This is a genomic window from uncultured Psychroserpens sp., assembly GCF_947494225.1.
Taxonomy (GTDB): Bacteria; Bacteroidota; Bacteroidia; order Flavobacteriales; family Flavobacteriaceae; genus Psychroserpens.
The window spans coordinates 749,727-865,069 of sequence record NZ_CANLUG010000001.1 but is presented as its reverse complement, the minus strand read 5'-3'; the positions used below and the strand labels follow the sequence as shown (position 1 = coordinate 865,069).

106 protein-coding genes and 1 tRNA gene (2 of these 107 cut by a window edge) are annotated in these 115,343 nt (G+C 32.8%); 47 read left to right on the top strand and 60 right to left on the bottom strand.

Features of this window, described 5'->3' with window-relative positions; genetic code table 11:
- From Q0893_RS03830 to Q0893_RS03760, 15 genes are all read left to right on the top strand, one after another.
- Window positions 1-672 carry the 3' portion of a sensor histidine kinase gene (locus Q0893_RS03830; RefSeq protein WP_299272559.1) on the top strand. It extends 231 nt beyond the left edge of the window, so only the last 672 of its 903 coding nucleotides appear in the window; its start codon lies beyond the left edge, outside the window; the stop codon is at window positions 670-672.
- Window positions 669-1,694, top strand: coding sequence for a histidine kinase (locus Q0893_RS03825; RefSeq protein ID WP_299272557.1), 1,026 nt, complete (start codon window positions 669-671; stop codon window positions 1,692-1,694). Before Q0893_RS03830 ends, Q0893_RS03825 begins: the two co-directional genes overlap by 4 nt.
- Window positions 1,695-1,699: 5 nt before the next feature.
- Window positions 1,700-2,476 (top strand): LytTR family DNA-binding domain-containing protein, encoded by a 777-nt coding sequence (locus tag Q0893_RS03820; RefSeq protein WP_299272555.1) that lies wholly within the window; start codon window positions 1,700-1,702, stop codon window positions 2,474-2,476.
- A gap of 112 nt (window positions 2,477-2,588) precedes the next feature.
- Window positions 2,589-3,227: a hypothetical protein gene (locus tag Q0893_RS03815; RefSeq protein ID WP_299272553.1), complete on the top strand. Its 639-nt coding sequence runs from the start codon at window positions 2,589-2,591 to the stop codon at window positions 3,225-3,227.
- Window positions 3,228-3,331: 104 nt separating this feature from the next.
- Window positions 3,332-4,882: a hypothetical protein gene (locus Q0893_RS03810; RefSeq protein WP_299272551.1), complete on the top strand. Its 1,551-nt coding sequence runs from the start codon at window positions 3,332-3,334 to the stop codon at window positions 4,880-4,882.
- Window positions 4,883-4,886: 4 nt separating this feature from the next.
- On the top strand, window positions 4,887-6,077 hold the full coding sequence (locus Q0893_RS03805; RefSeq protein ID WP_299272549.1) for a TlpA disulfide reductase family protein: 1,191 nt from the start codon (window positions 4,887-4,889) through the stop codon (window positions 6,075-6,077).
- Window positions 6,078-6,115: 38 nt separating this feature from the next.
- Window positions 6,116-8,011: a T9SS type B sorting domain-containing protein gene (locus tag Q0893_RS03800; RefSeq protein WP_299272547.1), complete on the top strand. Its 1,896-nt coding sequence runs from the start codon at window positions 6,116-6,118 to the stop codon at window positions 8,009-8,011.
- Window positions 8,012-8,192: 181 nt separating this feature from the next.
- Complete coding sequence (locus Q0893_RS03795; protein ID WP_299272545.1) at window positions 8,193-9,524, top strand: hypothetical protein; 1,332 nt, start codon at window positions 8,193-8,195, stop codon at window positions 9,522-9,524.
- A 63-nt stretch (window positions 9,525-9,587) separates the two neighbouring features.
- The gene (locus Q0893_RS03790) at window positions 9,588-10,091 is read left to right on the top strand and encodes a histidine phosphatase family protein (RefSeq protein WP_298893347.1); all 504 of its coding nucleotides are present in this window, start codon (window positions 9,588-9,590) and stop codon (window positions 10,089-10,091) included.
- Between the two features lie 48 nt (window positions 10,092-10,139).
- On the top strand, window positions 10,140-10,805 hold the full coding sequence (locus Q0893_RS03785) for a peroxiredoxin (protein WP_298893349.1): 666 nt from the start codon (window positions 10,140-10,142) through the stop codon (window positions 10,803-10,805).
- Entirely contained in the window at window positions 10,802-11,521 is a 720-nt protein-coding gene (locus Q0893_RS03780) for a TlpA disulfide reductase family protein (RefSeq protein ID WP_299272542.1), read from the top strand. The genes Q0893_RS03785 and Q0893_RS03780 overlap by 4 nt, the downstream gene beginning before the upstream one ends.
- A gap of 1 nt (window position 11,522) precedes the next feature.
- On the top strand, window positions 11,523-12,218 hold the full coding sequence (locus tag Q0893_RS03775) for a TlpA disulfide reductase family protein (RefSeq protein WP_299272531.1): 696 nt from the start codon (window positions 11,523-11,525) through the stop codon (window positions 12,216-12,218).
- An 873-nt stretch (window positions 12,219-13,091) separates the two neighbouring features.
- A complete protein-coding gene (locus Q0893_RS03770; RefSeq protein ID WP_299272530.1) occupies window positions 13,092-13,994 on the top strand; it encodes a C1 family peptidase in 903 nt (300 codons plus the stop codon).
- 27 nt (window positions 13,995-14,021) lie between these two features.
- Window positions 14,022-15,650: a T9SS type A sorting domain-containing protein gene (locus tag Q0893_RS03765; RefSeq protein WP_299272528.1), complete on the top strand. Its 1,629-nt coding sequence runs from the start codon at window positions 14,022-14,024 to the stop codon at window positions 15,648-15,650.
- Between the two features lie 123 nt (window positions 15,651-15,773).
- Window positions 15,774-16,853: a TlpA disulfide reductase family protein gene (locus Q0893_RS03760; RefSeq protein WP_299272526.1), complete on the top strand. Its 1,080-nt coding sequence runs from the start codon at window positions 15,774-15,776 to the stop codon at window positions 16,851-16,853.
- Window positions 16,854-16,936: 83 nt separating this feature from the next.
- Here Q0893_RS03760 and Q0893_RS03755 read toward each other — a convergent pair whose 3' ends face one another.
- Together Q0893_RS03755 and Q0893_RS03750 are read right to left on the bottom strand one after the other, a co-directional pair.
- Window positions 16,937-17,269 carry a single-stranded DNA-binding protein gene (locus tag Q0893_RS03755; RefSeq protein WP_299272524.1) on the bottom strand — a complete coding sequence of 111 codons (333 nt, stop codon included), beginning with the start codon at window positions 17,267-17,269 and terminating at the stop codon, window positions 16,937-16,939.
- Window positions 17,250-17,570 carry a helix-turn-helix transcriptional regulator gene (locus tag Q0893_RS03750; protein WP_299272523.1) on the bottom strand — a complete coding sequence of 107 codons (321 nt, stop codon included), beginning with the start codon at window positions 17,568-17,570 and terminating at the stop codon, window positions 17,250-17,252. Before Q0893_RS03750 ends, Q0893_RS03755 begins: the two co-directional genes overlap by 20 nt.
- 391 nt (window positions 17,571-17,961) lie before the next feature.
- Between Q0893_RS03750 and Q0893_RS03745 the strand changes: the two genes are divergently transcribed.
- Genes Q0893_RS03745 through Q0893_RS03715 form a run of 7 tightly spaced genes read left to right on the top strand, consistent with a single transcriptional unit; the run spans window position 17,962 to window position 22,716 of the window.
- Window positions 17,962-19,422 (top strand): arginine decarboxylase, encoded by a 1,461-nt coding sequence (locus Q0893_RS03745; RefSeq protein WP_298900884.1) that lies wholly within the window; start codon window positions 17,962-17,964, stop codon window positions 19,420-19,422.
- Between the two features lies 1 nt (window position 19,423).
- Complete coding sequence (gene speB, locus Q0893_RS03740) at window positions 19,424-20,362, top strand: agmatinase (protein WP_299272520.1); 939 nt, start codon at window positions 19,424-19,426, stop codon at window positions 20,360-20,362.
- The gene (locus tag Q0893_RS03735) at window positions 20,349-21,326 is read left to right on the top strand and encodes a deoxyhypusine synthase family protein (RefSeq protein WP_298900886.1); all 978 of its coding nucleotides are present in this window, start codon (window positions 20,349-20,351) and stop codon (window positions 21,324-21,326) included. The genes speB and Q0893_RS03735 overlap by 14 nt, the downstream gene beginning before the upstream one ends.
- Window positions 21,327-21,337: 11 nt before the next feature.
- Complete coding sequence (locus Q0893_RS03730; RefSeq protein WP_299272518.1) at window positions 21,338-21,631, top strand: hypothetical protein; 294 nt, start codon at window positions 21,338-21,340, stop codon at window positions 21,629-21,631.
- Between the two features lie 6 nt (window positions 21,632-21,637).
- Entirely contained in the window at window positions 21,638-22,060 is a 423-nt protein-coding gene (locus Q0893_RS03725; protein WP_298900888.1) for an NUDIX hydrolase, read from the top strand.
- Window positions 22,044-22,301, top strand: coding sequence for a hypothetical protein (locus Q0893_RS03720; protein ID WP_298900889.1), 258 nt, complete (start codon window positions 22,044-22,046; stop codon window positions 22,299-22,301). The genes Q0893_RS03725 and Q0893_RS03720 overlap by 17 nt, the downstream gene beginning before the upstream one ends.
- A gap of 1 nt (window position 22,302) precedes the next feature.
- On the top strand, window positions 22,303-22,716 hold the full coding sequence (locus tag Q0893_RS03715; RefSeq protein ID WP_298900890.1) for a bleomycin resistance protein: 414 nt from the start codon (window positions 22,303-22,305) through the stop codon (window positions 22,714-22,716).
- A 143-nt stretch (window positions 22,717-22,859) separates the two neighbouring features.
- Here the strand turns inward: Q0893_RS03715 and Q0893_RS03710 are convergent, their stop codons facing one another.
- Window positions 22,860-23,192, bottom strand: a complete 333-nt coding sequence (locus Q0893_RS03710) for a single-stranded DNA-binding protein (RefSeq protein WP_298901520.1) — start codon at window positions 23,190-23,192, stop codon at window positions 22,860-22,862.
- Between the two features lie 81 nt (window positions 23,193-23,273).
- Window positions 23,274-23,600: a single-stranded DNA-binding protein gene (locus Q0893_RS03705; protein ID WP_298900891.1), complete on the bottom strand. Its 327-nt coding sequence runs from the start codon at window positions 23,598-23,600 to the stop codon at window positions 23,274-23,276.
- A 772-nt stretch (window positions 23,601-24,372) separates the two neighbouring features.
- Here Q0893_RS03705 and Q0893_RS03700 point away from each other — a divergent pair.
- A complete protein-coding gene (locus Q0893_RS03700; RefSeq protein WP_299272514.1) occupies window positions 24,373-25,146 on the top strand; it encodes a carboxypeptidase-like regulatory domain-containing protein in 774 nt (257 codons plus the stop codon).
- Between the two features lie 23 nt (window positions 25,147-25,169).
- On the top strand, window positions 25,170-26,078 hold the full coding sequence (locus tag Q0893_RS03695) for an energy transducer TonB (RefSeq protein ID WP_299272512.1): 909 nt from the start codon (window positions 25,170-25,172) through the stop codon (window positions 26,076-26,078).
- Between the two features lie 35 nt (window positions 26,079-26,113).
- Here Q0893_RS03695 and Q0893_RS03690 read toward each other — a convergent pair whose 3' ends face one another.
- From Q0893_RS03690 to Q0893_RS03635, 12 genes are all read right to left on the bottom strand, one after another.
- Window positions 26,114-26,557 carry a GNAT family N-acetyltransferase gene (locus tag Q0893_RS03690; protein ID WP_299272510.1) on the bottom strand — a complete coding sequence of 148 codons (444 nt, stop codon included), beginning with the start codon at window positions 26,555-26,557 and terminating at the stop codon, window positions 26,114-26,116.
- A 63-nt stretch (window positions 26,558-26,620) separates the two neighbouring features.
- The gene (locus Q0893_RS03685) at window positions 26,621-27,238 is read right to left on the bottom strand and encodes a hypothetical protein (protein ID WP_299272508.1); all 618 of its coding nucleotides are present in this window, start codon (window positions 27,236-27,238) and stop codon (window positions 26,621-26,623) included.
- Between the two features lie 138 nt (window positions 27,239-27,376).
- Window positions 27,377-28,444, bottom strand: a complete 1,068-nt coding sequence (locus tag Q0893_RS03680; protein WP_299272506.1) for a helix-turn-helix domain-containing protein — start codon at window positions 28,442-28,444, stop codon at window positions 27,377-27,379.
- 214 nt (window positions 28,445-28,658) lie between these two features.
- Window positions 28,659-29,858 carry a serine hydrolase gene (locus Q0893_RS03675; protein WP_299272504.1) on the bottom strand — a complete coding sequence of 400 codons (1,200 nt, stop codon included), beginning with the start codon at window positions 29,856-29,858 and terminating at the stop codon, window positions 28,659-28,661.
- 3 nt (window positions 29,859-29,861) lie between these two features.
- Entirely contained in the window at window positions 29,862-30,659 is a 798-nt protein-coding gene (locus Q0893_RS03670) for a hypothetical protein (protein ID WP_367180632.1), read from the bottom strand.
- 185 nt (window positions 30,660-30,844) lie between these two features.
- Window positions 30,845-31,066: a hypothetical protein gene (locus tag Q0893_RS03665; protein WP_299272500.1), complete on the bottom strand. Its 222-nt coding sequence runs from the start codon at window positions 31,064-31,066 to the stop codon at window positions 30,845-30,847.
- Window positions 31,067-31,116: 50 nt separating this feature from the next.
- Window positions 31,117-31,530, bottom strand: coding sequence for a DUF6855 family protein (locus Q0893_RS03660; protein WP_299272498.1), 414 nt, complete (start codon window positions 31,528-31,530; stop codon window positions 31,117-31,119).
- A 22-nt stretch (window positions 31,531-31,552) separates the two neighbouring features.
- Entirely contained in the window at window positions 31,553-33,940 is a 2,388-nt protein-coding gene (locus Q0893_RS03655) for an outer membrane beta-barrel family protein (protein ID WP_299272496.1), read from the bottom strand.
- Between the two features lie 151 nt (window positions 33,941-34,091).
- Window positions 34,092-34,820, bottom strand: coding sequence for a peroxiredoxin (locus Q0893_RS03650; RefSeq protein WP_299272494.1), 729 nt, complete (start codon window positions 34,818-34,820; stop codon window positions 34,092-34,094).
- A gap of 98 nt (window positions 34,821-34,918) precedes the next feature.
- Window positions 34,919-35,470, bottom strand: coding sequence for a hypothetical protein (locus Q0893_RS03645; RefSeq protein WP_299272492.1), 552 nt, complete (start codon window positions 35,468-35,470; stop codon window positions 34,919-34,921).
- A 24-nt stretch (window positions 35,471-35,494) separates the two neighbouring features.
- The gene (locus tag Q0893_RS03640; protein WP_299272490.1) at window positions 35,495-36,739 is read right to left on the bottom strand and encodes a hypothetical protein; all 1,245 of its coding nucleotides are present in this window, start codon (window positions 36,737-36,739) and stop codon (window positions 35,495-35,497) included.
- Window positions 36,740-37,033: 294 nt separating this feature from the next.
- Window positions 37,034-37,942 carry a hypothetical protein gene (locus Q0893_RS03635; RefSeq protein ID WP_299272488.1) on the bottom strand — a complete coding sequence of 303 codons (909 nt, stop codon included), beginning with the start codon at window positions 37,940-37,942 and terminating at the stop codon, window positions 37,034-37,036.
- A gap of 478 nt (window positions 37,943-38,420) precedes the next feature.
- Between Q0893_RS03635 and Q0893_RS03630 the strand changes: the two genes are divergently transcribed.
- Entirely contained in the window at window positions 38,421-38,771 is a 351-nt protein-coding gene (locus Q0893_RS03630) for a hypothetical protein (protein ID WP_299272486.1), read from the top strand.
- Between the two features lie 55 nt (window positions 38,772-38,826).
- Window positions 38,827-39,516, top strand: a complete 690-nt coding sequence (locus tag Q0893_RS03625) for a GIDE domain-containing protein (RefSeq protein WP_298900893.1) — start codon at window positions 38,827-38,829, stop codon at window positions 39,514-39,516.
- A gap of 2 nt (window positions 39,517-39,518) precedes the next feature.
- On the opposite strand, the gene Q0893_RS03620 is transcribed toward Q0893_RS03625, so the two are convergent.
- On the bottom strand, window positions 39,519-39,983 hold the full coding sequence (locus Q0893_RS03620) for a CBS domain-containing protein (RefSeq protein WP_298900894.1): 465 nt from the start codon (window positions 39,981-39,983) through the stop codon (window positions 39,519-39,521).
- Between the two features lie 108 nt (window positions 39,984-40,091).
- Here Q0893_RS03620 and Q0893_RS03615 point away from each other — a divergent pair, with 108 nt between their 5' ends.
- Both Q0893_RS03615 and Q0893_RS03610 read left to right on the top strand, forming a co-directional pair.
- Window positions 40,092-40,898 carry an NAD-dependent epimerase/dehydratase family protein gene (locus Q0893_RS03615; RefSeq protein WP_299272484.1) on the top strand — a complete coding sequence of 269 codons (807 nt, stop codon included), beginning with the start codon at window positions 40,092-40,094 and terminating at the stop codon, window positions 40,896-40,898.
- Window positions 40,899-40,967: 69 nt separating this feature from the next.
- Window positions 40,968-41,657 carry a hypothetical protein gene (locus Q0893_RS03610; protein ID WP_298900896.1) on the top strand — a complete coding sequence of 230 codons (690 nt, stop codon included), beginning with the start codon at window positions 40,968-40,970 and terminating at the stop codon, window positions 41,655-41,657.
- Window positions 41,658-41,728: 71 nt separating this feature from the next.
- Here the strand turns inward: Q0893_RS03610 and Q0893_RS03605 are convergent, their stop codons facing one another.
- Window positions 41,729-43,792, bottom strand: coding sequence for a M13 family metallopeptidase (locus tag Q0893_RS03605; RefSeq protein ID WP_298900897.1), 2,064 nt, complete (start codon window positions 43,790-43,792; stop codon window positions 41,729-41,731).
- 103 nt (window positions 43,793-43,895) lie between these two features.
- Window positions 43,896-44,420 (bottom strand): hypothetical protein, encoded by a 525-nt coding sequence (locus tag Q0893_RS03600; protein ID WP_299272482.1) that lies wholly within the window; start codon window positions 44,418-44,420, stop codon window positions 43,896-43,898.
- Between the two features lie 154 nt (window positions 44,421-44,574).
- Here Q0893_RS03600 and Q0893_RS03595 point away from each other — a divergent pair, with 154 nt between their 5' ends.
- Complete coding sequence (locus Q0893_RS03595; RefSeq protein ID WP_298900899.1) at window positions 44,575-45,540, top strand: NAD-dependent epimerase/dehydratase family protein; 966 nt, start codon at window positions 44,575-44,577, stop codon at window positions 45,538-45,540.
- A gap of 17 nt (window positions 45,541-45,557) precedes the next feature.
- On the opposite strand, the gene Q0893_RS03590 is transcribed toward Q0893_RS03595, so the two are convergent.
- The 4 genes from Q0893_RS03590 to Q0893_RS03575 form a co-directional block, all read right to left on the bottom strand.
- Window positions 45,558-46,211 carry an HD domain-containing protein gene (locus tag Q0893_RS03590; RefSeq protein ID WP_298901522.1) on the bottom strand — a complete coding sequence of 218 codons (654 nt, stop codon included), beginning with the start codon at window positions 46,209-46,211 and terminating at the stop codon, window positions 45,558-45,560.
- Window positions 46,211-46,954, bottom strand: coding sequence for a 1-acyl-sn-glycerol-3-phosphate acyltransferase (locus Q0893_RS03585; protein WP_299272480.1), 744 nt, complete (start codon window positions 46,952-46,954; stop codon window positions 46,211-46,213). The genes Q0893_RS03590 and Q0893_RS03585 overlap by 1 nt, the downstream gene beginning before the upstream one ends.
- An 85-nt stretch (window positions 46,955-47,039) precedes the next feature.
- Window positions 47,040-47,450, bottom strand: a complete 411-nt coding sequence (locus Q0893_RS03580) for a BrxA/BrxB family bacilliredoxin (RefSeq protein ID WP_298900901.1) — start codon at window positions 47,448-47,450, stop codon at window positions 47,040-47,042.
- 122 nt (window positions 47,451-47,572) lie between these two features.
- Window positions 47,573-47,974 (bottom strand): hypothetical protein, encoded by a 402-nt coding sequence (locus Q0893_RS03575; RefSeq protein WP_298900902.1) that lies wholly within the window; start codon window positions 47,972-47,974, stop codon window positions 47,573-47,575.
- A gap of 126 nt (window positions 47,975-48,100) precedes the next feature.
- On the opposite strand from Q0893_RS03575, the gene Q0893_RS03570 reads away from it, so the two are divergent.
- On the top strand, window positions 48,101-48,892 hold the full coding sequence (locus Q0893_RS03570) for a TerB family tellurite resistance protein (protein ID WP_299272479.1): 792 nt from the start codon (window positions 48,101-48,103) through the stop codon (window positions 48,890-48,892).
- Window positions 48,893-48,897: 5 nt separating this feature from the next.
- On the opposite strand, the gene Q0893_RS03565 is transcribed toward Q0893_RS03570, so the two are convergent.
- Window positions 48,898-49,041, bottom strand: a complete 144-nt coding sequence (locus Q0893_RS03565) for a hypothetical protein (RefSeq protein ID WP_298900904.1) — start codon at window positions 49,039-49,041, stop codon at window positions 48,898-48,900.
- Window positions 49,042-49,129: 88 nt separating this feature from the next.
- Between Q0893_RS03565 and Q0893_RS03560 the strand changes: the two genes are divergently transcribed.
- The 3 genes from Q0893_RS03560 (at window position 49,130) to Q0893_RS03550 (ending at window position 52,268) form a co-directional block, all read left to right on the top strand.
- The gene (locus Q0893_RS03560) at window positions 49,130-49,453 is read left to right on the top strand and encodes a TraR/DksA C4-type zinc finger protein (protein WP_298900905.1); all 324 of its coding nucleotides are present in this window, start codon (window positions 49,130-49,132) and stop codon (window positions 49,451-49,453) included.
- A gap of 95 nt (window positions 49,454-49,548) precedes the next feature.
- Entirely contained in the window at window positions 49,549-50,091 is a 543-nt protein-coding gene (locus tag Q0893_RS03555) for a sigma-70 family RNA polymerase sigma factor (RefSeq protein ID WP_298900906.1), read from the top strand.
- Between the two features lie 11 nt (window positions 50,092-50,102).
- Complete coding sequence (locus tag Q0893_RS03550) at window positions 50,103-52,268, top strand: energy transducer TonB (RefSeq protein WP_299272476.1); 2,166 nt, start codon at window positions 50,103-50,105, stop codon at window positions 52,266-52,268.
- Window positions 52,269-52,659: 391 nt separating this feature from the next.
- Here Q0893_RS03550 and Q0893_RS03545 read toward each other — a convergent pair whose 3' ends face one another.
- The 7 genes from Q0893_RS03545 to Q0893_RS03515 all read right to left on the bottom strand — a co-directional run bounded on the left by Q0893_RS03545 (window position 52,660) and on the right by Q0893_RS03515 (window position 64,204).
- Window positions 52,660-53,028: a hypothetical protein gene (locus Q0893_RS03545; RefSeq protein ID WP_298900908.1), complete on the bottom strand. Its 369-nt coding sequence runs from the start codon at window positions 53,026-53,028 to the stop codon at window positions 52,660-52,662.
- A gap of 483 nt (window positions 53,029-53,511) precedes the next feature.
- Window positions 53,512-54,036, bottom strand: coding sequence for a hypothetical protein (locus Q0893_RS03540; protein ID WP_298900910.1), 525 nt, complete (start codon window positions 54,034-54,036; stop codon window positions 53,512-53,514).
- Entirely contained in the window at window positions 54,037-55,896 is a 1,860-nt protein-coding gene (locus Q0893_RS03535; protein ID WP_298900912.1) for an RHS repeat-associated core domain-containing protein, read from the bottom strand. It abuts the gene before it with no gap.
- Between the two features lie 314 nt (window positions 55,897-56,210).
- Entirely contained in the window at window positions 56,211-56,585 is a 375-nt protein-coding gene (locus Q0893_RS03530; RefSeq protein WP_298900913.1) for a hypothetical protein, read from the bottom strand.
- On the bottom strand, window positions 56,554-60,327 hold the full coding sequence (locus tag Q0893_RS03525) for a DUF6443 domain-containing protein (RefSeq protein WP_299272474.1): 3,774 nt from the start codon (window positions 60,325-60,327) through the stop codon (window positions 56,554-56,556). The genes Q0893_RS03530 and Q0893_RS03525 overlap by 32 nt, the downstream gene beginning before the upstream one ends.
- An 11-nt stretch (window positions 60,328-60,338) precedes the next feature.
- Window positions 60,339-60,764, bottom strand: a complete 426-nt coding sequence (locus Q0893_RS03520) for a hypothetical protein (RefSeq protein ID WP_298900915.1) — start codon at window positions 60,762-60,764, stop codon at window positions 60,339-60,341.
- 11 nt (window positions 60,765-60,775) lie between these two features.
- A complete protein-coding gene (locus Q0893_RS03515; RefSeq protein WP_299272473.1) occupies window positions 60,776-64,204 on the bottom strand; it encodes a hypothetical protein in 3,429 nt (1,142 codons plus the stop codon).
- A gap of 514 nt (window positions 64,205-64,718) precedes the next feature.
- Between Q0893_RS03515 and Q0893_RS03510 the strand changes: the two genes are divergently transcribed.
- The 6 genes from Q0893_RS03510 (at window position 64,719) to Q0893_RS03485 (ending at window position 69,575) form a co-directional block, all read left to right on the top strand.
- Window positions 64,719-65,165, top strand: coding sequence for a hypothetical protein (locus Q0893_RS03510; protein WP_299272471.1), 447 nt, complete (start codon window positions 64,719-64,721; stop codon window positions 65,163-65,165).
- Between the two features lie 48 nt (window positions 65,166-65,213).
- On the top strand, window positions 65,214-66,671 hold the full coding sequence (locus Q0893_RS03505) for a hypothetical protein (protein WP_299272469.1): 1,458 nt from the start codon (window positions 65,214-65,216) through the stop codon (window positions 66,669-66,671).
- A 228-nt stretch (window positions 66,672-66,899) separates the two neighbouring features.
- Window positions 66,900-67,418, top strand: a complete 519-nt coding sequence (locus tag Q0893_RS03500) for a hypothetical protein (protein ID WP_298900919.1) — start codon at window positions 66,900-66,902, stop codon at window positions 67,416-67,418.
- 213 nt (window positions 67,419-67,631) lie between these two features.
- Window positions 67,632-68,120 (top strand): hypothetical protein, encoded by a 489-nt coding sequence (locus Q0893_RS03495; RefSeq protein ID WP_298900920.1) that lies wholly within the window; start codon window positions 67,632-67,634, stop codon window positions 68,118-68,120.
- Window positions 68,087-68,902: an ATP-binding protein gene (locus Q0893_RS03490; protein ID WP_298900921.1), complete on the top strand. Its 816-nt coding sequence runs from the start codon at window positions 68,087-68,089 to the stop codon at window positions 68,900-68,902. Before Q0893_RS03495 ends, Q0893_RS03490 begins: the two co-directional genes overlap by 34 nt.
- Before the next feature lie 7 nt (window positions 68,903-68,909).
- Window positions 68,910-69,575: a response regulator transcription factor gene (locus Q0893_RS03485; RefSeq protein ID WP_298900922.1), complete on the top strand. Its 666-nt coding sequence runs from the start codon at window positions 68,910-68,912 to the stop codon at window positions 69,573-69,575.
- A gap of 307 nt (window positions 69,576-69,882) precedes the next feature.
- Here Q0893_RS03485 and Q0893_RS03480 read toward each other — a convergent pair whose 3' ends face one another.
- Genes Q0893_RS03480 through Q0893_RS03455 form a run of 6 tightly spaced genes read right to left on the bottom strand, consistent with a single transcriptional unit; the run spans window position 69,883 to window position 75,269 of the window.
- Window positions 69,883-71,043 carry a metal ABC transporter permease gene (locus Q0893_RS03480; protein ID WP_299272466.1) on the bottom strand — a complete coding sequence of 387 codons (1,161 nt, stop codon included), beginning with the start codon at window positions 71,041-71,043 and terminating at the stop codon, window positions 69,883-69,885.
- The gene (locus Q0893_RS03475; RefSeq protein ID WP_299272464.1) at window positions 71,036-72,163 is read right to left on the bottom strand and encodes a metal ABC transporter permease; all 1,128 of its coding nucleotides are present in this window, start codon (window positions 72,161-72,163) and stop codon (window positions 71,036-71,038) included. The genes Q0893_RS03480 and Q0893_RS03475 overlap by 8 nt, the downstream gene beginning before the upstream one ends.
- Complete coding sequence (locus Q0893_RS03470; protein ID WP_298900925.1) at window positions 72,163-72,900, bottom strand: metal ABC transporter ATP-binding protein; 738 nt, start codon at window positions 72,898-72,900, stop codon at window positions 72,163-72,165. Before Q0893_RS03470 ends, Q0893_RS03475 begins: the two co-directional genes overlap by 1 nt.
- On the bottom strand, window positions 72,900-73,811 hold the full coding sequence (locus Q0893_RS03465) for a zinc ABC transporter substrate-binding protein (protein WP_299272461.1): 912 nt from the start codon (window positions 73,809-73,811) through the stop codon (window positions 72,900-72,902). Before Q0893_RS03465 ends, Q0893_RS03470 begins: the two co-directional genes overlap by 1 nt.
- 5 nt (window positions 73,812-73,816) lie before the next feature.
- Entirely contained in the window at window positions 73,817-74,623 is an 807-nt protein-coding gene (locus Q0893_RS03460) for a transporter (protein WP_299272459.1), read from the bottom strand.
- Window positions 74,613-75,269 (bottom strand): metal-dependent transcriptional regulator, encoded by a 657-nt coding sequence (locus Q0893_RS03455; RefSeq protein ID WP_299272457.1) that lies wholly within the window; start codon window positions 75,267-75,269, stop codon window positions 74,613-74,615. Before Q0893_RS03455 ends, Q0893_RS03460 begins: the two co-directional genes overlap by 11 nt.
- A gap of 83 nt (window positions 75,270-75,352) precedes the next feature.
- On the opposite strand from Q0893_RS03455, the gene Q0893_RS03450 reads away from it, so the two are divergent.
- On the top strand, window positions 75,353-75,781 hold the full coding sequence (locus Q0893_RS03450; RefSeq protein ID WP_298900930.1) for a hypothetical protein: 429 nt from the start codon (window positions 75,353-75,355) through the stop codon (window positions 75,779-75,781).
- 201 nt (window positions 75,782-75,982) lie between these two features.
- Here the strand turns inward: Q0893_RS03450 and feoB are convergent, their stop codons facing one another.
- The 3 genes from feoB to Q0893_RS03435 all read right to left on the bottom strand — a co-directional run bounded on the left by feoB (window position 75,983) and on the right by Q0893_RS03435 (window position 79,049).
- Window positions 75,983-78,082, bottom strand: coding sequence for a ferrous iron transport protein B (gene feoB / locus Q0893_RS03445; RefSeq protein WP_298900931.1), 2,100 nt, complete (start codon window positions 78,080-78,082; stop codon window positions 75,983-75,985).
- Window positions 78,075-78,308, bottom strand: a complete 234-nt coding sequence (locus Q0893_RS03440; protein ID WP_298900932.1) for a FeoA family protein — start codon at window positions 78,306-78,308, stop codon at window positions 78,075-78,077. The genes feoB and Q0893_RS03440 overlap by 8 nt, the downstream gene beginning before the upstream one ends.
- Window positions 78,309-78,380: 72 nt before the next feature.
- Window positions 78,381-79,049, bottom strand: coding sequence for an SCO family protein (locus Q0893_RS03435; protein ID WP_298900933.1), 669 nt, complete (start codon window positions 79,047-79,049; stop codon window positions 78,381-78,383).
- A 115-nt stretch (window positions 79,050-79,164) separates the two neighbouring features.
- On the opposite strand from Q0893_RS03435, the gene Q0893_RS03430 reads away from it, so the two are divergent.
- The 3 genes from Q0893_RS03430 (at window position 79,165) to Q0893_RS03420 (ending at window position 82,665) form a co-directional block, all read left to right on the top strand.
- Window positions 79,165-81,099: a M1 family aminopeptidase gene (locus Q0893_RS03430; protein ID WP_299272455.1), complete on the top strand. Its 1,935-nt coding sequence runs from the start codon at window positions 79,165-79,167 to the stop codon at window positions 81,097-81,099.
- Between the two features lie 79 nt (window positions 81,100-81,178).
- On the top strand, window positions 81,179-82,504 hold the full coding sequence (gene rseP, locus Q0893_RS03425; RefSeq protein WP_299272453.1) for an RIP metalloprotease RseP: 1,326 nt from the start codon (window positions 81,179-81,181) through the stop codon (window positions 82,502-82,504).
- Window positions 82,505-82,591: 87 nt separating this feature from the next.
- Window positions 82,592-82,665, top strand: a tRNA-Asn gene (locus Q0893_RS03420).
- A 118-nt stretch (window positions 82,666-82,783) separates the two neighbouring features.
- Here the strand turns inward: Q0893_RS03420 and Q0893_RS03415 are convergent.
- From Q0893_RS03415 to Q0893_RS03345, 14 genes are all read right to left on the bottom strand, one after another.
- Window positions 82,784-83,617 (bottom strand): DMT family transporter, encoded by an 834-nt coding sequence (locus Q0893_RS03415; protein ID WP_299272451.1) that lies wholly within the window; start codon window positions 83,615-83,617, stop codon window positions 82,784-82,786.
- Between the two features lie 17 nt (window positions 83,618-83,634).
- Window positions 83,635-84,165 carry a LacI family DNA-binding transcriptional regulator gene (locus Q0893_RS03410; protein WP_299272449.1) on the bottom strand — a complete coding sequence of 177 codons (531 nt, stop codon included), beginning with the start codon at window positions 84,163-84,165 and terminating at the stop codon, window positions 83,635-83,637.
- A complete protein-coding gene (locus Q0893_RS03405; RefSeq protein WP_299272447.1) occupies window positions 84,162-84,830 on the bottom strand; it encodes a bifunctional 4-hydroxy-2-oxoglutarate aldolase/2-dehydro-3-deoxy-phosphogluconate aldolase in 669 nt (222 codons plus the stop codon). Before Q0893_RS03405 ends, Q0893_RS03410 begins: the two co-directional genes overlap by 4 nt.
- An 11-nt stretch (window positions 84,831-84,841) precedes the next feature.
- The gene (locus tag Q0893_RS03400) at window positions 84,842-85,864 is read right to left on the bottom strand and encodes a sugar kinase (protein ID WP_299272445.1); all 1,023 of its coding nucleotides are present in this window, start codon (window positions 85,862-85,864) and stop codon (window positions 84,842-84,844) included.
- Window positions 85,865-85,917: 53 nt separating this feature from the next.
- Window positions 85,918-86,679: an SDR family NAD(P)-dependent oxidoreductase gene (locus Q0893_RS03395; RefSeq protein WP_299272443.1), complete on the bottom strand. Its 762-nt coding sequence runs from the start codon at window positions 86,677-86,679 to the stop codon at window positions 85,918-85,920.
- A gap of 23 nt (window positions 86,680-86,702) precedes the next feature.
- The gene (locus Q0893_RS03390) at window positions 86,703-87,998 is read right to left on the bottom strand and encodes an MFS transporter (protein ID WP_299272441.1); all 1,296 of its coding nucleotides are present in this window, start codon (window positions 87,996-87,998) and stop codon (window positions 86,703-86,705) included.
- Between the two features lie 26 nt (window positions 87,999-88,024).
- On the bottom strand, window positions 88,025-88,726 hold the full coding sequence (locus Q0893_RS03385; RefSeq protein ID WP_299272439.1) for a FadR/GntR family transcriptional regulator: 702 nt from the start codon (window positions 88,724-88,726) through the stop codon (window positions 88,025-88,027).
- Window positions 88,727-88,893: 167 nt separating this feature from the next.
- Window positions 88,894-89,814, bottom strand: coding sequence for a polysaccharide lyase family 7 protein (locus tag Q0893_RS03380; protein ID WP_299272437.1), 921 nt, complete (start codon window positions 89,812-89,814; stop codon window positions 88,894-88,896).
- Window positions 89,815-89,940: 126 nt separating this feature from the next.
- Entirely contained in the window at window positions 89,941-91,881 is a 1,941-nt protein-coding gene (locus Q0893_RS03375; RefSeq protein WP_299272435.1) for a PKD domain-containing protein, read from the bottom strand.
- A gap of 18 nt (window positions 91,882-91,899) precedes the next feature.
- Window positions 91,900-93,351 (bottom strand): RagB/SusD family nutrient uptake outer membrane protein, encoded by a 1,452-nt coding sequence (locus Q0893_RS03370; protein ID WP_299272433.1) that lies wholly within the window; start codon window positions 93,349-93,351, stop codon window positions 91,900-91,902.
- A gap of 18 nt (window positions 93,352-93,369) precedes the next feature.
- The gene (locus Q0893_RS03365; protein WP_299272431.1) at window positions 93,370-96,477 is read right to left on the bottom strand and encodes a TonB-dependent receptor; all 3,108 of its coding nucleotides are present in this window, start codon (window positions 96,475-96,477) and stop codon (window positions 93,370-93,372) included.
- A gap of 312 nt (window positions 96,478-96,789) precedes the next feature.
- A complete protein-coding gene (locus tag Q0893_RS03360) occupies window positions 96,790-97,137 on the bottom strand; it encodes a cupin domain-containing protein (RefSeq protein ID WP_299272429.1) in 348 nt (115 codons plus the stop codon).
- 54 nt (window positions 97,138-97,191) lie between these two features.
- A complete protein-coding gene (locus tag Q0893_RS19580) occupies window positions 97,192-99,246 on the bottom strand; it encodes a polysaccharide lyase family 7 protein (protein ID WP_367180630.1) in 2,055 nt (684 codons plus the stop codon).
- 33 nt (window positions 99,247-99,279) lie between these two features.
- Window positions 99,280-100,221 (bottom strand): polysaccharide lyase family 7 protein, encoded by a 942-nt coding sequence (locus Q0893_RS03345; protein ID WP_299272427.1) that lies wholly within the window; start codon window positions 100,219-100,221, stop codon window positions 99,280-99,282.
- A gap of 620 nt (window positions 100,222-100,841) precedes the next feature.
- On the opposite strand from Q0893_RS03345, the gene Q0893_RS03340 reads away from it, so the two are divergent.
- Window positions 100,842-101,510, top strand: coding sequence for a hypothetical protein (locus Q0893_RS03340; RefSeq protein ID WP_298900937.1), 669 nt, complete (start codon window positions 100,842-100,844; stop codon window positions 101,508-101,510).
- 89 nt (window positions 101,511-101,599) lie between these two features.
- On the opposite strand, the gene Q0893_RS03335 is transcribed toward Q0893_RS03340, so the two are convergent.
- The 3 genes from Q0893_RS03335 to Q0893_RS03325 are packed head-to-tail and all read right to left on the bottom strand — an operon-like array spanning window position 101,600 to window position 108,794.
- On the bottom strand, window positions 101,600-103,570 hold the full coding sequence (locus tag Q0893_RS03335; protein WP_299272425.1) for a DUF3857 domain-containing protein: 1,971 nt from the start codon (window positions 103,568-103,570) through the stop codon (window positions 101,600-101,602).
- Between the two features lie 12 nt (window positions 103,571-103,582).
- Window positions 103,583-105,499 (bottom strand): DUF3857 domain-containing protein, encoded by a 1,917-nt coding sequence (locus tag Q0893_RS03330; RefSeq protein ID WP_299272423.1) that lies wholly within the window; start codon window positions 105,497-105,499, stop codon window positions 103,583-103,585.
- A 1-nt stretch (window position 105,500) separates the two neighbouring features.
- Complete coding sequence (locus Q0893_RS03325; RefSeq protein ID WP_299272421.1) at window positions 105,501-108,794, bottom strand: hypothetical protein; 3,294 nt, start codon at window positions 108,792-108,794, stop codon at window positions 105,501-105,503.
- 445 nt (window positions 108,795-109,239) lie between these two features.
- On the opposite strand from Q0893_RS03325, the gene Q0893_RS03320 reads away from it, so the two are divergent.
- Window positions 109,240-109,437, top strand: coding sequence for a hypothetical protein (locus tag Q0893_RS03320; RefSeq protein ID WP_299272419.1), 198 nt, complete (start codon window positions 109,240-109,242; stop codon window positions 109,435-109,437).
- A 43-nt stretch (window positions 109,438-109,480) separates the two neighbouring features.
- Here the strand turns inward: Q0893_RS03320 and Q0893_RS03315 are convergent, their stop codons facing one another.
- Complete coding sequence (locus Q0893_RS03315; protein WP_298900941.1) at window positions 109,481-110,197, bottom strand: XRE family transcriptional regulator; 717 nt, start codon at window positions 110,195-110,197, stop codon at window positions 109,481-109,483.
- Window positions 110,198-110,366: 169 nt separating this feature from the next.
- Between Q0893_RS03315 and Q0893_RS03310 the strand changes: the two genes are divergently transcribed.
- Together Q0893_RS03310 and Q0893_RS03305 are read left to right on the top strand one after the other, a co-directional pair.
- A complete protein-coding gene (locus Q0893_RS03310; RefSeq protein ID WP_299272417.1) occupies window positions 110,367-111,035 on the top strand; it encodes a hypothetical protein in 669 nt (222 codons plus the stop codon).
- 165 nt (window positions 111,036-111,200) lie between these two features.
- Window positions 111,201-112,466 (top strand): DDE-type integrase/transposase/recombinase, encoded by a 1,266-nt coding sequence (locus tag Q0893_RS03305; protein ID WP_299272415.1) that lies wholly within the window; start codon window positions 111,201-111,203, stop codon window positions 112,464-112,466.
- Window positions 112,467-112,785: 319 nt separating this feature from the next.
- Here Q0893_RS03305 and Q0893_RS03300 read toward each other — a convergent pair whose 3' ends face one another.
- Complete coding sequence (locus tag Q0893_RS03300; RefSeq protein ID WP_298900947.1) at window positions 112,786-113,205, bottom strand: hypothetical protein; 420 nt, start codon at window positions 113,203-113,205, stop codon at window positions 112,786-112,788.
- Between the two features lie 3 nt (window positions 113,206-113,208).
- Window positions 113,209-115,343, bottom strand: the 3' portion of a protein-coding gene (locus tag Q0893_RS03295) for a DUF6443 domain-containing protein (RefSeq protein ID WP_299272412.1). The gene runs 5,590 nt beyond the window's last position; 2,135 of the gene's 7,725 nt are visible here — the last part of the coding sequence; its start codon lies off the right edge, out of view — the gene reads right to left on this strand; its stop codon occupies window positions 113,209-113,211.

Genomic DNA, 115,343 nt, shown 5'->3' with positions numbered 1-115,343 from the left:
AAACTGGGAATTTTACTTCTTTTTATAATATTGATGTACACTATAGGTCATTTTGTCCTATACACCTACGCTTTTCATACGTTGTCAAAACTAAAACTAATAGAACAAGAAAACCGACAAATCAACTTAAAACTTGAATCATTAAAATCGCAACTTACTCCCCATTTTTTATTTAATGGCTTAAACGCAATATCATCTTTAATTGACAAAAACAAATGTGAAACAGAACTATTTATTAGACATCTTGCCAATCTATATAAATCAATACTAGACTCGAGTACAACGGACTTAATTCCATTAGAAAAAGAACTAGAAATTGTAAAATCATATACTTTTTTATTTGAAGCAAGGTTTCAAAATAAATTCTCTTGTATTATTAATGTAAACGATAATTATTTAAAAGAAAAAATCCCCCCTTTAACACTACAATTACTCTTAGAAAACGCTTTAAAGCATAATGAATTAAGAGAAGATGTTCCTCTAGTAGTAACCATATCTACAAATAAAAATGGTATTTCAATAAAAAATAATATTAATAAAAAACGAAACACAGAAGAGTCATTACATATAGGATTGAATAACATAGTTGAACGTTATAAGTTGTTAGGAAAAAAAATCAAAAATATAAATGACAAGGAAGAATTCATTGTTGAAATTCCATTTTTAGTATGAAAAAAACCCTTTTAGATCATACCGCCTTTCGACTACTTAATCCAATTTTTAATGGAGCTGTAGTATATTTACTTATACTACTTGTCAACAATAATCTAGAACAACTTCATTATTCATTTATAAGCAACGAACTATTTATTTGTATCGGTTTGTCATACATAACTCAAGAATTATTGAGAGTAGAAATAATTGTATTTAATAAAACAAAGTTTTCTCAGGGTATGATTAGTTCTATTTTATTACAAATATTTTTCGCAATTATGGTTTGTGTATCCGCAGTAACAATATCCATAAGTATTTACTATACTTACATTTTTGGCTTTCTTCCTAGCACCAACGAAATATTGCTATTTAATTGTGTTTTTTCTTTAATTACATTAACTCACATTTTATTGGTTATAAGCTCAAATTATTTGCAAAAATCAAGAGCCCTAAAGCTTCAGACAGAACAACTAAAAAATGACAATATAAAACGTAATTATTCTGATTTTAAAAAAGAAATTAATCCGAGTCTATTATTCTCAAGTTTAGAAGCACTTATCATCTTGGTGAAATTAGAAAATCATAAATCAAATGATCTAGTGAATCACCTAGCCAGCTTGTATAGATATACCTTAGTGCATAAAACTAGACAGCTAGTTTCTTTTAATAAGGAGTTACAAATTTGTACTAAACTACAAGCACTTATGAATACCATTCCACATAAAAATATTTCAATAGTGAATCGGGTTTTATTATTAGATTTCTTAGTGGTTCCTGGTATTCTTTTACAAACAATGCAAAAGGTCATTAATAGTTCTATAACCAATTCTAGAATCGAATTTGTAATTGAAATAAATGACACAGACAACGATATCATTTTAAAATACCTTAAAAATGATCGATTAAATAAAAAGCTAATCATAGAAAGTTTAGGTGATATTCAAAATATCTATTCAATATATACTGAACGACAGATTCAAATTATTGAAAAAAATGAGTTCAGAATAATTAGTATACCAAAATTGTTAACCACAAAATAATAGACATGAATGTAGTAATTATTGAGGATGAAGTTTTAGCCACTGATAAACTAGAACGCTATCTGTTAAAATATAACTCTAAAGTTAAAATTGTTGCTAAAATAACTAGCGTAGAAGAAGCTATTAATTGGTTTACAATGAATAGTATCAATTACGATATTATATTTATGGATATCCAGTTAACAGACGGTCTAAGCTTAGAAATCTTCAACAATGTAACTATAAAGAAACCTGTGGTATTTGTTACTGCTTATGATGAATTTGCTATTGACGCATTTAAAGTTAATAGTATCGATTACATATTAAAACCTATTAACTTCACAGATTTAGCCACAGCCTTAAATAAGCTCAAAAACATGACTTCATATTACACCATAAATGAGAGTGTATCAAACTTAAAAAAAGAGGTTGAGAGAAAGAACAACAAAGAACGATTTATGGTGAAATTAGGAAATTATATTCATGCTGTCAATACTGAAACAGACATTGCTCTTTTCTACGCAGAAGGCAGAACTGTTTATTTAGTTACCAACGAAAACAAGAAATACATAATCGATTTTACCATAAAGGATTTGGTTAAAGTTTTAAATTCTAAAACATTTTTTAGGGTGAATCGAACATTTATAATTAGCATAAATACCATTGCAAATGTTGTCGTTTATTCAAACAGTCGATTAAAAATTAATCCAAAAGTAAAGATAGATGAACTTATTATAGTAAGCCGAGATAACACTGGAGATTTTAAAAAATGGTTTGAAGGCGACTTTAACATAATGAAATGAGCAATTATAACCACATGTATCCTAAAGGCTATTTCTATTTTAGAATGTCTAAACAAGCACAGTTCTTATCATGAAAACAAAATCATTTCTTATAACTCTTATGTGTTTTGCTATGTTTCAACTGAACGCGCAGGAACAGGCAAAAGCCGATGCCATTATTGTTAAATCTGTAAATGCGTTAAAATCCATATACTCAATAGAATATGAAGTTGTTCAAGAAAAAAATCATGAATTGCGACCAAACATTAATGCCACTTTCATATGTAGCAAAGATGAAAATGTTGAAGATGTTGCTTTTGGAAAAGCAATGGTAATTGCCAAAGGTAATATTGAACAAAATGGAAAAATAGAAAAATTCGCCTTTTCATATGATGGTGATCAATTTAAGTATCATAAAGGCAATCACTTTAAAAAGGAGCTCAACAAACCTGCTAAAAATTTTGTCATCACTTACTTAATGCCCTTCGTATATAGCTTAAATGTTCTGCCTTACACCAGAAATGGTTATGCAAGTCCATCAACTAAATATGAATACTTAGGTAAAGAGCAGTATAATGGAGAACAATGCTATAAAATCAAAGCTAATATCTTTAGAAAAGGAGAAAAGAAAATAGCATTTACTCAATATTGGTACATACAATGTGATAATTACTTACCTGTAGGATTAACCAACAAAACGTTTACACAGAAAATAAACATAACAGCTCTAAACAAAGAATACAAAAAAACTGTATTCAATATTAATCCTTAAAACACCCTCTTTTATAATAGTTAACTAATAATTTATTACTTGTATTAGCTTTTGGTACGAGCTCTATCATGGTAGAGCTCATGCCATTTATAAAACTCATCCAAATGCAAAAACAAAACATCAACATAAAAGGCATATTTGCTATTTTATTATTAGTATCATTCCAAATTAATGCTCAAAAAAAAGGAATAGATTTTACAATTGACCTAATAAGTGACACGTCAAAAGACACCATACTCGTAACTGCCAAAATTCAAAAAAAAATACCTCGTAAGTCTAACATATTTCAGTTTGCCTCTACCGCTCCAGGCGCCTATCAAACCATGAATATGGGAAGATTTGTTAATCACTTTAAAGCATTTGATAAAAGAGGAAATGAAATTGAGACCGAAAAAATAAATGTTAATCAGTATTACATTTCAAAACCAAGAAAAGTTTCAAGAATTGAATACAAAATTGCTGAAACATGGGATACACCCGTAAAAGAATATCCCATACATGCTATGTGCGGATCCTCGTTAGAAAGTGATCATGCCTATATAAGTTTACATACTGTTATTGGGTATTTCGAAGGCACTCAGAATCGTTCATTGAGCATTCAGTTCTTAAAACCTCCATCATGGAAAATAGGTACGGCATTAAAAGATACAAATGGTAAATACTACGCGAAAAATTTTGACCATGCTGTAGACTCTCCTTTTCTATTAGGAAAACTTACCACAGCTGAAAAAATGGTGTCTGGGACAAATATTGAGATTTACACCTATTCTCAAAACGATAAAATCAATTCAAAGCAAATACTCAATGGCATGTCAAAAATGATTTTGGCAACTGAAGAGTTTCTTCAAGAATTACCTGTAGACCGTTATGTGTTTCTATATCATTTTGAGCCAAATACATCAAAACAGTTAGGAGCGTGGGAGCATTCATATAGTTCTCAGTATGTTTTACAAGAATCGGAACCTACCGAACCTTTTATGAAACAAATTCAAGATTTAGCCTCTCATGAGTTTTTTCATATCGTAACACCTTTAAATATCCATAGTGAAGTTATTGAAGAATTTAATTTTAAATCACCTGTGCCGTCTCAACATTTGTGGCTATATGAAGGCGTTACAGAATGGGCCTCTAAAATATTGCAATTTAGAGCAGGTTTAGTGAATTTTGAAACATTTCTTGAAGAACAAATCAAAAAGAAAATACAGATTAACAAAAATTACTTTAATCCAAAGTGGAGTTTAAAACAAATAGCCGACAAGTCTTTTACCGAAGCAGGTGCAAGGGAGTACGGGAATATTTATTTCAAAGGCGCTCTTACCGCCTTATTTCTTGATATAGAATTATTAGAGTTAAGTAATGGAGAATTAGGTCTTAGAGAATTGCTTCAAAAACTAATTAAAAAATACGGTAAAGGAAAGCCTGTTTCAGAAGAAAACTTCATTAACGATTTGGTAGAAATGACCTATCCAGAAATTAGAGCTTTTTTTGATGAATGCGTTTATACAGACAAAGAGTTACCTTATGATAAGTACCTGGAAAAAATTGGGATTGTTTATGAGCAAAAAGAAAGCAGTGTTTCTAGCATAAAAATATATAAAACTGAAACCCCTACTCCAATGCAAGAAAAATTATTTAATACTTGGAAAAGTAATTAGAGTTATGAAAAAAATATACCTAGCAATTGTGTTGATTATTCCATTAGTCATGCATACACAAGAAAATAATAATGCCTTAGAAATAATGCTCAAATCTGCCGAAAAAATGAAGCAGATTAAAACTATTAAATACATTGCTCAATTAGAAGAAAAAGTTACTAAAAACAGTCAATATAAAAAACCTTATTCGATTCAATCCAAGATTAATTACAAAGCACCATCAAGCCAAAATATGAAAGATTGGAAAGCTTTAGTTGATGCCAATATATGCTATGACGGCGAAGAGACCAAGATTAAATATGCATATCAAAACAATACCGTTTTTATAGATCATTCAGGATACACTAATCTTATCAGAATAAATGAAGGCAGTCTAAGATCTGCGGTAAGATATATACCTCTAAGCCTCGTAACCTTAAGCATAGATAATCAATCAGGAAGTCTTATAAAAAATAAAGACTATCTATTGCATGATATAAAACATCAGCTGCTCGGAGAAGAAAAGATTAATGGCATAAACTGTTACAAAATAAAAGAAATAAAAGTATCAAAACACTCAAAAAAGATTGAAAAGAACCAAAGCTCTAAGGTGCTTTGGATTGGGAAAGTTGATTATATAATTAGGGCTTATGAGACTCATAAAGTATTTGTTTCATACACAATAACAGATATAGATTTCATGCCAAATTCGGATGATTACAATATTGATAGTAATAAAAAAGAGGTTTTCATCACATCTCATGATGAGATATTTAAACGTCCAAAAAAACCACCCTTAAAGGTTGGGCAGGCTGCTCCAAATTGGGAATTATATTCAGGAAAAGGAGAGCTTAAAAAATTGTCCGAATTAAAAGGAAAAATAGTAGTTTTAGATTTTTGGGGTACTTGGTGCGCACCTTGTATTAAAGCTATGCCAACTATAGAAAAACTTCATAAAAACTATCTTAATAAGGATGTCGTGGTAATCGGTATTTCGGTTAATGACGCCATTGGTGATGCCGAAAAATTCTTTTCCGAAAACAATTACACTTATTTGCATCTTAGTCAAGGAGATCAAGTCGGTTATAACTATAATGTTAGAGCATATCCTACTCTATACATTCTAGATAAACAAGGTAAAGTTTTGTACTCTGAGATTGGGTTTAATTCAAAATCTTTCGAACATTGGAAAAGTGTTATTAATAAGCACCTATAAATGAGCCGTATTCTATCTCCGAATAAAACAATTTACTAATGAAAAACACATCGACTAGTCTTATTTCTCTTGTGATTTATTTATACTTGGTGTCAAACGTAATTTATTCCCAAAACTCTAGCTCATATAATAGACTTACAAATCAAAATTTAGCAATAACCCTGTGTGATGAAGACGCTGATGGGTATATGTCTATTAATGTTCATGAAATAGAAAACTACGTTATACAAACAGTAGGAGTAGAAAATAATTATTTTTTAGAAGAAGTATTAGTTTCAAGTTCAACCGGAAATATTTATTCTATTTATTCTACTTCTAATGATCCTTACATTTCTACATTATGTAATTTAAATGGAAGTTTTTCAGATATAGCAGTTAACTCAAACCAACAAGTTTTTGTTTGTGATGATTATTCAATAATTAGCGTTGATAATAATTGTAATGCTTTTTATTATGACGATTCTTCTTTTCAAAACAATGCACTTTCATTTGACGATTTAGACAATTTATATACAGGTAACGGAGTTGAATCTCGTATATATAGATATAGTAGTATTAATGACACAACACTATCTAATTATGAACTTTGGCATGATTTCCAAATGGGAACTTCTGGAGGTGATTTTGTACTACTCAATAACAAAATGTATATATCGTGGAGATTAGCTAATGACAACTTTAGACTATATGAAGTAACTGTAAACGAGGATAGAGATTATATCTCCCATATTGATTTAGGTCAACTACCTAATCAAACTTACGGTTTAGCATCAGAATTAGGCAGTCTTTATGGAGTGACACCTAATAAACTGTTTAAAATAAACCTGACAGATTTTACATTTTCAGACGTTATTCAAAACCCCAATCCAGAAGACAAATGGTTTGGTGCAGCAGGATTACATGAAGCTATAGTATTTGACATAAATACATATTTAACTTTAAATGACGCTGAAAATGAAGTGAATAGTATAGCTGGAACTTGGACAAACACAACACCTGGAGAAGAAACTCTTTACATAAGAATAAAAAACTCAGCTACTGGAACAGATAATATTGTTATTTTAGAAATTACTATTTCTTCTTATCCAAACGTTAATCAACCACTAGATCTCATAAAATGTTTTGATAATGTTCTTGACCTATCTGAGGTGTCTTCTCAAATGCAAATAAATCCTGATAATAATTTAACCTTTACATATTATAATGCAGATCCTGAAAGTAATAATGTTAGTAACCCCTTACCTCTTCAATATAGCAGTGTTACAAATCTGGAAACTCTCTTTGTTAATGTAGAAAATAATAACGGTGGTTGTAATTTGGTTTATAGCTTTCAAGTTATAACCAATGAAAATCCGCTTCTACTTCCATTATCAAACATGCAATCTCCTTTAATACTTGAATCTTGTTACTTTGATGAAAATAGTAATGGATATTTTAACTTAAATGATATTGAAAATGATATTATTTTAAGTGAAGATAACTTCGAAACCACATTTTATTTAAGTCATTTAGATGCAGAGAACGGCACTAATGAAATATCAAATATTTATTACTTGCAAAGCCCAACTCAAGAAGTTTTCATTAAAGTTGCTACCGAACAAGGCTGTTATACAATATCAAACTTTTACTTAGACATAGATTGTTTTACTAATATTGAGATTCTTTCTATTGTTTTTCCAAAATTTTTTACACCAAATGGAGATAATCTAAATGATTTTTGGAACATTAAAGGTGCTACAGAAAGAATAAAAAGAGAATCAACTATTACAATATTTGATAGATATGGAAAAGTGCTATTCTCCTTTATACCCGATTCAATAATTGGTTGGGATGGTACTTTCAATGGTCTCCAACTCCCTGCATCAGATTATTGGTTTGTCTTCAAAACTAAATCTGGATTAGAAAAAACGGGGCATTTCACATTAAAAAGGTAATAGTATTTGATATTTAGACCTCATGGAAGTTTCCGTATACAGTTATTTTATTATGATTTATACATGCTGTTTAATCTTGACATGTCTTTCAATACGTAAAAACTACAACTCACTACCTTTTGTTTTACTAAAACATTCGGGGCAACTAATTTAGAAACAATAACCAAAAATAAGAACGACCATGAGAACATTAAATACGTTTAAAACACTATTTACTATTGTAATATTAGCATGTTTAAGTTGTAAAAATAATTCTAGTGAAAATAAAACCACTCAATCTAATATAAAAATTGTAGAACGTACTACAAAAGAAGATTTTAGTCGGTTATTTAAAGAAACCGATTCTATTGCAACGGCTAATTCGCATATCTGGGACAAAAACATATATGGACCTATCCTCTTGATTGATCATAAAACAAAAACATACTATGCCAATACAAATCCAGATAGTGATAGTTTTACTCCAGGATATAAGTGTTTTGAAGGAGAGTTTCCTAAAGAAATTATTGTACGTGGAAATACCAATATAAATTGGAAAGAAAAAAAATGGGCTGTATTAGAATTACCACTATCAAACATGCCTCCTCAATATGCCAAGTTATTAAATCTTCATGAATTAAGTCATATTGCCTTAGGAGAGCTAGGGTTTCCAAAACATACTGTTGATATCAGTCATTTAAATAAATACCATGGACGATTATTAATGCGTATAGAAATAGAGTTGTTAAAACGGTTTATAAACTCCAATCAAAAAGACCTAAGTTTAATAAAGGATGCTTTGTCTGTTAGGAAAATAAGACATATGGAATTCCCTCTCTATAAAGATCAAGAAAATAGCTTAGAACTCAATGAGGGTCTTGCAGAATTTATGGCATTGAGCATTGCAACCGATTTTTATGAGCAAAGCTATACCTCATTTTATACAATGCTTATAGATAATTATATCAATCTCGATAACTATAATAGGCAGTTCGCCTATTTTTCCATACCAATTTATGGTAATGCTATTAATAAAATAGATGCTTTGTGGCATAAAAAAATAACACCTAAGACAAATTTGACAAACTTTTTTTCCGAAAAACTAAATCTAACAAGTAATAACGATATAGAATATTATATCTCTAAATACGATTTACATAAAATCTCAGACAAAGAGTTTAAACGCGCCGCTCAACAACAAAAAATAACAGATACAATTATTCAAAACTACAAAATACAACCACATTTATTCGTGCCTTTTTTTAAACAGAGTTTTTCTGCTATGCCTCCAGAATATAGTATTGAAAATGAAGGGAGGTATTTTGGTGGCGTAAAGCTTCAAGATTCATGGGGAACTCTTGATGCTCATAGCGGTATTTTAATATCCTTAGATTTTAAAAGCTGTTATTTAAAGGCCCCAAAAACAATAACTAAAGACAGTATCGTTGGTGATGGCTATGTATTGCGATTTAAAGGCGATTTTGAAATCGTAAAAGAATCAGAAATAAGATATGTTTTAAAAAAGAAAGAATAAGCAATTTTCACCACATAAATAAGCACTCATTTCACTTCTTTGCACCAAACAAAAAATTTAAACATGAAAAAAATACTATTACTCTTATGCGTAACATGTACTATTAACATCCTAAGCGCACAAGATAAAGAAACAACAACTACTACAACATATTTCTTCATTCGTCATGCCGAAAAAGCTAATGATGGTAGTAAAAATCCGCATTTAACAGATAAAGGAAAAGAAAGAGCTGCACATTGGGCAAACATTCTTAAAGGGTATAAAATAGACGCTGTGTATTCTACAGATTACTTTAGAACAAAAGAAACAGCAGAACCAACAGCTGAAGCTAATAAACTAGAAACAACATTATACGATCCAAGAGCTTTTGATCTGCAAAAATTTGTTAATGATACCAAAGGCAAAAATGTACTTATTGTAGGTCATAGTAATACAACACCAATGTATGTCAACACATTTATTGGTAAAAACAAGTATGGCCAAATTCAAGAAAATGATTATGGTAACCTCTATATTATTACCATTAAAGACAATGTTGTTAATGATCTTCAACTCTGCAACCTTTAATATGTTATGAAAGCCCTTTATAGAACAATAGTATTTATTTTTTTATTCATGAGTTGCTCATTGGCTTTTTCGCAAGAGTTAAACCTTGATGATCCAAATATTATCTATAAAACTCCTGATGGCACTATACTTAGCAAACAAGAAGTAGAAGATATTAAAGAAAAAAAAACACCTTATAAAACATATAACAAACAGCTATCTAATGGAAAAACAGTTGTATATATTATCAAAGGAGAAGTCTTAAATGAAGCCCGGCAAAAACAATCAGAATCTCAAGATTGGATTAATAAATGGACTGGAAAGTCACTTCCCAAATTTTCTCTGAAAAATTTAAATGGTGAAACCACAACCAATAATACAATTAAAGGCAAAGTAACTGTTTTAAACTTTTGGTACACCAAATGCAAACCTTGCATAAAAGAAATGCCCGAATTAAATAAACTAGTTGATAAATACAAATCTCAAAACGTCGTGTTTTTTGCTCCAAGTATTGATGATGAAAACGAATTAAAAGATTTTGTGACAGCAAAAGAAAACAACTTTAAATATCAAATACTTTCAAACTCAAGAGCTTTAAACTACGAAACTGGTCTCAATTTTTATCCAACACATATGGTAATAGATACCAAAGGAGTCATACGTGATATTATTATTGGGTTTGATGAAAATATCAAAGAAAAATTATCGCAATCAATCAATAACTTGTTAAAATGAAAAAACATCTTTTACTTTTTTGGGTCCTTTTATTTGCTCTCACCATAACAACTGCTCAAACAAGTGCACCTAACTTTGATGACAAAAATATTGTATACAAATCTGAAGAAGGTAAAGTATTAACCAAAGATGAAGTGAAAACACTTTACAAAACCTATGGAGGTGACAATGTTCAGATGAAATATAAAATGAACAAAGGCAAAATGGAAATTGTTTTAAAAATATTGGATAAAACACAAAAAACAAAAATTGATAAGCAGCACCAATTAAGCAGTAAAGATTGGAGAGCTTCTAAAATTGGAAAACAATTCCCTGAGTTTTCCTTAACAAGCTTAATAGGACAAAAAATCTCTAATAAAACCACGAAAGGTAAAGTCACTGTTCTTAATTTTTGGTTTATCAATTGTTTGCCTTGCATAAAGGAAATACCAGACCTAAATAAGTTAGTAGACAAATACCAAAATAAAGACGTTTTGTTTCTAGCTCCTACGTATGAAACTAAAGAGGATTTGGTCGATTTTTTTGAAACTAGAGAAGAAGGCTTTGATTATGAGGTGTTATTTAACGCAAAGCCTTTACTCAAAAAGCTATTAGTATCATCCTACCCAACCCATATTGTTGTTTCAAAAGAAGGAGTCATTACAGATGTTTTAATAGGATATGATATAGATATTATAAATAAATTGTCTCAATCAATAACAAAACTTTTAGACTAACATGCGCAAACTATTTATATATATCGTTTTGTTGATAACCTCCCAAGTTGCCGCTCAAGATTTTAAATTAGATTTGGATAATCCTAATTTGATTTTCAAATCTGAAGAGGGTAAGATTATTACAAAAAAAGAAGCTGAAGATATTATATATAAAGGTGCATTTAAATTAACTCAAAAGCAATTAAGCAACGGGAAAATTGAACTCACAATTATTCCTGTTAAAGGTAATGTTAACGACGATACAAATAAGAAACACACGACATGGCTAAAGCATACTTTAAATAAACCATTTCCAGAATTTTCATTTACAACTTTAAACGGAAAGACGTATAATGAAAATGATTTAAAAGGTAAAGTAACAGTGCTTAATTTTTGGTTTATTCACTGTTCGCCTTGCATTCGGGAAATGCCAGAACTTAATAAGGTTGTAAAGAAATTTGACAATAACTCAAATGTTCAATTCTTAGCACCTTCATTAGACTCAGAAGAAACACTCACTGAGTTTTTTAAGAAAACAAGTACAAAATTCACATATCAAGTAGTACCAGATGTAAATGACTTTGTTAAAGGTTTTAAAGTTAAAGGTTATCCAACACATTTAATCATAGATAAAAAAGGAATCATAAGAGAGGCCATTATTGGATACAGAGATAATATTTATGATGTGTTAAGTCAAAAAATCAACTCATTACTTTAAACAATTTATCCAACACATATGATAGTAAATTAACATGGTTAAACCTAAACTAAATAAAAGTGATTTTTTTAAAGGCTTGCTAGAAAGTGTTTTGGTTATATATGTATCCTCTTCCATGTTTCTTTATGGCGCGCTTAAATATATGCAATTTGGAGAGGCTCCCTACGCCAATGAAATTGTAAAAAACCTAACTAACATGGAATTGATGTGGGCTTTTTATGGTCGCACATTAACATTTCCCATAATCATTGGCCTTTTTGAATTACTGGGAGCAGGTCTATTAGTGCTACGCAAAACAAGAATTATAGGTTGTTTCATATTAACGGGTATCTTAATAAACATAATTATACAAGATATAATTTACGATGTACTATGGTGGGCATTAGCATCTGCAATTGCATATCAAAGCATAATCCTATATATACTATGGATTCACAGATTCGAGGTAATAAAAGCTTTTAAAATCATTAACAACATTTCAGGTAAGAAATCATTAACAAAAAACATCCTCCATTTTATCATTGGACTAGTTATTTCAATATGCATAAAGATAACTATAGGGCTATGATTTAAGAAGTAAATACAAATAAAAGAATACAAAAACTATACACTGAATTTAGAAATTAACAATTAACTGTTTGATATGAAATTAAGTAACGTTTATTTAAAAAACACCACACTCCATATGATTATTGTTGCATCTATAATTACTGCTTTAAGTGTCATTTTTAATGTGATACATGTAATTTTTGAATTAAAGCTAACAGGTCACTTTTAACAGTTATCATAGGTGAAATATGATCACTAGATACAAAAATGAGGCTAACGGTAAGTCAAATCAAGAAATTAACAAACTACTATAAGTAAATTATAATGAAATTTTTAATACCATTTTTCCTATTAATCTCAATGTCATCTCTAGCTCAAAATGAGATATTTGAGACACTGAAACAACAATATTCTTTTGAATTTGATAAAAAAAACAAGCTAGATTCAATCGATTTATCTTCCAAGATGTCTGAGGTCAAAAATCAAGGTGTTCGTAATACTTGTAGTGCCTTTGCTTCTACAGCATTAGCAGAATTTGTTATTCAAAAAGATCTAGGAAAGACCTATGACTTGTCTGAAGCTTATGCATACTACAATGCAAAAAAAACGGTTTTAAGTAATTCGTTTTTAAAACAATCTTATGAACCCGTTGATGGCTTATGTGGCTATTTAGCTGTTACAGGTTTTCAAAATGGTTGTATGGAAGAAAGTGAATGGATCTATGACGGTAGTGCTTCCTGGAAAGAATCAAATGCCAAAAACTGTAAAACAGATAATGGAGTCTCATCAAGAGAATGTCATACAGGAGTACCTCCTCAAGGCGCAAAAACCTTAGATATCAACTTAAAAATTGTACATATCCCACTTGAGGAAATTGATGAATTTATTCTATCAGAAAAACGTCCAGTAGTTGTTAATATATGGATTTACAAAAACGGTATGGACACTAAAACAGGTGCTTTAACTATTCCAGAAAGTCCAATTTTAATGGGAGGTCATGTTGTTTTAATTACAGGTTACAATAAAAAAACTGAAATGTTCTCTTTTAAGAATAGCTGGAGTAAAGATTGGGGTGAAAATGGTTATGGGACAATGTCTAAAAAGTACCTTTTAGAACACTTTGAAGCTAATAATTTAATAGCACAAATACCAAACTTGACAAAAGACCAACAAGAGTATGCTACCAAAGTATCTATGGGAACATCTGCATATACGATTAAGAACTAATTATATAAAACTAAATAAACAAACATTATGAAGCAAAAACTACTCATTTTATCTATCTTATTTTCTGTAAACATTTATGCTCAAGAATTTGGCACCAATGATTTTCGAATTAGTGATATGGGAGACAATGGAGCAACAAATTTCTTTGCATTTTTCCCTGAAGTTGCCTACAGTGATATAGAAAACAAATATCTTGTTGTCTGGTCTGCAGATGACAATACAGGAACAGTTGTAGATAATGAATTTGAAATTTATGGACAATTCATATCAGATAACGGCATCGAAACTGGTGTTAATGACTTTAGAATTAGTGTTACAGGAACCGATGGCGAAACACAGCTTAGAGCAGAAGACCCCCATGTAGTTTATAATTCTACAGATAATGAGTTTTTGGTAGTATGGAGAGGAGAAACATCTGTAGACAATGAATTCGAAATTTTTGGACAGATTGTAGATGCTAATACAGGAAATCTTGTTGGTGCAAATTTCAGAATTAGCGATATGGGTAATGAAGGCGATACTTCATTTGGAGCTTTCCTCCCTAGAGTTTCATATAGTGCTACTTCCAATGAATACCTAGTGATTTGGGAAGGCGACGAATCTATTAATAATAAGTTTGAAATTTATGGCCAGCGCCTTTCAAATTCTGGCGCCGAAATTGGAGTTAATGATTTTCAAATTAGTCAACAGCTTCCTTTAGCAGATGCAAATTTCGATGCTAGAGGTCCAGATTTGATTTGGAATTCCATAGAGAATAATTTTTTGATTGTTTGGCAAGGAGAGACCAGCACAGATGACGAAAAAGAGATTTATGGACAAATCTATGACCTAGACTCGCAAAGTATATCGGGTTCTAATTTTAGAATAAGTGATATGGGACCAGATACTAATATCAGTTTTTTTCCTATAAGGCCTCGTGTAGCATATAATGCGACTGACAATGAGTATTTAGTTGTTTGGAATGGAACCGATACTGTTATTAGCCAATTTGAAGTTTATGGACAACGATTGTCAAGTTCTGGAAGTGAACTAGGTACTAATGACTTTCAAATAACAGCTGTAACAGCTACCAATAGTAATTTTGACACAGCTTTTCCAGACGTTGTTTGGAACAATACAAATAATGAATATATGGTAATCTATAGAACAGATTTCACGCTCTCTGAAGAAGAAGTTTTTGGTCAAAAATTAAATGCTTCAGGAACTAATAACGGTAGTTCTTTTAGGTTAAGTGATATGGGAGATGATAATGACAATACATTTAAAGCCGATAATCCAGCTCTTACAACCAACAATCAAAATGCCTATATAATTACGTGGTACGGTGACGATAATATCCCTCCTCTTGTAGGTAATGAGAATGAAATTTTCATCCAAATGTATGGCAATAGTACTTTATCAATAGATGACACACAAGTAACTCATAATATTAAAGTCTATCCGAATCCCAGCTTTACTGGTGTTTTAACTATTTCAGGATTGCAAAACATTGATGGAGTCTCATTAGATATATATGATATCCTTGGGAAAAGGGTTTTTAACAATGTAACTATTGAAAACAACACGTTAAATCTATCTAATCTAAAATCTGGTCTGTATTTAATGAAATTTACAGGAACTAATTTAAATAAAATTATAAAACTAGTTGTTAATTGAAGTATGCAAATATAAGCCCAGTAATTAGTTTAATGATTAACCTATAATTTACCTTAATATCACTCTCAAAAAAAATTGAATAACAATTTGTAGATATAAAATAATACGATGAAAAAGCAATCGATGAAAAAGCAATTATTGTTTCTAGTAATTTTTATTAATCTAATAGTTAATGCTCAAGAGCGAACCTATGTCGAAATGCAAATTGATGATAGTTATAAATCAAAACAACTATCACCAATATGGGTCAAAGATAGTATTGGTATTGCTCCTGGAAATGTTCAATTAAAAATTAAACATATGACTATGAATAGTGTAGTTTTTACTATTCCAACGTATGAAGGTGAAAAAACAGTGAAATTAAAAGCAGGTTCAACCTTTACTTTTAAAATAAAGCGAAAAAATGACCTCATTCTTCCATATACCATTAAATATATAACTGAAATAAGTAATGAAAAAAAAACAAAAAGGTTGTATTGGATATCAAATTATAGATTAACTGGCACATTTAAAACAGCTGATTGTAATTTCAAAATTTCTATAAGGGATATGGATGGTAATGGAATATTTGAGAAAAAAGATAGTGAAATAGGAACTAATCTGTCAATAGATATCAATAATGACGGAAAATTTTATGGTAAAAATGAACACTATACTACTCATCAATTAATTAGTTTATGCAATGTTACTTATACGATCAATATATTATCTGAAGAGTACACATTAATTTTTAAGAAAAATTCAAGACCTATTCCAAAATTGGGTGATAAAGTTATTCCCTTTATTGAAAAATCTTTTGATGGAATAACTATTAATTCTAATAATTTATTAGGAAAACCTTTAATTTTAGATTTTTGGGCCTCATGGTGCCTCCCTTGCGTAGAAAAATTTCCTCTTCTAAAATCTATAGAAACAAATTATAAAAAGGATTTAAATATTATCACAATTAACATTGATTACCCGAATAGAATAGAAGCTGCTAAAAATATATTAATTAATTATAAAATAGACTGGCCAACAACTATAGATGGGTTGGGTAATGAAAATGTATTATGGAAATTTTATGGAAGTGCTTATGGGCATAAACAAATGATAATACCACTATATTGTATTTTTGATTCTCATGGAATATTAAAATACGTTGGAAATGGAGGAAAGAATCTTAATAAGATAAAGAATATATTAAATAGCTTATTTCCTTAATAATCCTTTGAATTTTTTATCAAATTAAAAATGCGAATAACTAAAATAGAATACTCGCATTTTTATATTGTATATTAATGTTTTTATTTCCCTAACATCAACAACTCATTACAAATTATCTCGGTCGTATAACGCTTTTGTCCGTCTTTATCATCCCAAGAACGATTAGTGAGTTTACCTTCTATTGCAATTTCCTTTCCTTTAGTTACGTATTGTTCGATAATCTCAGCTGTCTTATTCCAAGCTACTATATTGTGCCACTGCACATTCTCTACTTTCTCTCCTGAAGCATCTTTATAGCTATCATTTGTTGCTAAAGAAAACTTTGCTAATTTTTTACCTGATTCTAAGGTGATGATTTCTGGATCGTTTCCTAAATTTCCTATTAATTGTACTCTATTTCTTAATGTATTCATGATATTCCGTTTTTGTGAGCAACGGGTCATATCCCATAAACTCGATTATTTTTTGTTTGTTTTTTGGAGTAGGCTTTGAATCACCTCCCTCCCATTTATGTATTGTGGATTCGTAAACATTTAACTCAAGTGAGACTTCAAAAGCTGTATAGCAATTATCAATTCGGTATTGTTTTAAGTAGTCACCTAACGTTGTAGTTTTACTTGGATAGCCTTTAGGCAGCGGTGCAGCAGCCTCTAAACTTATCCCACAAATGGTCAACACTGTTGTGAGTAGATACCAATTGTAGTTAGTTGCCATCTTAAAACAGTAATTCTAATACACTATCAATATTGTTAATTCTTCTATATAAAACTTAGATTACAAAATTTGATTTGGTCTTTGAAGTTTTTTTTTCTTCATTTGTAATATGAAGCTTTTATCATAGGAGCTTTTAGCTGAACAAAGTGAAAACCGTTTTTACGTTCGGGCTTTTGAAAATTAGGAAGTCAAATTCAAAAGCAGCTTATGGTGTAAGTATCCGAAATTTAGAGCTAACTTCCGAAGTTGAAATATTTACTGCGCATTTCAAAAAATTGTGTTTTGTCCCCAAAATACAATATCAAATTATGATTTGATGAAAGTTATTACTGCCTTTTAATGAAGGTAGCTTTGCTATACCTTCTATTTAATAACTTTTAAAAATTATAAGATGAACACTAAGTATGTTGATTTAATCAATCAGACATTCGACTTTCCTCAACCCGAATTTGAGTTAGAGGGGGAAAGTCTCTTGTTTCACGGTTTAGACTTAAACAAATTAGTAGAAACCTATGGAGCACCTTTAAAATTTACCTATTTACCGCAGATTACAAACAATATCTTAAAAGCAAAGAAATGGTTCAGTAATGCAATTAATAATCATAATTATAATGGTACCTATAAATACTGCTATTGTACAAAAAGTTCACATTTCAAACATGTTTTGAATGAAGCTTTGAAAAGTGATATTCATATTGAAACATCATCCGCAATTGACATTGATATTGTAGAAAATCTAAAAGTAGACGGTAAAATAAATGAGGACACTTTTGTTATCTGTAATGGCTTTAAAAGAGAACAATATGTCACTAATATTGCCAGACTCATTAATCATGGACATAGGAACTGCATTCCTGTGATTGATAACTATGAGGAAATAGATTTACTCTCTAAGGAAATAGAGGGCAAATTTGATATTGGTATTCGTATTGCTTCTGAAGAAGAACCTAAGTTTGAATTTTATACCTCAAGATTAGGTATTGGTTACAAAAACATAGTCCCTTTTTATAATAAACAGATAAAAGACAATCCTAGAGCCGAGCTTAAAATGCTACATTTCTTTATCAATACTGGGATTAGGGATAATGCCTATTATTGGAATGAACTTTTAAAATGCTTAAAAGTATATACGAGCTTAAAAAAGATTTGTCCGTCATTAAATAGTTTGAACATTGGTGGTGGTTTCCCTATTAAAAATTCATTGGCTTTTGATTTTGATTATCAGTATATGATTGATGAAATCGTAAATCAAATTAAACTCGCATGTGATGAAGCTGATGTTGATGTACCAAATATTTTTACTGAATTTGGAAGTTTTACAGTAGGTGAAAGTGGTGGTGCAATCTATGAAGTCCTCTATCAAAAACAACAGAATGATAGAGAGAAATGGAACATGATAAACTCATCATTTATTACAACGCTTCCAGATACTTGGGCAATTAACAAACGTTTTGTGATGCTTCCTATTAATAGATGGAATGATAGCTACGAAAGAGTCTTATTAGGTGGCTTAACTTGTGATAGCGATGATTATTACAATAGTGAACAACATATTAATGCAATTTACTTACCAAAATATCATAAAGACAAACCACTCTATATCGGCTTTTTCAATACTGGAGCATATCAAGAAACTATTGGTGGCTATGGAGGTTTACAACATTGCTTAATTCCAGCACCAAAACATATTTTAATTGATAAGGATAGTAATGGAGATATAACAACAGAACTATTTAGAGAGCAACAAAAAAGTGAAGACCTAATGGAGATATTAGGCTATAACAACAACTCGAAATTAAAAACAACAACAAAATCAAATTCTAGAACAGAATTACAAATAGCTAACTCATAAAATGAAAACTAAAACGTATGCTGGTATCCCAGATGAATATGCAAAATTAGACACATCAAAGATTGTCTTAATACCTGTACCTTACGATGGTACAAGCACATGGCAAAAAGGCGCAAATAAAGGCCCAGAAGCATTTTTGGAAGCCTCTGAAAACATGGAACTTTATGATATAGAAACGGATTCAGAAGTGTATAAAAACGGAATATATCTTGCAGAACCAGTAACCTTAAATGCTACACCTGAGGTTATGGTAGACGCCGTACACCAAGAGACTAAAAAATATATAAAGAAGAATAAATTTGTTACCATTATTGGAGGAGAACATTCAGTTTCTATAGGAACTATAAGAGCCTTTAACGAAGTATTTCAAAACTTAACAGTTTTACATATAGATGCTCATGCCGATTTAAGGAAATCCTATGAAGGAAGTACTTGTAATCATGCTTGTGCAGTATACGAAGCAAGCCAGAGTACTAATTTAATTCAAGTAGGTATTCGTTCTATGGACATACAGGAAAAATCTGTAATGGATGTTGACAAAACCTATTTTGCTCATGAGATGGCTACAGATGATTCTTGGATGGATTCAGCAATAGATCAAATGACTGAAAATGTGTTTATCACTTTTGATTTAGATGCTTTTGATCCATCTATATTACCAAGCACAGGAACACCCGAACCAGGAGGATTGTTTTGGTATGAAACTATAGATTTTTTAAAGGAGGTTTTTAAAGAAAAAAATGTAGTTGGTTTTGATATAGTAGAGTTATGCCCGAATGAAAATGAAAAATCATCAGACTTTTTAGCTGCTAAATTATATTACAAGATGTTAAGTTATAAGTTTCAAAATGAAGATGCGGAGGAGAACTATAATGATACTTATGAAGAATCAAACCGTTTAGGGAACTATAAAAAATTTGATGAGGATGAAGACTACTAAAGGAGCTATTGCAAATTTCATAGAAACGTATTACTTGCATTTTAATGCAGCAACTGTGGTAGATGCAGCAAAGGCTTATGAATCGCAATTACAGAATGGAGCAAAAATGTTGGTGTCTTTGGCAGGAGCCATGAGCACTGCTGAGTTAGGGAAGATATTCGCAGAAATGATTCGTCAGGACAAGGTTCATATTATTTCCTGTACAGGTGCAAATCTCGAAGAGGATATTATGAATTTAGTAGCCCATTCACATTATAAGCGAGTTCCAAACTATAGAGACTTAACACCACAACAAGAATGGGATTTATTAGAACAAGGGCTTAATAGAGTAACTGACACATGCATTCCTGAAGAAGAAGCCTTTAGAAGGCTTCAAAAGCATATCCATGCTATTTGGAAAGATGCTGATAAAAAAGGAGAGCGCTATTTGCCTCATGAGTTTATGTACAAACTTCTGTTATCAGGCGTCTTAGAAGAATACTATGAAATAGATCTAAAAGATTCTTGGATGTACGCGGCAGCAGAAAAGAACTTGCCTATTGTTTGCCCAGGCTGGGAAGATAGTACAATGGGAAATATTTTCGCCAGCTATGTTTTAAAAGGAGATTTGAAAGCTAGCACTATAAAATCAGGGATAGAATATATGACCTTCCTTGCCGATTGGTATACAATTAACTCAAATAAAGGAATTGGGTTTTTTCAAATTGGAGGAGGAATAGCTGGAGATTTTCCTATCTGTGTAGTTCCAATGTTATATCAAGATATGGAGCGCACAGACACCCCTTTTTGGAGCTATTTCTGTCAAATAAGTGATTCTACAACAAGCTATGGTTCTTACTCAGGAGCAGTCCCAAACGAAAAAATTACTTGGGGAAAATTAGATATTGATACCCCTAAGTTTATTATAGAAAGTGACGCTACCATTGTAGCACCTTTAATTTTTGCTTATTTATTAGGAATGTAATCTTAAATAATATGATACGTAAAATTGTAGACTACCAAAAACTAAATGAGAAACTTTTAAATCTACTCATAGAAAAGTTTCCAGACGGATATTCAGACAAAGACATTATTGCCTTTAGAAATGCGAAAAATGAATTGATTGAAGCAGTTGAAATAGAGACTGAAGATACTATTTATCTTGTGAAAGTAGGAAAGCGTTTAGTTCAAGCTATGGAAGATTTCGAGGACAATGGCGATAATTATAATGACGATGATGATGATGATGACCGTGATTTAGTTCCTGATGATTTTAGTGACGATGAATAATAAAATATGAAAATCAATAAGCACAGACATAAATCTAAACTCATAGTTATAGAAGATTCGTCTCTTTTAGTTTTAGAAAAAAACGATAAAAAGAGATATGTTTTTATTGGTGGGTTTCTTAAAAAAAGAGAATCCCCTGAAGAAGGATTGATTAGAGAAATCTATGAGGAAACCGGTGTGATTTTAAATAAAAATCATTTTAAGTATTACACAACAAACACTATAATCAATGGTGATAAAAATGCACTAAGTAGGCACTATTTTATTCTCACAAAAAAAGAGCAAAAGTTTATAAATAAAGAGCCTGAAAAATTTAAATCATTGAAATGGGTGAAATGGACTAAAGTTATAAAGTTTACAAACTCTTTTGATAAAAATATAATTGAAAGATTATTTAACACCCTTATTGATCATGAAACTCATATATGAAACAGCTATTTTTAAGTCTTATACTAATACTAATGGGTTTTATATATTTAAATTAGGTAATAATGAAGATATTATTTTTAAAGAAATTCATCCTCAAATGCTTAAGAAATTTAACTTAAAAAATGATAAACGTCTCATAAATAAAAGATTTTGTATAAAATATACAGAAAACAGCATTGGCAATCAAGACGATTTCATCATTTACAGAATTGAATATTTAGTACTAATGAACTCAAAATAACATGAAAAATTTATTTCACCTTTCGTTACCTTGTAAAAACTTAGTTGACACCAAGATGTTTTATGTTAACACCGTTGGAGCGAACTTGGGAAGGTATGCAAATAATTGGTTAGACATTAACCTTTTTGGGCATCAATTAACATTTACGCAAGTTGGAAAATTTGATTTTACTAACCCTAGCTATTCCTTTGAGGGAAAGGTTTTACCATCTTTTCATTTTGGAATAATATTGGATATAGACTCTTGGGGAAGAATTTACTCTAAACTAAACAATCAAAATTTAGAGCTTACTACTCAGGCCGCTTTTTTAAAAAATAAACCGGGAGAGCATTTATCTTTTTTTGTCAAAGACCCTAACGGATATATATTAGAATTTAAAAATTTCAAAGACGACAAAGAAATATTCAGTTTCTGATGCTCCATTCTTGGAAACTTATAAGCTCTTTTGATTGGAAAATAAAATTGTAATTTAAATAGAGCTCCATTTCGGATTTGAAGTTGGAGCTCTATTTTAGATATTTCTAATATAAAAAGTGTTACCACAAATAGCTATAATACCTACTTGCCCAGCATCAATAACTCATTCACAACAACTTCAGTAACGTATCGTTTTTGCCCATCCTTATCATCATAGCTTCTGTGAGTTAACTTCCCTTCAATAGCAACCTCTTTTCCTTTAGTCACATATTCCTCAATAATCTCCGCTGTCTTATTCCAGGCAACAAGATTATGCCATTGAACATCTTCAACCTTATTTCCTGAAGCATCTTTATAACTATCATTTGTAGCTAGCGAGAACTTCGCTAATTTCTTTCCAGATTCTAAGGTGATGACTTCTGGATCGTTTCCTAAATTTCCTATTAATTGTACTCTATTTCTTAATGTATTTATGGCTTTCTGTTTTTTAATTTACACAAAAAAAAGAGGGCGCTTATCGCGTCCTCTTTCGATACTATATAACGTTTAGAAGGCTTAAAACATCAATAACTCATTACAAATGATTTCTGTTGTGTAATGTTTTTTACCCTCTTTATCATCCCAAGAGCGGTTGGTGAGTTTACCTTCAATGGCAATCTCTTTTCCTTTAGTAACATAATCCTCTACAACTTTTACAAGTCCGCCTCGTACAACAATATTGTGCCAATAAGCGCGCTCTACTTTATTCCCATCTTTGTCTTTGTAGCTATCATCTGTAGCGAGTGAGAATTTTGCCATTTTGTTGCCATCGTCAAAACTAACAATTTCTGGATCTTGTCCTAATCTTCCAATCAACTGTACTCTGTTTCTAAGTGTGTTCATAATTTTAATTTTTTTAATGTTAAACAGTTAATACTATTGAACCTTCAGTGATTCAACATTGCAAATATGAGACGTAATCCAACTACTAGTCGGTAGTTACATATTTAAAATCGTTTGTAAATGTTTGTAGTCGTTTGTAAACGAATAATATTTCAGAAGAGAGGGCAACTATATACAATTTACCACAAGCATACGCTTTACTAATTCAAAAACAAACGCCATTCAAATTATAGAATTTTCGTTTACTTCCCCTATTTTAATTGGTACTCATACATGTATTCGAACGCATAAATTGCTAATATTTTGTTCATTTGTTTTTTGCTATAATTTGTATTCTAGTACTAGATGAAATGAAAAAAATAAAAACGATTCTCGCCTTTTCTTTAAAATGCTTAATAGGCCTATTACTAGTTCTTATAGCCTTTTTGGTACTAGCTATACCTTATGGCAAACACACAGAAAAGGAAATGACAGGGCTAGGTGTTAACTATCAAAATGTTGTGATTAAAGGGGTACATATTATTCAAATAATGACTTGTTAAGAATGAGACAACCTGGTGAAGATAAACAGAATACTTACGCTACTATAGGTTTGTTTTTAGAACACTTAGTAAGCAAGTAAATGTTCTTTAATCAGGGAAATGGTTCCTAGAAAACTTAACTCATAAAAAGTAGAGGCGCTCATAAATATATAGGTTTTATCCTTCATTATGAAAGGATTTCTAAAACCAAAAAGTACCTTCTAGATATAATAATTTGATAATAAAAACTAATGAATAATAGTATAAAAAGAATTGACCTGTCAAACTTAAAAAAATGCAATCAAGTTTGGGATGGAATGCCAAAAAGTGAAGCTGGAAGAACGTGTTTAAAATGTAATAATACTATAATAGATTTTAGAAATTTGACAGATGCTGAGGTTGCAAAAATTCATCTTTTTTCCGATCAAAAAGTTTGCGGACTGTATAAAAAAGAACAGCTTCAAAAAATAAAAAGAGAAGATAAAAACATAAAAAACACCTTATTAAATTCTCTTTGCCTAGGGGTTTTTAGTGTCTTATCATTTAATAATTTCGGGCAAGATCTTAAGCATAACCAGATTCAAACTGAGCAAATCGAAAAGAAGTACGACACCTTTTTAAGTACTATCTCCAAAGAGAAGTCAAACCCATTAAAAGTTATAAAAAATGACAGCATATATATACATGGTAATGTAGTAGACGAAAATAAACAACCGTTATATTATGCCTATGTTATGATTAAAGGAACAGAAATGATAGCGTCATCAGACTTTGAAGGAAATTACAGGCTTAATATCACAGAAGATTTGGGTACTTTAAAAAAAATAACATTGTCCTACTCATACCTTGGTTATAAAACAATTGAAAAAGAGATCGATTTAGGAAGTGTTGGGGTAGACAAAAACACTATAATTAATGTAGCGCTTACTGAAAAAAAAGAAACAGCATTTGCAGTTAAGCAACGAGAACCATTTCATAAAAGAGTTTGGATAGGGATTAAAAGCATATTCAAAAAAAAGAAATGATTCTAAGCAAAAAGTCTTTAGCAATGAAAGTAAAAATTGATAAACCTTGTTCAGAAAACTGGAAGCAAATGAAAGTAGGCATTAACTCTAGCTTTTGCAAAAACTGCCAACGCAATGTGGTTGACTTTACAACAATGGAAAAAAAAGAAATACTAGAATATTTACTACTAAACTCTGACGATAGGGTATGTGGAAGAGCCTATCGTTCTCAGCTTGATTTTTCATATTCAGACGTAGTAATAACTGTAGATATAGTTCCTAAACAAAATAAAAATTTCAATTTCCCTTTCCATATTTTGGTAGTAGGAATGCTAATGCTAACAAATTGTACGGATTCAAAAACAGCAGAGTTGCCAAAAACTCAAATTTCAGATACCATATTAAACAAGAAAACACTTATAGATAGTATAGAGTCCAAAAAACATAGTACAAATAACGACAGTATTACAATTTCAAATGATACGACGAAAGTAGAAACTCCATTAACAATAGGTAGTGAAAGACAAATCAACCTATCACAAACAAACAAAACCTCACGAATTGACACATCTAAAGAAGAACCAATTATTGGAGATATTGAAGTGACCATTGAAGCCAAAGACACAATGTTTGATCCCAATAAAATATATAAGAGTGTACAAAAAATGCCTGAGTTTATTGGAGGATCAGATAGTTTAGTTAGTTACATACAAAAAAACTTAAAATACCCCAGAGCAGAAAAAGAAATTGGACTAGAAGGACGAGTCTGGGCAAAGTTCATAATTGACAAAGAAGGGAAAATTAAAAATATTGAAGTGGTTAAGAAGGTAAGCAAAAACATTGATAAAGAAGTGGTTAGGTTAATTAATAACATGCCAGATTGGATTCCAGGACAGTATTATGGTAAAAATGCTAATGTCGAATTTTACTTGCTTATCAAATTTGAGCTATAACCTAAAATTTTCATCCTTTTTACTAGGGCAATTGCTTAAAGTAGTTTACAAAGAAGTATCACTTTCTTATCGTACTTGTTTTCAGAATTACACCATTTTAATTTTTCAAATACGACTTGAGGTCCTTTTATAGTAGTGCAATGCTCAAATCCGAATTTCGAGTAGAATTCATACAGGTTTTCAAAAGGCAAACACCAGATATTGGCATTACCAAAGGGGTTTTTACTACATAAGTTTCGAACGATATATTGAGCGACGCCGAGGCCTCTAAATTTAGAAAATGTATAAATTCCACCGAGCTCTATATTATATTCATCGATTTTCACCAACCTACCTAGTCCAGCATTTACATTTTCAACTTTGGCTATTACAATATATTCGTTTTCGTAGTTCGATTTTACAAAACCAATTTCACAATATTTTGCATTTATCCAGTTTAAATCATTTTTTTTAGCCTTATTTACTGTGACTTTCTTCATATTAAGACCTTAGATTCTAGCTTGCATATATCTAGTTAGTCTGAGTTTCCTATGTTATATATTTTAATTGCGAGATGCTTGTATTAATGTATAATTATCAATCCATGTTTTTCCATTATCATTAGATAAGTCTGATTTCCATTTAAAGCCACTCTTCTCAATATCATAAAATGCTATTCTTAGTTTTTGACCTTTGGTAAGACCTGGGAATTTACCTTCAAAAGTAATTGTACCAGATTCTTTCTTTGGTTGACCTAATGGATACCATTTAGATGGATTTAAAACATCAAAAAAGCCCATAACCCATTTTCCAGTATTCTTGTTATATGATCTTATTGTTATTCCTAAAAAAATGGGGACGCTATTAGAATTGTTAATTCTAAATTCTTCAGTAATCACTCTATTCTCCATTTTCTTTTCTACTTTCCATGTACCACTATATTGATAATAATTGCCATTTTCTACGTTTAAGGTTTTTCCGTCAAATGTGAAATTGCCAACTAAAAAGTCAAACAAATGGCTCTCATCATTTTCATGTAAATGTTTAGTACTATCTAACTTATTATAAGCTATTATTCTTTCGGTTTCTTGTTGCTTTAAAATAGAGAAATGTTCCTTTTTAGTATTATTATGTGTTTGACACAATAACAACATAATGCTTAGGCCATATACTAATTTCATATTTTATGATTTTTAAATGATACTCAAATATTGTCTTTAAAATTGATTTAGTAGTTCTCATACCTATATCCGAACTAGATTTTGAAAATATCTGTAGTGATTGACCTATGAAATTGGGTAATTAGTATATAAAATAGTCTAGAAGTTCTTCCTGTATTCTGTTGGTGTCAATCCTGTTTTTACTTTAAAAAGCGTATTAAATGAAGATTTAGAAGTGAAACCTGCTTCATACATGATTTCTTTAACAGTTAATTTTTCTGACGGAAATTTTATCAGTAGTCTTTTTGACTCTTCAATCCTGTAATTATTTATGTATTCATGAAAGTTATTTCCTATAACTTTATTGATGGCTTGAGATAACATCCTGGGATGTACTTCTAAATTGTCTGCTAACATTTTTAAATCTAAATCTGGATTTTTAAAAACCTGATCGTCCCCAACATATTTCTCTAACTTCAATGACAATTCATTTAACTCTGAAATATTATATAAATCCTTTGAAACACCATTTGATTTTAAACTAAATGATGATATATCAATATCATCTTTGGTTAATTTTCTAAAGTAATTGGGTCTTTTAATGCCTTGATATATTAGAAAATTAACATAAACAAAAACTCCTATTAACATTAAAACAAACATATAAGGTTCATTTACAAAAAGATGATCTACCATCATTATTAAAGAGTTGTAAATTGAAATCAAAATTAACATTGTGAGTAATCTCATTTCTTCGCCCCCAAAATGTTGAGAAGAGACCTGAACAATTGTACGCTTATAATTGACAACTTTCATCAATGCATATAAGCTATATATGAATATTGACAGAAATCTTACAGCGACAATGGAGATATAGAGTTCTCTGTTCAATAGAAAACCGAGTATTAATAATGATAGAAATGGAATGAAATGTATGCCATCGCTTTTACGAAATCCTGAATCTTCTTCTAAATGAGATCGGGTATAAAAAAATATCAAGGGACCATAGAGTAATCCAATATTCACAGCTGGAACCGTAAGTTCCATTATATGGTACTTCGATACGACTTCAATTAAAAGAAATTGAATTCCTATAGTTAATAGTATTAGTGATAGAAAAATATTGTTTCCTTTTTCTCTAAATTTCTTGCCCATTAGTATGGTACCAAAGAATAGGCCTTGCCAAATAATTATTGTACTAAGAGTACTGTCTATATTCTGTATCATCTAATTTTGTATCCAAATTACAATTTTTAAGATATTACCTTCTTAAAAATTACCTAAACATTTTCTTTTAAGACATACTTGAACACCATCCTAGGGCATCAAGAAGAAATAAACTGCGCGATTTTGAAACATAGGCTTTATAACTATTAAATAGATTTTTGAACTTCAAGATGAGTAACAATAGATTAAAAATACTGCCCTTACAGCAACTGAATTATTTGGTATTTAAAACTTTAGTAAGGATTGGCTTTATTTCATCTATAAGGTCTAAGCCTCTCCGTCCATTAGTAAATATTATTACTCCATTTTTGCTATATAAAAAACCTGTAAAATCTGCTCTGTACGAATCGTTGGCTCCATTATGCGAAAAACTAATAAACTCATCCCTTTTATCTATTCTAGGCCCTAAACCATAATTACTCGGTTCTACTTTTGTCATCATATCATTTACGAGCTGGCGAGGTAAAAACGTTTCGTTTAATCCGTCATACGAGTTCATTAGCATGATCATTAATTTAGAAAAATCTTTAGGTGTGGTCCATAAACCTGAAGCTGCAGCTTCAGGCATGGCCTGATAACCTCTTGGTAAGGCTACTACATTTCCATTACTATTATGTGCTTTTGCTATGTTTCCAAAATCTTCAGGAAGTGGGTTTTGATAGCTACTTCGATTCATCTTTAAAGGTGTAAATAATAAATCTTTTGTTGCTTTATGAAAAGTGAGTTTAGTGACATCCTCGATTAAAAGTTGTTCAACTGTTGTGCCGCCGCCTGAATATCTATATCTAGATCCTACAGGAAAATTTACATATACAGGTCCATTTTTTGCCGGATACTTACCTTCTAAAATTTCAACAGTAGTAGGTAACCTTTCATGTGGCAAATAATCTGCAAAGCCATGAACTGTTAATCCTGAAGTATGAGACATAATTGTTCTTAATGTAACAGGTTTCTTTAGTGTATAATTATTATCTTCAATTTTCCACGACCTCAAATAGTTATTTACGTTTGTATCAAGGTCTAATTTGCCTTCACTCACTAATTTTAAAATAACTACTGCTGCTCCAACCTTGCTTACTGAGCCAACAGAGAACATGGTTTCCTCATTTACTTCAACCTCTTTTCCTTTTTGCAGATGACCATATCCTTTTGACCATTCTAACTTTCCGTCTTTTATGATAGCAAAGCTTATGCCTGGCACACCATAATGCTTCATTAGGTCTAGTAAGTTTGCCTTTTCTAAAGCCGTCTCATAGCTATCGCCTTGCTTAGGTATTGCCGTCTGATAGACAACTTCTGTTTTGCACTTCAGTTTTTTAAATTCGCTATTTGTTGAAACTGCTAGCAACATCAACGCTGCAAATGTTATGCTAAAAACCGTAATTATTGTTTTAGTACTTTTTAAATGCTTCATAACTTAAAATCCAAATTCGTAACTATTAATAAGAATGATTATAAAAACTAACATAGAGATGCTCAGCAGTATGACTCCAATGGTAAACAATCGTTTCATTTTAAACCACATAATCAATCCAGATATTGCCCATATAATCATTAAAACTGCTAAAGAATCTGCAAAGAATACCCAAAGCCATTGTACAGAAAAACCTGCTACTGGATACCCATGTACTTGATGAAGATTCGTCAATAAATAATTGAGCTTAAACTTACGTTTACCCAGATCATTCACTCTATAATTACCACTGGTATAGTTGTAGGTTACGCGATAATTTCCAGTGTCATTTTCAAGATCAAATTCTAAATTTGGAATCCGCTGAATCCTTGATTTTCCTGGTACTATGTCTTGCTTTTTTAATACTTGTTCTGCTTTGTATAATAAGTCTTTAGAGTTTATGTTCGAGGTCGCATAATTTCCACTAGAAACTTCGGTGTTATTCACAAAATCTGGTAAGGTTAGTAATTGTACCTTTGACGTAGGAATGTCTACGTTCATTCGATAATCTGCAACGTCATTCATACTTCTTAAAATCATGGTGCCATTATACTTGATGTTTTTAATCTCTGGATTAGAAATCAAACCATCCCTAACAATAGAATTGGTAATCGATGTAGCCAATTTTTCCACATCTGGAAACGTAGACGCAAAACTTTCTTCCTTATCAAGAATAAAGGAATCAAATGAGCGATCATTTAGTATTGTAGGATGATTGAAAATGATACCCGACAATCCAAAAATAAAAATATATGGAATCATAAATAAGCCGGCATATAGATGAATTCTTCTGTTAAATTTATGAAAATTGAATTTGCTTTTGGGCATAATCTTTAAAGGTTATTTTGAGTCATTGATAAATGAATTTAATAGCGGTTATAAGGGTAAGGTCTATGACATTGTACATATCAATTAATATATAGGGGGCTTGAATACGCATTTAAGTCTCATTTCCAATCTTCAATATCAAACCTAACAATATATATATCTAAGTGACCATCAAAAACTTCTGGATTATCAGAATCTCTAGTAGAAGTAGTTATATTATCTGCCTCAAACTTTATTGGTGTTTTTCCAATGGTCGATAAATAGCTTGACAAAGGACTCATAGTATCTCCCTTGCAGCTAGAACATAATAAAACAACCAACAGTAAATACAGCACTTTCATATACCTTATTTTTGATGTTTTTAGAGAATAAATATTTTTCTTATTTGTCACTATTTGGCTCTCATTGAGTTTCCTCGTTTTTTATGTGTTACTTCGGCAAGGCCCATTGCTTCCAACAGTGGAGGGATGTACATTCCAAATCTACCACGCAACCCTTTTTTAAGTCCGTACCAACCACCAATTGGATTGTTAGTAGATCTTCCCCAATGTTCAAAAGTGTTCGGTTTTGTTTCTGCTTTTTCATCTTTACTTCCAAGTTCAATCCAATCATTGCGCTCTTTCAACATTAAGTAAGCATCTTCAATACATCTAATGTCGTAATGAAGGATAGTAGATTTTACTGTACAAACTAAAATTTCTTTTCCATCTTTTTCACCAACATGCATTGTATATTCTGATGATAAAGGAGGTGTTTTAAGTTTTATAGGGTTATCCTTTGTTCCAATTTTCTCTTTATAATTCATGTGTTTTTGTGTTATTTGTTTTTTAACGATTACTTCTACCAGGACGTCTTGTTCTTGAATTCTCTTTTTGATTGAATCTGTAGGTAAATGTGAGCATGTATATGGGGCCAAAATCTCTTCGACTAGATTCGTAGGTAAAATTCTCTCCTGTTCTAAAAATTCTTTGATCTCTAGAATTGAGGACATTTCTAATATTAAACGTTACGGCAGCCTTATTTTTCAAAAAAGGCTTGTTAATACCTATACTCCCAAAATAATAAGGCTTTGTAATTGTTTGGGCATTTTCATTTCTTGCGTTATAATTGAAAGTAGCCTGAAATGTAATTTGTCTTGGCAATTTAATTCTTGAATTAACTCTACTCGTCCAAGTCTTATTATTAAAGTCAAAGCTAACACCATTATGATTTCCTCTTTGTTGAAAAGAATAATAATTGACATCTCCTGAAACCTGCAACCATTTTAGTGGATTATATGATAAGGAAATTTCTCCACCAATTCTTTTTTCAGTATCCAAATTGATGGTTGTGCTAATAAGAATATCATCTGCATTTTGCGCTGTAAAAAACTGAAATGGGTCAGTAGTATGCTGATAATATATAGATGGGTTTAATTTTAACTTTCCTATTTTGGTTAAAAAACCAAATTCTAAAGAACTGGTAAAAGAAGGATCTAGGTCTGGATTTCCTTGGATTTGTGCATTGAGACCACCCGAAAGAGTACTAAATGGATTTAGTTGCCAAAAACTAGGCCTATTAATTCTCCTACTATAACTTAACTGCGTAGTGGTAACATCAGAAAAAACATAGTTTAGGTGAATTGTTGGAAAAAGTTGTGTGTAATTTTTTTTGCTCCCAAAATCTTCATTTCTATCTGAAACATCAATATTGGTATATTCTGCCCTTATTCCCAACTGATAGTTGAATTTCTTTTGCTCGTTTGCATACAAAGCATAAACTCCAACAATCCTTTCTCTATAATCTAATTTGTTATCAATACTGTTAAAGATTTCCCATTGATTATTCTGAAAAATTTCTGCTTTATAATCACTACTGATAATTCTAGTTTCTCCTCTGAATCCAGTTTCAAACGTTGTTTTTTCATGAATAGGATTCACAAAATCTATCTGTAGTAAAAAGTCCTTGCTGCTTTCAATATCTTTGGTTCTTGACGCAGTTATACTTTCAGTAATAGGAGGAAATATGGTTCGAGTTAAAAAATCTTCATTTTCATCTTCATTCCAGAAATCGTATTGAAAATCAACAAGTAACTTCTTCCCTTTTTTATTATAGTTTTTTGTGTAGCTCACTTCCAACTGATTATGGTCTATAGGTTCAAAATAATTCTCATCCCTCACAATTACACCATTTAAAGTTTGCACAGGCAATGCACTGAAATAGGTGTAATCATAACGTAAAACATTGTCTCTTTCTGCCAATATTTTAAAATAAGACGCTGTTAACGTACTGCTTGCCGATAAGAAATAATCGAAGCCTGTGTATATATAAGCACGTTTTAGATTATGGTATTCTTCTGTTTTTCTATCTAATGAGAGAGGAGTAATACCACTAGTAGAATTTTGAGATACATCTTCGAAAACCCGACTATCGGTAAAGCGATATCCAACTGTTGAGAACAGATTGAACATGTTCGTTTTGTAATTAATATTAGCATATGCACTTGTGTTTGCAATAATGGAGTTGGTTAGCGTTAGAGAACCACTTAATCCCTCTAATCCGTTTTTTTTGAGAATTACATTAATAATCCCTGCTGTTCCGGCTGCTTGATACCTAGAGGAAGGATTGGTTATTACTTCTATGCGATCTATTTGATCTGATGGAATTTGATTTAGGTTATTATTTACGGCTAAAACCGAAGGTTTACCATTAATGAGAATGCTAACATTAGAATTTCCTCTTAAACTTACGACGCCATTTAAATCTACTGAAACAGAAGGAACGTTTTCTAAAATCTGTTGTAATGATCCATTTTGAGCAAGCAAATCTTTCCCTACATTGAAAACCTTTTTATCAATTTTTAAATCTATTGTCGACCGCTCCGATCGTATAATTACTTCTTCTAATTCATTTACCGATTCAGATAGTTTAATGATCCCTAGATCTAAAGATTCATCTACAGTAATTGAACGCAGAAAAGGGTTGTATGATAAAAATTCAGCTTTTAAAATATAATCTCCTTTTTGAACATTTAACTTAAACTCTCCTTTTTCATTAGTAATTACGCCATCAATAATAACATCATTTTGAGAAATAGAAACAGTGGCATATGACAAAGGTTTTTGAGTAAGACTGTCTATGACTTTCCCTGTTATAGAATATTTAGGATTAATATTACTTGAAAAACAAAAAGCGCTTGAAAGTATACATATGCATATGCTGAATGTTCGAATCATTTGGTTTAGTTTTTTGTAAAAACACAATAGAGTTAGGAATTCATAAGTGTTTTTGAATTAGAGGAATATTGTTTAATTTATTTGACCGTTTTCTATTTGTGATTAAGGCTATAGAGCTTCCTTTCGAATTAATTCTGCTCCTTTTACTTTACTACCTGTTCAATGTGTTAGTGATTTTAGCATCTAGAAGTGATATGTTGCCTTCTTTTAGTCCAACATCAATATGCGAAATGACACCGTTCTTATCTATAATTATATGTGAAGGATAAGCATAAACGTAATATTGATTGGCAATATTTTTTGAGTTAGGGATTGGCTTATAGTCAAATTGTGTTTGACTTAAAAACCTGTTCAATTTATCTTTTTTATCTAACACAAAACCTATAAATACAACATCATCATTAGTTTTGTATTTAGCAACGACCTTATTAAGCTCTGGTATTTCGTCTTTACATGGCGGACAATTAACAAACCAAAAATTTAGTACCACTATTTTACCTTTTAATGCGCTTAATGAAATCTTATTACCGTATAAGTCAACAACATCAAAGTTTTTAGCCGTTCTATTTAGTTGCTCTTTAAAGTTCTTTTTCCTAGCCACATCTCGATCTTTCATCTTTTTGCTAGGTGGTGTTATAAGTATTGTGTCTCTTCCTTTTCCTTCTTTGGCTTTGACTACTTTATGAAATGTATAAACGCCTTTATAAGAATTGAACTCTTTCTTAGATATAATTCGTCCATCAATTTTTGATTTATAGATTCCTTTAATTTCAATGATTTGAGGCAGGGGTTTTTTGTTCTTTTCTTGAGCGAATACACTATTAGAAATAAAAATTTGCAGCACTGTAATCGAAAAAACATATAATCGTCTTATTTTCATGATTCCTTATTGATACTCTGGGTTATTATTTGTGCTTTGAATTAATTCTGTTTTTTTTCAGATTAAAAAAAAGCAGTTCTATGTTCTTATAACATGTGTCATTTCGTTCGTGGTACGAACTCCATTTTCATGTAATTTTGCCATGATGTTTTCTTGTCTTGTGAAATCTTTGCGATAATTTCAAACCTCCCTTTACTCAAAGGTGTTATTATTAGTTTTCCATAAACTCTGTTTCCTTCATTTACGACTTGAGTTCCTGTAGTTTCATTTGATAAAATCAATTGATTTTCTTTCCAATTTCCATAATAAATATCCATAAATCCGTAGCGATCATCTAACACAACTAAACGATATATATCATTTTGTTCGTCATAATCAAAAGTCATCCTGAAAATTGGAGAAAACTTAGAATCAAAAGGGATATGACCTCCTCCTTCAATATACATGTCCTTCATGATTTTTTTAAATATAAACCTTGTTTCAATGGGTTTTCTCCATCCTTTATTGTCATCAGGAAATGATATTTTATTTGTAAATGTTCCTTCTATAAATTTTAATGGTTCTAAATTTTTCTTATACGGGCTTTTTTGGCCAAATGAATATGAAAAGGTTAAAAACATTATTAATATGAGGTAAAGCTGTAGTTTCATTTGTAGTAATTATTTAATGATTTTCTATTTCTTAACCAGATTATTGTCTTTGTCATAATAGGTTCGTTCTAATTCTAAATCGTTTTTGTCATACCTAATATTAACCAGTGCAATACCATCTATTCTATTGGCAACATTGTCATTAACATCTAAATACGTTATACTCACTATTAGCCCTTTTCGATTACGTTTATAAACGACTTTATGAATTGCAAGCTGTTTATGTACTGTTGGTTTTCCTGCTTTGTCAAAATAGGCTTCATCAGTCATATACCTTCCATTTTCACTCCAGTTCCACACATATTTAGAATAATCATTATTTGCATTTATGGGGTTTCCAGCATGATCTTGAAATTCTAATGATGTGAAGTTTCCGTACGTATCAATGCCAAAATGCCAACGTTGAGCTCCAGACCAGTGCGTTGCTGGATCTCCATTTGTATCAAAAAAAATGATATCTTCTAATTCATATTGGTGATATGTATTTTGTTCTCCTGCTGTATTAGAAGGCCCTTTGGCTTTCTTATTATCCTTATCATAAACTTCCCATCTATCAAACCTTCCTTGAAGATCATAATAGTATTGGAAAACAGCTGCTCCATTTTCAGTATTTACAAGATTACCATCCTCATCAATATTTTGAAGTGTTTTAAAGTATCCTTGATTATCAAAAGTCATTCGGACACGCCCAAAATCAAAGTAACCTCTCAAAGGAACAATAACTCCTTTTTCATTAAAACGTTCTTCAATAATGCTTCCATCATCTTGATGCGTCCAATTATAGCTCTTAACACCAATTTGATCTAAAGTTTCTTTCCTTTGAGCGTCTAAAAATGTTAATTTGATATTTCTACCATATTCATCTTTATGATACACCTTCTTGTATACCTTACCTTGTACACTTATCTGGTTACCGAAACGATCATAAAAACTATGGAACTCTTTATTATTTTCATATTCTACTTTCGTTAGTGAAGCATTTACATAGATATTGCCAAAAAAACCTTCGAAATCTTTATAATGATTTCCAATTTTAATATGGGTGGCAATAATTCTGTTATGAATATCATAATCCACCTGAACATGAATTCTTTTTTTAGCCATTTTTTGAGTAATAGGAGAAGCCATTTTGAAAGGTTGATACGGTGACTCCCAAAAGGGTAAATGTGCATAATATTCACTTCTATAAGTATTTCCAGTAGTTTGACTAAATGCGCTTATAGATAATAGTAGAAAAATTAATCCTGTTAGGTAACTCTGTTTGCTCATGTAATTGTTTATGTTTTTAAGATTTGTTGTTCCTATATTATATTAATAAAGCAATCCTTGTCGTTTGTTTTTTGTAATCAAAAAGCCACCTAGTTTTTCTAGCTTGAAAGACACTTTCAACACTATTTTAATTCGTTATTTTTTTTACCCAGACCATCTAGCAGCACAATAACCATGAGACATGATAGTACTACTAGATGAATTAGTCTAAAACCAATTAGTTAGATCTAAATGAGTTCTGGGTATCATCAACCATCGACACTAATATTAATATTCTTGATATCAGTTAGTTATTTAATTGGTTTCCTTGAATGCTTTTATTTGTGCTCTTATTGTTTCTATAGTTGGGGCATTTAATCTTTTTCGATCTTCTTTTGATACAGCTGTAGTATCTATTTCTAAGGGATTTAAGGTAAATTTACCATTGCTAAAACTTACACCTTGAGTACCATACCATTGCTTTTCTTTTTTCTTTAATAAGTATCTGTCCTTAGTAGCTGCAACCAACCAAGGAGATCTGAAATGTCGATGTTCTTTATTATAAGCGATTAGTGCTAGCTCATGTGCCTGCTTATAATCTTCTATTTTTGTTCCATGGTGAAAAATAAAAGCTGCTTTATAATAATCATGGGCAGAGTTAATTTCGTTCTCAGTAAGAAGACGTCTAACTTTTTTTCTTCGAATGGAGTCTTCTTGTTCCATGTTTTCGTTAACCTCACCTGAAAGCCTTGCTTTTTGATCTTCAGCAAACAGTTTTGCAATTTCTTGATTATTGGATTTATAATAATCTTCAAAAAGATGACTTATACTATTCCATTCTTTCATTTTTTTTAGTTCTACAAGATCTTTATCGTACTCTAAATGCCCTAAATCTTCGCATCCATTGTCTATACTTTTCTTGAGACAAACTATGGCATTTTTGTAATCGTTAGCAAGCGAATAATAACAGGCAGCATCGTAATAAGCCATATCCAACTTTTTCGATTCCCCTTTGTCTATTGCTTTTATTTTAAATTTAGCCGCATCGCTATATCTCCCCTCCATTTTTGCCCATGTAGCCTTAAAGTTATTTTTTGTCGTATCACCCATTATAGTATAAGTAGTATTTCCTTGCTTAACCTGGACCGAATGTTGCGCTTGGGAAGGTGTATTTATTATTAAAATTAAAAGTAGCTTCAATAAAGGTTTGATGACTTTTTTCATAGTCTTATAATAGTGAGTTGTTTAATATGTTATATCGTATTACAAATCATATTGAGATGATTTGAGTTTGGGTAATCGTTATTGAGTAAAACTATTTATAAAAAATATTCTTTGAGTTCGAATACATGTATTCAAACTTCTTTTATGGAAGTATTAACTTTTTGTTTTTTTAGACTATTTAGTCTGAACATCGCTCGCATTGCTGCCGTTTTCTTTTACTTTCTAAGAGAAGAACAAATCTTGAAAGAGTCTTTTTAAACATTAATCTCATTGAAATAAAAAGTGATTCAATGTTTTATTCTCAACAATGGTCTTTATAAAATTAATTTAAAATGTATACATTTTACAGATGAAGCTATTAATTAAGATGGTGTCCTAAGCTATTATAATTTTCAACTGAAACTTTAATTCATTAACTTTCAGCTGAAACAGAAATTGAATTTTGGACCGCTTACATCCTAATTTTAATACTTAAACTATGCAAAAACAATGTCCTGAATGCGGTGAAAAAATAGTAGGCAGAATTGATAAAAAATTCTGTAGTGATGCTTGTCGTAATTCCTATAATAATTCAATAAACAAAGACAGTAAAAACCTCATTAGAAATACGAATAACCGTTTACGAAAAAACTACCGTATTCTAGAAGTACTGAATCCAGACCAGAAGAAAAAAGTCTCTAGAGCCAAAATGGTTGAAAAGGGATTCGATTTCAATTATTTTACAAGCATTTACACCACTAAAGCTGGTACAGTTTACTATTTTGTATACGATCAAGGTTACCTACCCTTAGAAGGTGATTACTACGCATTAGTGAAACGAGAAAGCTAACAGTGTAACGTTTTTTAAGTTTCCACTACCTATATATACAACCAAACCATCTCAAATGAGTACAACTCTTGCCATCATTCTTATTGTTTGCGTTTTTGGATTAATCATTTTTTTAGGGGTTCATTTTAGCAGAAAAAATGTAATTCTTAGAACACTTTCTAAAATCCCAAACAAACCTGCGTCCAGTTTAAAAACCAACGAACTCTCAAAAGTAAGCGGAAAAGCATTGCATGTAAAAGATCCATTAATTGCACCTTATTCTGGAAAAAAATGTGTGTTTTATCAAATTAAAATACAACAACGTGTTAGTACTGGTAAAAGTACGCGATGGAAAACAGTACTCCAAGATGAACAATTTCAGGAGTTTTTTGTAGATACCAATGGTGATTTTGTTATCATAAAACCTACAAATCATCCTCAAAACTATGTTAGTTATTTGGTAAAAGATGCTAAAACGTCTTCAGGAATGTTTAATGGACCTACCCCAAAATTTGAAGCGGTTTTAAGACGTTATAATATTAAACCTGAAAATTTCTTTGGCATGAACAAACGTCTACGCTATGAAGAAGGCGTTATTGAAATTGGCGAGCGCATTACAGTGGCCGGAATTGCTAAATGGAAAGCATTAAGCGAGCCCTTACCAGAATATCCATATTCTAAAATTGCCACATTAGTAAGCGAAGGTAAACAGAAAATCATTATTACCGATTTACCCGAAACCTTGCCTAGCCATAGAAAGTTGTAAACTTATTTCCAATTCTGCCCTTTGAGTTCTATAGCAGCTTTTAAAATATCTTTCTGACTTATCTGTCCTACTAATTTACCATTTTCTACAATTGGAAAGCGTCGTATTTTAGATTCTAAAAACTTATTAGCTGCGTCAAAAACATTCATGTTACCATCAATAGTTTCAACATTTTTTGCCATCCGATTTTCAACAGTATGTTGCTCCATTGGCATATTGTAATAACGGCTCTCACTAATTTGTTTAAGACAATCTCCTTCTGAAATAACACCTATCAATTCATTGTTGTCATTTACCACTGGACCTCCTGAAATTTTATTTTTAATCAAGGTCTGTATAACTTCTTCAACCGTCTGTTCTGGTTTAAATGTAATGAGATCTCGTGTCATGAAATCGCTAACTTTAATTGTTACCGTTTCTGTAGTATTTTGTTGCTTTCTTGCCCCTTGAAAACTTTTAATGCCCATAACCAATTTTTTTTGTGTGTTTTAAAGTTACTGAAAATAAGTGAATTAAGCTAGAGTTCAAATCCCACTAATAATTTGTAAATTTCAAAGTATTTAAAAAAAAGAACATTGCATCAGAAGATTTGTGTTATAGGCTGTGGCTGGTTAGGATTTAAATTAGCCGAAAGGCTTATTAAAAACAGCTACGAGGTACATGGTTCTACAACATCCAAAACTAAAATACCAAGCCTTAAACAAGCTCATATTATTCCTTTTGTAGTGCGTTTATCTCCTACAGGTGTTATGGGTCAAATTGATGATTGCCTTTCACATTGTAAAACACTTATTGTAAACATTCCTCCTGGTCTTCGGAAAAATCCCAACAGCGATTACGTAAAACAAATGACATTCCTTCTTGAGCATATTGAAACATCTATGGTAGAACATGTTGTTTTTATTAGTTCTACTTCGGTTTATGATGATCACGAAACTTTTCCCGTTATTACTGAAAACTCGCCCACATCTACGTCTAAAACCGCATTGAAATTAGTAGCTGTAGAACGCCTATTTCAGAAGAACACATCTTTTAAAACAACTATTTTACGTTTTAGTGGACTCTTTGCAGAAGACCGACATCCTGCCAAATTTTTATCAGGCAAAACCAATTTAAAGAACGCTAACGCTCCTGTAAATTTAATACATCGAGATGACTGCATTTCCATAATTATGTCAATTGTTCAACACAACTTGTGGGATCTCGTTTTAAACGCTTCTGCATTAACTCATCCAATCAAAAAGACGTATTATACTGCCGTTTGCAACGCATTAAATATCCCTGTCCCAGAGTTTAACAAAGACGTTAAAAGCAAAGGAAAAATTATAAATTCTCAAAAATTGGTACGTCTTTTGAATTATGAGTTCCAAGTAAAACTCTAATAATTAGCAGACTTTTAAGAATATATGCCATATATTTTTTTAGTTTTGGCGCAATAAATGACGAATACGATGAAAAAACTTATCCTCCTTTTGGCTCTAGCAACCACATTTGGTGCAACAGCTCAAACAAAATCTGAACTGGTAAAACATTTCGAAGACTATTACAAACAAATGAAAAGTCAGGGTGACGTACAAGGTGTTATCAATGCAATGACGCACCTTAATGTGTTACAACCCAACAAAGCAAGATTAGATACTTTGGCTTATATCTATGCATCTGAGGGCAGAAACTTAGAAGCTTTAAATACGATTGGAATAGATCAAAATCCAACAGATACAGACATGAATACTGAAGTTAAAGCAATTGCATTAAAGGCATTAAATCAGCCACAACGTGCTTTGGTATTTTATGAAGAGCTTTTTAAAAGAGATGCAAACTCATATTTGGCTTATGAAATTGCCGAACTAAAAATGCAGACCCAAGATTTAGCTGGGGCAAAAGCAAAAGTAGATTATGGTTTAACTAATGTTAAAGATGATATGAAGCGTTCTTATTATGAGTCGCAACGTCCTTATGAAGTCTCATTAAAAGGCGCATTAACTTATCTAAAAGCCTTAATCACGTTTAACATGAATCAAACGGATAATTTAGATACAGCCATTGGACTCTTAGATGAAGCTATGGTTATGGATGCTAACTTTAATTTAGCCAAATTAAGCAAAGAGGCTTTAGCTGCGAGAAAAGAGAAAAAGGAATAAATAAATTCTAATTTAGAATAAAAAAGCACCCAAATTGGGTGCTTTTTTTTATTGTATTTAAATGGTTGAGATTACCAAATTCTAACACGGTCTTCAGGAGCTATCCACATGTCATCCCCTTCTTTAATATTAAACGCTTCATAAAAAGCATCAATATTTTTAAGCGGTTGAGTAGCTCTTACTTTTCCTGGAGAATGTGTGTCTGTTTTCACAAGTCTTCTTAACGCATCTTCTCTCGTTAGCGTTCTCCAAACAGTTGCCCAAGACATAAAGAAACGTTGCTCGGCAGTAAAACCATCAATATCATCAGGTCTTCCTTCTTCTTCAAAAAGTAATTGTAAGCCATCATAAGCTCCAAGTACTCCTCCTAAGTCACCAATATTTTCACCCAATGTATATTTACCGTTAATGAAAACGCTATCCATAACTTCTATAGCACTGTATTGCTCGGCTAAGGCGTTTCCTCTTTTTGTAAACTCTTCAAGGTCTTTTTCTGTCCACCAGTTTTTTAAATTTCCGTCACCATCAAAACGTGATCCAGAATCATCAAAAGCATGCGAAATTTCATGGCCAATAACAGCACCTATACCACCATAATTTACAGCATCATCTGCCGTATAGTTATAGAAAGGAGGCTGTAGAATTGCAGCTGGAAATACGATTTCATTATTAATTGGATTAAAATAAGCGTTTACCATTTGAGGTGGCATTCCCCATTCAGATTTATCAATTGGTTCGTTGATATCAGATAAGTTATCTTCTAAGGCCCAATGCCCAATTGCCATCATGTTTTCAGCATAAGTATTACCTTCTTTAACCATTAAATCAGAATAATCTTTCCACTCATCTGGATAGGCTATTTTTACAGTGAATTTGTCTAACTTCTCAATAGCTTTCTTCTTAGTATCTTCACTCATCCAATCTAAATTCTGAATTCTAATTTGGAACGCTTTAATGACATTGGCTATCATCTTCTCAGCCTTCTCCTTAGCTTCTGGCGGAAATTTAGCTTCAACATATAATTGACCAATGGCTTCACCAACAGATCCAGTTACAGTCCCAAGGGCACGCTCTTCAGCATCACGCTGCTTTTTAGCACCGCTTAATGTTTTTGCATAAAACTCCCAATTGGCTCTTTCAATTTCTGTTGTTAAGAATCCTGCTGTATTATCAATTGTGCTCCAATCTATTAAGGTTTTTATATCTTCAATAGGCGTTTTCTGTAAGAAGTCACTTAAAGCAGCCATGTATTTAGGTTGAGCCACCATAATCGTATCTATTTTCTTTTCAATTCCAAGATCAGAAATCATCTTACTCCAATTTATAGCAGGACACATTTCTTGTAATTGAGAAATAGATCTTGGGTTATTGTAATTACGAGCATCTCTTGCGGCTACTTTATCTAACCTTGGCTCTACCAGTTGAGTTTCCATTTCAATAACTTTGACAGCAGCAGCATCTGCTTCTTCTTTACTATAATCAATAAACTGCAACATTCTTGAAATATGAGCTTTATACTTTTCTCTTATCTCTTTAGACTTATCATCTTGATCCAAATAATAATCACGTTGTAATCCTGTTCCTCCAGGACCTACCCAAGCGGTATTCATGGCACTATTGTTTAAATCAGGTCCAGCACCAATACCTGCAAAAGGTGATGAAACACCTAAAGTAGTTGCTTCAATAGTTTGCATTTCTTCTATACTACTTATACCATCTATTTTAGCTAGAATAGGCTTTAAAGGTTCAATACCTGCTTTATTACGTGCTACAGTATCTAATTCAGATTCAAAAATCAACAATGCCTTTTTCTGATCTGACCCCTCTTCATAATTACCTATCTCTTTAGAGGTCTTTAATATTTGTAAAACGTCATCTCTTGTAGATTTACGTAATACTCCAAATCCTCCCCATCGGGTTTCTTCTTCAGGGATTTTAGTTGTTTTTACCCAATTACCATTTACGTAATTGTAAAAATCATTTTTAGGGTCCACCTTCGTGTCCATGTTTTCGAGATTAATTCCAGGAATTACCTCGACCATGGCAGTTTCTTCTTTTGGCTCTTCTTTACATCCTAAAAATGCAAAAAGTCCCAATACAGAAACCACCAAAATACTTTTGATATTGGTTTTCATAATGTGTGTGAAAATTAAATTTGATTAAAATTAGTTATTAATAAGAAGCCTTAAACCCAAAAATGTTACATATTAACAAAATATTAGGAATATTTTAAGACTGTTATTGAGGTTTAAAGACGTTGTTTTTCTCAAATTCAAACTTCTTATTAATCTGTAGATTAAGATTTGAAACCGTAATTAAGAGTTCTTTAATCCCTTGTAAACGGTCCTCTTTACTAATGTTAGGAATGCTCAAAAGACTGTTTAATTTTTGTGCTTTCGTATCTAACGCTGTGATTCTTGCATTAATTTCGTTAGTTTTTAAGGATTCGGGCATTTCCGTTCTTAATTCTGTTAAGAAGGTCTTTAATAACAGAAGATCTCCATTAAAAAAACTTAAATCGGCTTTTTTCAATAACTCAATTTGGGTATTAAGTTCCTGATACTTTTGCCAATCTGCCGCAGCTTTTCGAGAATCTGGGCTTAATTCAAAATCGGCATACCTAAAGCTCTCAATATCTTTTTGAGATATTATTCTAGCTTCTTTCTGCTCTGGTGTTTCTTCAATTACTTCAGAAACTTTATCATTTTTGCAATTAGTTAGTAGCAAGCAAAATCCTATAATATATAGCGTAATAAAGCGCATAACTTAATATATTCAATTCGCGGTAAATATAGGCAAAGCGAATAAATCTAAATGGCAATTAACAAAAATTAATGAGTTGTTAATTTTACAATTTTATGTTTTTTGTAGTCTATATTCTTGTTATTTTTGATGAACGATTAAACATCATCTACATATGCCTAAAGTATTAATTATTGGTGCCTGCGGACAAATAGGTTCTGAGCTTACATTTAAACTTAAAGATATTCATGGATTTGAACAGGTTGTTGCGAGCGATATTGGCTACCACAACCTAGAGGTTGTTAATTCTGGAACGTTTGAAATTGTGGACGCCCAAGATTATAATTCAATAAAAATTTGTGTAGAAAAACATGATATTGACACTATCTATTTAATGGCAGCTATGCTAAGTGCCACTGGTGAAAAGTATCCTATGAAAGCATGGGATTTAAATATGAATTCTCTTTTTCATGTCCTCAATCTGGCAAAAGACGGTTTTATAAAACGTGTCTTTTGGCCTTCGAGTATTGCTGTTTTTGGACCTACAACACCTACCGAAAACACACCTCAACATACCATCATGGAACCTACAACAGTTTATGGTATTACAAAACAGGTTGGAGAACGCTGGTGCGAATATTACAATACTAAATACGGCGTTGACGTAAGAAGTATTCGCTATCCTGGTATTATAAGTTGGAAAACAATGCCTGGTGGTGGCACAACAGATTATGCTGTTGAAATTTATCACCAAGCCATACTTGACAAAAACTATGATTGTTTTTTATCTGAAAATACTGAGCTTCCAATGATGTTTATGGACGATGCCATTAATGCTACGGTTAACCTAATGCAAGCGCCATCAGAACAGGTTAAAATAAGGTCATCTTATAATTTAGCAGCCATTAGCTTTACACCATTATCTATTTCGGAAGAAATAAAAAAACACATTCCAGATTTTAAAATCACTTATACACCAGATTTTAGGCAACAGATTGCCGATAGCTGGCCAAAGTCTATAGATGATTCTTCTGCAAGGCAAGATTGGAACTGGAGCCACGACTTTAATCTCGAAAAAATGACTACAGAAATGTTAACGCAATTGGGTCGTAAATATCAGGACTCTGAGATTAATTCCTAACCGAAAAGAGCATACATTTATTTATTTCCATCCCATTCGTTATAAAATTGGTCTAAGAATTGTTCCATAAATTTATGTCTACTTGTTGCAATTCTTTTTCCTGTTTTAGTATTCATTCTATCTTTTAGTAGTAGTAATTTTTCGTAGAAATGGTTAATTGTAGGTGCTTTAGAGGCCTTATACTCCTCTTTACTCATGTTTAAATTTGGCTGAATTGATGGGTCGAAAATCTTTCGGTTTTTAAATCCACCATAATTAAATGTTCTAGCAATACCAATGGCACCAATGGCATCTAAACGGTCTGCATCTTGAATCACATCTAATTCTGGCGACTTGAATTTTTGGACAGTATTCCCTCCTTTAAAGGAAATGTTCTCAATGATATTTACGACATGTTCAATCACTGCGGAATCTACATTAATACCAAATAAAAACTCACGTGCTTTTTTGGGACCAACAGTTTCATCTCCACTGTGAAACTTACTATCGGCAATATCGTGCAGCAAAGCACCTAACGCCACTACAAAAGAATCTACATCTTCGTTTTCAGCAATACCTTTAGCGTTATTATATACCCTCAAAATGTGAAACCAATCGTGGCCTCCTTCAGCATTTTCTAAGGTCTTCTTTACAAATGTTTTTGTAAGTTCAATTTGTTGTTTTGTATCCATCATTCCTCCAAAATTATAGCACTGGTAATTGTATGTTCTATCGTTTTTATTAACTCCAAATGATTATCTATTTCAGATAAGACAATTGGTTGATGTACTTTAAATTTAATATGGCTGCCAATACCCATTGGAAACTTACCATAACGTAGCGTTTTCCAAGAGTTGTTTACGGTTATAGGTACAATTAAAGCCGAAGGCATCTCTCTAAACAAGAGTTCTAATCCTCTTGTTTTAAAAGGTTTTGGTTGTCCTGTTTTACTTCTTGTACCTTCTGGAAAAATAACGGCTGCTCTATTCGTTTCTTCTATATATTTTCCGAAAGCCTTCATAGCTGTTAAGGCTTGTCTCGGGTTTTTACGGTCGATTAAAACAGAACCTCCATGACGTAAATTATATGAGACACTTGGAAACCCTTTACCAAGTTCTTTTTTTGCAACAAACTTAACATGATGTCGTCTCATGTACCACATAATTGGAGAGATATCATACATACTTTGATGGTTAGACACAATAAGTAGCGGTTTGTTTTTTGGAATCTTATACTGGTTATCCCAAGTAAAGCGTGTTCCTAAAACATTAAGGCAGTGTATTAAGCAAAACTGAAGTGCATCTACACTTATTTTATGTGCCTTATATCCAAAAACAGTATAGCAAAACCATTGTATAGGGTGAAAAATAACTAAGGTTAGTCCAAAGACTAAAAAGTAGATAACTGTTAAAGGATAAGCTAGAAGTTTTTGCATATGGTAAAATTAATTGAATGCGAATAATACACAAAAAAACCACGATGAAATCGTGGTTTTAATTATGCTTTTAATATAAAAGATTCTAGCAATGATCGTTATAAGCATCCATAAGGTTCTCGGCGATTAACTCGGCCGGACGACCTTCAATATGGTGACGCTCTAACATGTGAACCAATTCTCCATCTTTAAATAATGCCATACTTGGCGAGCTTGGTGGAAACGGAATCATATGTCCTCTGGCTGCGTCTACAGCTTCTCTATCAACGCCAGCAAATACTGTTACAATATGATCTGGACGTTTTGCGTTTTCTAAACTCTGTCTCGCTCCAGGACGAGCATTGGCAGCTGCACAACCGCATACCGAATTTACAACTACTAAAGTTGTGCCTTCTTTTGCTAAAGCAACTTCAACAGCTTCTGCTGTTTGTAATTCTTCAAAACCTACGTTTGTTAAATCCTCACGCATTGGTTTTACTAATTCTGCTGGATACATATTTTTGTATTTAATTATTATTATCGAGTTGCAAAGATACGCAAAATTAGTACGAGGAACACAGTTATTTAGTAAGCAGTTTGAATGCTATCATTCAATTTTTCAATAGCACAAAATTGTGCTTATCTGTTAAACTTAAATAAGAATCCATCTACCGCAATGCCTTCATCTAATGTAAGGCTCGTAGATGTTAATGTCACGACAGTCATACTAAAGTTTTCTATAACAATTGTCAAACCGTCATCTGTGGATGACACTGTATAATTATAGACCCCTGTTGGCCAACCATCAAAATCAGCATCTGTATTATTGTTGGTAATTGTTAATTGCATAGTGTCTTGATTAAAATCCCAAATAATGAGATCTGAATCAAAATCTTGATCTACTCCAATTAATCCACCAGAGACATTAATTAAAGACCATTCACCAAATAGTGATGGTTCATTATTTTGTGTGCTATCGTCATCATTATAACATGCGAATGCCAACAGCGTAAATACGAGTAAATAACTATACTTTTTCATAATAAGATTGATTTTATACTATAAAGATGTCAAAACCTCAAAAAGGTTGCGCCTAATCGTAACAAAAGTTAAAAAAATCTACTAACATATAGTATATTTGAAATTAACTATAAAAAAGAAACATACATGAGTTTTGCAAAATGGATTGGAGGTGCTTTAGGTTGGTCTTTTGGTGGACCAGTTGGTGCTATTATTGGTCTTGCTATTGGAAGTTTAATAGATGGAGCTGCCGAACAAAGTGGGTTTTTACTTAATGAAGGTCAACAGCAACAACGACGCTCTAGACAATCAACATCACGATCGCGAACACGTTCACGATCACATTCGAGACCACAAACAAAGTCTGGAGATTTTGAAGTAAGTCTTTTAATTTTGGCTTCCGTTGTTATCAAAGCAGATGGCATACAAGATCAGCGTGAATTAGATTACGTACGTCAGCAGTTTGTAAGTATGTACGGAAAAGATAGAGCCAACCACGCTTTTAAATTGTTTAAAAACATCAATAAGCAAAGCATTCCTACACGTAAAGTATGTTTACAGATAAAGCAAATGATGGACCATTCATCGCGATTACAATTGCTACATTTTCTCTTCGGAATAGCAAAAGCAGATGGTATGGTTACAGATAATGAGGTGTCTCAAATTTATATGATTTCTGGCTATTTAGGAATTAGTACTCGAGACTATGGAAGTATTAAAGCCATGTTCTATAACAGCAGTGACAATGCTTATAAAATATTAGAAATCACAAAAGATTCTACAGACGACGAGGTGAAAAGAGCCTATCGAAAAATGGCCAAGAAATACCATCCAGATAAAGTGATTCATTTAGGAAAAGAGCATCAAAAAGGTGCCGAAGAAAAGTTTAGACAAGTACAATTAGCGTACGAACAATTGCAAAAAGAAAGAGGCTTTTAATAAAGCTATTTATCCTTATTATTTAAACGCTTTTCAATGTCTTTGAAATGGCGTTTTTCTTTATACTTTCTGTAAATAAATACAGCTACAACAACCAAGGCAAGAATCATAAATCCGCCCTTGCTGGTTAAATATTCAATGAGTTTCATAAGCGTAGATTAGAGCATTATAGTCGTTGCTAAATATAAAACTTTCATTTTTATAACTTATTTTAGAACTATAAAATAACGGACAAGTATGGACAAAGCTCAAGTAAAGACCATTATTTTAGATGAAATTTCTAAAACCAAAACAGCTATTGAACATTATAGAGAACTCACCAAGCCTATTTCTCCAAATGACGCTATTGGTCGAGTGAGTAGAATGGACGCCATCAATAACAAGAGTGTTAATGAAGCCTCTTTACGGCAAGCCGAAATTAAACTCAACAATTTAAACCGCGTCCTATCTAAAATTGAGGATCTCGATTTTGGAATTTGTCTGAAATGCAAACAACCTATTCCTGTTGGTAGGATATTAATTAGACCCGAAAGTTTGCTTTGCGTTAATTGTGCCAGATAGACCTTAAGGTCTAAATTGGTATTATAATTGTATAACATAATTAAAAAAAATAGGAGACCTTTTAAACTTTTGACCATTAATAAGTAAAAGCATGTATGAATGATCAAGACATTTTAGTACTTTTTAAAAATGGTCAGCGCGATAAAGCCTTTAAAAAACTCTATCGGCTTTATCCTAGAATAGAGAAACTTATCCTTTCAAAAGGTGGAAACAAAGCCGATGCCAGTGATGTATTTCAGGAAGCATTAATCATTTTAAATCGGAATCTAGAAACCTCAAATTTCGAATTACGCTCATCCTTTTACACCTATTTATATTCGGTCTCCAGATTTGTTTGGTCTGATATTCAAAAGAGTTTAACCAAACAACAATTACATCAACTCGATGCGCAAGAGGTTCAAGTATTTCAGGAGGTCATCGAAGAAAAAAAATACCAGCTTGCCGAACATGCTTTTCTAGAAATTGGAAAACGATGTCAGCACTTATTACAACTGTTTTATCACAAAGGCATGTCTTTTCATGACATCGCCAAAGTGATGCAATTTAAATCTTCAAAAATTGCGAAAAACCAAAAGTACAAGTGTTTGCAAAAAGCAAAAGACATTTATAAAACCAAATTAAAATCGGTTCAACCCTAAATTAGAAAAACATGGAAACATATAGCCTAAACATCGAATTCATAAATAACTACCTCAACGACACACTATCAAAAGAGGAACGCCAAAGTTTCGAATCGAAACTCAAGAGTGATAACGAGTTTCATACCCTTTACGAAGAACATCTTGTTTTTATAAATGGTTTAAAACGCGTTCAAATTAAAGACGATATTTTAAAAGCTAAGCGGGTTTACACTACAGAAAAATGGTTGAAAATCTCGGGTATCTCCATTGTTATTATCGGAACCTTGATTACGCTCTATACTTTAGTTTTTAATACTTTGGAAAGCGAACCATCTCCAAATTATACGCCTTTAAATACTAGCATTACAGATTCTACTTTTCATCAAGAACCTGCCTTCGAAAAACAAATAGATCTTTCTGAAGCTACAAAAGCAGATACCATTTCTGAAATGGATGTTAATTACAGGTCAACAACAGTTCATAAAAAATATGGAGGTGTAACAACAAGCACTGTTCATTTCACTAAGAAAGCTGAACATTTAAGGTTTCAAGCACAAAACGACACGACTATTACCTGTAAAGAAGGTACCATTTTAAAGATAAAAGGAGGGTCATTTATAAACCCAAATACTGGAAACGTTGTCACCGGACAAGTTGAATTAAACGTTACCGAGTATTACAAAATTTCAGATATTTTATTGCAGAATCTTTCAACAGTTTCAAATGGAAAACAGCTCGAAACTGGAGGCATGTTATATGTAGAAGCTAAACAAGGTGATACCACATTAGAATTGAATAGCAGTTCTCCAATAGACATCCTATTTCCGACGACAAGTAAAACATCGGGAATGCAGTTATTTTCGGGTGAATGGAAAGATCAAAATATTAATTGGACCTTACAAAATGATATTTTGGAAGTGGTAGACATAGACGATTTGTCCGAAGAGCTTGTAGAAGTTCCTTTTGGAGTTGTGGAGCAGGTTCCAACATTTCCAGGCTGTGAAGCCGAAGACAATGAGACCAGAAAAAAATGCACCGAAAATGCCATTTCAAAATTTATAAATAAGACATTTAATACTGATCTCACACAAGGTTTAGGGCTATCAGGAAAACAACGCATTAATTGTATTTTTAAAATAGATCAAGAGGGAAATGTTGTTTTTGTTCAAACGAGAGCCCCTCATCCTCGATTAAGTGAAGAAACAGATCGTGTTATAAATATGCTCCCACGATTTAATCCTGGTATGCAACGTGGTAAGCCTGTAATTGTACCTTATTCTTTACCTATTAATTTCACTGTAGAAGGCACATCGTCTAGAACAAACAGAAACTCTATGATTGGCGCGATAGATACCGTTTCAACACAGGCAGAACCAGTTTTCTCTGAGATTAAACCTATAATAGTTAGAGAGCCGATTGAAATGGACACTATTTATACTGAAGAGCGAGGCATGGTTGAAATGATTAGAGAAGTCATGCACGACAAAGATTTTCCTGTAGATTCTCTATTTCTTCAAGAATGGAATCGTTATGAAAGACAAAAGCTGATTCGTATTTATGGGATTTATGGAACAGGATCACAAAAAACAGCAATGCTTAGAAAACCACTGTTTGATATGGAAAGTACTAAGTTTAAAATCTTAGAAGATGATTCGATAACGCGTGGCGGACATGTGATTAGAAAATTATGGGATCCTTCACGTGTACCAACAACAACCAGAACAATAACTTTGGTACCAAGGCCTCGTTTTACTGCTGGTTCAAAATCTGTAACTGCCAAAGAATTCGACGTATTGCTAGACGACACTACTTCTGACATATCCTCTAGAGACGTAAGTTATTATGCCTTAAAATCAACAAATCTTGGATGGATAAACTGTGATCGCTTCATTAGACGTGCAAAACGTATTAAATACAAACTTAAAATTAAAAATGCCCAAGGCGCCAGTGTAAGTATGGTATTTAAATCGTATAAATCTGTGCTTCCAAGCTGGAATAATGGCAGTGTATATGACTTTCAAACTGTTGGTGCAGATGAAGCCGTCGTATTGGTTGCAATTAAACGAAAAGATGGTAAACTCTATTACGATATGATTGAGACTACGACTGTTAGAAACCCGAAAATAGATTTTAATTTTAAAGATGTTAGTATTGAAGAATTAAAACAGGCTCTGGACGTACTAAATGGATTGTAACATTTAGCTCTAAAAACGACACCTTAAAAAGCCATGATTTGTATCATGGCTTCTACTTTCTTTAATTTTAGACCTGTTGCGTCATGTTTTTTTTGGGCGTTACCCTCTTTCGCTTAAGCTACAGTGGGTCAGGTCTTCCGCTGTATCTTTTTACGTCAGATCGAGTGATGTGACTAAAGGGAACATTGTATCGAGACCTGACGTAAAAAGGATGCCGCTGTAACCCTTAACGCGAAGCAACACCTGTCGCTCAATATTATAAAGTTAAAAGTACAGAAAATAATCTATAACCATTTAAAAATAAAAGCCATGACTCGCATCATGGCTTTTGTATTATTTATCTTTTAGCACAAGCGTGGACGCTTGCGCTAGCTAGTAGGAAACTCTTTTCTTACTCATCAAGATATAGTCCAAACAAATCTGGACAATAATATTTTCCATTTACCTTATATCCAGAAATAGAATCCAATAATGTTTCATTAGAGTTGTATTGCCCATTGTGAGCAGCAAAATTTAATTTTAGCTCTTTTTTAATCTTTAATTTGTATACTCTGCCTTTTTCTATCAAAGTAAAATTATGATCACTGGTTTTTGCTGGTTGAGATATTAATTCAAAGACCTCATTAACATTAGTTTTAGCTTTTTTAACATATACTATTGGCCTTTCATTAGATTTATTATTTTCTATGTGTACAACTTCATAAGATGACGAGCAACTTATTACAATAATAGATAGAGCTATTAATGCTATTTTTTTCATATTAGTTTGATTTTTTTGGTTTTTCGTTACGCTGGCGCTAGCGTGTCGCTAGTGCCACAACAAATCTAAACAACCCTATCGTAAACAGAATCTCTTTTTGGGTGTTCCCATTTTTGATTTTATCAAAAATCGTCAGGTCTTCCGCTGTATCTTTTTACGTCAGATCGAGTGATGTGACTAAAGGGAACATTGTATCGAGACCTGACGTAAAAAGGATGCCGCTGCAACCCTTAACGCAAAGGCACACCTGTCGCTCAATATTATAAAATTAAAAGTACAGAAAATAATCTATAATAACTTAAAAACAAAAACCACAACTTACATTGTGGCTTTTGTATTATCTATCTTTTAGCACAAGCGTGGACGCTTGCGCTAGCGAGGGGACAAAAACCAGTAATTAGAAAATCTTCTAACCACTGGTTTTTAATTATTTAGAACTTAAAATTAATATATCAACTAATTTACTACATTACCTTACCCAACTTAAAAATCTATTGATTCATTGAGATTATTACTTTCTGCAGTCGGCATTAATTGTCTCATACTTTTTACTATCAAACCATCATTTTCATTTCTAATATATAGATTCCAATATTTAGAATCAGGCACAAAAAATGGAGATGCTTCAGTAGCAGATATCAAATCATTTTCTTTAACATAATTTAACTTCTCTTTTGAAAGCGATTGTAGTGTTTCATAAATGAAAATATAACTACCTTTATACTTAACAACATCAGAAATACCATCTTCTAGAGAAGGTTTTTTTTCATTTTTAACAAGATCTATAATAGTTGTATTTTCATTTAAAAAATCATCATATCGAAAATGATAATAAAATTCTCTTTTATTTATAGAGTGATCATCCTTTTCGATAATCTCAATTAAATCAATAATTTGAGTTTCAGAAAATTTCATATTCTTATTTTCAAAACTGATGTTATTCTGACTTTGCTTACAAGAAACAAAACTCACCAATGTTAAACACGTAATGTAAAAAATATTCTTCATTTAATTCTTCTTTTTCGTTTTCTTTTTGGGAGGAGTAATTGTTTTAACGTTACCCTTACTATCATATCCTGTTCTATTCGATGTTTTTCCATCTAATGTAATACTTTTTGAACCAATAATGAAAAAAGGAATATCAACACCGTTAATCTCTTTATTCATTCTAGCAATTCTTAAATCAGCAGGGCTTGGAGTTGGCTTTCCTATTATATCAATTCCATCTGGGTGACCAGGGTGCGTATGCATTGCATAGATAGGCTTACCAGTAAAGGTCTCATCAGAAGATGTAAAAGAAGGTTCAATCCTCATATCAGCTCCAGATATCATTTCTGTAACATTACCTTCTTCATCTCTTACTATACGTCCTCCTTCATACGGCCTTACCTCAATATACTTTTCCTTATCTTCATTTTGGTAAACAACAGCTACAACTTCTTCTTTAATACTCATGGAAATATCTATTGCTAATTTACCCGCACCACTAACATTACTTGTTTGAAGACCATTTTTCTTAATGTTTAATCCATCACTCAAAAGTCCTTTATCTACATTATCAGATACTATAGTTTTTTTATCTTTACTATCAACTAATCTATCTACTTCAACACCGTTCTCATCAAAATATTGTTTATCGTCAATTTTTTTTATTTCACCACTTTCTTTATTCAATCCATATGTAGCAAACATTCCATCTGGGTCGATATAAATAATTGGATTATCCCACGCATAGTTATATGGAGAAAATTTTCTCATTGCTTCTGTCATAGGATCAATATTCATCCACCTTCCCAAAGCAGGGTCATAATTTCTTGCACCATAATCGTACCAATCTAACCCTAGTTCTTCATTTAATTCTTTTCCATTATATTTATATTTGTGTTCACTTATCGGATTGCCATTATACCCTTTATGTTTTAAGCCAAATGGATAGTAGTTATTCTCTTCCTGTATTTCTAAACTAGGCGAGCTTGTAGTACTTATATCCTTGTAATTTAATCTAATATTTCCCAAATGATCGGTATATTGATATACATAATCAAAATTAGTACCATTTTTTTCTACAAAGCCTTCAGGATGCGAAAAGAACTTTAAGGCTCCATCCTCATAGATATAATTTCCTGCATATTCAGTATTGCCACCTGTACTCACAATCTTTTTTTGTTTTACCCCTGTTGCATCGTAAATATATTGAATATTTCCTCCACTTAAGGTCACTTGTGTTGGTAAATTTAAATGGTTATAAGTAATATTCGATGAAATACCTTTATTGGCATCGGTGAGCATATTACCGTTGGCGTCATACGTGTATTCTGTTGTTGTATTAGAGCCATCTACGAAGCCATAAGTAGGTATTGTAGCATTGTCCGTCACTTTTTTAAGCCTATTACTATTTGTTTCATATTCATAATCCAGATCATCCATAACACCAAAAGTTGTGGCGAGTGTATTGGTATGTCCGTTTCGTTTTAATGTCATGATATTACCATTCTTATCATAGGTAATGCCATTTACATGATAATTACTAGAATTACTTGTCGCTCCAGTAATTCTGTTCAGCGCATCATAATCGTAGCTATACCATTTTAAACCGTGATCAGTGTTTTTTGTTTTCCATTCCGTCTCAGCAATATTACCATTATACAAGGCTGTACCGCCATGATCTGTGGTATTATAGTTAATCTTAAATCCAAACAAATCACTTCCCAAATTTGAAGGGTCGTTTATGGTTTTTAACCAACCTCTTACAGTGTAGGTGTAATCTATGGTTTGCAATCTAGATTGCGAAATATCGCCTCCTACACCTTTGCTTTCTAGCTGTCCAAGTTCATCATAACTATGTTCTGTAATCACCTCTTCTGGCATAAATGTGCTAGTAATTTTATTGTGATGACTAAGGAGTCTGTTTTGAGAATCATAATCAAAAGTGTCTACGGTATAAACAGCACTATGTCCTGTTCTAGTATGGGTAGTGGTTGTTTCCCTGCGCTGGCGCTAGCGTCCACGCTAGTGCTATAACAACATAAGTACGCTCCATTTTATAAAATCAAAACTACAGAAAATAATCTATAACAACTTAAAAACAAAAGCCACAATTTACATCATGGCTTTTGTATTACTTATCTATTTGGACACAAGCATGGACGCTTGCGCCAGCGAGGGACATTACCCACATTACCTTACTCAGATATCAAATAAATTTGTTTTTTTTCTTTGTTATATCTTAATCTATTATATTCTGTTGAATACCAAGAGGTCCATGTGTAAAAATCATTTAAAGTTGGAGGTGACTGTCCTTCAAACTGCACATCAGCATCTGATTTATATCCTGATAAGTTTTCAAAAAGGGATCTAGCATCATTAAGTTCTTTGCCAGAAAAAGTTTTACCATAAAATATAAAATCTGATAAAATTTCTAAATTCTTTTCAACCTCTTGGCATGCGAATTTATCTGTACAATCAAATTTATTTTTTTTTGTACTATCACATGATTGAATAATAATAAAAAAGATAAGTGCATATTTAATTCTCTTCATTACTTGTAACGTTTCCATATTTATATGTTATTGTTGCTGTTATTGTTTTACCATTTTTAGTGAATTTATACGTATATGTACCAGATATAGCTTTTTTACTAGGATGATTTATATTTCCTTGAGACGATGTAACACCTCTGGTCTTAGCGCTTTTTGGAATTCTTTCTTGTCTAAAATTATCATCAGATGGGTCATTTGGTAACCTTTCATAACCTCCATTAATTGTTGATTCGACTGCTTCTCCTGCGCTATGCGCATCAAATTTATTTAAAGGTTTACCTTTTGAGCCTAATTGATATTCAAATTGTTCTTCAAATTCGTGTCCTATTAATGTCTTTTTGGTTAATGCTTTTCCATCTTTTATTTCACTAATATCTCCAATATCAATAGTTTTTGTTTCAGTACCTCCAATTCTAGTATCTACATCATTCATCACTATATTTACAGTAACCACCCCTTTGGCATCAACAGATTTTTTTAAAACATCATATAGCCCTTTTTGTTCATCAGTAAAAGCTGCATATTCCTTATCAGTAGCGCTAAGAGTAACATTACCGTTTCCATCAACATGAACAAATTGTCCACCCAATTCTTCATTTGTTAATTTTTCAAATTGATTGATAGCTTTTTGCTTTCCCTCTAAAACTAAATCATCTGGCGCCATTCCGTCTGGGTCGACATATCTCAATGGATTATTAAATCCATAACTATAAGGACTATGTCTTCTCATAATTTCAGCCAAAGGGTCCAAATTCATCCAACGCCCAAGTGAGGGATCATAATTACGTGCTGTAATATCTATCCAATCTAAGTCTAGTTCGTTTTGCTCTTCTTTACCTCCAAAACCATAGTTGTGGTCAGAGACTACATTACCATTATACCCTTTATGTTTGAGTCCAAAAGGATAGTAGTTATTCTCTTCTTGAATTTCTAGATTAGGTGTACTTGCTGTACTGATGTCTTTATAATTGAGTCTAATATTACCTAAGTGATCTTTATACTGGTATACATAATCATAACTGGCACCATTTTTTTCTACAAAGCCCTCAGGGTGAGAAAAGAACTTTAATACTCCATTCTCATAGATATAGCCTCCTGCATATTCGGTATTGCCTCCTGTACTCACTATCTTTTTTTGTTTTATTCCTGTTGCATCGTAAATATATTGAATATTTCCACCACTTAAGGTCACTTGGGTTGGTAAATTTAAGTGGTTATAGGTAATATTCGATGAAATACCTTTATTGGCATCGGTTAGCATATTACCATTAACATCATAGGTGTATTCTGTTGTTGTATTAGAACCATCTACAAAGCCATAGGTGTCATTACCCATATCTTCTACTTTTTTAAGCTGATTGCTATTTGTCTCATAAGTATAATTTAAGTCGTCCATGGCTCCAAAGGTTGTTGCTCCAGAATTGGTATGACCATTTCGGTGTAATCGGGTTAAATTTCCGTTTTTATCATATTTGGTCCACATCGAATATTGATCTACCGCACTCAGTGTACTTTGCTTTCTGCTATAAGCTGTGGTTAAACGATTTAGTGCGTCATACTTAAATGAGTAGCCTCTTTTTATATTGTCATTTTCGGTCTTCCATTTTATCTGTGAAATATTACCGTTATATAGTGGATTTCCACCACCTGATCCTTCTATAGCACCATTATAATTTAATTCAAAACCAAAAAGATCATGGCCTAAATTGTCAACATCGTTTATTGATTTTAACCAACCTCTTACAGTATAGGTGTAATCTATGGTTTGCAATCTAGATTGCGAAATATCGCCTCCTACACCTTTGCTTTCTAGCTGTCCAAGTTCATCATAACTATGTTCTGTAATCACCTCTTCTGGCATAAATGTGCTAGTAATTTTATTGTGATGACTAAGGAGTCTGTTTTGAGAATCATAATCAAAAGTGTCTACGGTATAAACAGCACTATGCCCTGTTCTAGTATGGGTAGTGGTGGTCTCTGTCACTCGACCATCAAATTCAATGTTACTTTTTACTTTATCTGTAGTTTCTAAATAGGTGTTATGACTGTAAATATATAAAGGCTGGGCTTTGCTATCGTAGTAACTTACCGTTGTAATCCAATCATTAGTATCTAAAACCTTAACTTTTGTACCTGTTGCTAATCCTTTAACATTGGTAATTGGTGTAATCCCATAAGCCGTTTCAGAAACACCACCAGCTAAATCAAAATTATAGTCGTCATAATAACTAATGGTATGAATTTCATCACTACTTGTTGGGATGGCTGTAGATGTATAGTAGGTATTAGAATATCCTGTTCCTGAGCTTACTTTAACTTCGTATTGCGTCGCTAAGGCATAATCATTGGCCAAATTTTGAAAATAGGTTCGTGATCCTGTTGAATTTTTAATTCCTGTATAGGCCACTCTTCCAAAAGCATCATATTTGGTGAATAACCATTTCCCTTGCTGGTCAAGAATTTCATCTTGGGTCATAATAGGTAAATCTAACTTATTATAAACGATATATTCCCAACCCTTTCCAGGGACTTTCTTTTCTACCAAACGGTTTTTATCATCGTACTTGTATTGGTAGCCTAAACCATCCATAGCGTTCGTAACATCAGTAAGCACTCCTGTGTCTGTTAACATTAAAGGAGGCAGCACGAAACTCAAGTTTCCATGTCTGTCATAAACATAATAGGTATCATGTTTCACTGCCGATTCATTAGTTCCAGAGATGGTCCCATCATTATTAACATCGATATCATTAAACGTTCGTTTTAAAATTAATCGGCCTTCGGCATCGGTAAATTCTTCAACCGTATGATTTTTTGAAGTTCCAGTGTGGTTTTCATCTCTGGTGATTGATTTATACAATTCGCCTTCGTTATACATACCGTTTAAGGTCAATGTAGTGTTATAAATTTTGTGTGCGCTATTATAAGCAAGGGTCACCTCAAAACGTCTTACTTCAGAATTTTCGTTGGTTTGGTAATCCATTTCTATCTCGTGGCCACCTCCCATAGCCCAATCATTACCAGGAGCGGCTTGCTTAAGCACACGATTTAAAGGTGAGGCTTCAAACGCTTTTTCGGTATATGGGTTGAGCGTGTTTTCATATTTAGTGGTATTATAAAATGAATCTGTTGTATTCTCTGCATTGGTTTTAAATGCGCCTCCATTATTCTCTTGAGCAAAGGGTAAGAATTCTTGTTTGGCTCTCCCATAAGCATCATACTCGGCATGCGCAATAATATCTTCGCAACTTGCTCCTGCACGAATGGCAACACTTTGAACGGCTCTTCCAAGTCCGTCAAAATAAGTTACAGATTCCAGCTTTTGGCTACTGTCTAATTGGTCAAATGCAGCATGGTTTGATACGGCGACTCTTGGCGTTATGGTATGTACATAATTGGTGTTAGTTAAATTGGTATCTGCGCAATAGGTGGCAGTGGTTATGTTAACATCCAATTCTGCTAAAACTGTTTTTCGTTGCTGCATTTTTATATTGCCCACACCAGTAGTTCCCCATTTTATAGTAACATAATAGGTAGTCCCAGAGAGTAAACCGTAAGACAGTTTTGTACCTCCAGTAACAGTCCATTTTTGATAGGTAATTAAATTCCCCGAATCATAGGTATAAGTATGTGTACTGGTTTCAACAACTGTTGTTGGTCCAGCAATAAACTGGCTAAAACCATAAAAACTAAAGGCGAGCATAGCTACCAATGTCAATATGGAATTTTTTCGATGTTTTATATTCTTGTGTTCTAACATGACATTGATTTTTATTGGTAGGTGATACCGTTAATAGAAAATTCGTAGACTTCCTGTTCTGTTTCAGACAGTATACATATAAGCTCTGCAGATAGTCCTGCTGATGTTCCCTCAATAGTAAAACTAGCTTGGTATGTTTCACCATCTTCAACAATATTTAGTGTATAATTTAACTGACCCGTAGACGTACTTTCATTCCACTGTCCTGAGACACTAACAATATTAAAATTGGTAGCGGCTGTATCATCATTGATAAACTGAATCCAATTAAATGTGCTTTCAGTAATGGTAATGGTCGATGTGATTTGTTTGTCCTCACCATAAGAGAAGACATGTTCACTTTGCAAGGTGTATTCTGAGTTTTGACCTTGAGCATTTGTTTGCTGTGTTGCTGCCAAACAGAGTAGACAAACAACGATGGTATATATAATTTTCATGTCCTTAGGTTTTAGTTTTGATTTTTATAGTGATAGCTGTTCTTACTCACGATTTTAAAATCGTTGTCTTTTATGTATTCCAATCGGTCAAAGGCATCATACTCGTAGTACATCTTATAACCTCGTTGATCGATAGATTTAGTAAGTCCTATTATAGGATCGTAGTGAAAAATACTAATCTGAGCATCTGAAAGTGCAGACACATTTCTTAGATTAGCTTCTGTAGTGAAATCAATATTTCCTGAGATACTTTTATATGTACTAGGAATATCGGCATACTCAGCATTTGAAAGCTGTGCAATTGGCAAGGTTTTATTATGCCCCCAGAGGTAGCTCATACGTGCGCCATCAGTTTTACTGACTTCAACCAAATTACCATGCGTGTCATAATCATGGAATTGTACTATAGAAATCAAGCCTTGAGATTCTTTGGCTACTTTAACTTCTTGTAAGGCGACAAAATTGGTATGAAATGGATGATAAATATTATGAGTCTCATTCATTTTTACTGAGTTTCTATATGACTCTGTTTCCAAAACGGTGTTAATCATATTGAGATTTCTCATATTTACCAAGGTGGCAGAAAAATTAGATCCAGGCGTAGCTCCAGCAGGTACTGCATAGAAATACTTGGTTTGTAAATGTTCTTGTACTCCAGACTTTTCGTAGTAAGCATCTTCTTGGCTTACCTGAAAGTTTTCATCGTTGTACTCGTAAGTTTGCCTTACCGTTTTGGTTCTTGTCGTTGGACCATCATAGAAAAAATCGGTAGTGGTGACTTCTTCCAGTTTCGCCCAACCAGAATAGAATATTCTACTGTTTTGAGTGACATCACTAGTATTGCAACCACTATAATATCCTGAGCTCTGTGATGGATCATTTCCACCAGCTGCATCAGGGTTTAAACTGATATAATTACTGTATTGATCGTAATAGATAAACCAAGGACAAGTGTCTTTTTTATAAGAACTTCGCATGGTGAACATGGCGTCCTCGACAAAGTCATATTTTAAAACACCATTAGTATCATAATGCGTGATTTCCTGTAAAGGTTTGTCATCCTCTCTAAAAATGCGTTTTCTTGTGAGTAGTCCACGCCTATAATCATTGTTTGGTGCTGGATGAGGATTTGGAAGATCAAACACATCCGAAGGACTAGGAAACTCGTAAGCAGAAGTATGATTGTAAATGGTATAACCATTACCTGTTTCATAGACTTTTACCTGTCTATAACCTACATATTCGCCTTGACTTAGTTGGGCTCTTACGCCTACTTCAGTAATCTCATATTTTACTGGTGTGGAAGCGCCAGGAGACGTGTAATTAGGAGCTGCTGCTACAAAATTATTAGCCGTATGGATGTACTTTCGTGTAAGACGATCTAATTCTGCATCAATTACTCCCGAAGATCTTAAGGTATTCGCTTCATCATCATACACATAATTAATATTCTTTACAGGAGATGAAGGGTCTACAATGCTATCTCTAAACGCGATGTTTTTGATTCGTACACCTCCACCTATCATTTCTTCTCTTGGTGTGAAATTCTTACGCTTTTTGATATAGTCTATTTCAATGTTTCCACTTACAGTATATACTGAAGTATCTAGATTCGTATTATATGTAAAACCTACTGTAAAAGCTCCAGCTGGTAGATTATTAATTTTGTAACAGTTTTCGTTAAGTTCTACGAAATGAGTAACATTATTACTATCAATAACATATACACGATGATTATTTAAATACGGACTTCCTGCCGCTGGTGTTGTTATAGTTGATGATATAAATATATCTTGGGCAAAAGGCAAAGTTCCTGTTATTAAACTCATTGGTAAAGAGGAAAACTGAGAAGGGTTTTGATAGGTAAAACTCTGTGTTTCATTTTTAGGTTCAGTATTTCTCGGGTTTTTCATATATTCATCATAGCCAAGTGTTTGATTTCCATAATAAGAATACGTATGATGCTCAAATTCAAACTCCTTTGTACCACCTGTAGGATAAGAAATACTCGAAAGTAATCCAGTACTTATAGTTGCCTCACTATAAACATTTGCAGCAGGGCTACTACAATTTATTGTGGTAACACCTATGTCACTATAATAGCCCCAATCGTCACCCATGTTAGAATCGAAACCAGGTAAATTGGCCTTATCATTATAAGCTAGATGATAATCATGATTAACACCTCCTGCAGTTTCTCTTACTTTCATAAGCCACAAACGATGTGAATCTGGACTGGTATTAGTATCTGTTGTAGTTTCGTAGCTCATGGTATAACTTTTATGAACTGCTCCAGAAGTATCTTTAATGTTTATTGTCTTTAATATGGCTCCTGTGGTTTCAGGGTGTGAATTGGCATTATCTTTTAGAAAGGCAACACTAGTGCCATCCTTAAAACTTATCGAGGCCAGTTTTTTTGTTGGAGAAGTGGTTACATAATAAGAAACGGTTTGCTCAGGTTTGAGCTTTCCTTGGTTATAAGGGTCACTAATATCTGCCAATTGTACATTGGAATTTCCATTAATTTCAAGGATTTTGTTATAGGTTCTTGTCACAGATGTGACATAAGATTCGTTTTCTGTACTATAAGTAAATGTTGCTAATGCTATCCCATTACTGGTTTTAACAGCAGTAAGATGCCATGCCGAATTAATAGCAATGGTTTCATTTGTTCCTGACGGATTCAAAACACCAACATCGCCTTGTGGCACTGAACCGCTATTAATTTCTGAAGAAGTAGTTTCTACTTCAGTAAATTCATAAACATATCCATTAGGATCTGTAATGGTAAAGCTATTAATGGCTCTAGAACCACTTGAGTTTTGATTAAAATTGATATCAATTGCTGCACTTTTTGAAATGAGTTTAGGAACTAATGAAAGTCCTTCCCTTAATATCACAAATCGACCAGAATAACCCATAAAATTAAACTGGTAAAGATCGACATCATTGTCATATTTATGGATACTACTACCAACGGCTCTCCAATCGTATTCTTCTTTAGAGCCTGCTCCTGTTCCTGATAGTGTATTGTAATTCCAGTAATCATCATTATGTAAAACGCCAGTTTTAATACCTGAATAACCATAAGAGTTTGCCTTTAACTCATCGGGCACGTCTCTAACAGTCCTGGAAATGACACCACCTGCATTTAAAGACCAACCTGTACCTGTCCATCCAGATACATTATTAATCTTAATACCTTGGGTATTATAACTCAACCCTATATTAACAGATAAATCGCCATTAAGCGCTTTGGAATATATAGGAATAGAAATATTAGGCTGGCCTGTATAATAACTTACAGGAACTTCTTCAAACTGCATTAAATTGGCTACAGTTGGTGAGGGCGGAATGACTTCAGGGAGTTCTTGACCGAACGACTTAGAAAACATTAAAACTGTGAATACAGTTATAATGTGTGCTGCATATTTTTTCATGGATTAAAGATTTAATAGTTAATTGAAAACAAATCACCAATTGTCCATTTTACAGGGCTTTGCGATGATTTTATATGTTCATTTTTAATGACTTAAATCTACTTATGAAAAAGGAGTTTCATTTGTGGTTTAACCTTTAAATATTAAAGGTTAATGCTTTAAATGTTGGTGTAGAAGCCTAACTAAATTTAAGATCTACACCTGCAAAATATAAGTCATGTACTTAGGAAATCTATCATCAGAATTTTAATGCAATAACACACCAAGCCATTTTAAAACTTCAGATTGATCTGACATGCAATACAAGCTGTTTAACCTGATTTTCTAAATCAAGTTTTTTGGCTCTACTATTAATAACGATGGTATTCGACATTTGTAAAGTAGTCGAGACCTGAACAATTTATAAGTGCAACTGTAATTCAATTTTCGATGATAAAGAAAGGCGAAAACCGAAAAGCCTAAATAGATAGAGTAGGTAAAAACAATTAATAATAACCTTTAAATACTAGAAATTATGTCTAAAACTATTGAAGTAGAGCTTAATGTAAAAAAAAGCATAAACGACGTGCAAAATATTGTAAAACATGGAAGTAACCCTTTTATAACAGTCACCTTAGATACACATTACAAAGAATGTATACACAACGAGGATGTTCCAGGTGAACCTATAGAACCTGGGATGAACGTGTACTGCCACGCGACAAGTGAAGCCAGCGGAAGCTGTTTTTTTAAAGACAGTAAATTTGGATTATCCTTCTATGATAATCTTGGAAAACCATTAGGCTATGCTCACTTTCATGAGCCAGATGCTGGCAGTTGGCATGCAGGAGAGACAGGTGTATATATTAAAGCCACCTCATCACAAGCCGGTTATCTTATCGCTACAAAAACTCGAGATGATCACGGAACCACAAATCACTTTACAATAACAATAAGTGGCGAACCAGCAACAGGGTCTTAATTCTTAAAATAAAAATCATCTATTAATAATCTTTAAAATTCAAAAATTATGTCAACAACAACACAAAATTGGAGTTGGGTTATGAACATGAATCCAACATTATACAACCAACTCAGAAACGTTATATTCTCTAATATTATTCCACAGTCCATTTCAGGTCAAGAATATGATGGCAGTACTATAGACCTGAATTTCAGTACAGCATTAACAAATATACAGGTAGATAGCACAGAACAGGATGTGCTCTTAATAAACGCTCCAATATCAGGAAACACTACAACAAATGGTATCCAAAGCATGTTTAAAGGCAGTGTATCGTTAAAAGTATATTTGGATAGTCTTTTTATTTCTCCTTGTTCGGGTGCAACCGAAACAAACACAAACACAGATGGTGCCTCATGGTCCAATTGTTTAAGTCTCAATGCCGATGCTTTATCTGCGCCTGTAGTAACACTAACCACTGGTACAAGTTCTCAAGGAGATATGCTAACCAGTTGGTTTCAGAGTAGTATTGATTCTTATGTAGCAAGTTCTCCCAATCAGTTAGGCGAAGCAACAGCTAACAATTTAAACCAATACTTTGCGCCGACCTACATAAAATTTATTACGCTAAACTGGTCTAGTACCACAATCACACCTTCTGTTTTAATGCTCGTTATGGTAAATGATGTTCCAGCGCCTACAGGAGATCAACATAGTGCTTTTGAAGCGTCTACATTGCTTTCCATAACAGCGCCTTCAAACTGTGCCATTGCATTTGATGATTATACATTGTACCAATTTATAGCAAGTAACATCAAAGATAATGATGATTTTGGCAAATACATAAATAGCGCTACAGCAACTCAGGGTACTAATACAGATCCTGCTACTTTAATAATCAAAGCCTCTAAAGACACCCCTTTTAGCTGTTATACTGGGTCTAGTGAGACTTATATCGCAGACAATGCTTTGAAAACGAATCTCAATATGAGCAATGCGAATAACGTTTCGTTTGGGTATTCAGCATTAATTAATCTCATTAATAACGAAGACGGTAGTCAGACCTTCGAATTGGAAAACGACGAAACAAGCTCATCTGTTACATTAAACACAGACAGTCCAATCGTAATTTCAATATTTTCCATTGCAGCATATCTAGCCGTAGCATTCCCTGTATTAGGAGGTGTTTGTTTCTTAGGTGTTTGGGCTGCTATTAATTTTTCAATACAAAACACTTTACTTAAAATTGGTAAAAAACTTGAAATAGATGAGACCAAAGATGTAGAAGATTCTTTTGAAAATGAGAACGTCACAGTTACCATAAATTACCAAAGTGTTACTTTGGATAATGGAGTAATATTGAAAGCCAATGTGGTGGTGGTTAAAAATGCAACGGAAAGTGCACCAGTACAATACAAAATAGCCAATGCTCCAAAAGATTATGATCCATCAGCAAACGGAATTGGTGCTCTTATAAACACTTTAGATTGGATGCATGATGGGTTTAAGAAAACATTGAATTAGAAAACACAACTTAAATCTAACAACAATGAATAACTACAGTAATTGGCACTATAACTTTTAACCAATAAAAGGCTTTGCATAAATGCAGAGCTTTTTTTGTATACAATGCAGGTTTTTCTACTAAAATAAGCAGGTAATTCAACCTGATTTGTTCCCATAAAGTGAAATGCTCCTTCATTAATAAGTATCTTGAATTCAAATAATTAACAAACTCTAAAATCAATAATTATGAAAACAACAATTAAACTTAGTATTGCAATTTACATCCTACTATTCCTCTGCTTAGGATGTAAAAATGATAAGCAAACAGTTCAAAATTTAGCCGAAACAACCACTTCTGAAAGAACCGAACTTTGTGGTTTTGAAGGCACTCCTTTTAAGAAAATTGCTCCAGTAGCGATTGCAGAATTAAATCGATATAATACCTTTTATGATGACCTTGTGAAGAGCCTACCTGCTTCTGAATCTGAACATTTAATTTTAGGTGTTGAGATAACAAAGATCCAAGAATTGTTTGATGTTGCTTGCGCAGTAAAAGATAATCCTGGTTCGAGCTTATATGTGATGAATGCCATTAAAGAGGTTAAGGATGAGGATGGCAATATTACTCCTGTGACAGATATGATTTTTGTTGTTGTGCCACCTAACTCAGAATCACCACAGGTTAAAAACCATTATTATAATTTTACACAACCTTGCCCTGCTGCTTGTCCAAAAATAACAGGAATAGATTATCCTATAAAATAAACACCTTAAATAGATGACTCAATAACAATGGATTCTTACGCTACATTACATACTATATATGCCTATACTGTGAAACTAGCACTAGTATGCTTGAGTATTAATGTAGCTTTCTGTTTAATTAATAGGAAAAAACTAAATACGCCATTTTTACGCCTATTTTATTTCCTGATTTGGAATCTCCTTATCGAAATTTTGGCTTATGTATGTATACAAATGAAATGGAACAATCTCCCTTTATTACATCTATACACCTTAGGAGAATTTATGTTATTCTCTTACTTTTTTATGAGTTTGATTAATAAGCCTGCATCAATTAAAACTGTACTTCGGTATGTTCTAATTTGTGGAAGTTTGCTTATTGTTTTGAATTCTTTGTCTTTGCAGAATATTTTTGGATTCAATAGTTATGCAAAAACATGTGTTCAATTGAGCATTATAACCTATGCTGTGTTGTATTTTTACAATCTGGTTGAAAATCATTCATTTACCTCAGGAGAGTCTAAAGGGTTACGCATTATTAATTCGGCCATTCTAATTTACTATTCAGGAAGTTTATTTATTTTCATGTATGGTGAATTCTCTCTTGTGAATGTAGATGGTTATGTTGTTTTTTGGGCTTTTAATGCCATACTAAACTTTGTTTTTCAATTACTCATTTTATTAGGACTATGGAAGGCGTTTTACAAGAAGAAGGTTATATGACTTTAATGGTGACTGGCATATTAATAATGTTAGCCTTTGCACTGGCCTTTGTTATTTTCTTTAACTATTCACAAAAGAAAATTTTAAAAGAACAAGTGCGCGTGCAAGATTTAAGTCTTAAACATCAAGAAGAATTACTTCATGCAACAATATTAACACAAGAAGCTGAAAGACAAAGAATAGCAAGAGACCTTCATGATGAAATTGGATCGAAACTCAATGTGATTTTTTTAAATATCTGTCGCCTAAAAGCCTACGGAAAAGAGCATGCCGAAATTGACTTAATTACTACAGAAGTAGAAGCTGTAATCAACACTACCATAAATTCAATTCGCTTTATTTCACATGAATTGTTACCACCAACACTAGAAGAATTTGGATTAGTAGAAGCGATTAGGGAATTACAACATAGTATTAATTTACTAGGCCAAATTCGTATTAATTTTAAATCTATGGAAGAGGTTAATAGTATAGACAATAAGTTAGTCGAGTTAAACCTTTTTAGAGTATTGCAAGAATTAATTAATAATTCTATTAAACACGGACAGGCAACCGAAATTAACATAAAACTATGGCCCAAAAACACATTTGTAAAATTAGATTATCAAGACAATGGTAGCGGTTTTGATATCACAAAAATTAAAGAGAAAAAAGGACTTGGAATGAAAAATATTGAAAGCAGACTGCGCATCATCAATGCCAGTTCTACATATAATTCTTCCTCGGAAACCGGAACTAATGTAATCATTGAGATCCCTCCTACCGACTTAGATAAAACTTAAAATGACCATGAAAACAATTTCTATTGCAATTGCCGATGACGAAGCCTTATTTCGAAAAGGTATGATTCTTATTTTAAACAGTTATTCTAAACTGAAAGTGGATTTAGAAGCCGAAAACGGGAACGATTTATTACAACAGCTTTCGGCATGTACAACATTGCCTGATGTTTTATTGCTGGATCTAAAAATGCCTGAAATGAATGGTATCGAAGCCGCTAAGTTACTCCAAAAAAAATATCCATCGATAAAAACTATTGTCCTCTCCACGCATTTTAGTAGAGCTTTCATCATAAACATGATTGAGTTATCGGCCGTATCTTATTTACCTAAAAATTCTCAACCTCAAGAGGTTGTTGAAACCATTAAGGCCGTTTATGAAAATGGGTTTTATTACAATAGTGAGGTTTTATCTATAATTCGAGAGAATATAATTTCCAAGAAAAAGCCTAAAGCTAAGTTTTCCATAGAATTAACCTCAAGAGAAAAAGAAGTATTGCAATTAATTTGTGAGCAATATACTGCTCCTGAAATTGCAGAAAAACTTTTTATAAGTCCGAGAACTGTTGATGGACATCGCAATAACCTTTTACTAAAACTAAATTGCAGAAATGTGGCTGGTCTCGTTGTGTTTGCTTTACAACATGAAGTGGTGAAAATTCCGTTACAATATTAATTTGTAAACAGTATGGCTACTCATAAAACAATTTACTAAGCACAATTCCAGACCCTAAAATAGAAAAAAGAATAATCGGAAAGATTACAAAAACATAAAAACGTAGCTCATAACTATATGATCTAGCTTTAATATTTGTTGCATAAAAGTTTGATTTCATAAAAAGAATATGAATCCTAATTAATACAAACACAACCATTGCCATGATAACGATAAATACATAACCTTTCATAACGTATTAGACAAAAAATGGTGATAATTGTTACACTATAAACAGTAAATATACTTAGAATGACAAGGGCATTAGCTAACCTCTAAACAAGAAGAAATCGTCTTTCATATCTTCTATTTGAGCATCTTCGTTGGTGATGATATAGTCTATGGCCTGAGTTGTGAATTCATCACCTTTAGAGGTTAATGATACAATGTTATTATTAATAACGATCATATTATTTTTCAATGCCAATTCGAGAACGGTTTTCGAACGCACTTTTTGCCAATTGATGTGTTCATTTAAATGATTAACATGTCGTTCACGTTCCTCATCATGATTTTTAAGGTGTAAAAGAAATGTTAGTAAAGAAACCTCTGTGCGCTGTTGTTTCTCCCTATAAAGCACAGCAATAACGCCTTTATTAGGCGCAAACAAATAAACCAGTAAAAACAAAACACCAAGCATTGTAGTAATTGATCCTGCAATAGATGCATCTAACCAATGGGCAAACCAGTACCCCGAAATAGCACTAAACACCCCAAATACAATCGAAAGTCCTAACATTTTCTTGAGATCTGTAGTTAACAAATAAGCTGTAGCGGCAGGAGCTATCATAAGTGCAACAACTAAAATTGCACCAACAGCGTCAAAAGCTCCCACTGTTGTTATAGACGACACAGACATTAATCCATAATGAATAATTGCTGGAGAAAACCCTAACGATGCTGCCAAGCCTTTATCAAACGTACTTAACTTCAATTCTTTAAAAAAGGCAACTAACAATCCAATAGTAAATAGTAAAATTCCGCCAATAATCCATAGCGACTTAGGACCAACGTCAACACCAGAAATGGTTAAACGATCAAATGGTGCTAATGCCAATTCTCCTACTAAAACCGCATCAATATCGAGGTGAACATCATTTGCTTTTTTAGCGATCATCAATACACCAATGCTAAACAAAACAGGGAAAACTAACCCAATAGCTGTATCTTCTTTTACCAATCCTGTTTTCTGAATATATTCTACCAAAACAACAGTAATAACACCAGTTAAAGCAGCCAAAAGAATAAGAAGAGGTGAATTTAAGTCTTGGGTAATAAAAAATCCAACCACAATTCCTGGAAGTATAGAATGACTAATCGCATCACTAATCATAGCCATTTTCCGAAGCACTAAAAACGTACCAGGTATGGCACATGCAATAGCAACTAAACTGGCAATAAGTTGTATTTCTATTTGCGCGCTACTCATCGTTTTTTGTTAATTGGTTATATAAATTTGATGCCGATTTAAAGCCTTCATTAGTTAAGCTCCACGTTGATCCCTCTAGTGTCACATAGTTTTTTTCCACTAATTTTTTAAGTGTCCCTTTAGTAAATCCTTGAAAGTTATTTAAGATTTTAATTTCATGAGGGTGTGATATATCATCGTGTGTTTCAGCAATGTTATACATAAAAGCTAGTGTTTTATGCAGTTGTAAATCGCGGCGATTTTTAATAAATCGTATCTGTTTAAATAAAAGACCTCTACTCGGCGAAAAAATAAATGAGACGAACACAAAAACAGCAGCAACTAATACAATTACGGGTCCAGTAGATAAATTATTTTGGCTCGCACTAATTGCCGTTCCAAAAACGCCGGAAAAAGCACCAAACAATGCCGCCAAAAACACCATTGTTGCCAAACTGTTTGTCCATTGTCTTGCAGCAGCAGCAGGCGCCAAAAGCATAGCACTCATAAGTACAACCCCAACCGTTTGGAGCCCTAAAACGATAGCCAACACAATAAAACTTGTAATAAGTATATCTATCGTTTTTGTATTAAACCCAAGTGTCTTAGCGTAGTCTTTATCGAAAAGTAAAATTTTAAACTCTTTCCAAAACAAGAGCAGTACGAATAAGCATATTCCTGTAACTCCAGCCATCATCCATACATCACTTTCTACAAGTGTTGCTGCCTGACCAAATAAGTATTTATCTAATCCGGCCTGATTGGCATTTGGCTGCTTTTGTATAAAGGTAAGTAAGAGCATTCCGAAGCCAAAAAACAATGATAAAATGAGACCCAATGCCGTATCAGATTTGAGGTGTGTTTTGGTAATAATACCACGTATCCAAAAGGTTCCAATTAAACCACTAACTAAAGCACCTAATAACAATGTATTACTATCTTTCGCCCCTGTAATGAGAAACGAAATTGCTATTCCTGGCAGTGCTGCATGCGAAATGGCATCACCTAAAAGGCTTTGTTTTCGTAGTACAGCAAAACTTCCAAGCATCCCTGTAACCGCACCTAAAATTGCCGTACCAAGTGTTATGGTTCGTAAAGTGTAATCTGAAAATACTAACGAAAAATACTCTCGAATATCCATTATTCCTGTATACTCACTTTATAGTTAATACCATAAGTCTTTGTTAAGTTATCATCATTGAAGATATCCTTAACTGGACCTGTGGCTATCTTTTTCACGTTTAAAAAGGTTACCCAATCAAAATATTCAGGTACAGTTTGTAAATCGTGATGCACAACAATCACTGTTTTTCCTGCTTTTCGTAACTCTTTTAAAATATTAATAATTGCAATTTCGGTAGTGGCATCAACACCTTGAAAAGGTTCATCCATAAAATAGATAGAAGCATCTTGTACTAAGGCCCTTGCTAAAAAAATACGCTGTTGTTGTCCGCCAGACAACTGACTTATTTGTCGGTTTTTAAACGGTAACATTCCTACTTTTTCTAAGGCCTCTAAAGCGGCTTTCTTCTGTTTTTGTCTAGGACGTTTTATCCAACCTAAACTGCCATAAGTTCCCATCATCACAACATCCAAGGCTGTTGTTGGAAAATCCCAATCTACACTTCCTTTTTGAGGAACATAAGCCACTAAGGATCGTTGTTTATTGTATGATTTTCCGTAGATAGAAACACTCCCAGCAATAGGCTTTAAAATGCCTAATATAGATTTAATAAGCGTTGATTTTCCAGCACCATTAGGACCAACAATAGCCATTAAAACACCTTCTGGGATTTCCAAATCGATATCCCAAAGTACAGGTTTGTAGTTATACGCTACAGTTAAATCATCTACTTGTACTGCTATCTTGTTACTCATTACTTTAAGGCATTAACAATAGTATTCACGTTATACTCGAACATTCCAAGGTAAGTGCCTTCAATGGTTCCAGCATCTCCTAAAGCGTCAGAATATAATGTACCTCCAATAGCGACTTCATGACCTTTAGATTTTACTGCAGCTTGTAAAGCCTCAATTGTACGCTTTGGAACTGAGCTTTCTACAAAAATAGCTTTGATATCTTTTTCAATAATAAATGCAGAAAGTCTCTGGACATCTTTAACGCCAGCTTCTGTTGCTGTCGATAACCCTTGTAAACCAACAACTTCAAAGTCGAACGCTTTTCCGAAGTAATTAAAAGCATCATGAGCTGTAACTAATATTCTTTTATCCTTTGGAAGTAATGCAACAATCGCATCTAATTTTGTTTGAAGCGCATTTAGTTTTGCAACATAAGCATCCTTATTAGCTTCATAACTATCTGAATGTTCAGGGTCCTTTTCTGAAAGTACTTGGGTAACCTTATTAGCAAATTGAGTAAAATAGTTAATATCAAACCAGACATGCGGATCATAATTAGATGCAAAATAATCGGATCCAATTAACGTGCTTTTATCTAATTCTTCACCTAATGCAATTGGTGTCTTAGTACTGCTTCCCATTTTTTCGAAAACCTCAACGAGTTTTCCTTCAAGGTGGAGTCCGTTATAAAAAATAATATTTGCGTCTACCAACTTTGTAACGTCTCCCTCACTCGCTTTATATAAATGAGGGTCAACGCCGCTTCCCATTAATCCTTGCACATTAACATGATCTCCACCTATATTTTTAACCAAATCTGTGATCATTGTTGTGGTGGTTACAATGTTTAACTTCCCATTAGATTGGGTGTCATTTTTGCAACTAAAAATAGTTGCGATTACTAAAAGTATAAGTATGTTCTTTTTCATAGTATTTAATTTGATGGTATTCTGAAACTTGCGCCTAAACCTATTAAAAGGTCTTGGCCTTCTGTGATACTTGTTCCAACATAGGTATCTAACTGTAAGTCATTTGAAACCAAATAGGTGAATCCTGCATCCCAATAATGATTTGCAGAACTATCTTCTGGCAAGTCACCATAAAGCTCTGCATAAAAGCCAAATTTATCAGTAAAACTGTATCCATAAGCCAAAGTATAAATAGCAGCAGCCTCTGGAGAATCATTTCCCCATTCCGCTCCAATGTTATATCCTAAACTGGATTTTTCACTTAAGGTATGTGATAGTGAAAATCTAAAATCAACTCCAGTGGTTTCTGGACGATAATCTCGAGAAGCACTGAAAATAGGAAATACATGACCAATTAGCGCTATTTCTGGCATTCCATTTTTTTCTTCTGAAATATCAATTTTAACGCCTAATAGTAATGGCGAAAGCCCACTGGTAACATTATCTAATTTATTCCCGTTAATTTTAGTAACGCCTTCTACAAAATCCCAGCCTAAGCGTAATTCTATATTATCAAGAATACCATAACGCACAAGGGTCGTGTTGTACGTATAGCTTTGGAATTGAACTGAATTATCTTCAAAAGATTCATAAAGACCTCCTGTTTCAATTTGGAGAACACCTTTTCCAACAGTTGAGGATGCTTCAGTAGCATCAGGTCTATCTGTAATTAAAGGCTCAGAGGACGTCGTATTTCCATTGTCACTTTGTGCCGAAACGACGATTGAAAAAAGTAACATTGTAATTAGTAAGTAGGGGTTTTTAGTTTTCATCAACATATATAATTTTTGTAAAGTCTTCATTCAAAACAATAGTATTAGAACCAATAGAGATTTGTGTCATTTTATTAGCAATAAATTGTTTTGAAACGGTTAGTGTATTTCTGTATTTTATCTGGTTTTGTGCGCAGAAGTCAAAAAATTCCTTATCGTCACTCATTAGCCTTGCAATAGTATAAGTCTTTCCTTCAATGGCATCGGATAACGATATAGATGTATACTCTGTTGTAATTTCGCCATCTGCATTTGGAATAGGATCGCCATGAGGATCAAACTTTGGGTGACCAAGATATTCGCTAATTTTTTCAGCTAGCAAATCGGAAGTTTGATGCTCTAACAATTCGGCTTCACGATGAATATCGTGCAAGGACATATCAAACATTTTAAACAAGAAGGCTTCCCATAAGCGATGCTTTCTTACGACATTAAGAGCCATTTTAGTTCCCTTGTCTGTAAGTTTTAAGGCTTGATATTTTTCGTAATTCAATAAATCTTTAGCTGCCAACTTTTTGGCCATGTCTGTTGCAGCGGCATTGGAAATTCCTAGTTTCTTAGCAATATTACCTGGCTTGGTGTCTTGGGTATCATGCTTGTCATTTTTATAAATAGCCTTTACAAAGTTCTCTATCGCTATAGACATTTTAAACTGCTTTAATTATTTTTTAAGTATACTTAAATTTTTTACAAATGTAACTAAAATTTTAATGTTTTGTTAAATCTAATATGAAAAAACTAGTCTTTCTCTTCGTATTAAGTTTTGCGTGTACCAGTGGTCATGCGCAAACACCCTTTTCTAAAGATTCTCTTAGTATAAGTTACTTTGTTGGCTTTCAGCAGAAAATAGATGTTGAAAACTATGAAGTAAAATTTAAAAAACTAGTATCAGATTCTAGATGCCCAAAAGATGTAATGTGTGTTAGAGCTGGTGAAGCAAAAGTGCTTTTATCATTTTATAAAGACGGACATTTTATTGAAGACAAAGAAGTCGTTATTCATGCCAGCGGATATGTAATGGAAGAAAATAATCTTGCTTTTAAAACTGAAGATTATAAAATTTACGGTATGAACTTAAAACCTTATCCTAAGGGCACAAATGGTATTCCAGAGCAGGATTATCAATTGGAAGTGGTATTTCAACCTAAACGTCTATAACAAGCAACAACTAGATAAGATAGCATATTAATGGCATCCACAATCGTCTTGACCACACTGCTTAGAGTTAATTTTCTTTTTCTTAGGCAAAACACCAAACCTATGTAGCAAAAACCAAATAGCATATGCCAATGCTAAAAAAACTAATATGTTTTGTAAAATATTGTTCATAATTGGTTTGTCGTAAATAGGACTCTAAGATTACTTTAAAAATTGATAAACAATTAAGGCTACTATATAGGCAAAAGCAGTCATAATTGTGAGCTGCAATATTGGCCATTTCCAAGAATTTGTTTCGCGTTTTACGATAGCCAAAGTACTCATACATTGCATAGCAAAAGCATAGAAAAGCAAGAGTGAAATCCCTGAGGCCAGTGTAAATAATTTACCTCCAGTGGTTCTATTGGTATCTTTAGCCATTCTATTTGTTATGGTGTCGACATCTTCATTTTCTACGCTATAAATTGTGGCCAATGTCCCAACAAATACTTCACGAGCTGCAAAAGAACTTACAATAGCAATGCCTATTTTCCAATCGTATCCTAGAGGCTTAATTGTTGGCTCAATAGCCCTTCCTGTAATTCCTATAAAAGAATGTTCTAATTTATGGGACGCCACTTTTTGTTGCATCTCTATATCAGACAAGCCTTGCCCAGCATACTCTGCATGAACAATTTCTTCGGCCTTATTAAAATCATCACCAGGACCGTAAGATGCTAAAAACCACAATACAATTGAAATGGCTAAGATGATTTTACCAGCTCCAAAAACGAACGATTTGGTTTTTTCTAAAACGGTTAATGCCACGTTCTTTAAAAGCGGAAGTTTATAATTAGGCATTTCAACTACGAAAAATGTCTTACTTTTTATTTTTAGAATTTTATTCAAAGCCCATGCCGACAGTACAGCTGTTCCAAAACCAATAAGATAGAGTAGCATAAGTGTTAAGGGCTGATATCCCAATCCTAGAAAACGTCCTTCAGGGATCACCAATTCGATAATTATTAAATACACAGGCAAACGTGCCGAACACGTCGTAAATGGTGTCACCAATATTGTAATTAAACGTTCTTTCCAACTTTCAATATTTCGAGTTGCCATAATTGCTGGAATGGCACATGCCGTTCCTGATATTAAGGGCACAACACTTTTTCCGCTAAGTCCGAAACGCCGCATAATCCGATCCATTAGGAATACTACACGACTCATATAGCCACTCTCTTCAAGAATTGCTATAAATAGAAACAAGAACGCGATTTGCGGAATAAATATGACAATACCACCTAGTCCAGGAATAATTCCTTCGGCAATTAAATTAGTAAAAGCGCCTTCAGGTAATACGTTTTTTGTCCATTCTCCTAATGACGCAAAGGCGCCATCGATAAACTCCATAGGCACCTGAGCCCAGTCATAAATAGCTTGAAAAATGGTCAATAAGATCACAAAAAAGATAAGGTAACCCCAAACTTTATGCGTTAAAATTCTATCGAGTCTAATGCGTAAATCCTTAGCAGAATTTAAATCGATTGTCTGTCCTTTTTTTAAGGTATTATTTATAAACTGATAGCGTTTAATAGTTTCCTTTTGCTGTAATCGCTTGAGATCGGCCGTACTTTTAGTTTTAAAACTATCAATAGCCTCAACTTGATTTCTATCAACCTTTCCGAAGTTAACATCTTGAGTTATAACCAACCAAAGTTTATATAAAAGTTGGTTTGGAAATGCTTGACGTAGCTTATCAAAATAATCTTTGTCAATTTCAGAAGCATTTAAACAAGGTGTTATTGATAATTCTTTATAATTTGAAATAAGCTCTTTCAGTTCATTTATACCCTTATTCTTTCGGGTACTAATAAGTGCTATTTTAGTTTGTAGCTCTTGCTCTAAATAAGGAATATCTAGCTGAATCCCCTTATAGTCCATGCGATCAGACATGTTGATTGCCAAAATTGTTGGAATCTCTAAATCCTTTATTTGTGTATAGAGCAGTAAGTTACGCTTTAAGTTTTCTACATCACTTACCACAACAGCAACATCTGGAAAATCCTTGTCATTTTTATTCAATAATAATTCGATAACAACATTTTCATCTAATGATGAAGCGTTCAAACTATAGGTTCCAGGTAAATCTATAATATGCGCTTTAACACCTCTTGGTAACTTACAAATACCTTCTTTTTTCTCGACAGTAATACCTGGATAGTTTCCTACTTTTTGATTTAGACCTGTAAGTGCATTAAATACCGACGTTTTACCTGTATTTGGATTCCCTATAAGCGCAACATTAATTTGTTTACTCATTAGAAATATCGATTAAAATATGAATGGCAGTTTCTTTTCTAATAGCCAAATGAGTTCCATTAATGTTGAGATACATTGGATCTGCAAACGGTGCTACCTGAACGAGTTCGACCATATTACCAGGTAAGCATCCCATTTCAAGAAGTTTAAGAGGAATATGAATTGAGGATACATCAGCAATTATGCCCTGTTGACCTCTTTTTATATCTGCTAATGTGACCTGCACGCTTATTTAGATTGATTTTAAGTAAGCAAAAATAAAAGAAAATTTCAGTGTAAAAAAATTGTTAGGCTAAAACTATTGATATTCTTTTTTTAAACGCTTGATATCTTGAATTAGGGAATCTACAGATGTTGGGCTTATCCCATTGTACAAGCCTCTAATTTGCCTGTCTTTATCAATAAGAGCGAAGTTTTCAGTATGTACCATCCCATACTGTTCTAAGCCATCATCTTTAACAACCAGATATGACTTTCTTGCTAAATCATAGATTTGTTTTCGGTCTCCAGTAACGAGATTCCATTTGTTATCCATAACACCTTTTTCTATAGCATATCGTTTTAATTGAGCCACGCTATCAATTTCTGGCGTAACAGAATGTGATAATAGCAATACCTCGTCATCGTCAATAATTTCTCGTTGAACACGACTCATTTGGTTAGTCATGATAGGACAAATGGTTTTACAAGTCGTAAAAAAAAAATCGGCTACGTAGATTTTGTCTTTGTAGGTGTTTTGAGTAATCGTATCTCCATTTTGATTGACCAATTTAAAATCTGCAATGGTATGGTACTTTTTTTTATGTTGAATTGTACTATCTACCAAAGAAGCATCTACTCTATTGGGTTGATAAATTGGCAATGGCGCTTCTACCTTTAGAATCGAATAGATTATTGAAATAATAATCCCTGAAACTATAAGTAAGGCTATAAAAAAAAATTTAAACCGCTTAATATAAGCTAACATCTCTTGATTTTTAAGGCTTTATTGTAAGATTTGAGTGCAAAAATACGACAGAATCGTAACAAAATGACTACTTTTAACAAGCTATATTGTTAAAAAGAAAAAAAAGATTATCGCCATGAAGTTAAAACTACTCCTTCTCTTGGGACTGTTTTCTGCAGTGTCCTTTTCGCAAGATTACAACGAGACCTTAAACACTATTCGTGAAGCAGAGGCGAAATCTGCCTTAAATCGTATCATGCAACGTTCTAATTTGAACACTGGAAACTACAATCTAAAATACCACAGGTTAGAACTAGATATAGATCCTGGTGTCTCATTTATTTCAGGAGATATTACATCGTATTTCACTGCTAAGAGTAATATGACTACTATTACATTTGATTTATCATCAAACATGACGGTTAACCAAGTATTGCAACGTGGCAACTTATTGTCTTTTTCACATCTTGGTGATGAGCTTATTATCACACTTCCTTCAACTTTAAGCACAGGCACTCTAGATTCTTTAACAGTGAGTTACTCTGGAAATCCTCAATTTTCTGGACTTAATTCATTTGAGCAAAACCAGCATAATGGAGATCCAATTATTTGGACACTCTCTGAGCCTTATGGTGCCAAAGCCTGGTGGCCATGTAAACAAGACTTAATAGATAAAATAGATTCGATAGATGTCTATATGACTACGCCTCGATTTAACCCATCTAACGAAGAATATATTGCGGTTTCAAATGGTCTAGAGCAAAGTCAGCTTCTAAACGGAAATGAAAAAACAACACATTTTAAACATCGCTATCCCATTCCAGCTTATCTCATTGCTATAGCTGCAACAAATTACAGTGTATTTACGCAAACTGTTCCTAATAACGGAAATCCTTTTGATATCGTAAATTATGTTTACCCTGAAGATTTGGCTTCAGCACAGGCTAACACTGCTGTGACTGTACCAATTATGAATCTTTTTAATAATTTATTTGAAGAATATCCTTTTGCTAACGAAAAATATGGGCATGCCCAATTTGGTTGGGGAGGCGGTATGGAACATACAACAGTGTCGTTCATGGGGAATTTTAGTCGTAATTTAATAGCACACGAACTCGCTCATCAATGGTTTGGAAATAAAATCACCTGTGGCAGCTGGAAAGACATTTGGCTCAATGAAGGGTTTGCAACCTATCTATCGGGACTTGTTATTGAAAATTTAGATGGCAATAATGCCTTTACAACTTGGAAGCAGCAACGCAATAACTCAATTACGGCTGCACCAAATGGCGCTGTTTATCTCACAGATATTGATACAACTTCGGTGAGTAGAATTTTTAGCGGACGATTAACCTATAATAAAGGTGCAATGGTATTACATATGCTTAGAAAAAAACTTGGTGATGTCACATTCTTTCAGGCACTTCAAGATTATTTGAACACCTCAGCACATGCTTATGATTATGCAAAAACTGAAGATTTTATTAGTATCGTAGAAACAACTTCTGGAGAAGATTTAACCGAATTTTTTAACGACTGGCTTTACAATCAAGGTTACCCAAGCTATACAGTAAATTGGAACCAACCTGCTGTGAATCAAGTAAGTATAACTTTAGAACAAACTCAAAGTGATGCTTCGGTGTCTTATTTTGAAGCTCCTGTTCCTTTACGTTTAATTGGTACCCTTGGCGAACAAATGGATCTTGTTTTAGACAATACGTCTAATCAACAAAACTTCCTGGAAGCCGTAAACTTTACAGTCCAAACAGTTCTTTTTGATCCAGAATCTGATTTAATTTCAAGAAACAACAATGTTCTCTTAAGCACAGATGAATTTGATTTTAGTAATGAATTCATAGTATATCCTAATCCTACAACCTCGATTTTACATGTCGAAAAACCTCAAACAACAGAAGTTTCAGAAATAAGAATATACAACACACTTGGTCAGTTAATTAGTGAATTACCATGGAACGCATCAATTAACACCTCATCGTGGTCTTCTGGATTATTATTTGTTCAATTTCAAACTAACGAAGGCATCATTACTAAATCGGTGTTAAAAAAATAAGTATAAGTTCTATTAAAGTTTTCTAAATGGCGCTAAAACACTACTTTTGTCGACTAGAATTTTATATGATTAACGATACATGGAGTTTGTAATTAGAATATCTCAATTTTTATTGAGTCTTTCACTACTAATCGTATTACACGAATTAGGTCACTTTATACCAGCAAAATTATTCAAAACTAGGGTAGAGAAATTCTATCTCTTTTTTGATATTAAGTTCTCATTATTTAAGAAAAAGATTGGTGAAACTGTCTATGGAATAGGATGGTTGCCACTAGGTGGTTATGTGAAAATTGCCGGAATGATTGACGAGAGCATGGATAAAGAGCAAATGGCCCAGCCACCTCAACCTTGGGAATTTAGATCGAAACCAGCTTGGCAACGTCTTATTATTATGTTAGGTGGTGTCACAGTTAACTTTATTTTGGCTTATTTCATTTATGTCTTTATTGCCTTTGTTTATGGAGATAAAACCACTAAGGTTGAAAGTTTAAAAGATGGGTATTGGGTAGAAAATCAATTACTTCAAGATATTGGTTTTAAAACAGGAGATAAAATTCTTAAAGTTAATGACCTTGCAGTAGTTAATGATTATGACGTTCGTTCTAACATTATTGGTGCAGAAAATATTACTATAAATAGAAACGGCCAAGAGCAAGTTATCAATTTACCTGAGGATTTTCTTGGACAATTTTCATCTGCCAAAAGTAGAGATTTGTTTGAGCGTCGCGTTCCTTTTATGGTAGGAATTGTGGCAGACACGTCTGCTAACAAAACCGTTGACATCAAACAAGGGGATATCATTACCTCTATTGATGGAAAGCCGCTAAAGTACTTTGACCAACTAGAAGATTTAATGAAAGGTTACAAAAACCAAACCTTAGCCATTGAGCTATTGCGAGGTGATGAAACCATTACGAGAAACTTAACGGTTAATAAGAATGGAAAATTTGGTATTAGACGAATGCATGATAATGATCGTTTTGCCGAATTAGGCTATTATGATATTGTGATACAAACCTATACATTTGGTGAAAGTTTTGGAGCAGGGGCAGATGATTTTGTAGATACTTTACAAAAGTATGGTGCACAATTAAAAGCCATTTTTAATCCAAGCACAGGTGCCTATAAGGGTGTTGGTGGTTTCAAGGCCATTTATAGTATTTTTCCAAGTGTTTGGAGCTGGCAAGCCTTTTGGGTGTTAACTGCATTTTTATCGATTATGTTAGGTGTACTTAACTTATTACCTATACCTGCATTAGATGGTGGACACGTGATGTTTTTATTGTTTGAAATGATCTCTGGTAGAAAGCCAAGCGAGAAGTTTCTAGAACGTGCTCAACTGGTTGGATTCGTCATTTTAATTACCTTAGTTCTTTTCGCGAATATCAACGATTGGATTTAGAAAAAAAAATTAAGCAATTTTTTGAAAAAATTGTTTTTTTAAATATAAAAAATAGTATATATTTGCGCTCGCTAAAGCGATAAACACTCCTCTTTAGCTCAGTTGGTTAGAGCATCTGACTGTTAATCAGAGGGTCCTTGGTTCGAGCCCAAGAAGAGGAGCAAACAAAAGTTCAACAGCAATGTTGGACTTTTTTTGTGGCTTAAATTTAGCATATAGATTACTTAAATTTAAAACCGAAAGCACAGGTATAAAGAATGATACGACGCTGGGTTTAAGCTATCTATTCTTAATAATTATATTAAGTGTTAATCCTGAAATAATTAATGTAATACCTAATAAGCTAATTATCGTATAGGTTTCATTTACCCAAATCGCTCCAATTATTAAGGTAAAAATAACCTCGATGTATTTTAACGGAGCTACTTGATTAATCTCCGATATCTGAATGGCTTTAGTCATATAATATTGTCCAAAATAACCAAACACTCCAAGGCTTAATAGAGACAACCATTCAACACCACTGGGATTAACCCATTCATTTATAGATAAAACTCCTCCAAGTACTGCCGAAATAATCATGAAATAATTCACGATTACAATTGGATGGTCTGCTTTGCCTATTTTTCTAATGATAATGAATACTAATCCGGTAAAAAAAGCGGAGGTTATAACATAGACTAACCCTTGATTATTAATTTGTGAGTCAAAACCTTTCAATAGCAATACACCAGAAAATGCTATTGCAAAGCAAATCCACTGCAAATATTTAATTTTCTCTCTAAGTAAAATAAAAGCAAATAATGCCGCAAAAATTGGAGAAACATAACGAATTGATACTGCTGTTCCCATTGAAAGGTACTTTAATGACATAAAAAAAAGTGTCATTGCAATAAAACCTATTACGCCTCTAGAAATTAATAATAATTTCTTGTTTCCGAACATTGGAATTTTATTACTTATCAAAAACGGAAGCGTAAAGATTAACGACCCTAAAGACCTAAAAAAGACGATTTGATAAACATTGAATTGATCTAATTTTTTGACAAATGCATTTAATAAAGCAAAAGCTAAAGCACTTATAATCATTAAAATTATTGCCTTTTTTCGCATTAATGTGCTATTTACAGTTAGCTCAAACGGCCAAGTAATTTACTAAAACGGCTAATACAATCTTTTTTTAATTGGTCTATCGAAATGTCTTTTTCAATTTGAACATATTCAATAGGAAGGGTCTCCTTTCTATAATACTTCGTTAAAAATTCATTTCTTGACAGAACAATAATACCATCCACACTTCCATCGTTGCTTGCATCAATAAACTCTTTTTCCTTAGATTCTTCTTCAAAAGATTGAAACAGAATAATTCTATATCCAAATGAATATGCAACTTTTTGAATGTTATATAAAAAATAGCTAGAAAAATGAGTGTTAACTTGAGGGAGTATTACTGAAATAACTTTGGTTCTTTTTTTTCTCAAAGCAACAGCAAAATTATTAGGTACATAATTATATTTTTTAGCTATCCTTTTAATTAATTGCCTTGTTTCTTCACTTATATCTTGTTTATTATTAAGAGCTTTCGAAACCGTAGATATAGAGTAGCCTGAAACATGAGAGAGTTCTTTCAATGTGATTACAGACGTTTGAGGTTGCCTCATGCTTTTAGGGTTTTAATAACCTCTATGGCATACTTTGTTGTTTTTAATATATATTCAAAATCATAAGATCCTGCGCTATCTTTTTTGATTAATTTAGACCCAATACCAACGCAGGTCGCACCAGCTTCAAACCATTTTTCAAGATTTTCTTTAGTTGGAGACACGCCTCCTGTTGGCATAATGCTTGTCCATGGTTGCGGCCCTTTAATCCCTTTTATAAAATCTGGCCCATATACATCTCCTGGGAAGAGCTTTACAATTTCACAGCCAAGTTCTTCGGCTTTGGCAATTTCCGAAAGAGAACCACAACCCGGAGACCATAATACTTTTCTTCTATTACAATTAACTGCCACATCTTCTCTTAAAACTGGTGTGACAACAAAATTAGCCTCTAATGCCATAAATCTTGATGCTGCCGAACCATCTGTCACAGATCCCACACCCAAAATCATTCCAGGCAATTTTGACAATGCATATTTATTTAATTGAGCAAACACTTCTTCAGCAAAACCTCCTCTAGCAGTAAATTCTAACAATCTAGCACCTCCTTCGTAAAGCGTATCTATTAATTTAATACAGTTATCTATATCATCATCGTAAAACAATGGCACAAGTCCTGTTTCTCGCATTGTATTAATCACCTCTATTCTCGAATACTTTGCCATTTCTTTTTAGTTTATCTAGACACTTTCCCTGTGTTCTCTCCTTCAATAAATTTATTTATATCTGCAACAGAAACAAGGTTATAGTCTCCATATATTGTGTGTTTTAAACAACAAGACGCCACGGCGATATTAATTGCTTTTTGCTTATCATCTATATGATTTAATAGTCCGTAAATAAGTCCGCCCATAAATGCATCTCCGCTTCCAACTCTATCTACAACTGGCGTCACCTCTTTAATATCGGCATCATATATGTTTTTTTTATCGTATAAGACTCCGCCTATTCTTTGATGCGAAGCACTAACCGAATATCTTAAGGTTGTTGCAATAAGTTCCAAGTTTGGACATTTTTCAACAATTTTATCATATAGAATAGGGAGTGATTTTAAATCTTGATAATTAGGATACTCTTTATTTAAGCCTAGCATGAAATATGCGGTATCAATATCTCCTAAAATAACATTGCTATATTTAAGAAGATCTGGCATAACCTCATGTGGTTCCTTTCCATATTTCCATAGTTTAGATCTATAATTTAAGTCGCATGAAATGGTTAGTCCTAATTTATGAGCAGTTTTTACAGCTTCAAGGCATTCTTCTGCAGCGGAATTTGATATGGCTGGTGTAATACCACTCCAATGAAACCAAGTCGCATCTTTAAGAATTTCATCCCAATTAAAAGTGCCCTTTTTAATTTTAGCCATAGCACTATGAGCTCTATCGTAAACAACATTACTTGATCTTGTACCTGCTCCTGTTTCAAGAAAATAAATACCTAACCTGTCTTTTCCAAAAAGAACATTTTTAGAAATAACATTACGTTTACGCATTTCCATTAATGCACTTTCGCCTATTTCATTATCAGGTAATTTTGTAACAAACTCCGACAATTCGCCAAAATTAGCTAAAGAAACAGCTACATTAAATTCTCCTCCTCCATAGGTAGCGTTAAATGATTTAGCTTGAGAAAATCTTAAAAAACGCTCTGTAGACAGTCGTAACATGATCTCACCAAATGTGACAATTTTACCCATGCTCTAAATTTAATTACTATTCGTTAGTTTTTAATAACGCTTCAAGTTTAATTTTAAATTCCTAAAGCTTGTCCTCCACCAATTTGGATTGTTTCTGCCGTTATAAAAGAAGCATCTTTACTTGCCAAGAAAGATATAACTCCGGCCACATCTTCTGGTTGGCCTAATCGTCCTAGCATAATGTTATTTGCCCAAGATGCAAAAACTTCTGGCTTTGTGGATTTAATTTGAGCATGAAAGGGTGTGTCAATTGTACCAGGCGATACGGCATTTGCTCTAATTCCATATTCAGCTAAATCTTTTGCTAATGCTCTGGTTATGGCATGAACACCGGCTTTAGACGTTCCGTAAACACCTGCCCCAGGCCCTCCAGCAGTCCATCCTGCATTAGATGTATAATTAATAATAGAAGGGTGCTCTCCTTTTTTAAGGTATGGGATTGCTGCTCTCGAAGCAAAAAATACTGAATCCAAGTTAAGTGCCATTACAAATCTGTAAAATTCAGTCGTCATATCTTCAAATCGAGACCTTCCACCTAATCCACCAGCATTATTAACTAGCACATCTATTTTTCCATATTTTTCACCAATTTTTTTAATGTTTGACGTAACTAAATCTTCTTTTGTCACGTCAAAATTATAATATTCAGCAGTGATTCCTTGATCTGTAAGTTCTTCAATTCTTTTAGCTCCAGCTTCTTCATCAATACCGTTTAGAACAACAGCATATCCATCTTGACCTAATCTTTTTGCTACTTCAAAACCAATACCTCCTGTAGCTCCAGTTACTATAGCTACTTTTCCTTTATTACTCATATTAATTATGGTTGTTTTATAATTTAATTTATTTCGTTTTCTTCGTTTATAACTAATTTTACTTTTTTAATCAAAATTAGAACAGCAAATACAGCTAATACTACTGATGCCGTAATTGTTATTAATGCAGGTGTATAAGATCCTCCTTCGGTTATTCTACCAATAAACCAATTCATAATCATAACAGAAAAAGCGGCTACAGTTCCGGCCAATCCAGCTAATGTACCAACTGATGGTCCTCTAAATAAATCACTAGATAGTGTTTGGATATTTCCAATAGCAAATTGGAAACCGAAAAGTGCTAATCCTGCAAGGTATATGAAAGTCATATAGTTAGTGTCATTTACAAACAGTATGATAGACACAAAACCTATAATAATTAAAAGGCTTCCTAATACTATACTAGCTTTTCTACCAAAATCTGTAGAAGTTCGTTTAATAATTGCTTCCGTTAATATACCTCCTAATATACCTCCTGCTGCTGCCATTAGATAAGAAATCCACATTGTATTCCCAATTTCTTCTATACTTAATCCAAACTTAGAATTCAAGTAAATTGGCATCCAACCTGCAAAAAACCACCAAATAGGTTCTATAAAAAATCTACAAAGTAGGATTCCCCATGGTTGTTTAAAGCTAAGTATTTTAACTACACTTAGGCTTTTAGCTCCTTCAGTTACTACAACATTATTTTCTATGCGATCATTAAGAAGCATGTTTCTTTCATGTTCTGTCATCCATGGATGATTTTCTGGTTTTGATTTCTTATTAATAATAAGCCAAGGTAACACCCATATTAAACCAGCTAATCCTAATATTATATAAGTAGATTTCCAACCAAATTGAGCATATAAATAAACTATAATAATAGGCGCTACTACATTCCCAATTGAAGCACCTGAGTTAAAGATACCTTGTGCTAATGCTCTTTGTTTTACTGGAAACCATTCCCCGTTACTCTTTACTGCTCCTGGCCATAATCCTGCTTCACCTAGTCCCAGTAGTCCTCTAACTATTGATAACGACACAACACCTTTAGCTAAAGCATGAAATGCAGCAGCAGCAGACCAAACTATTATTGAAGCTACAAACCCAATTCGAGTTCCTATTTTATCATATAACCTACCTGATAAAAATTTACTAGCTGCATAGGTGAACATAAAAATATTAAGCATTAAAGCATAATCGGAATTATCCATGCCCAAATCTTTACCCATCTCTGGCCATAACAAGGCAAAAGCTGTTCTATCTATGTAATTTATAACTGTAGCGACAAAGATTAAACCTATAATCCACCATCTTAAACCTTTTATTTTCATACTAGAAAATTGTGTGTTAATTATTTTTAAACATTATAACAGTATTGATATAACACACTAAAGTGTTCTTTCATTTTCGCCTTTGCTAATTGAGGATTTTGTCTTTTTATGGCATCAAATATTTCTTCATGTTCCTTAATTCCTTTTTGAGCTAAACCTTTATCACAAACATGATACTTTTCGAAGTTTGTAATGATTCCTGGCGTAATAATGAGCATAAACGTATTCATAGTACTGTTACCACTAGCTTTAGCTATTGCCAAATGAAATAGTAAATCTTCTTGTACTGCGTCTTCCCCTTCAAGAACTTTTTTAGTGTATGCATCCAGAGCTTCTTTCATTTTTTCAAGATCTTCTTCTGTTCTTCTTATTGCAGCTAATCGAACCGTTTTAAGCTCTAATAGAATTCTGGTTTCAACTAAAGATTTAAAATCTGGATCTTCTAATCTCAAAATATCTTCAATCATTCCATTCATGGCAATAACACCGATATTTGCAACAAAAGTTCCGCTTTGAGGAATTGATTTTAAAATCCCATAAAATTCTAACTTCTGAATGGCCTCTCTAACATTACTTCTAGTTACTCCAAATTTCTCTGATAACATTCTCTCTGAAGGTAATTTATCACCAGGTTCAAGATTTTTATGATTAATAAGATCTCCTATTTTGGATATAATGCTGTTTTGAACATTCAGATTATCTGTCTTTGTTAATATTTCTATTTTCATATCTTAATTCTTTAATATATCAGATGAATTCTTATGTTAAATCTATGGAAATAATCCTCAAAAAAAGGGATTTGTCTTTACAAACCTTTCTAAGACTTAAAGAATTCTACTCCTCTTATTTTTGGAAGAGTAGAACCCAATAAGTGACCAACTCTAAACAATCAATTTTAATGTTTTACTTCTAAGTTATAATACTTTACTCGCGCATATGAGCCCTCATCACGTGATTGAAAATAATTACCAGCTTTAAAATAATTTTCAAATATTCCCCATTTTTTAATGTGGATGTTTTCATAAACTTTATACTCGTTATTATTCAAAATTATTACCATTTTACCTTCTGAAACTTGAACTTCTAGTGTGAATTTCCTAAACCCCACTTCTTGTTCAAAATTAAATCCTTTGTCATTTCCCCAGGCATCTTCATGCAGCATTTCAGTTTCTGTAAGATTTAAATTTTTTAAAACTTTAGTCTTTACCCTTATTTTTCCTTTATCCCAATAGATTTTTAACATTGGTGGAGCATTATTATCATCTTCACCAATTAAATCTCTTTGTTCATTTGTGAGTCTACCATGAATTTGCATAATAATGACCCGATGGTATTTACCATCTTTATCTCTTGATACCTCTTCCATAGCAAGTTTGCCTTTCATAATACCTCCTTGCTTAAAGGTCCAATTTGTATTATTATCAGCAGGAACCATTTGTTCTCTCAATTCAGATCTCGAATACTTTGTGTTCTTGGTGGTTGAACTCGTTGGGTGAGCATAAAAAACTAATGCGCCTTTGGTTGAATCATTATACATATAAGTCTTTAACTTCTCATTATTGGCATAATCTAATATCTCAGGAGCTTCAACTTCATACGGTTTTCCTTTTTCATTTGCTACAGGAATAGTTACTTTCCAGTGAGATAAATCAATATCAGGCAATTTTACTTTCTTTTTTTTCTTCTTTCTTTTTTTATCTTGTTTTACTTTTTTATCCGATTCTTTAATGTTACTTATCTTTTCTTGAGACGTAACGTTAACAGATATGAATACTATCAATAAAGTTGCTAATATTTCTTTTCGGATGCTTTTCATTTTATTACTTAATTATTAATCATAATAGCGACTAGGTTATCTCTTATTTCTTCGTTCGATTGTTATATAACCACCCAGTCTCAAATTTAAATTCTGGGTGGTTTTTAATCTTAAACTGTTGTTTATCTATTGATCAGTGATTACTATATTATCAAACCTTGCCGAACCAACTACAGTTCTCACGTAGATAACAATCTCTCCGCTAGATGCCGTGAAATTAAACGTATATGTATCATAATCAGTAGTAGCCGAAATTTGATAGTATGCATCAATTGCAGGATCTGAAGTAGAGGCATTAATACCTGTCTCATCTGTGATTTCTGTATTTAATATGAATACTTCAGGAGTTAACCCAGCAGTATCACCTTTTGCATCAATAGAAAACGTATATGTTTCTCCTTGTTGAACTGTAACGACCTGATACAAACGACGACCTGGTTCATCTAGTTTTGCTCCTCTTGTGCCATTATTCCCCTCACTTGTAGAACCAGCTTGCTCACTGTTATCACCATAAAAGGTGTCTAGCCAAGAATCTAAAGCACCGTTATCCCAAAGTGGGTCGTAAGGACTAGGAATATCGTTCCCATCACAATCCTTAATGGTAGAGTTAGGAGTCATATCCCAAGCATCAGCATTATCACCAGTACTTTCACCATCACATCCAGGAGTCGTACCATAAAGGTCAAATGTTCCATTAAGAACTTGTACAACAAAACCTTGAGATACTACTAGTTCTGCAGTTGCTACAGATATAGCATCCGTTACACTATACGCAGTTAAAGTCACTGTGTAAATACCATCTTCTGCATAAGTATGCGAAGGGTTCATGCCTGTAAATTGGAAGCCATCTCCAAATTCCCACAATAGCATTACTGCTCCTTCCGAAGCATCCATGAACTCATACGTTCTGTAATCAGACCCATCAACCATATAGGTGAAATCTGCTGTGACTGGAGCTTGTATATCAATGTTTTGACTTAAAGATGTTGATAGATTTGCATCATTAGTTGCTGTAAGTGTAACTGTATATATATTATGAGTATCATAAACGTGAGTAGGTGATTCTTCTGTTGAAGTATTCCCATCACCAAAATCCCATAAGTAAGTTGTTGCACCCGTAGATGAGTTATTAAAAGTATATTCTAAATAATTCGTTTCGCTCTGAACAGAACTAAATCCTGCTGAAGGAGGTACTGCACCTTCAGGTGCTACATCAATTGTGAAGTCATCAAGTCTAGCTTCAACAGGACCATTAGTGAAATAAATCGCAACGGTATTATTGATTCCAGAATTAAATGTTAAGGTGGATTGAACATACACATCAGGCTCCGAATCATCGGTTACGGTTACAGAAGCAATTGTTGCATCAAGAGCTTCTTGTGTAGTCTCAGGAGAACCAAACTCTGTTACTCCTAAAATTGACACAGTTAATGATGGGTTAGAAGAGTTATCCAACATAGTATAATAATATCTCAAGTCATAATTAGTATCAGGTTCTACGGTAATTTCCTGATAACCAATACGGTCTCCTGCAGGAAGAGGTAATTTGGCTCCTTGACTTCCAAATGTCACTGGACTACCGGTAATTTGAATTACACCTCCTAGATCACTATTTCTCCATGAGTCTCGACCATCTCCACCTCCACCAGGTAAGGTATCATCTTCAAATCCTGGTTCTAGAATAATTGGTTGAAATGGACCTTCGACAACTACAACATCAATTATTATTGTGCTTTCAGCTCCTAAAGCATCACTTGCAGTTAAGGATACAGAATAAGTCCCTTCTCCTGCATCAAATGTATGTGTTGGATCTTGCAAATCTGAAGTAGCTCCACCTCCAAAATCCCATGCGAATATCGTTGCTTCTGAAGAAAGGTTTGTGAAATTAATCGTTCTAAAATCATCGGAAGAAGACGCATAAGAAAAGTTCGCTTCAGGCGGTACAGTGTCAGCTTTAGAATTGGCATCAGGTAAATCATCTCGAAGCGTACAACCAACGATAAGACTAGCTATAAAGAAGCTTACGAGTAATGTTGTTTTACGGAAAATATTTATATTATTTTTCATCGTTTAATTATTTAAATATTAATACCCTGGGTTTTGAGTTAAAAGACCACCACTTAAATTTATTTCTCTTGCCGGAATTGGTAACAATAAGTCTCTTCCAGTAAAGAAATACCCTCTGTCTTCAGCATGTGAACTTAATACGGCATCTGCAACACCAAATCTAAGTAGATCAAACCATCGTTGATTTTCAAATGCTAATTCTACACGTCTTTCAGTGAGCAAATCACTTTTTGTAATGTTAGATACTAAATCGGTTAACCCAGCTCTGTTTCTAACTTGTTGAAAAGAACTCAAAGCGCTAGAATTACTTGTTTGTGGGCCTCCTGCCATAATTGCTTCAACATGCATTAAAAGGACATCGGCATAACGTAATACAATATAGTCGTTACCTGCATTCCGTGCATTTCCTCCATAGGTAGGAGGTGAGATGGTAATGTCTGATCCTTCAGGTAGATATTTTATAACTTCATTGTCATCTTGTCCAAGAATACCAAGATTGCTTATAGAAGATGCGGTTCTATTTCCTCCAAATGTTGCAAAATCTAAAAATAGATTAGTATTGACAATGTTTTGACCATCCTCTCTTCCTTGACGGAATGCCGAAGTAAATTCAGAAGAAAAACTTTGGCTTTCTAGAGAATTTCCAGCTTCATATTGGATAGCAAATATAATTTCACCGTTTAATTCAGAATAAAACACATCATTGAAATCACTTTCCAAATCAAATTCCCCACTATTAATAATTGCTTCACACAATTGCTGAGCACCAGAATAATTAGGGCTAGACTGCGTTAAGTACACTTTTGCTAATAACCCTTGTGCTGATGCTTTTGAGGCTCTTGATTTATAAGAGTTATCCAAATTGTTAACGGCTTCTTGTAAATCTTCTATAATTTGTTCATAAATCTGTGCTTCAGGTATTCTAGTAAAAAGTGCTTCGTTATCCTGAGGTCCAACGACTGATGTAACTAATGGTACATCGCTATACAATCTAACTAAGTTAAAATAAGCATAGGCTCTTAAAAATTTAGCTTCAGCAGAATAGCTTGCTTGATTATTTGCGTCTGCTACATCAATAAAGTTCAAGATGTTATTTACTCTGAAAATAACTTCATACATCGATTGATAAAAATCTTCAGATTCCACATTATTGGCATTAACCACATATCTGTGAAAATCGGACTTTGAACCTTCTAATGTTGCATTTCTTGTATTATCAGTTCGGTGTTCTGTTAGGAGATGTAAAAATTGTACTCCTCTGTTAGCTCTACCAATATTTGTTTGAGTATTTTCATTAGTTCCTTGAAGGGCATCATAAACTCCAATAACTCCTTGCAGTACATCTTCATCAGATTGAAAAAACGATTCAACAGCGACTGCAGTGTCTGGCAACGGATTTAAAAACTCATCACTACAGGAAGTCAAAACAAACCCTGTAATTGCAAAGACTAAATATTTTATATGTTTCATAATTTCTTTTTTTTAATTTTAAAAGTCAACGTTTAGACCAAATGTTACTGTTTTAAATATAGGCGTACCCGCTCTTTGAGAACCATAAGCTCTTGGATTATTACCATCTACATGTTCTGGATTAAAACCATGATAATCATCGGCAGTAATGTAAATCAAATTTTGAGCTGTAACATAAAGTCTTAAACTTTCCAAGCCCAATTTTGATGTCAAATCATCTGGTGCGTTATATCCTAGGCTTACATTACGTAAAGAAAAATAGTCTGCGCTTGCGATAACTTCACTTGTTAATACCTTTTCTTGAATAAAAGATTCATGTGGTACAAGGCCATCAGCAACTGCCTGTGCTTCTCCGCCACTTCTAGTTCTATTTCCAAACCAATTATAGAAATATTGATCTCCAATATTATTTACTTGGGCTCCTAGGCTTCCTTGCACCATAAAAGAGAAATCAAATGCTCCAAATTTAAAGTCATTTGTAAAGCTATATATCAAATCTGGATAAGGATCTCCAAGAATAGTTTTATCCTCTTCTGTAATTATGCCATCACCATTTAAATCTTTTACGATAGTATCATCGGCTTGACCATTAATTCGATTCCAAGGATTGTCAACATAAGTTGTTCTAAAGTCTGTATCATTATAAGCTTCTGTATCTACAACATAACCCCAGAAAGAAGATATAGGTTCCCCAACTCGATTAATCCATTGTGAGTTTCTGCCATAAGTATCTTCAATTAGAGCGTTGTTCGAATCACCAAAACTGAGTAACTCATTTTGATTTGTTGATGCAATTAAAGTCGAACTCCAAGAGAATTTCTCTGTTGCAACATTTCTGGATCTCAACTCAAGTTCCCATCCTCTGTTTTGTACTTTTCCTAAATTTACAATACCACTTGTAAATCCGGTAACATACGAGACAGGATTTTCTAAGAGTAACTTATCACTAGTTCTTTCATAATAATCCAATGATCCTGATAGTCTGTTATTAAATAATCCAAAATCGACTGCTGGGTTAATTTCCTCTGAAGCCTCCCATTGTAATAATGCATTTGCTATATTAAGTGGTGAAACACCTGGAGATATACTGCCTTCTGTAATAGCATTTGAATTTTGTAACAATGCCAAATATGGCCATGCATTTACATTTCCGTCACCAACATTAAAATTCTCAGCACCTGTAAGACCATAACTAGCTCTAAACTTTAATCTGTTTATAACCTCACTATCAATTAAGAAATCTTCATTATGAACATTCCAACCTATTGATGCGGCAGGGAAATTACCCCACTTAGTATTGATACCAAAAACTGAACTACCATCGCGTCTAAAAGAAGCATTAAATAAGTATTTATCCTTATAAGCATAGTTAACTCTAGCAAAATAACCTACTTTTTTACGATTTTCATTCACTTCACCATAGCTAGCAATTTGCGTTGCTCCTTGTAAATTTGGAAGCAAATCATTGGTATAACCATTACCAACAATCCCGCTGTTTTCACTTTTTCGCTGTTGTACAGTTAGACCTACGAGCACATTAAACTCATGGTCATCAGCAAATACTTTACTATAATTTAAGGTGTTATCTGAAATTATTCTTGTTCTGAATCTATTCTGTAAATCATATTGCGCTCTACTGTTTCCACTTGCGTGGTAATTTGTTCCATCCCATCTTGTTCTTTTTCTTTGATCTAATGTAATACCAAGAGATGTCCTCGCAGTTAATCCATTTATAATTTCATAGCTAAAATATGTAGAGCCATATAATTTAGTATTAAACTCATAATGTTCTCTCTCAACATATTGTGCATAAGGATTTGAATCTCCTGAAGTACGAGGTCTTTCGTTATTACCATCATTATCCAAATCCATATTTATTAAATGATTTTCATAAAAGTAATCTCCTATACCAACATCTGGATAAACATCTGTATTAATAAATTGTAGTGTCTCTGCAGTATGGTATATTGGTAACCATGGCGATTGACGTGTTGGATTATGTATTGATGTTGGTAAACGTCTTTGTTCTGTGTAAGATGGTGTTGCACGAACCCCAAATTTAAACTTATCGCCTAATTTAGAATCGACCTTTAATGCAGCGGTATATAATTTGTAATCATCTGTTATTACTACACCTTCATCATGAAGATATCTTAAAGATGTACTAAACTTGGTGCTCTCAGATCCTCCACGTGCAGCAAAGGAATGACTTGTAATAGTACCTCCGTTAAAAAAAACATCTTGCCAGTCTCGATCGATACCTGTTGTAGCAACTATTAATTGAGCATATAGGGTTTCACCAGAGAGAGTACCAGTTGCAGCTTGCTCTATTCTAGCCCAATCTGCAACACTTTTCCTATAATCATCACTTCCATGTGCATCTTTAAAACCTAAATAGGTTTGATAACTGAATACTGTTTTCCCTTCCTTACCACTTTTTGTAGTAATAAGAATGACACCATTAGACCCTTCACTACCATAAATAGCAGCAGATGCAGCGTCTTTTAAAACCTCAAAAGATTCTACATCGTTCATATCTAAGTTGCCAAGAAAATCGGAATTAACCACAATTCCATCAACCACTACGGCAGGACCTGAATCTGCTGTTATGGATCCAACACCTCTAATTGTTACGGTTGGAGCGCCACCAGCTTCTGCATTTGTTGATTGGATATTAACCCCAGACACCTGACCTATTAAGGCATCATCAACTCTAGAAACTGGAATTTGATCTAATTTTTCGTTAGTCACTTTGGAAATAGCTCCAGTTAAATGGCTTTTCTTTTGAGTACCATAACCTATAACAACAACTTCGTCTAATTTAGAAGCATCTTCGACCAACGAGACATTTAGTGTCTTTTGGTCACCAACAATAATAGTTTTGGTAACAAATCCCAAATAGGAAAATTGAAGCACCTCTCCTGAAGCGACTTGGATTTCAAAATTACCATCAAAGTCTGTAGAAGCTCCTCTGGTAGTCGTTAGTACAAGAACATTTACACCTGGAATAGGTTGCTTCTCTACTTCAGAAATAACTGTTCCTTTAAGCAAAAATCTTTCTTGAGCAAACATTGTCACACTACACAGCAATACAACCAGTAGTAGTAGTTTGTTTTTTAAATTCATAATTAATCGTTTTGAATTGAATTAGTTAGTATTGACAATTACTTATTAGATTAATGCATAGCAACTTAATATGTTTTTGTATCTTCGCTAATGTATTTACCTTATAAGTAATTACGACATTATTACTTCGATTTAAAGAAGTATTTTTTAAAAGGATAGGCCCACCCTGTCCTTTTTTTTTGTGATTACATAAATTGGTTTACCAGATTGGTTTACCAAATATATATAAATTTTTGTTAATTCCAATGATTTCGCAAAATATTCTGGTATAAAATCAGAAATCGTTAAAAATTATTATAAAATTTTAAATATTTACTCCATAAAATCTTCTCGAATAGGGCTAAACACATCTATGAGAACACCAGCTTCTGTGCAAATGGCGCCGTGCATGGCATGTGGAGGAATGTAGAAAGCATCACCCCCTTTTAATGTTGTTGTTTTTCCGTCAATTGTGACATCAAAACTTCCACTTTCAACATAAGTCACTTGAGAATGATAATGCTCGTGCATTTGCCCTATGGCTCCAACTTCAAAATGGACTTTTACAAGCATAATCTTGTCATCATACCCCATAATCTTACGTTTTAAGCCTTCGCCTACAACTTCCCAGTCTAGATCTTCCCCTTTTATAAATTCTTTACTTGTTCCAAATGTTTTCATGTATAATTGTTTTAATTAAATACAAAATATGATTCTTGATTGCTTTACCTTGATTTATTTTGGTGGTGTTCCTGGTCCCACCTTGGCTTCTCTAAACCACACTTCTGTGTAACAACCATTTTCATATTGCTTGGCAATATCACCTCCGTAAGTTTCTGCTCCTGCACACCAAACCATGTTTGTTTCAGGTTTTTTTCCATTGGTTTGATTATAAGCTCCTTGCTTAAAATAATTCAACTCTCCACTGTAAGCAATGGCGCGTTCTGTTCCATCTTGTCCTATTGGCACAAATAGCTTTTTTACTTGTTCTGGCATGTCTGATTTATTGACATATTCAGACGAAATGAGATTTTTAGTGAATGTCTTAGTTTCATGATTTTCGCTTGTAAATGTGAGGTACATAATACCTTTATATACATTTATTTCATAACTAAACTCTTCGCCCAATTCTATTCCATCTTCAGGCTCGGCAGGATAGTCATTTTTGCTTGTCCCAATTACAGACATATCATGTCCCCATATAGCGTTTGAGTAGTCCCATCTACCAGAATTGTCATCACCTTCAGTATTAATTTCATAATTCCAAAAAACAGAGCCTTTTTTATGCCCAGGGAATTTCTTATAAAATATTTTTAGAGGTTCATTTTCATGTCCTTCTCCACTATGAATTTGTCCAACTACTGTAGAATAAGAAGCTGCTACTCTGGCATCTCCCGATGTTGATACCTGCATAACCTTGCAGCTACCTGTTAATTTACCACCTTCCTCTGGTGTCCATTCTCTTTTTTCTTGTAGTTCTGTTCTTGTATTACTAGAGTTTTTTGAAGTAACTCCAGAATTTGGTGTCTTATAAACAACCCATCGTCTAGTTCCATCTATCACAGTATAGAAAAAATCTTGGTGCTGAAACTTAGTAAGGTCATCTACATTGGTTCCATCACCCATTAATATTTTAAATTTATCCATAAAGGGAATGACCTCATGTGGATAAACTATTTTCTTACTCAAATCATCATTAGCCTCAAAATATCCTGCATTCGAAATCGCATCATCACTAATCTCAATACTTGCTGATTTAAACCAAACTTCGGCATAACTACCATCTTCATATTGTTTTTGGATATCACCACCATGGGTTTCGGCACCAGAACACCATACTCTATTAAGTTTAGGATCTTTACCGTTTGTTTGGTTATAGGAACCTAGCTTAAAAAACAACCCTTCATTCGCATAAGCAGCAGTGCGCTCAACACCATCCTGGCCAATAGGAGCAAATAAATTCTTGACTTGTTCTGGCATATTAGATGGCTTTGTATATTCAGAAGCCACAAGATTTTTTGTGAATGTCTTCGTCTCATGTCCTTCACTAGTAAATGTAAGATGCATCATTCCATCTTTAATTTCTACGCTGTAACTAAACTCTTCGCCTAAGGCAATTCCATCTTCGGGTTCTGGTGGATAGCTGTTTTCATCAGGTCCAACAACGGAGAAATCATAACCCCAAATAGGATAAGAATAATCCCAGCGTTTTGAATTATCATCACCAGCTGTATTAATTTCATAATTCCAAAAAACAGAGCCTTTTTTATGCTCAGGGAATTTCTTATAAAATATTTTTAGAGGCTCATTCTCGTGCCCATCTGCACTATGAATTTGACCAACCACTACTGAGTATGTAGCCGCAACACGAGCATCACCAGTATTTGCGACATTCATTACTTTTAGGGTTGCATTCATTTTGGCTTCGGTCATTGGTGACCACTTTTTTAATTGTGCTAGTTCGGTTCTTGTATTATTGGAAGTACCATGTGTATTGCCTGCATTGGGTGTTTTAAATACCACCCAACCTTCTTTGTCATCATGTGATGTGTAAAAGAAATCTTTATTCTCATAGTTAATTGCTTGACCTACGTTAGAACCATCACCTAAGATTAAATTCCAGTGTTGAAAAAAAGGAATAATCTCGTTTGCGTTGTCTATTACCTCTACATTTTCAGTTTTGTTAGAAGCGTTTTGAGCTTTATTATCAGCGCAAGAATTAAAGAGCAAAATGGCACTTATCATTAGTGGATAATGGACAAAAACTGATTTGAATATTTTATAGTTCATATTATCTGGTATTTTGTTTTCATAATTAGTATTTTAATGAGTAACACTCAAATTATAATACTTAACATATGAAAAGGCATCTGCATTAGTAGTGGTTAAATAGTTACCTGCTTTAAAATAGTTCTCATATGGCCACTTATCTAGACTAATGTCTTGATAAACATAAGGGTCTTCATTATTAAGTTGTATTTCTATTCTTGCATCTGTTGCGGAAATTCTAAAGTCGAACGACTCAAAACCAACATAACCCAAGTTTACTTTAATATCATACCATGTATTATTAGATGTTTCAAGTAAATCGTCACCTTCAGTATCCTCATCTATAAGTGATTTTTTGTGAGACCATACATAGCCATCTTTCCAATAGATTTTAATTAGTGGTGGACCATTATTAGATGAAAAACCATGAATATCCATATCTTCTTCTGAAATAATACCATGAATTTGCATTACGATAACTTTATGATAATCATCATTAGATTCATTATTTTCAGATACCTCAGAAACTTTAAGACGTCCTATCATTTCACCTCCTTCCAGTAATGTCCAATTTTCACGTGAATTGTCCGGATTTATAAGTTCTCTTAATTCTGTTCTGGAATATGAGCTATTGGTAGTGGATACATCTGGATAGGTATAAAACACTAATGACGAATCATCAATATCATCGTACATAAAAGGTTGTACTGCCGCTAACGTTTGGTATCCAAACTCTTTTAACTCATCCGGTTGATATTCGTCTGGGCTCCCATTGTTGTTTTCGTCAACAGGAAGGGTGACTTTCCAATTTGAAAAATCAATTTCGGCATAGGACACGGGCTGCTCTTCTTCACTATTATCATCGTCATTATCAATAACCTCATCAACTATATCAGTGGTATTTAAAGATTCATCACTACTTGAACATTCGAAAAAAAACAAAGCAAGTAGAGCAAATGTTAGTTTTAAAGTGTTGATTTTCAGTATAGTATTCATGAGATTAATGTCAAATTAAAAACTGGTTTACCAGATTGGTTTACCAAAAATAAGAATATTTATTTAATATGCAAATTTCAGTAATAGTAAAGCGTTTGCTTACAGGGTTGTAAATATTGAATACTGAACGCTGTAAAGGGCCTAAATTTCTTAGGTTTTTAAGATTCTATATCTAAGTTCGATAATGATTAAATCTGTTTGGTTCGAGCCCAAGAAGAGGAGCAAACAAAAGTTCAGCAGAAATGCTGGACTTTTTTGTGGCTTAAATATAGCATATAGATTACTTAAATTTAAAACCGAAAGCCATGACATTACATCACAGCTTTGTCTTTCTTTAAATAAATGGAAACGACATATCCCTCAATCAAAGGTCTAGTTTACGCATTTATGTCTGTATTTAAATGTTAAAAAAACAATCTTTAAGTAACAAAAAGAAATTTCTTACAACCTATAAATAAAGCAGTTACCATTAATTTATTTTTTTAATCTTTTCAAATAAGGGTTTAGACAACGCTAGATTATAAAGAATGCTAAGTTCTGTAGAATAAATTCTATAAGAATTCGTTATATAAAATAACTAAAGGGTATCATTATTGTATCAAAAAAGTAAACCGCTAACCATGAACAAACCAACCAATGTCCTTATTGTTGAGCAAGAGCCCCTTGTATCATTCTCTATAGAGGAAGCCTTAACAATTGTTACAAAACAACTATCTGGAACACAGTTTAAATCAAAATCGTACAGAAGCTATGAGTGTGCTCTTGCTGAAATGAGCTCATCCAAACCATTTGGTCTTGTGTTTCTAAATATAAATTTTGTTCATGGATCATATGACACCACACACCATGTAAAAGATTTGGTGGACGCTGTAAGACGTAACTCTCCTAAAACCCATTTACTAACACTTACTTCGGTTCATGATAACTTTATTATTACCGAAATGATTAAGACCTTAAATCCGGAGTGTGTATTACTTAAAAAAGATGTTTCATTTAATGAATTGGTTAGAGCCATTAAGGATGTTATTAACTGTATTCCGTTCTATAGCCAAACCATTTTGAAATGTTTACGTTCTCGTATGACCTGCGATATTGCATTAGATAAACGGGACAGACTCATTTTATATCACTTATCTAAAGGCATTAAAACCAAAGACCTACCTAAGCTCGTATTCTTATCAAAAAGTGCAGTAGAAAGTAGAAAGCGTAATTTAAAACTGCTTTTTAGCGTTGAACAGAAACCCGATTATTTTTTATTAGAACAAGCACGACTGAAAGGGTTTATTTAAAGTAATAAAAGCCATGATTCACATCATTGCTTTTGTATTATTAGTCTATTAGACGCAAGTTTAGACAGCTTGGGAGACATTGAGATATATTATTTTATTGACTCTAAAACCAGTATGATTTTGTTAAAATCAGCAGCACTATTTATCACTTTCCTAAACTCTTCAAACAATGATACATCCATTATATTTTTTCTATAATGTTCATTGGCTTTAATTTTAAGAATATTATTATCTAATTCATAAAATGACTTAAATGAGACTATGTCCTGGCCATTTAGCGCATAAGAATTGCTAATATTTATATCCTCTAGATTAACCACTTTATAACCTTCTGGTATATGGACATTAATTGTTCTGAGATAAGCTCTATTAAATTCATTCTCTATTGGTAAAATCCGCTTTTTTTCTTGATACATCTGAGTTTGCTGGCCAATTAATTCACCTATTTTTAAAAATATCTTTTCTCCAGCGATTTCGGTAAAGGCATCTGATTTGAATGAGATATTTACTTCAAAAGGTTTTATACCAAACAGTTTAGGGTCATCGTTTATAACTTTTTTCTCCAATATTTCAGCATTATTATCTAGGCTTTTAGCAAACGAATCTACTAGATCTTCTTTGTCTTCTTTTTTAGCTAAATGTAAAAATGGCTGAACATACATAGCATAATACCCACTCATTGAACGGTTTAAGCCAATCACGTTTTCTGTTAAGTCATCTTTATCAAATTCAACATTAATAATCATATTATCAAATGTGTTTTCAGCTTTAATTGCATCTATATACCTCACCTTACCAACACCTGATTTAAAACCACTAAGATTAACCTCTTTTACAAACAAACCATAGTTATCTGTTAAATAAGCTGGCGGATATCCATAACGTGTATCAATTTCTTCTGGACTTAAATACATTTTAAAGTCTGGAAAATAGAATAAAACATCTGTTAAAAAGTTAATAGCTTCAAAATCTTTATCAAATTTAAGATCCTGCCTATTTGATGTAAAAACTAGCTCGTGCTTTATTCCTAAAGTTCGAAAAATAGATATATAAAGTTTTATTACTCCAGACTCACTGGCTATGTCTTTTGTTAATATCTGTTCTAAATTTTCTAAAGCATCGTCTGATGTATCAGATATATAGACTGTTGTTTTAATATAGCTTTCAATCTCTCGAATGATTGTTTCAAAATTCTCTTTATCGGTAATATCAATTTTAGAGATAAATTTATTTATCAGTTCATTAACTTTTTTCGAATATTCTGGGTAATAAAAAGCATACAAATTTTTTGTTGTAGTGCTATGAGATGCAAATCCTATATTATTATTCACCAAATTTTTATTAAGCTTATAAACTATAAAACCTTTTGAGGCATTATAGGCTGAAAACATCTCCTCTTCAAGTGCCTCGATATTATCGGCAACCATTTTCCAGTGAAATTTCGCGTCGGAAAGCGTATCTATTTTAGCTTCTGGTAAGCCATTATAACTTTTAAAAACGAACGCTAAGTTCTTTGGTGAAAAAAAATCAAATGAGACATTTTTTTTAGGTGACGTAGATTGAAATGTTAATCGTTTTCCTTTATAGGCAGGATGTTTTTTAACAACATAATAATAATCTATTATGGAGCCTTTTTCTATACCTTCAAAAGCAAAGTACTTATATCTCTGGCCTGTTTCTTGGTCTTCTGATGTTAAAATCTTTGAATCGTCTAAGACTCTAATCTCTTTATTAGCAGTAATAACTCTTGCCTTACTTATATCTACTTCTGCTGAAGACGAAAAAGGAATATAAACCTTATTGTGGCTTTCAATGGCATCATCGGAATCTAATTTTATAACTAAGTGCTCTAAAAAATATTCAACGAGATTATCTCCTTCGTAATAAAATTCTGTAACAATAGCATGCTTTAATATATTCGTTCCAAAATTTGTTTCAACTTCTGTGTTATACGATGGCTCTTCTTCCCAACTATAACTCTTATAAAAAGGCTCGTCTTGAGCCACTACACTTTGGAAAGCTAATAGAAAAAAAAGGATACTAAATTTAATTTTAGTCATTTTATTGATTTTTTAAATTTTCTTTAAAACAATGATCTCTTTATATAATTTTTCAGCTTTTTTAATGAAGTCTCTAACCTTTTTTTGCTGCTGTAAGTCTAGTGTTAAAAAATCAAGTTTAACTGAATGTGTATAAATCAGCTCGTTGTTCTCTAATTCATAATTAATACTAAAAGACATGTATTTATTAGAAATATTACCTCCTTCTGGCATATGACTTATAGCATAACCCTCTGGGATACTTAATTTATTAGTGTAACTATAAAAAGACTTATAATCATATTCTAATTCATATGTTCTATCTTCTTCTATTCGAAGTTTTGATAAAACTTTGTTTAAATTTAAATTGATATAAATTTCATCCTTATATCTTTTGGACAAATCACTTATTTCAAAATCATAATTAATAATCATATCCTTATCATAGTGAAACTTATTTTCTTCGGATAAATCTTGAATAAGAAATGAGTTATTGCCTTTTAAAAACTCTTGATTGTAAAATTCCTTTAGTTTCTCACTAGAATTTAATTCTTCGAGAACATGATAAAAATCGATTTTTAAATAGCCCGAAAGGTATGATTTAGATGAGCCAATAACCTTATCATTTTTAATCGAAATATTTGTTGTATCTATAAATGCATTAGACTCCGCTTCTATAATGGGTACATTAATAATTTTAAAATCGTCTTCTCCATTTTCAACTAGAGCTTCTTTACCTTGAATGAATGCAGTAGGAAATCCAAATGGGATATATCTTCCAGTAGCATCTAAGAAGTACGTTTCTCCTTCATTTTGATAAGCTAAAATCATATGGTTATCTACAGCTGGTGTAGGAAGGTCATTATATTTATAAGGAATTTCTCTTGTTCCTATCCATGTTAAATGCCCTTTAATATTGGCAATTTTAAGCATTTCTGCTAGGATACTTGAATTGTCTTTACAGTCTCCATATTTTTTATTAAAAACATCATTAGCCTCTCGAGGAATAAACCCCCCTAAGGCGTACTCAAAAGCGACATATTTTATGTTTTGTTGTACCCAATAAAAAATTGATTTGACCTTTTCCAATTCAGTTTTTTTATCTCTAGTTAAAGTATCAACAATATCTATAAGTTCTTGTGAGGGTTCTTTATTATTTACATTTTCTACTAACGAATAGTACCATTTATAAAGCCCCAATACATCGTTTAAATTTTCAATTTCCTCACCATTAGACGTATATGAAGATATAACAGGCACAATATGTGGCAATATTTTTCTGTAGGAAGGTGTATGCTCTTCATAGCTATATTCAGGGCTATTCTTAAGATTCCAAGTATATTCAGTAGTTTTGCGCTTAACTTCTTTATTAAAAACGATATCAACGCCTTCTAAATTAAATTCTTTAAACTCTAAATTGATGTTGTTACTTACTGTAATGGACACTTTGTTATTCTTAATGGGATAAAAATCACCAAAGTAGAATGCATTTAAAAACCGAGGGTCTTTAATTGTTTTAAGATAATACACCTTTGACTTAGCACCTTTTTTCAAATTTGGGAGTATAAAATTAATTGTTTTAGTATCATCATAGAAGGATTGGTCTAACTCATCTTTCTCCTTAAAATCTTTAACCTCAACTTCACGGTATTTTCCTTTATCAAAAATATATGTAGATGCCTCAATAGTATTGATTTCAAAAAAGGTAGAGAAACTCAACGATCTCTTAGAGTTCATTATGGCTGCATCGTCTAGATACATATCTTCTTCTAAAACTTCTTGTACAATTTTTATGTCACCATCCTCTAGAGTAATATCAAAATGAATCTCTTGATTAAGTCTAATTGAATGTGAATTTGGATATTGATTTTTAAATAATTTGTATTCAGCCGATTGAGATTGTTGGCCAAAACAATAGCCTGAAAACACTAATAATATTAGTAATTTCATTTTAATGATTTTTAACGCTATAAGTCTCTTCATCAAAATAACTTTTAGTTTTTATCAAAATTCCTTTTTCATTATACTCCTTGGAATCTATGATTTTATCATTAAGATAATTTTCTTCTTTTTTTATAGTTCCATCTTCACGAAATTCTTTTGAGACACCATTTCTATTACCATATAGATAACTAATCTGTGTCTTCACTTTGCCGTTAGAAAAATACTTAATGTTTTCTCCGTCATACTCTCCACTCTTATAGGTCATTTCATTTTCTAATTGCCCTGAATAATAATACGATTTATAGGAATTTATTAAATCACCGTTCATGTACTCCATCACTCTTGATAATTTTCCATTGTCAAAATATGCTGTTATTACTCCGGTTTCATTTTCTAATTTTATCATTGGTATTTCTTCGGCATTTTTATCTAAATAAGAATAACCGATAAGGACGTCATGATCATAAAAACGAATTAGCTGTAACTTCCCTTGCGGGTCGTAAAATTCTTTTCTCCCGTGTCTTTCTCCATAGTTATACTCAGTAACCGTCTTTAATTGACCATTTTCGTAATAGGACAATCTTTTCCCCACAGGTTTTCCAATATCATAATGCGATAGGTCTTCTATTTGTCCATTTTCATAGTAATCTATAGCCTCACCATCTAATTCACCTAACACATAGTTGTACTTTGATTTTATTTGTCCGTTTTTAAAATACCCAACCCACGCTCCATGCTCAAATCCATTGAGGTAGTTCCCTGTTAATCTTTTGTTTCCTTCATAATCATACCTCAAGTATTTTCCATGCTTTATTCCATTAACATACTCTATTTCTACATCTGGATTACCGTTAAAATGATTATAGCTTATTTTGTAAGTATTCGTTTTAGGTTCAAATGTTACTATCTCAAAGAGTTCACCATTTAAATCGTAACGTGCGTCCTCAAACATCTCTCCGAATTTATAGGCATATTTTCTACTTAACTTTCCGTTAGCTTCATAAGCAATTTGATCTCCATGGTAATTACCCTTGTGATAAAATTCTAGCGCTCTCAGTGTTCCATTTATATAATAATGTCTCCATTCACCATGAGCCATATTATCTTTATAATACCCTTGTGATTTTAACTGGCCATTTTTATAGTAGTTTGCATAATAACCGTTAAGCAGATTGTCTTTATAAGTACTAATAGATTGTTTTTTTCCATCTTGAAAAAAAGTAACGTGTTCTCCCTCAGCTTTATCATCAATATAATTACCCTCTTCGTATTTAACTCCATTATTTGTATAAAATTTCCACAATCCTTTTTTCCCTCCTGAAATATCATACAGGCCTTCAGAAGTTATATTTCCGTTTGAAGAAAAACCATAATAGAAAAGCTCTCCTCCTTTTTTTCTATCTTCTTTTATAATATTACCCTTTTTATCGAAGAACTTGTAGGAAATGATTTTTCCATTACGATAACTATATTCATAAAGTGGTTTTCCATCATAATCATAATTCTTATAATCGCCATCTAATTTCCCATTACTATATTCAAACTCACCCGCTAAAGTTCCGTTTCTAAAATACATTTTAATAGTACCCTCTAAGGCGCCTTCAACATAGTTTCCTTCTTCATAAATTGTTCCATTAGAATGATATGTCTTATAATTGCCGTGATAATTACCATTCAAAAAATAAGCTTCACTAGACAATTTTTTATTGACATCATATTTTTTCTGAACGCCGTTTTTCACTCCTCCAGAAAAGTTAGTTTCACTATAAATGTTACCGTTAGAGTAATATTCTAATACTTGACCTTCAACTAAAGCATTTTTATACGGAATATCGAATTCTAGTATATCCTCTCCAACAGGAAAATAAGAATTGTATACACCATCTAACTTTCCCTTTTTATAATACTTCTTTTGATATAAAGCGCCCTTATTGTTATAGGATTTATATTCATTCTCTAAAGAGTCTGAAACGTAGTTTGCTTCAATGTAAATCTTTCCATTTTCATGCCACTGTGTATTAGACCCATTAAGTTTTCCGTTGTCATAAACGGCTTTTTCTTTTATTGTTCCATCGGTGTAATACCAAACCCATTCTCCAGTTCTTTCACCATTTAGGTCTAAAGTACCTGTAGCTTTTAATTGCCCACGTTCATCATAGTAAGTCCAATTACCAACAGGGTTTTCATCTTTAACTTCGCCTATAGCAGAAACATAAGTGTTATTAAAATAATACATTATGACTTTATCGGTACCATCAACATTTTCTATGTTTGATGCTATTATTTCTTTCCATTTTTCTCTGTAAGCGCTATAGAAAGCTGAAATGTCGTCTGATTTTTTATCTATTATCTTTTTGTGTTCTTCATTATCTGAAGAATAAAGCAATGTATACGCAAAATCATTAAAAAAGTTGTTCTCTGTTATCCAATTAAAAAAAGGAATATATTTTTCACTCCAAAAACCTCCATTACCTTCTAATTCTTTTAACTGGCTTAGCAGCACATGGTTTTGTCTAACTAAAGCCATATCAATCTCATTTTCAGTTTTATAACCATCTCTTAAGGCTAGCTTTTGATCTAAAATTAAATCTAATTCTTCAAAGACATCATCATCTGGTGATATCCTTATATCCGGATTTGCCTTATTACTATTAGTTGCAGACACTATATTATCTAGAGACTTTATAATTCGTGGAGCATCTGCTCCATCTGTTTGTAGTAATAAATACATATTATAGCACATAATTGCCTGCGCCATTTTCTCCTGCTTAAAACAGATATTACCTAATCTTAAGTGTGGGTAGACATAATAAGGGTTTAATATAATTGTCTTTTGGAGTGCAGATATAGCCTCGTTTAGTTTACCAAGTTTTTCTAATGACAACGCTTTGTTGTACCATAATTTATAATGATTAGGATAATCTACCAAAGCGCTATCAAGGACATCAATGGTTTTCAAATAATCCTCTTTCGCTCTATAAGCTACAGCCAAGTTGATATAAAATGAAACTCTTTCTGTATCACAGTCATTCTCTAAACCTTCGTTTATTGTTGAAATTGCCTCATCATATCTTTCTAACTCTAGTTGATAATACGATTTTGAGGTTAAAACAGAACAGTAAGACGAATCATTTTTATTTATTTTATTAAGATATTCTAATGCCTTAATATTATTACCCGCTTCGACACTTTTTGAGACGAAACTAATTATTTCATCATTATCTATATATTCTAATTTATCTTGAGAAAACGAAAAACTGCTCAGTAGAAGAGCAGTGGCAAGGGCTAAAAACTTATTCATATTATAAAAGTAAAAAAATAATTCATGTGTGTTACTATTACCTGAGCATTTTTGATGTAACTATTAACCTTAATTATAAGGATAGGTTGTTGTCATGTTGCCATTATCGTTGACCACTTTCTTTAATTTTAGACCTGTTGCGTCATGTTTTTTTGGGGCGTTCCCCTCTTTCACTTAAGCTACAGTGGGTCAGGTCTTCCGCTGTATCTTTTTACAAGTTCTCGATACAATGCTCCTCTCGTCGCATCACTCGAACTGACGTAAAAAGGATGCCGCTGCAACCCTTAACGCGAAGCAACAATTGTCGCTCAATCTTACAAAGTAAAAGTACAGAAAATAATCTATACTGTATTAATAATAAAAGCCACAATTTAAATCATGGCTTATATATTATTTAGCTTTTAGCACAAGCGTGGATGCTTGCGCCAGCGAGGGTCATATTGGTATGGATATCAACCCACTCTCACATTGGGAAAGTATTGAAGGGATGTTCACAAGAACTAATGGAGAAATACTAAGGTTTATTTTATCTCATAAGATTCCGCTTGAGATGTTTATTCGTTATGAACTGGCCTGTCGTGGTCATGATGAAAATCATAAATGGGTGGGGTTTGAAAAAGCTGAGAAGATTTGGTTAAAATAATTGAATATCTATTTAAAACTCATAATTAATCTTATGAGTTTTTTTAACTCATAGAATTAATACGCACTGAAGCTTTTACAAGTGCCAGCGCTCTTACTTTAGACAAATGCACATCCTTGGGTTGATGATGAGCGTTTTGAGATACTAATTTTATATAATCATCTCCTTTCTCAGATCGCTGTACGTATTTTACACTTATGAACTCTTCTTGAGCCACATCAACGGAGACTAAATACATTTCACCAAAGAAAATATCATTCCTTAGATCTTCTATTTGTTTATAAGCGACTATATCTCCACTTTTCAATAATGGATACATACTATCTCCGGTAACAAAAACAGCCCCATCACATTTAGGTAAATTAGGTATATGCAAAGTATCTATTGGTGTAGTATCTTGATGGTTTTGGAATAATTCGACCAAGCCTGCTGTAGCTTCAATGTTATATAAAGGAATATCTTGGTTTTGTATATTCTTGTCAGAACGTAAACTAAACACATTCCTGGGTTTACCAAAAGATGCGTTATGATCTCTCGTTTCAAAATTTTTTTTAACGACCATTTTTGGCAATTCTTCTTCCCCTGTTATTTGAGATATAGAGACATGTAAGGCTCTTGCTATTTTTTGCAGTTTAGTGAACGGGATGTCGCTCTTTCCGCTTTCATAATCCACATAACTACGCTTTTTAATACCAGATAATGCAACAACCTGATCTTGAGTCAAGTTTTTAACCTCCCTTATTTCTTTTATTTTCAACATCTTATCTAGCTTTATTATTAATTATTGCATTATTTTGCAATACAATGTTGCATTATTCTGCAATATTATTTACATTTGTTACAACTAAAGAGCAAATATATGCAACATTTTGAAATTATTCTAAATACATTTCATCTTTTTAATTATAAATTTAAGTAAGCCGCCAACCATGACCAAACAAAAAAACGCCCTTATTATTGAGCAGGAACCTCTTATTTCGTTTTCTATTGAAGAAGCTCTTAGACGCGTAGCTGAACTTAACCAAGGAATTAGCTTTAAACCAAAATGTTTAAACTCTTATAAGTTAGCTTGCGATGAAGTCATATCAAAAAAACAGTTTGATCTTGTGTTTATAAGTATAGACATTGAATCAAAAGATCATGAAAAATTACAGTACATAAAAGACATGATGAAATTGTTTAAGGCATCAAATGATCATGTACAATTCTTAATGCTTACATCTCATCAAGACAACTATATGATTGCACACACGATTAAAACACTTGATCCTGATGCGGTTTTATTAAAAAAAGACGTATCCTTCAATGATTTGCTAAAAGCCATTGAAAGCGTTATCAATAGCGTTCCTTTTTATAGTAAATCTGTTTTAAGAATGTTACGTTCTCGTATAACAAGTGATATTCCACTTGACCAAAGAGACAGGCTTATTTTACACCACCTCTCAAAAGGAGTGAGAACTAAAGACCTTTCAGAGCTTGTTCACCTATCTAATAGCGGAATAGAAAGTAGAAAACGCAATCTAAAACGACTCTTTGATGTAGAACAAAAAAATGACCGTTTCCTATTAGAACAAGCTCGAATAAAAGGATTTATCTAGTATTTGAATTAATTTGTAAATAAATTGTAGTTAAAGCAAATGGCTATACTTTAAACATATATAAATTCAAACAGTAAAGCATAATACTTTAAAATATCAAGTTTAAACCTTTACCGCTTTATCTGAGAAGCCTCTATTTTGTTTGCCTAATTTTATTACGGCAATATGAGAACATCGTGGGATACTTCAATCAAACATCTCGTAAAACACGGATTGTTAAACGACCTGTTATCTACTGATCAAATATCTAGCATTCCAAGTTCTAATTTATCTCGCTGGAAAAATGAACCAGATGATAAATACGCATTTTCTGAAATTAATCAAATCATAAAAAAAGAGATTGAATTCATTAAACGAATGAATCAATCTTCAAAAATTAAGAAAATAAATGAAAGCTACTTTAAGTTAGCTGATACCTTTCATCATGTGGTATCTAATATTAAAGGTGTAACATCCTTACTTAAAAATCAGAAAGAACTCATTGTAAATACTATCAACGCTCTAAAAGATATCATCCCAATAAATAACGCCCTAAAACTATTTAACATCTCAAGAAGTACTTTTGAAAACTATAAATCTATCGTGATTCATAAATGTAACGCTTCTTATTTCAAATGGTGTGTTAAACGACTTTCTAATCAACTATTACCAAAAGAAGTTGAAACTATTAAAGTATATATGGAAAATGAGGTTTATAAACACTGGTCAAAATCTTCTATCTATTTAAAGGCCTTACGTGATGAAAATTTAAAATGTGCAATGACGACGTTTTATAAATACTGTCGTTTACTTGGATTTAAAAATAGACCAAGAAAACGAAAATCTGATGGTTATAACCCTATTAAAACATCTAAACCAAATGAACTCTGGTGTGCTGATGTTACTATTTTTAAAACTGCAGATACCTCAAAACATTACATTCATTTCTTAATAGATCATTTCTCTAAATATATTATTGGTTACAAAATTTGTTCTAGTCCGTCTTCCAATGCTATTAAAGAACTGCTTGATAAGGCCTACCAAATACATAAACCTTATAAACTACAATTCTTAACTGATGGTGGAAGTGAAAATGTTAATACAACTGTGTCTAATTTTATAAATAATCCCGAAATTCCTATTGAACATTTTATCGCCCAAAAAGATGTAATCTTTTCCAATTCTATGGTTGAAGCGCTTAACAAAGTCATTAAACATCAATTTCTATTTCCTAAGGATATTGCTAATTCAAATCAGCTCAATAAAATCTTAAACCAATCTGTCGAAATTTATAATCATATACGTCCACAAATGAGTCTAGGTGGTAACTCGCCACAAGAAACGTTTAATGGAATTACTATCGATATTTCCAAATACACTCAAAATTTCAATGAACATAAAACTTTAAGAAGACAACTTAACAAGAAAAACATCTGTAATGTATGTTTATAGATTGATGAACCTTTTAAAAGTAAAAGCAACATAGGAAAATTAAAGTTGCTTTTTAATTGATGTTCTTATTTCAAAACACAACATTATAACTATCTTATTCTCAATACAATCCCATTTATGGGACGCTTTATTTTAAAATAGCTATGTAGATTGCACCGCTGCAACCCTTAACGCAAAGCCACACCTGTCGCTCAATATTATAAAGTTAAAAGTACAGAAAATAATCTACATGCTATTAAAAACAAAAGCCACAACTTACATTATGGCTTTTGTATTATTTAGCTTTTAGCACAAGCGTGGACACTTGCGCCAGCGAGGGTCATCTAATAATATATAATCCTCTTAAATCCGGCGTGTAATGTAAATCATTAATACCTAGATCTTTTTCTTTACAAATATTAATATCTTTCTCAAATTGAACACAATTTGCTATTAAAGGCACTACTCTTACTTCTTTATTATTTATTTTCAATTTCTGATTAAAAATAGAATACAAACTTAGATTATACTCTTCTCCAACCTCAATTAAATCACTAGACTCTTTTTTTTTCAGCTTTTCAGAAATGACTTTATAGTTTAGATTTCCTTTTCTCAAATAAACAAGGTAAAAAGAACCTATTGAGTCAATTTTAAAAACTTTATAGTTTTTTTTTGAGTTTTGAATTTGATCTTTTTTTACATTTCTTGTATCACTACCAAAGGTAAACACTATTACAATTGTGATTATTAAATACTTCATTTTTTAATACTTTGTCAATTTAACTGTATGAAAAATTTGATCCAAGTTTGGTCCAGTAAAGGCTCTTGTTTCATGTAGCCTAGAGAACTCAATTGCATTTTTAATATTTAGTCGTACTCCATTCTTATCGAAATAACCTAGTGTTACATCTCCAGATTGCTTTGCTGCAGCTTCATGTGCTAAATAATATATAGCCGACGCATAATCTTCACCTCCACTTACTTGTCCGAAACCAGTTGCTTTTCCATTAGCTTGTACTAGTTTACCTCCTAAATAAGACTCTGTAATTTCGTGTAAGGTGGTTTGCCCTGGGTCATGATTAATTTTATCCATTCCACTTAACGCCGAAACATTAATCTCTTGGAATGTTTCAACTTGATTGATTATTCCATTACCTTCTAAACTTGAATCAACTGAAGGAGGTGTAAATCCGCCCGTTATTATATTACCCATAAATGTACCTATTAAAACCCCTGCTCCTGTTGAAATATAGTCATTATCTGTAGCCGAAACATTTACATGCACATAAGGGTCATCTATTGCATTAACCAGCTTCTGCGCATCATCAGACAAAGTAGCTTCAGAATCAACCAAAGTATATGACAGTCTTCCATCTTTCATAGATAAATTAAGTTCTGTACTTACCGATGCTTGTAATTCCGCCAAAGCTTCTTTAGATTTATTCCCTGTTATATCTATGGTAAACCTCCCATCTGGATCAATAAAGCTAACGGGATTATTCATCATTGAACTATAAGCTGAATAACTATAGTAATTTTCTGCTAATGGATCAATATTCATCCAGCGCCCTAAAACGGCATCATAATTTCTAAAACCAAAATCGTACCAATCCAGTCCAAGTTCTTTATTAAGCTCTTTTCCATTATATTTATATTTACTTGCCATAGAGTTGCTATTTGAAGATACGACGACATTATAGCCTTTTTGTTTCAAGCCAAAAGGATAGTAGTTGTTTTCTTCTAGTATTTCTAATGCGCCTGTTGTGACACTCACATGGTCTACATAAAAAGAGGTTAAACTACCGGTATTGGTATTGTCCTTATCTATTCTTAAGGTTAATCTGTTGGCTGCATTAACCGTATAGGTGTAATTATGTGTTCCTGTTTGTAAGTTGGCATCCATGGTATTCCAACTTAAATGATTACCATTAGCATCTAACTCTTGGAAATACAATCTTACATTAGATAGTGTATTACCCTTATCAAACACCAGTGTAATATCTAGCACATCCCCTGGTGAAACTGTTAAATTTGGAAGTTCATTTCTAATCCCTTCATAAGCCGAGTTGACATCTACCCTTAGTGTTCCGTTTATAAGCTCTGAGGTGACCGCACCATTATGTACCCAACCACTATAACTGTTGGTTAAATCACTGTCTAAAATATCTTGGTAGCTGTCGTTAGGATCAGAGTAGCTTAATCTAACATTCCCTAAATGGTCTTTGTACTGATACACATACTCATAACTCACACCATTTGGTTCTACATAACCCTCTGGTTGAGAAAAGAACTTTAATACACTATTCTCATAGATGTAGTTCCCCGCATATTCGGTTGTTGTCATGTTGCCATTATCGTTGACCACTTTCTTTAATTTTAGACCTGTTGCGTCGTAAATATAGTCAATTTTCTTGGTACTCGAGTTGCTAAATTCTACGGCTGTTGGTAAATTTAAATGGTTGTATGCAATACTAGTAATATCCTTGTTTTTGTCTTCTATCATATTCCCATTATCATCATAGCCATAGTCCGTACCATTAAGATGTCCATCTATAAAGCCTTCGGTTTGTTGGTTGGTCACCAAATCTTGAACCGTCGTAAGTTGATTGTAATCATAGGTATAAATAAGGTTATCAAAAACAGCTGTTGCGCCTGTACGTTGCAAGCTCGCAATATTTCCGTTTTTGTCATATTGCAATCCGTTAACATGGTAACCATTAGCCTGAGCATAACCACTACCTGTGTCTATAGCCATATTTCCCGCTGTGATTCTATTAAGTGCATCATAGTTGTACCCATAACCTCTTACAGTGGCTGTTGGATCGTTGGCTGTTTTCCAAATGGTTTCACTTATGTTTCCATTATAAAGTTTGTCATTATTTAAACCAAGCTCTTGGC

Bases quoted from the DNA above. Each gene is read 5' to 3' on its own strand.
- Q0893_RS03825 (WP_299272557.1), top strand. From the start codon at position 669: ATGAAAAAAACCCTTTTAGATCATACCGCCTTTCGACTACTTAATCCA.
- Q0893_RS03820 (WP_299272555.1), top strand. From the start codon at position 1,700: ATGAATGTAGTAATTATTGAGGATGAAGTTTTAGCCACTGATAAACTA.
- Q0893_RS03815 (WP_299272553.1), top strand. From the start codon at position 2,589: ATGTTTCAACTGAACGCGCAGGAACAGGCAAAAGCCGATGCCATTATT.
- Q0893_RS03810 (WP_299272551.1), top strand. From the start codon at position 3,332: ATGCAAAAACAAAACATCAACATAAAAGGCATATTTGCTATTTTATTA.
- Q0893_RS03805 (WP_299272549.1), top strand. From the start codon at position 4,887: ATGAAAAAAATATACCTAGCAATTGTGTTGATTATTCCATTAGTCATG.
- Q0893_RS03800 (WP_299272547.1), top strand. From the start codon at position 6,116: ATGAAAAACACATCGACTAGTCTTATTTCTCTTGTGATTTATTTATAC.
- Q0893_RS03795 (WP_299272545.1), top strand. From the start codon at position 8,193: ATGAGAACATTAAATACGTTTAAAACACTATTTACTATTGTAATATTA.
- Q0893_RS03790 (WP_298893347.1), top strand. From the start codon at position 9,588: ATGAAAAAAATACTATTACTCTTATGCGTAACATGTACTATTAACATC.
- Q0893_RS03785 (WP_298893349.1), top strand. From the start codon at position 10,140: ATGAGTTGCTCATTGGCTTTTTCGCAAGAGTTAAACCTTGATGATCCA.
- Q0893_RS03780 (WP_299272542.1), top strand. From the start codon at position 10,802: ATGAAAAAACATCTTTTACTTTTTTGGGTCCTTTTATTTGCTCTCACC.
- Q0893_RS03775 (WP_299272531.1), top strand. From the start codon at position 11,523: ATGCGCAAACTATTTATATATATCGTTTTGTTGATAACCTCCCAAGTT.
- Q0893_RS03770 (WP_299272530.1), top strand. From the start codon at position 13,092: ATGAAATTTTTAATACCATTTTTCCTATTAATCTCAATGTCATCTCTA.
- Q0893_RS03765 (WP_299272528.1), top strand. From the start codon at position 14,022: ATGAAGCAAAAACTACTCATTTTATCTATCTTATTTTCTGTAAACATT.
- Q0893_RS03760 (WP_299272526.1), top strand. From the start codon at position 15,774: ATGAAAAAGCAATTATTGTTTCTAGTAATTTTTATTAATCTAATAGTT.
- Q0893_RS03755 (WP_299272524.1), bottom strand. From the start codon at position 17,269: ATGAATACATTAAGAAATAGAGTACAATTAATAGGAAATTTAGGAAAC.
- Q0893_RS03750 (WP_299272523.1), bottom strand. From the start codon at position 17,570: ATGGCAACTAACTACAATTGGTATCTACTCACAACAGTGTTGACCATT.
- Q0893_RS03745 (WP_298900884.1), top strand. From the start codon at position 17,962: ATGAACACTAAGTATGTTGATTTAATCAATCAGACATTCGACTTTCCT.
- speB (WP_299272520.1), top strand. From the start codon at position 19,424: ATGAAAACTAAAACGTATGCTGGTATCCCAGATGAATATGCAAAATTA.
- Q0893_RS03735 (WP_298900886.1), top strand. From the start codon at position 20,349: ATGAAGACTACTAAAGGAGCTATTGCAAATTTCATAGAAACGTATTAC.
- Q0893_RS03730 (WP_299272518.1), top strand. From the start codon at position 21,338: ATGATACGTAAAATTGTAGACTACCAAAAACTAAATGAGAAACTTTTA.
- Q0893_RS03725 (WP_298900888.1), top strand. From the start codon at position 21,638: ATGAAAATCAATAAGCACAGACATAAATCTAAACTCATAGTTATAGAA.
- Q0893_RS03720 (WP_298900889.1), top strand. From the start codon at position 22,044: ATGAAACTCATATATGAAACAGCTATTTTTAAGTCTTATACTAATACT.
- Q0893_RS03715 (WP_298900890.1), top strand. From the start codon at position 22,303: ATGAAAAATTTATTTCACCTTTCGTTACCTTGTAAAAACTTAGTTGAC.
- Q0893_RS03705 (WP_298900891.1), bottom strand. From the start codon at position 23,600: ATGAACACACTTAGAAACAGAGTACAGTTGATTGGAAGATTAGGACAA.
- Q0893_RS03700 (WP_299272514.1), top strand. From the start codon at position 24,373: ATGAATAATAGTATAAAAAGAATTGACCTGTCAAACTTAAAAAAATGC.
- Q0893_RS03695 (WP_299272512.1), top strand. From the start codon at position 25,170: ATGAAAGTAAAAATTGATAAACCTTGTTCAGAAAACTGGAAGCAAATG.
- Q0893_RS03690 (WP_299272510.1), bottom strand. From the start codon at position 26,557: ATGAAGAAAGTCACAGTAAATAAGGCTAAAAAAAATGATTTAAACTGG.
- Q0893_RS03685 (WP_299272508.1), bottom strand. From the start codon at position 27,238: ATGAAATTAGTATATGGCCTAAGCATTATGTTGTTATTGTGTCAAACA.
- Q0893_RS03680 (WP_299272506.1), bottom strand. From the start codon at position 28,444: ATGATACAGAATATAGACAGTACTCTTAGTACAATAATTATTTGGCAA.
- Q0893_RS03675 (WP_299272504.1), bottom strand. From the start codon at position 29,858: ATGAAGCATTTAAAAAGTACTAAAACAATAATTACGGTTTTTAGCATA.
- Q0893_RS03670 (WP_367180632.1), bottom strand. From the start codon at position 30,659: ATGATTCCATATATTTTTATTTTTGGATTGTCGGGTATCATTTTCAAT.
- Q0893_RS03665 (WP_299272500.1), bottom strand. From the start codon at position 31,066: ATGAAAGTGCTGTATTTACTGTTGGTTGTTTTATTATGTTCTAGCTGC.
- Q0893_RS03660 (WP_299272498.1), bottom strand. From the start codon at position 31,530: ATGAATTATAAAGAGAAAATTGGAACAAAGGATAACCCTATAAAACTT.
- Q0893_RS03655 (WP_299272496.1), bottom strand. From the start codon at position 33,940: ATGATTCGAACATTCAGCATATGCATATGTATACTTTCAAGCGCTTTT.
- Q0893_RS03650 (WP_299272494.1), bottom strand. From the start codon at position 34,820: ATGAAAATAAGACGATTATATGTTTTTTCGATTACAGTGCTGCAAATT.
- Q0893_RS03645 (WP_299272492.1), bottom strand. From the start codon at position 35,470: ATGAAACTACAGCTTTACCTCATATTAATAATGTTTTTAACCTTTTCA.
- Q0893_RS03640 (WP_299272490.1), bottom strand. From the start codon at position 36,739: ATGAGCAAACAGAGTTACCTAACAGGATTAATTTTTCTACTATTATCT.
- Q0893_RS03635 (WP_299272488.1), bottom strand. From the start codon at position 37,942: ATGAAAAAAGTCATCAAACCTTTATTGAAGCTACTTTTAATTTTAATA.
- Q0893_RS03630 (WP_299272486.1), top strand. From the start codon at position 38,421: ATGCAAAAACAATGTCCTGAATGCGGTGAAAAAATAGTAGGCAGAATT.
- Q0893_RS03625 (WP_298900893.1), top strand. From the start codon at position 38,827: ATGAGTACAACTCTTGCCATCATTCTTATTGTTTGCGTTTTTGGATTA.
- Q0893_RS03620 (WP_298900894.1), bottom strand. From the start codon at position 39,983: ATGGGCATTAAAAGTTTTCAAGGGGCAAGAAAGCAACAAAATACTACA.
- Q0893_RS03610 (WP_298900896.1), top strand. From the start codon at position 40,968: ATGAAAAAACTTATCCTCCTTTTGGCTCTAGCAACCACATTTGGTGCA.
- Q0893_RS03605 (WP_298900897.1), bottom strand. From the start codon at position 43,792: ATGAAAACCAATATCAAAAGTATTTTGGTGGTTTCTGTATTGGGACTT.
- Q0893_RS03600 (WP_299272482.1), bottom strand. From the start codon at position 44,420: ATGCGCTTTATTACGCTATATATTATAGGATTTTGCTTGCTACTAACT.
- Q0893_RS03595 (WP_298900899.1), top strand. From the start codon at position 44,575: ATGCCTAAAGTATTAATTATTGGTGCCTGCGGACAAATAGGTTCTGAG.
- Q0893_RS03590 (WP_298901522.1), bottom strand. From the start codon at position 46,211: ATGGATACAAAACAACAAATTGAACTTACAAAAACATTTGTAAAGAAG.
- Q0893_RS03585 (WP_299272480.1), bottom strand. From the start codon at position 46,954: ATGCAAAAACTTCTAGCTTATCCTTTAACAGTTATCTACTTTTTAGTC.
- Q0893_RS03580 (WP_298900901.1), bottom strand. From the start codon at position 47,450: ATGTATCCAGCAGAATTAGTAAAACCAATGCGTGAGGATTTAACAAAC.
- Q0893_RS03575 (WP_298900902.1), bottom strand. From the start codon at position 47,974: ATGAAAAAGTATAGTTATTTACTCGTATTTACGCTGTTGGCATTCGCA.
- Q0893_RS03570 (WP_299272479.1), top strand. From the start codon at position 48,101: ATGAGTTTTGCAAAATGGATTGGAGGTGCTTTAGGTTGGTCTTTTGGT.
- Q0893_RS03565 (WP_298900904.1), bottom strand. From the start codon at position 49,041: ATGAAACTCATTGAATATTTAACCAGCAAGGGCGGATTTATGATTCTT.
- Q0893_RS03560 (WP_298900905.1), top strand. From the start codon at position 49,130: ATGGACAAAGCTCAAGTAAAGACCATTATTTTAGATGAAATTTCTAAA.
- Q0893_RS03555 (WP_298900906.1), top strand. From the start codon at position 49,549: ATGAATGATCAAGACATTTTAGTACTTTTTAAAAATGGTCAGCGCGAT.
- Q0893_RS03550 (WP_299272476.1), top strand. From the start codon at position 50,103: ATGGAAACATATAGCCTAAACATCGAATTCATAAATAACTACCTCAAC.
- Q0893_RS03545 (WP_298900908.1), bottom strand. From the start codon at position 53,028: ATGAAAAAAATAGCATTAATAGCTCTATCTATTATTGTAATAAGTTGC.
- Q0893_RS03540 (WP_298900910.1), bottom strand. From the start codon at position 54,036: ATGAAGAATATTTTTTACATTACGTGTTTAACATTGGTGAGTTTTGTT.
- Q0893_RS03535 (WP_298900912.1), bottom strand. From the start codon at position 55,896: ATGCCAGAAGAGGTGATTACAGAACATAGTTATGATGAACTTGGACAG.
- Q0893_RS03530 (WP_298900913.1), bottom strand. From the start codon at position 56,585: ATGGAAACGTTACAAGTAATGAAGAGAATTAAATATGCACTTATCTTT.
- Q0893_RS03525 (WP_299272474.1), bottom strand. From the start codon at position 60,327: ATGTTAGAACACAAGAATATAAAACATCGAAAAAATTCCATATTGACA.
- Q0893_RS03520 (WP_298900915.1), bottom strand. From the start codon at position 60,764: ATGAAAATTATATATACCATCGTTGTTTGTCTACTCTGTTTGGCAGCA.
- Q0893_RS03515 (WP_299272473.1), bottom strand. From the start codon at position 64,204: ATGAAAAAATATGCAGCACACATTATAACTGTATTCACAGTTTTAATG.
- Q0893_RS03510 (WP_299272471.1), top strand. From the start codon at position 64,719: ATGTCTAAAACTATTGAAGTAGAGCTTAATGTAAAAAAAAGCATAAAC.
- Q0893_RS03505 (WP_299272469.1), top strand. From the start codon at position 65,214: ATGTCAACAACAACACAAAATTGGAGTTGGGTTATGAACATGAATCCA.
- Q0893_RS03500 (WP_298900919.1), top strand. From the start codon at position 66,900: ATGAAAACAACAATTAAACTTAGTATTGCAATTTACATCCTACTATTC.
- Q0893_RS03495 (WP_298900920.1), top strand. From the start codon at position 67,632: ATGAAATGGAACAATCTCCCTTTATTACATCTATACACCTTAGGAGAA.
- Q0893_RS03490 (WP_298900921.1), top strand. From the start codon at position 68,087: ATGGAAGGCGTTTTACAAGAAGAAGGTTATATGACTTTAATGGTGACT.
- Q0893_RS03485 (WP_298900922.1), top strand. From the start codon at position 68,910: ATGAAAACAATTTCTATTGCAATTGCCGATGACGAAGCCTTATTTCGA.
- Q0893_RS03480 (WP_299272466.1), bottom strand. From the start codon at position 71,043: ATGAGTAGCGCGCAAATAGAAATACAACTTATTGCCAGTTTAGTTGCT.
- Q0893_RS03475 (WP_299272464.1), bottom strand. From the start codon at position 72,163: ATGGATATTCGAGAGTATTTTTCGTTAGTATTTTCAGATTACACTTTA.
- Q0893_RS03470 (WP_298900925.1), bottom strand. From the start codon at position 72,900: ATGAGTAACAAGATAGCAGTACAAGTAGATGATTTAACTGTAGCGTAT.
- Q0893_RS03465 (WP_299272461.1), bottom strand. From the start codon at position 73,811: ATGAAAAAGAACATACTTATACTTTTAGTAATCGCAACTATTTTTAGT.
- Q0893_RS03460 (WP_299272459.1), bottom strand. From the start codon at position 74,623: ATGAAAACTAAAAACCCCTACTTACTAATTACAATGTTACTTTTTTCA.
- Q0893_RS03455 (WP_299272457.1), bottom strand. From the start codon at position 75,269: ATGTCTATAGCGATAGAGAACTTTGTAAAGGCTATTTATAAAAATGAC.
- Q0893_RS03450 (WP_298900930.1), top strand. From the start codon at position 75,353: ATGAAAAAACTAGTCTTTCTCTTCGTATTAAGTTTTGCGTGTACCAGT.
- feoB (WP_298900931.1), bottom strand. From the start codon at position 78,082: ATGAGTAAACAAATTAATGTTGCGCTTATAGGGAATCCAAATACAGGT.
- Q0893_RS03435 (WP_298900933.1), bottom strand. From the start codon at position 79,049: ATGTTAGCTTATATTAAGCGGTTTAAATTTTTTTTTATAGCCTTACTT.
- Q0893_RS03430 (WP_299272455.1), top strand. From the start codon at position 79,165: ATGAAGTTAAAACTACTCCTTCTCTTGGGACTGTTTTCTGCAGTGTCC.
- rseP (WP_299272453.1), top strand. From the start codon at position 81,179: ATGGAGTTTGTAATTAGAATATCTCAATTTTTATTGAGTCTTTCACTA.
- Q0893_RS03415 (WP_299272451.1), bottom strand. From the start codon at position 83,617: ATGCGAAAAAAGGCAATAATTTTAATGATTATAAGTGCTTTAGCTTTT.
- Q0893_RS03410 (WP_299272449.1), bottom strand. From the start codon at position 84,165: ATGAGGCAACCTCAAACGTCTGTAATCACATTGAAAGAACTCTCTCAT.
- Q0893_RS03405 (WP_299272447.1), bottom strand. From the start codon at position 84,830: ATGGCAAAGTATTCGAGAATAGAGGTGATTAATACAATGCGAGAAACA.
- Q0893_RS03400 (WP_299272445.1), bottom strand. From the start codon at position 85,864: ATGGGTAAAATTGTCACATTTGGTGAGATCATGTTACGACTGTCTACA.
- Q0893_RS03395 (WP_299272443.1), bottom strand. From the start codon at position 86,679: ATGAGTAATAAAGGAAAAGTAGCTATAGTAACTGGAGCTACAGGAGGT.
- Q0893_RS03390 (WP_299272441.1), bottom strand. From the start codon at position 87,998: ATGAAAATAAAAGGTTTAAGATGGTGGATTATAGGTTTAATCTTTGTC.
- Q0893_RS03385 (WP_299272439.1), bottom strand. From the start codon at position 88,726: ATGAAAATAGAAATATTAACAAAGACAGATAATCTGAATGTTCAAAAC.
- Q0893_RS03380 (WP_299272437.1), bottom strand. From the start codon at position 89,814: ATGAAAAGCATCCGAAAAGAAATATTAGCAACTTTATTGATAGTATTC.
- Q0893_RS03375 (WP_299272435.1), bottom strand. From the start codon at position 91,881: ATGAAAAATAATATAAATATTTTCCGTAAAACAACATTACTCGTAAGC.
- Q0893_RS03370 (WP_299272433.1), bottom strand. From the start codon at position 93,351: ATGAAACATATAAAATATTTAGTCTTTGCAATTACAGGGTTTGTTTTG.
- Q0893_RS03365 (WP_299272431.1), bottom strand. From the start codon at position 96,477: ATGAATTTAAAAAACAAACTACTACTACTGGTTGTATTGCTGTGTAGT.
- Q0893_RS03360 (WP_299272429.1), bottom strand. From the start codon at position 97,137: ATGAAAACATTTGGAACAAGTAAAGAATTTATAAAAGGGGAAGATCTA.
- Q0893_RS19580 (WP_367180630.1), bottom strand. From the start codon at position 99,246: ATGAACTATAAAATATTCAAATCAGTTTTTGTCCATTATCCACTAATG.
- Q0893_RS03345 (WP_299272427.1), bottom strand. From the start codon at position 100,221: ATGAATACTATACTGAAAATCAACACTTTAAAACTAACATTTGCTCTA.
- Q0893_RS03340 (WP_298900937.1), top strand. From the start codon at position 100,842: ATGAACAAACCAACCAATGTCCTTATTGTTGAGCAAGAGCCCCTTGTA.
- Q0893_RS03335 (WP_299272425.1), bottom strand. From the start codon at position 103,570: ATGACTAAAATTAAATTTAGTATCCTTTTTTTTCTATTAGCTTTCCAA.
- Q0893_RS03330 (WP_299272423.1), bottom strand. From the start codon at position 105,499: ATGAAATTACTAATATTATTAGTGTTTTCAGGCTATTGTTTTGGCCAA.
- Q0893_RS03325 (WP_299272421.1), bottom strand. From the start codon at position 108,794: ATGAATAAGTTTTTAGCCCTTGCCACTGCTCTTCTACTGAGCAGTTTT.
- Q0893_RS03320 (WP_299272419.1), top strand. From the start codon at position 109,240: ATGGATATCAACCCACTCTCACATTGGGAAAGTATTGAAGGGATGTTC.
- Q0893_RS03315 (WP_298900941.1), bottom strand. From the start codon at position 110,197: ATGTTGAAAATAAAAGAAATAAGGGAGGTTAAAAACTTGACTCAAGAT.
- Q0893_RS03310 (WP_299272417.1), top strand. From the start codon at position 110,367: ATGACCAAACAAAAAAACGCCCTTATTATTGAGCAGGAACCTCTTATT.
- Q0893_RS03305 (WP_299272415.1), top strand. From the start codon at position 111,201: ATGAGAACATCGTGGGATACTTCAATCAAACATCTCGTAAAACACGGA.
- Q0893_RS03300 (WP_298900947.1), bottom strand. From the start codon at position 113,205: ATGAAGTATTTAATAATCACAATTGTAATAGTGTTTACCTTTGGTAGT.